Here is a 115343-nt window from a genome sequence, read left to right as displayed (position 1 = left end):
CCAGCCGGGCAAGATCAATATGGAAAAACAGGCGCAACAGCCGGGCCGACGCCGGCGACAACGGCATCCGGTGCGGGTCGGCCTCCTCGCAGCGATGACAAAGGAAGCCCGCCTCCTTGACCGAAAACGAGACGCTCCCTTCTGTCGCCCCGCAACGCGCGCAACGGTCAAGCACCGGCGGAATGCCGAGCACTGGGAGCATTTTCATCTCATAAATCAACGCCATGATCTCTAAATCGCGCCCTTCGCTCATATACTGTAACGTCTGCCGCAACAGCTCAAACAAGTACGGATTGCACTTTTGCTCTTCTGTGCTTTTGTCGGTGAGCTCCACAATATACGCGGCATAGGCAGCGGCAAACAAATCTTCACGCAGCGCCCGCATCGAATCAATGAGCTCCCCTTGATGGAGAACGCCGACGCCGCGGCTGCGGCGGATCAAATAATGGCCATAGGCGAGCGGCTGCGTAACAGCAGAAAGGCGGCTGCTTGGCTTTTTCGCACCTCGCGCCATCACAGCCACCTTTCCCCATTCCCTTGTAAACAATGTGACAATTTTATTCGTCTCGCCATAATCGATGGTCCGCATCACGATCGCTTCACACTTTTCAAACATTGAACCACCACCAATTGGGCCAGTGACGATGCTAAGAGATCGGCTGGTCGATTTCTTTCTGGTCGGTGTTCTGCTCCTCACCGCCGAGCCGCTGCTCCCGTTCCAACTCTTTAAACAACAAGTACGTATCGATATTGCCTGTTTGGCTAAACAACTTCCACGTAAACTCAAGCATGGAATGACACCTCTTTCCGCCTGCAGGCATTGCATATTGGTGGTTTTACCTATAGGTTGGCTCGGGCAAAACCCGTTTATGTCGCGTAAAATTTTCTAGCCGTCAATACTCGTCCTCGCGAAACCCGAAGTCGCGCAACTGCGAAAGGCGGTTGCGCCAGTCCTTTTGCACCTTCACCCACAGCTCCAAAAACACTTTGGATCCAAGCAGCGCCTCAATGTCAGCGCGCGCCCGCTGTCCGATTTCCTTTAACATCCGGCCTTGCTTGCCGATGATGATTCCTTTTTGCGAATCGCGCTCAACAACGATGACAGCCCCGACGTAAACCGTGCCCGTCTCTTCGCGCCGCTCAATGCGTTCGACGACGACGGCGATCGAATGTGGAACTTCCTCACGCGTCAAGTGAAGCGCTTTCTCGCGAATGAGCTCGGCGATGATAAACTGCTCCGGATGGTCGGTGACTTGATCCGGTGGATAATATTGCGGTCCTTCCGGCAACCGCTCTTTAATTTGCTCCAGCAGACGCTCGACATTGTTTCCTTCAAGCGCTGAAATCGGCACAATTTCCGCAAAAGGGTGCAAATCCTTGTACTGGTCAATGAGCGGCAGCAGCTCATCCGGGTGAACGCGGTCGATTTTGTTGATCACCAAAAACACCGGCGTATCGACTTCTTTCAAGCGCTCCATAATGAACGCCTCGCCGCGCCCAAACCCTTCCTCGGCATTGACCATAAACAAAATCAAATCGACTTCGCGCAGCGCATTGAGCGCCACTTTCATCATAAAATCGCCGAGTTTATGCTTCGGTTTATGCACCCCGGGAGTGTCGATAAAAATGATTTGCGCGTCCTCATCCGTGTACACGCCTTGGATTTTATTGCGCGTCGTCTGCGGTTTGTCGCTCATAATGGCGATTTTTTGCCCGACGACACGGTTTAAAAACGTTGATTTTCCTACGTTCGGTCTTCCGATAATGGCAACAAACCCTGATTTGTATCCTTCCTTATTCATACATATCCTCCGCTGAAAAAGCATCTGGCAGCAGTTCTTGAACGGTGACGATTTTGACATCGCCGTTGATATTGGCCAAAATGACTTTCATATCGCTAGGGCAAAGCTCAGCGATCACTTGACGGCATGCGCCGCACGGCGGAACCGGGCGGGGAGTGTCGGCAATGACCGCGAGGGCGGCAAACTCCGTTTCCCCTTCGGAATACGCCTTAAACAGCGCGATCCGCTCCGCGCAATTGCACACGCTGTAAGCGGCGTTTTCAATGTTGCAGCCGCGGTACACACTGCCGTCTTTCGTCAGCAACGCGGCGCCGACTTTGAATTTCGAATAAGGCACGTATGCGAATTCGCGCGCTTTTTTCGCTTCGGCAATGAGCTGTTCGATCTCCATGAATGGCTCTTCCTTTCCTGAAAGCAAACGCTGCTTTCTTTTATTTTACAAAAAATCGCCGCCAATTTCATCATTTGAAACAAAAATGTAACAGAAAAATTAGAATTTTATCTCTCGTTCGTTCAGCGAAGATGCGGCCAAAACAGCAGCGCCCCGATGATGACAGCAACCCCGGCAGCCACGAGCACAGCCGCAGCAGCGATATCTTTCGCCGCTTTCGCCAGCGGGTGAAACTCTCCTGTCACCAAGTCGACCGTGCGCTCGATGGCTGTATTCACCAGCTCGAGTGTAACGACCGCACCAACTGTCAGCACTAACACAATCCACTCCCAGCGCGACAGCCCGACAGCGAAACCGAGCGCAAAGGCAACAACGGCGGCCGCCAAGTGAAAACGCAAATGCGCCTCCTCCTTCACCGCCGCCTTCATTCCCGCCCAAGCCCAGGCGAAACGATCCCGTTCCCTCGCACCTCGCATGGCTATCGCGTCAATCCGAATCGCGTCAATATTTCCTCTTGCTTGGCAAACATGACGCGCTCTTCCTCTTCCGTTTCGTGGTCATAGCCAAGCAAATGCAAAAAACCGTGCACGGCCAAAAACCCGAGCTCGCGCATGAACGAATGCCCGTATTCCGCCGCTTGCTCTTTCGCCTTCGGAATGGAGATGACGATGTCGCCAAGCACCAGCGGCATATCGGCGCCGATGATGTCGACTTCGCCCTCTCCTTCCTCTTCCAACGCGAACGAAAGCACATCAGTCGGAGCGTCTTTGCCGCGATAGTCGCGGTTCATCAGGCGAATGCGCTCGTTGTCCACGAATGAGACGCCCACTTCCGTCCCGTCCGGCACGTTCTCGCTCGCTGCCGCTTCGCGAAGGAGTTGCTCGAGCATCTCAAGCTGCTCTGCGGTCACTTCGCCCGTTTCGTCGATAAAGTCGATGTGAATGGTCATGCATGCTTCACCTTTTCCTTTCGTACTTCCGGGTATTCAATGCGCGAATGGAAGACGCCGTTGAGCGTCTCACAAAGCGAACGGGCGACGATCTCCAACTCTTTCATCGTGATGTCGCACTCGTTCAACTGGTTGTCCTGCAGGCGGTCGGCGATGATCCCCCGGACGATCTTTTCGATTTTTTCCTGCGAGGGGTTGGCCAACGAACGGACAGCCGCCTCGACGCTGTCGGCAATGTTGATGACCGCCGCCTCTTTCGTCTGCGGCTTCGGCCCGGGATAGCGGAACTCGGCTTCGGAGACCACTCCCGTTTGCTCGAGCGCTTTATGATAAAAATACTTGAGCAGCGTCGTGCCATGATGCTGTTCGGCGATGTCGACAATCTCCTTTGGCAGCCGGTGCTTGCGAAGCAAGGCGACGCCGTCGGTGACATGGGCGATAATAATATTTTTGCTCAATTGCGGCGACAAATGATCGTGCGGATTGCCGCCCATTTGGTTTTCAATGAAATAGCGGGGCCGCTTTGTCTTGCCGATGTCGTGGTAATAGCAGGCGACGCGCGCTAGCAAGCCGTCGGCGCCGATCGCCTCGCACGCCGCTTCCGCCAAATTGGCGACCATGATGCTGTGATGATACGTCCCCGGCGCCTCCGTCAACAATTTGCGCAACAGCGGGTGATTTGGATTCGACAGCTCAATGAGGCGAAGCGGCGACAAAATGCCGAATGCCGTCTCAAACACCGGCAGCAGCCCGATCGTCAAAATGGCGGAGAAAATGCCGGAGGCCGCCGCCATGAGAAGAAAAAGGCCGATCTCAGCCAGCGAGTAGCGGCCATTTTTCATTAGCAACAACGATAGGAGCAAACCCGTATTGACGACGGCAACAAGCACACCGGCCCGCCAAATTTTCGCCTTCGCCAGCTCCTTCGGCAGGCAAAACGTCCCAGCCAGGCCGCCAGCGAGCAAATAAACAGCCAAGGACACCGATACGGCGCCAGTCGCCCCGATTTCTTCATTAAACAAGATGCTGCCGCACACCGCCCCAATGATGGCGGTCATCACCGCCAGCCGCTCGCCAAGCAGCACGCGGACAAGCATCGGACCGAACGCTGCCGGAACGAGATAGCCGGCCGAAACGGCCCCGCCGGACGGCAGCAGGCGAATGAGCACCATCACCGCCATCATCAACGTGAACACCGCTCCATAAAGCAGCAAGTTTTCATTCGTCTTCTCGGCGCGGAAATAGTAAGCGAGCGGCGCAAGCAAGAGCAGCACGAACAAACAAAGCCCCGCGGCCGGCCAATGCGGGCGTCCGCCGCCAAGCAGGCCGACGAGCTCAAGCCGGTGGTAAATGTCACTCGTAATAAATTGCCCTTCCTCCACGATCACTTGCCCTTGCAAAATTTTCACTGGCTTCACTTCATCCATCGCCTGCCGCCGCTTTTCTTCCGTCGCCGTCCGGTCGTAGACGACGTTCGGAATGACAGCCTGCCGGCACAACTTGGCGACGGTTTCGCGCAACGCCGGCGACAGCGCCGCATACTTGAGCTCTGTCGCTGCTTTCGCGCGCGCCTCGTCAAGCTCCGCCTGGGAAATGCGCTCGCTCATGGCCGCATGCACGGCCGTCAACGCTGCTTCTTTGGCTGTCTCGAGTTCACCGGGAGAAGCGCTGAGCAGCCGCCGCCATTCTTCAGAGGACAGGTAGGCAAACCACTCCGGCGGCAGCCGTTCCTCGAGCTTCGCTGTCAAATCACCGGGCGAACGGCCCGAACCCGCCTCGTTTTGCACGCTCTCAATGGCGGCAAACAGCGAGGAAAGAAGATCGACACGGTTTTCGGCATATTCTTTTTTCAACGTATAAACGTCTGCCACTTTGGCGGCTGCTTCTTCTTTCAGCCTGGCTGTCGCTTCTTTGTCCTCAACCGTCACCGGCGAGCGGATCGTTTCTTTAGCGACGTCAAACAGGCGCAGCTCATATTGGCGCGGTTTCACTTGCCAGTACAACACAGCAAACAACAGCGCAGCCAAAAACAAAAACAGCCAAAAGCGGACGAAGCGGACGTCTTTTGTCCGCTCGAGAAAAAAACGAAGCCTTCCCACCGGTTTTCCCCTCGCTTTGTAAGAAAAGCTGTGCCATCCATCCCGGTCTGTGCTCTATAAGCCGGCCTCATCGTAGGCATTAATAATTTTCGCCACAAGCGGATGGCGAACAACATCAGACTGCTCCAAAAACACAAAAGCAATGCCGCTGATGGAAGCCAAAATGCGCTTCGCGACCGACAGCCCCGACTCGACTCCTTTTGGCAGGTCGACTTGGGAAATATCGCCGGTGATCACCATTTTTGACCCAAAACCAAGCCGGGTTAAAAACATTTTCATTTGCGCCGGCGTCGTATTTTGCGCTTCGTCCAGAATGACGAACGCATCCTCAAGCGTCCGGCCACGCATATAGGCGAGCGGAGCGATCTCAATCGTGCCGCGTTCAATGAGGCGCTGCACATACTCCGCTCCGAGCACGTCGTTTAGCGCATCGTACAGTGGGCGCAAATACGGGTCGACTTTCTCCTTCAAGTCGCCGGGCAAAAAGCCGAGGCTTTCCCCCGCCTCGACAGCCGGTCGGGTCAAAATGATGCGTTTGACGCTGCCGTTTTTCAGCGCCTTCACCGCCATGACAACCGCCAAGTACGTTTTCCCGGTTCCGGCCGGCCCGATGCCAAACGTCAAGTCGTGTTGTTCAATCGCCGCCACGTAATAACGCTGGCCGAGCGTTTTGACGCGGATCGACTTCCCTTTGGCATTTTTCGTAATCTCTTCTTCGTACAGCTGGATGAGGCCGTCAAGCGCCCCTTTTTTCGCCAGCTGGACGGCATAGATGATGTCGCGCTCGCTGACGGCCACCCCTTTGCGGATGACAATCAATAAATGGCGAAGCAGCTCATCGACGAGCTGGACTTGCTGCGGCGTTCCGGAGACGTTGACCGTCTCCCCGCGCGTCACAATCGACACGCCAAGCTCTTTCTCAATCCGCTTTAAATGGGCGTCATGAACGCCAAAGAGCGCCGCCGCTTCCTGTTGATTGCGTACGTGTTGGCTGATCGTGACAAACTGCTCTGACATTCTCAATCTCCTTGAACGATGGGTTGTGGTACAGCAATATTTTCGATGACTTCGTAATGCAATTCTACCCTTACTTTACCATTCTCTTTCGTCTGATGCAAAACTTTTTCGCCGCGAATGACCGCCTCTTCCGGTAGCTTGGCCCGCAGCTCGCGGCGGGCGATCTTTTTCGCTTCTGCAAACGCCTCTTCCCACGTATAGCTCCGTTTCACTTCCTCGGCTTCACGAATCGTAACACGCTTGTAATACACCGGCAAGTCCCATTTCCAAAACCGAAACGGCCGCTTTTTCGTTTCGATGACCGTATGGGCGAACGCCGGCTTCTCCCACCCCCAGATTGGAAGGGAAAAGCGGCCCATTGCGATATAATGCCGTTCGGCGAACGCGCCGGTCAACACATGAAACGTCGTCTCAAGCGGCAGGACAACGGTGGACTTGTACCATGTCTCGCCAAGCACCTTTCCGGTCGCCGGTACAAATTTCGTTCTCCCCTCGGCGCCGATCACGCCGGAAACGAGAAGCTGACCTTTTTGTACATAATCATTGACGGAAACGAGCGGTTGTCCTTCTTCAACGAACAAATCGGCGATCACCGCCTCTTTTTTGGCGACTAAATGGCGCGGGGGGATCGGTTCTTTCGGTTCCGGAATTTCTTTTTCCACGACGCGGAAATGCAGCAACGTCCCTTCCCACTCGACGCCGACCCATGTAATGTCATGGATGCGTTCGGTCAGTTTCCTTTGCAACGTTTCCGGGTCATCGAGCAGAAATTGAAACACGCCGCGCTCGACGCCCATCCGTTTTAGTTCGCGGACGATTTGATGTTCTGTCTCGGGGGAGGCGCCTTCAATGTCAATGCTCCACACAACGTTGGACAGCAGAAATACAATGGCCGCAAAAAGGAGCAGCCCGAGCCCAAACCCGCTGTTTCGCCGCGCCCGTCGCCAAAAAAACGGCAACCCTCTTCTCCCGACAAACGAAAGCTTGCACTCGCTTTGCCGGGCGATATGGCGAAACCGCTTGACATCGCTGAGCTTAATGAAAAATGTCGCCGTCTCCCGACTATGATTTTTCACATTCCATACGGCGATGCCCTGGCGCACGCAGGCGTTGATCAGCCGTTCGATCCCTTTTCCTTCCGCCTTGACACGCACGCTGCCGGCTAACGTGTCAACCCATCCATTTTTCATCGTTTGTCCTCCTCTATATAAACGACTTGGCTGATTTTCCCCTCCAATAAAATTTCTTCCGGCAAAATCGTTTTGATGACAAACTGTTCGCCGCGGACAAGCAGCTGCCCGTTCCGCAGCAAAAGGCGGAGCTCTTTATCGCTGAACGCGAGCAGCCCTCGGTGGTTTTCAATGTAAATATGTATGTGCCCCACCATCGTGATGCGGGGCAGATCCATGACGATATCGGCGGGAAGCTCGAGCTTTTCCGCCATCCACCGCTTCATCTGCTGGCGCCATTTCTTCACCATACAAAAAGACCCCCCTTTCATCTCATATGTATGAGACAAAAGGGGGTTCTAGCACCGCTTTTCAAAAACAACGGGCCCGCCTGCCGGCAAGGCCCATTGCTTGTTTTATGAAAGCTGTTGTTGCACCAATTTATTGACGAGCGAACCGTCCGCTTTGCCTTTCACTTTCGGCATGATGGCGCTCATCACTTTTCCCATATCCGCCTTCGACGAAGCCCCGACTTCCTTGATCGTCTGCTCGATCAGTTCGCGAAGTTCGTCCTCTGTCAGCGGTTTCGGCATATACGACTGAACGATGTCAATTTCGGTTTTTACTTTTTCGACAAGATCTGAACGGCCAGCGTTTTCAAATTCGCGGAGGGAGTCTTTACGCTGCTTCAGTTCACGAGAAAGAACGGTCAGCTCTTCGTCTTCCGAAAGCGGGCTTTTGCCGAGCTTGATCGCCTCGTTTTGCAGCGCCGCCTTCAGCATACGGAGAACAGACAGCTTTTCTTTCTCCTTGTTTTTCATCGCCTGCTTCATATCGTCATTCAAACGATCGAGAAGACTCACCGATTATACACCCTCTTTAATGCATGCTCTTAGTGCTTGCGCTTTCTAGCCGCTTCAGATTTTTTCTTCCGTCTGACGCTTGGTTTTTCATAAAATTCGCGCTTTCTCACTTCTTGCAAAGTACCCGTTTTCGAAACGGCGCGTTTAAAGCGACGAAGAGCGTCGTCGATCGACTCGTTTTTGCGAACGATCGTTTTGGACATCCTGCTTCCCTCCCTCCGAACAACAACCATTGCATATTGTACTTGTCAATTATAATACATGCCGGCAGAAAAGGTCAATAAAAAAGCGCGATCCCGGCGCCGAAAAAAGCAGTCATCGTCCGCGGACGAGGCCCATACATATAGGATGAAAGGGGAGATCGCCCGTGGGGCCGCTTTTGATGCTGTTTGCCATTTACACCGCCATTTTTCTGATCGGTATGTTCATGATGAAGGCCGGGTTTTACGCATTATCCGGCCATCGGTTGAAACGATGGCTCATGCGCTTTACCGCTGCGCCATGGCAAGGATTTCTCACCGGGATGGCGGCAACCGCCCTCGTGCAAAGCAGCTCGGCGGTCATGGTGATGACGATCGGCCTCGTCGCCACCGGCTATTTATCGTTTCGCCAGTCCATCGGCATCATTTTAGGCAGCAACATCGGCTCAACTGTCACAACCGAGCTGATGACACTCGATATCGGCGACGGCGCCATTCCGCTTCTCATCGGCGGCGCACTTCTCGTCTTCATAGGACGCCGCCGCTTCGTTTACAGCATCGGGATGATCGCCGTCGGCCTTGCCGCCTTGCTGTTTGCCATGAACGGCTTCTCCAGCCTCGCCAAGCCGCTCGCCGATTACCCGCTTGTTGACGCCTGGCTCAAGCAAACGAACAGCTCGACCGCCATCGGACTCTTCGTCGGCATTGCCTTGACCGCCCTCGTCCATTCGAGCGCGGCGACGATCGGCATCGCCATGGGGTTTTTAAACGAACAGTTGTTGACGCTTCCAGCCGCCATCGCGATATTGCTTGGCGCCAACATCGGCACGTGCATTACCGGGCTGCTGGCCTCCATCGGTTCAAGCAAAGAAGCCCAGCTGACCGCTTATACCCATTTATGGCTGAACGTCGCCGGCGTTGCCGTCTTTGCCTTCTGGACGGAGCCGTTCGCCCGTTTTGCCGCCATGCTCAGCCCGGCGCCGGATGTGCAGCTCGCCCATGTGAGCGTCTTGTTTAACACCATTTGTTCAGCCGTCGCGTTGCCGTTTGTCGGCATCATCGAAACGGCCATCTTGCGTTTGCATGGCCAAAAGCGGGCTTAATAATCGGCGCGCCCAGTTTGGCCGCTGACGATGGCAACCCCGGAGCTCGTCCCGATGCGCGTCGCCCCAGCCTCGATCATCGCCTCAGCTGTTTTCCGGTCGCGAACGCCTCCTGAAGCTTTGACGCCCACATTGTCGCCGACCGTTTTTCGCATCAGCGCGACGTCTTCAACCGTCGCGCCGCCGCCTGAGAACCCAGTCGATGTTTTCACATAGTCAGCGCCCGCTTTCACCGCCAATTGGCAAGCGCGCACTTTTTCATCATCCGTCAAAAGCGCCGTTTCAATAATTACTTTCACGAGTGCTTTTCCGGCTGCCGCTTCGACGACGGCGCGAATATCGCGCTCCACCCAGTCGTCGGCTCCGCTTTTTAAGGCGCCGATGTTGATGACCATATCGACTTCGCGCGCGCCGTTTTCGATGGCGTTTTTCGTTTCAAACGCTTTCGTTTCCGGCGTTGTCGCCCCAAGCGGAAAGCCGATGACCGTGCAGACGCGGACATCCGTGCCGGAAAGTTCCCGCGCCGCCGTTTTCACCCACGACGGGTTGACGCATACTGAGGCAAACCCGTACTGTTTCGCCTCCGCGCATAATTGAACGATTTGCTCTTTCGTTGCCTCCGGCTTGAGCAGCGTATGGTCGATCATGTTCGCAATGTTCACTGTCATGGACACTTGCCCCTTTCTGCCGCTGCAAAAAGATAAAAGGTCTGACGTCTACCATCATACCATGTCTGCAAGGCAAAAACTAGCCGTCATCTGTATAGTTCGCGAGAAAAAGAAGAAAAAACCCCAGCTGAGGCTGGGGTGTCTGTGCTTGTCTCTCCATATCAGGTTATGAGCTTAACTTTACGAAATGAGCTGCCCCATCCGGCACAATGCGGACAAACTCACCTTCGTTGTACGGGTAGCCGGCTTTCGTGATTTTTACTTTCACGAGTTCGCCGACCATCTCTTCTGTCCCCGGGAAACGGACTTTCAAATAGTTGTCCGTATAGCCGATATACATGCCCGGATGATCTTTGTCTTGCTCTTCTGGAATGACTTCGAGCACGTGCCCTTCAAATCGCGACGCGTATTCTTTCGCCAGCTGATCAGATAGGGCAATGAGTCGGCGGACGCGGTCATGTTTCGTCTCTTCGTCCACTTGGTCCGGCATGCGCGCCGCCGGTGTGCCAGTCCGCTTCGAATACGGAAAGACGTGCAGCTCGGAAAACTGCTGCTCGCGGATAAAGTGGTACGTTTCCATAAATTCCTCTTCCGTTTCACCCGGAAAACCGACGATGACATCGGACGTTACGGCGAGTTCCGGGAACACTTCCCGCAGGCGGGCAAGCCGCTCGGCGAAAAATTCCACCGTATATTTGCGGCGCATCCGCTTGAGCACCGTGTTCGACCCGGATTGAAGCGGAATGTGCAAATGGCGAACGATTTTGTCCGAACGCTGCAACACATCGATCACTTCATCGGTAATTTGGCTCGCCTCAATCGACGAAATGCGAATCCGTTTCAGCCCCGGCACTTGCTCATCCAAATCGCGCAGCAGCGCCGCGAAGTTATAGTCTTTTAGATCGGTGCCGTAGCCGCCCGTATGAATGCCGGTCAACACGATTTCCTTATAGCCGGCGGCGACAAGCTGGCGCGCCTGGCGGATGATTTCTTGTGGATTGCGCGAACGCATCAAGCCGCGCGCCCACGGGATGATGCAAAACGTGCAAAAGTTGTTGCACCCTTCTTGAATTTTCAACGATGCCCGCGTCCGGTCGGTGAACGACGGCACATCCATTTCCTCAAACACGCGCGTTTTCATAATGTTATGGACCGCGTTGATCGGCTGGCGCTCGCGCTGAAACTGCTCAACGTAGTCCAAAATTTTATGCCGGTCTTGCGTGCCGATGACAATATCGACGCCCGGAATCGCCATCACTTCCGCCGGCGATGTTTGCGCATAGCAGCCGGTCACGCAGACGACGGCATCCGGATTGCGGCGCACCGCACGACGGATGACTTGGCGGCTTTTTTTGTCGCCGGTGTTCGTCACTGTGCACGTGTTGATCACATACACATCGGCGCGGCTCTCAAACTCCGTCCGTTCGTAGCCGGCCTTTTTAAACAGCTGCCAAATCGCCTCTGTTTCGTAATGATTGACTTTGCAGCCTAATGTATGGAAAGCCACTGTTGGCATGTTGTTCACCTCACTGCAGGCCATGCCACTGAGCTAGCAGCATGACTGAATTTGTTCAAACCGTTGATTACTGTTGCGCCGCCTCCCAATCTGGCGCGCGCAGCTCCCATTCATAGGAAGCCGCGGCAAGCAGATAAAGCGGCGCCGTTTCCGTGCGCAAAATGCGCGGGCCAAGGCTGCACGGCAAAAAGCCGCCTTGTCGGAGCCGCTTTGCCTCCTCAGGGCTAAATCCACCCTCAGGTCCGAACACGGCTAGCAGCGTGCCGCCGGGCTTGAGGCCGGCAAGCAGCGCCGGCAGCGAACCGTGCCGTCCCCCGCGCCCTTCTTCTTCATAGGCGAATAGACGTTGATCCACCGTTTCGCCAAAAGCAAGCAGCGCATCCAGCGAAAGCGGCGCCCGCACCTCGGGCAATGACGTGCGTTCCGCCTGTTCGGCCGCCTCTTTCGCAATTTTTTTCCACCGTTCCACTTTTTTCTCCGCTTTCTTCATGTCCCATTTGACGACCGAACGGGCGGCGAAAAACGGCAGAAAGCCGGCGGCGCCAAGCTCCGTCCCTTTTTGGATGACAAACTCCCACTTTTCGCCTTTCGGCAGCCCCTGGGCGATATAAATGCGCACCGGCAATTCGCGCTCCTCTTCCTTCCATTGTACAATACGGGCGCGCACATGATCACTGGCAATTTGTTCAATGCTGCATACAGCCGTGCGCCCGTCCGGAAAGACGCAAGCGATCGCATCCCCCGGCTTCATGCGCATGACGCGGGCGATATGGTGCGCGTCAGCGCCGCTGATCGTGACGACTTCGCCTCGGCGCTCCCGTTCGGAAACGAAATATCGCTGCAACGAACATCCCTTCTTTGTTTACGACTTGATGGCGACTAACGCGACCCAATCTTCCATCACGTTCACTTCCTCAATGACAAACCCAGCCGCCAGAAGCCCGTCTTTGACGTCCTGCTTTTTCGCCTGGATGATGCCGGAGGTGATGAAGCGGCCGCCCGGCTTCAGCAGCCGGAAAGCGTCGGAGGCAAAACGCAAAATGATTTCCGCCAAAATGTTGGCGACAATCACATCAGCCGGCTCATCGACATGGTCAAGCAAATTGTTTTGCGCCACCGTAACGACCGACTGCACTTTATTGAGCTTGACGTTCAGCCGTGCGCTGTCGACTGCGACCGGATCCAAATCGAACGCCCGCACCGACCGGGCGCCGAGCATCGCCGCAGCGATGCTTAAAATGCCGGAGCCGGTGCCGACGTCAATGACCGCATCGCCGGGGCGCACATATTTTTCGAGCGCCTGCAGGCACATGACCGTCGTCGGGTGGGTGCCGGTGCCAAACGCCATGCCCGGATCCATTTCAATGATCAACTCATCATCGGAAACCGGCTCATACGTTTCCCACGTCGGCACGATCGTAAACTTCTCCGACACTTTCACCGGATGATAATGCTTTTTCCACGCCGTCGCCCACTCTTTCTCATTCACTTCGCTCAATGTAATCTTATTTTTTCCAAGGTCAATATCATATAGCCATAAATTGTTAATCGCTTGTTTAATTTGTTCGACCGTTTCGCCAAGAAAGCTGTTGACCGGCAAATACGCCTTAATGATGACGCCTTCTTCCGGATAATCGTCCGGATTGAGTTCGACGATTTCCCCGTACCAGTCATCGCGGTCTTTCACAAGATCGTACGGATCTTCAATGACCACGCCGCCGGCGCCGGCCTCATGCAAAATGTTCGAAATCGCCTCGACCGCCTCGTGCGTCGTATGAATGCTGATTTCCGACCATTTCATCGCGCTCACGCTTCTCCTTTAAACGCCTTTTTGACTTTCTCAAAAAAACGGCCGTGCGGCCCGTCGTGCATCGTCTCCCCACCAAGCCGGTCAAACTCGCGCAGCAGTTGCTTTTGTTTTTCCGTCAGCTTTGTCGGCGTCACGACGCGGACGATGACGTGCTGATCCCCCTGTCCATAGCCGCGCACGTTTGGCACTCCTTTCCCTCTCAGGCGGAAGCGCGTGCCCGTTTGCGTGCCGGCCGGAATTTTCAACTTCACATCGCCATAGAGCGTCGGCACCTCAATCTCATCGCCGAGCGCCGCTTGAGCAAAGGAAAGCGGCACTTCACAATAAATGTCGAGCCCGTCGCGCTCGAAAAATTCATGCGGCTCCACGCGGAAAATGATGTACAAGTCCCCCGGCGGCCCGCCGTTGACCCCTGGCTCCCCTTGGCCGGCGACACGCAGCTGCTGGCCGTCGTCGACGCCGGCCGGGATTTTGACATGAATCTTTTTCCGTTGCTTGACGCGGCCCGTCCCGCCGCATGTCGGACATTTTTCCGGAATGTACCGGCCCGTCCCGCCACATGTCGGACATGTCCGACGGTTGATGATGCGGCCAAACGGCGTCGCCTGCTCGCTCGTGATTTGCCCGCTGCCGCCGCAACGTGAGCACGGCTGGGGGCTTGTGCCCGGTTTGGCGCCGCTGCCATGGCACGTTTCGCACGTCTCTTCGCGCGGCACTTCAATTTCTGTTTCTTTTCCAAATGCCGCTTCCTCAAATGTGAGCGTCATCATGTATTCCACATCGGCCCCTTTGCGCGGCCCGCTCGCCCGCTGGCGCGGCCCGCCGCCGAAAAACGTCTCAAAAATATCTTCAAACCCGCCAAAGCCGCTAAAGCCGCCGAAATCAAACCCTCCGCCTCGGAATCCGCCGCCGTCAAACGCTTCGTTCGGGTCGGCATGGCCGAACCGGTCGTAGCGGGCCCGCTTTTCGTCGTCGCTCAATACTTCGTATGCCTCTTTAATTTCTTTAAACTTTTCCGCGGCGTCCGGCGCTTTGTTAATGTCTGGATGATACTGCTTCGAAAGCTTTCGGTACGCTTTTTTGATCTCGTCTTTCGTCGCGTTTTTGCTGACGCCGAGAACTTCGTAGTAATCGCGCTTCGCCATCGTTGATCATCCACTCCCGATTCATTCACATAAATTTTATTTTATCATTTCCCTTTTGTTAATGGCAATATGTGAATGCTAGAAAAAAAGTCAAAGCCAAGGCAGGCCTGACTTTGACTTTCGGCAGCATTATTTGTCATCCTTCACTTCCTCAAATTCCGCATCAACAACGTTGTCCCGTTTGGCCGCGTCGGCTTGCGCTCTAGCGTCTTGCGCCTGTTTCGCCGCTTGCTCATACAGCTTGATCGACAGCTGCTGCACCGCTTCCTGCAGCGCGTCTTTTTTCTTGCGGATGTCATCGATGTCGTTTTTCTCAAGCGCCGCCTTCAACGCATCTTTTGCCTCTTGCGCTTTCTTGATCTCATCGGCGCTCACTTTTCCTTCGACTTCTTTTAACGTTTTTTCTGTCGTGAAAATAAGCTGGTCCGCTTCATTGCGCAGTTCGGCAGCCTCTTTCCGCTTCCGGTCGGCTTCGGCGTTTTCTTCCGCCTCTTTGATCATGCGCTGGATTTCTTCTTCCGACAGGCCGGACGACGATTTGATCGTGATCGACTGTTCTTTGTTCGTCCCCAAGTCTTTCGCGCGCACATGGACGATGCCGTTGGCGTCAATGTCAAACGTCACTTCAATTTGCGGCACGCCGCGCGGCGCCGGCGGAATCCCAGTCAGCTGGAAGCGGCCGAGCGTTTTGTTGTCCGCCGCCATCGGACGCTCCCCTTGCAGCACATGAATGTCTACTGTCGTTTGGTTGTCGGCGGCTGTTGTGAACACTTGCGACTTGCTTGTCGGAATGGTCGTGTTCCGCTCGATCAATTTCGTAAATACGCCGCCCATCGTCTCAATGCCGAGCGACAGCGGTGTGACGTCAAGCAAGACGACATCTTTCACTTCGCCGGCAATGACCCCGCCTTGGATCGCGGCGCCGATCGCCACGACTTCGTCCGGATTGACGCCTTTATGCGGCTCTTTGCCAAGCTCGCGCTTAATCGCTTCTTGGACAGCTGGAATGCGGGTCGAACCGCCAACCAAAATGACTTTGTCAATATCGGCAGGTGTCAAGCCGGCATCTTGCAGCGCCTGGCGAACCGGCCCCATCGTCCGTTCAACGAGGTGGGCGGACAGTTCTTCAAACTTCGCCCGCGTGAGCGTCGTTTCCAAGTGAAGCGGACCGTTTTCATTGGCGCTGATAAACGGCAGCGAAATTTGCGTCTGCGTCACGCCCGACAGTTCTTTTTTCGCCTTTTCAGCCGCATCTTTCAAGCGCTGAAGCGCCATTTTGTCTTTGGACAAATCGATGCCGTGCTCTTGTTTGAACTGATTGACCAAATAATCGATGATCACTTGGTCGAAATCGTCGCCGCCCAAATGGTTGTCGCCGGCGGTCGCTTTCACTTCAAAGACGCCGTCGCCAAGCTCCAAAATCGAAACGTCAAACGTTCCGCCGCCCAAGTCATAGACGAGAATCGTTTGATCCTCTTCTTTGTCGAGGCCGTAAGCAAGCGCTGCTGCTGTCGGCTCGTTGATGATGCGCTCGACTTCAAGCCCGGCGATGCGGCCGGCGTCTTTCGTCGCTTGGCGCTGCGCGTCGTTGAAATAGGCCGGCACCGTAATGACCGCCCGCGTCACCGGTTCGCCCAAGTAGTCTTCGGCGTACGATTTCAAATATTGCAAAATGATGGCTGAAATTTCTTGCGGCGTATATTGCTTTCCTTCAATCTCCACTTTGTAGTCCGTGCCCATATGGCGCTTGATCGAGATGATCGTGTTCGGGTTCGTGATCGCCTGCCGTTTGGCGACTTCGCCCACTAAGCGCTCCCCGTTTTTGAACGCCACGACCGATGGGGTCGTGCGGTTTCCTTCCGGGTTCGGGATGACTTTCGCCTCGCCGCCTTCGAGCACGGCGACGCAAGAGTTCGTTGTTCCTAAGTCAATGCCGATAATTTTACTCATCGCTCATCACCCTCCATTTCCGTTATTGGCTGACTTTGACCATCGCAGGACGGAGAATGCGGTCTTTCAGCTTGTAGCCTTTTTGCAGCTCTTCGACGACTGTATTCGGCTCATAGCCATCTTCGTCCGTCTGCATGACCGCCTGATGCAGATGGGGGTCAAACGGTTTTCCGACCGCCTCAATCGCCTCGACGCCTTCTTTTTTCAAGGCGTCCAAAAGCGAGCGATACACCATCTCCATTCCTTGCAAAATCGATTTTGCCTGCTCGTTTTCCGTCTCTATTTTCAACGCGCGCTCAAAGTTGTCGAGCACCGGAAGCAAATCGCTCGCCAAACTTTGGGCGCGGTATTTTTCAGCCGCTTCCAGCTCTTGGCGCGTCCGGCGGCGGAAGTTTTCAAAATCGGCATACAGACGGAGATAGCGGTGTTCCATCTCAGCCAGCTTCGCTTCCAGCTCCGCTACTTGCGCTTTGGCGGCAGCCAGCTCCTCTGTCTCGGCGCGCTCCTCCCCGGCAGGTTCGGCCCCCGCTGAAGCCTCCGCCGGCTTCCCATCGCCTTGCCCGGCGGCATCGTTTTGCCTAGCGTCGTCCCTTTCGCCTTCCGGTGGCACGCCTGCCTCTTCCGCCGATGCCGGCTGTTCCATCTCCGGCTCGTTGTATGTAGCTTGACCAGCACGTTTGTCCCCTTGTTCCATTGCCTTCACCTCCCCTTCGGGCTCGTCATTCTATGTATCAATGGCCACAAGGAACGGATGGATTGGCGAATCCATCCGTTAACCAATATGGCCATTGTTACTGATTTTGATACCATTTCGTCAGCGCGGCCGACAAATCGGAAGCGACGCGGTTCAACACCGTGATGACGCGCGAATACTCCATGCGCGTCGGCCCGAGAATCGCGATCGTTCCGAGCGGCTCCTCGCCGACCGAGTATGTCGCCGTAATGAGGCTGCAGTTTTCCATGCCGTGCAATTCGTTTTCCCGGCCGATCGACACCTGCACCCCTTTTTGGCTTTGCTTGCGAAGCAGACGGTAAATGTCTTTTTCCTGCTCAATGATGTTCAGAAGCGGGCGCACTTTTTCAATGTCGCTGAATTCCGGCTGATTGAGCATGTTGGCTGTGCCGGCGAAAAACATTTTCTCCTCTTCAGGAAGATCGAGCGTGTCGATCAGCATATTGAGCAGGCTGTCATAATTGCGGATGTGCCGGCGCAGCACATCGGCCACTTCCGTCTTGATTTTTTCTTTTAAATCGATGAGCGGAACGCCGCTGAGCCGCCCGTTCAAAATGTTGACCATCTTTTCAAGGTCGCCGGCGTTGACCGATGGCGGAATCGTCACGACCCGGTTTTCGACATGGCCGGTATCGGTCACAACGATGGCCACAGCCGTCTGCTCGTTGAGCGGAACGATTTGCATTCGCTTCAGTTTGCTTTCTTTAAACGCCGGACCGAGGGCGATCGACGTGTAGTTCGTCAAGTCGGATAAAATTTGCGCCGACTTTTGCATCAGCTTCTCGAGCTCATAGATGCGTTCGGCAAACACGGAGCGGATTTTCTGAATATCGGCTCTTGTCAGCCGCTGCGGCGGCAGCAGATGGTCGACGTAGTACCGATACCCTTTTTCCGACGGCACGCGGCCAGAGGAAATGTGCGTTTTTTCAATGTAGCCGAGCTCTTCCAAATCCGCCATTTCATTGCGAATCGTCGCTGAACTGAACGCAATTTGGTGCTTTTTCGATAACGTCCGCGAACCGACCGGCTGCCCGGAACGAATGAAATCGTCGATAATCACCTGCAAAATCAGCAGTTGGCGGTCCGTTAACACGTTTCTCACCTCTATTAGCACTCGATCAATTCGAGTGCTAAATCTATTACTAGGGTAACAAATCGCCCGGCAAATGTCAATCTTTACATTTCGCCGAGAAAGGCGGCGAACACTTCGTTGCCGAGCAGCTTGCCGCGCTTTGTCAAGCGGACGTGGGTCTCCGTTTCTTCCAAGCGCCCGTTTTCCACTTCGGCGCGGATCGCCTTGCCGAAGATATCGTGCATATCGCGGCCAAACTTTTGCCGGAAGCGAACTTTCGACACTCCTTCCGTTTTGCGCAACCCTAAAAACATTTCCTCTTCCATTTGCTCTTGAAGCGTCAACCGGTGCACATCGCGGTGCGGCCATTCGCCGTTGTCCACCTTGGCGATGTAATGGCGGACCGGACCGATATTGGCGCGCCGCACCCCGCCGATATAGCTGTGCGCCCCGGCGCCGATGCCGTAATACTCTTCGTTGTTCCAATAAGTGAGGTTGTGACGGCTTTCAAACCCCGGAAACGCGTAATTGCTGATTTCATACTGTTGGTAGCCGCACGCTTCGGTTCGCTCCATCGCCGCTTCGTACATGGCCGCTTCCGCCTCTTCTCCCGGGAGATGGAGTCGGCCCTTGCGCCACTCGTTGTAAAAGATCGTTTTCGGCTCAAGGATAAGCGAATAGGCGGAGAGGTGCGGAACGTGAAGCGAAAACGCGGCGTCCAAATCGGCGAGAAACTGCTCAATCGTCTGCCCGGGAAGCCCGTACATCAGATCGAGGCTGATGTTGACAAACCCGGCCTCCCTCGCCCGCTCTACCGCCTGCACGATATCCCCGCGCCGGTGCGTGCGGCCGATCGCTTGCAGAAGCCGGTCATCAAACGTCTGCACCCCAAGGCTCAACCGATTGACCCCGGCTTCGCGGAGAACGGCGAGTTTTTCTTTCGTCAGCCCATCCGGGTTCGCCTCAACCGTAAATTCAGCCGTTTGCGGATCAAACTGAAAATGGCGGTGAATGCTCTCAAGCAAGCGCCCAAGCTGCGCCGGCTCCAGCACCGTCGGCGTGCCGCCGCCGATAAACAGCGTCTCAAGACGGTTGCCGAACTCGGCCGCCGTCCGCGCCATTTCCTTGTCCATCGCCCGCAAATAGTCGTCAATCGGCTGACCGGCAGCAAACACTTTGTTAAAATCGCAATAATGGCAAATATGGGCGCAAAACGGAATGTGAAAATATGCTGATGTTGCCATCGTCATCCTCCCTTCGGCTGCAGCCGGACTGCCGTCCCTCATCTTCCCGTCAGCGTCGCATGGCGATAAACAAACAAGGCCATCCCCGAAGGAGACAGCCTTGCCCGTCATTTTTTCTGGTCGTCGATTTTCAAGACAGCCATAAACGCTTCTTGCGGCACTTCGACCGAGCCGATTTGTTTCATCCGTTTTTTTCCTTCCTTTTGCTTCTCGAGCAGCTTCCGCTTCCGTGACACGTCGCCGCCGTAACATTTGGCGAGCACGTTTTTGCGCAGCGCCTTGATCGTCGAGCGGGCGATGATTTTGTTGCCGATGGCGGCTTGCACCGGCACCTCAAACTGCTGGCGCGGAATTAAGTCTTTCAGTTTTTCCACGATCACTTTGCCGCGTTCGTACGCCGCCTCGCGATGGACGATAAACGACAAAGCGTCAATTTTTTCGCCATTCAACAAAATGTCCATTTTGACAAGATTGGACGGCCGATAGCCGATCAACTCATAGTCGAATGACGCGTACCCTTTCGTGTTCGACTTTAAGGCGTCAAAAAAGTCGTACACGATTTCCGACAGCGGAATGTCATAAATCAGCATGACCCGCTTTTCGTCCAAATATTGCATATCAACGAACGTGCCGCGCTTTCCTTGGCACAGCTCCATGACCGGCCCGACGTAGTCGTTCGGCACCATGATCGTCGCCTTCACATACGGCTCTTCGATGCGGTCGATTTTCTGTGGATCCGGCATGTTCGTCGGATTGTCGACCGAAACTTCGGTGCCATCGGTCAAATGAACTTTGTAGACGACGCTCGGAGCCGTCGTAATTAAGTCGATATGAAACTCGCGCTCAATCCGCTCTTGAATGATTTCCATATGCAGCAAGCCGAGAAACCCACAGCGGAAGCCGAACCCAAGCGCCTGCGACGTTTCCGGCTCAAAGTGGAGCGCCGCATCGTTCAATTGCAGCTTCTCGAGCGCCTCGCGCAAGTCATTGTAGCGCGCCGTATCGATCGGATACATGCCGCAAAACACCATCGGGTTGAGCTTCCGGTAGCCGGGGAGCGGCTCGGCGGCCGGCCGTTCGGCGTCGGTGATCGTATCGCCGACACGCGTATCTTTGACATTTTTAATGGACGCTGTCAAATAGCCGACATCGCCGACCGTGAGCTCGTCGACGATTTTTTGTTTCGGCGTAAAGACGCCGACTTCGTTCACTTCAAATTCTTTGCCGGTCGACATCATTTTAATGCGCTGGCCCGGCTTCACCGTCCCGTCAACAATGCGGACATACGCGACAACGCCGCGGTACGGGTCGTAAAGCGAGTCGAAAATGAGCGCTTTCAGCGGCGCGTCTGGATCGCCCGACGGAGCGGGAATTTTCTCCACGATTTGTTCCAAGATTTCTTCAATGCCGATGCCGACTTTCGCTGAAGCGAGCACGGCTTCAGACGCATCGAGGCCGATGACGTCCTCGATTTCTTGGCGGACGCGCTCCGGTTCGGCGCTTGGCAAATCAATTTTGTTAATAACAGGCAAAATTTCCAAGTTGTTATCGATCGCTAAATACACATTTGCAAGCGTCTGCGCTTCGATGCCTTGCGCCGCATCGACGACCAAAATCGCTCCCTCGCAGGCGGCCAAGCTGCGCGACACTTCGTACGTAAAATCGACATGGCCCGGCGTATCGATCAAATGGAAAATATACTCCTCGCCATTTTTCGCTTTGTATGTCAACTGGACCGCATTCAATTTGATCGTAATGCCGCGCTCGCGCTCAAGATCCATCATGTCCAACGTCTGCTCGCGCAACTCGCGCTCCGACAGCGCGCCTGTTTTTTCCAAAATGCGGTCCGCAAGCGTCGATTTTCCGTGGTCAATGTGAGCGATAATGGAAAAGTTGCGAATCCGTTCCTGCCGTTTCAACCGTTCTTCCCGGTTCATCGTCTCTCACTCCTGCTTTTTCGCAAAACTACACTAGCTTTGATTATAGCAACAGAGGAGAGAAGATTCAATGACAAACAAAAAAGCCGCCCATACGAGGCGGTAAATCGTCTGCCGGCGCCGCGCCGAAAGCGGCGGACCGATTTAGTCGACGGCCCGCCCAGCGAATGACAGCAACGTTTCCACAAGCGCGGTTGCGCCATCGGCCAGCCGCCGGCCGAGTTCAGAAAAGAGGTTGAACGTTTTCAGTTCCCGAACCACTTCTTGTTTTTTCTGCAAATCGCCCGCCGCCACTGTCTGCCCGAACACGGCTGCCTCAATCTCCCCGTTTCCGTTTTTCTCGAGATCAATGACGGCGGGAAGCGACGGATCCGCATAGCCGCGCATCTTCTCAATACCGCGGTGCGCCTGCTGCATGCCGAGCAGCACGCCAAAAAACAAGAGGAAAAGCGCTGCGCTAAACCGGATGAACCATCTTGCCATATGCGATGCCCCTTTTTACTTTTTCTCCGCCGGAGCCGGCGCCTCGACTTTTTCCGCCTGCCAATAATACTCGCTGAACACATCGGCAAAGGCCGTAGCCGAACGGAACAGCTCGGCGAACGTATTGTCGACGCCGCCAAACTCCACTAAAATGGCGTTCCCGGATAAATCTTGGTTAAATTTCCCATTGGTTCCTGCTCCTTGCTTCTTAATGACCCCGCGGCTCAACCCCGGGTATTTCTTCTGCAGCAAATGGTGCAGCTCGGTCGCCAGCTGCAAGTTTTTTTCGTATTCCGCGTTCTCACCGCCGATGATAAACGCCACGCGCGCGTAATCAACACCGTTGATCGTCGTGGTCGTATACTTCCGGCGACGCGCATCGCGGTGAATGTCAATAAAATATTGCAAGTCACGGTTTTGCTTCATCGCTGCCACGACCGTCTGCCGCGACATGTTATACGCCTGTGTGTATGGCATTCCTTTTTTCAACAGCTCCGCTTCGATGTCGGTTTTGTTCACTTGCGCGCCGATGCCCCTCTTCTCCAATTCTTCCATCAATTTCTCCCCGACTTCGGTCACATTCACGCTCCGATGAAACGCCAAATTTGGATCGGTTACGCCTTTTAAAGCCGGCAAATACGACTCGCGCGTATGTGTATGGTAAATATAGACGACTTTTCGGCCTTGCGTCGTTTGCTTCGGGGGAGGGAGCGCTTTTTCGTCTTGGGTTTGCTCGGCTTGCTCAAGCTCCTCGACCGACGCCTGCCGCTCGGCAAACATCACTTCCAGCGGCGGCGCCGACTCATACGGGATGTTCGTGTAGTCGGTCCCTTCTCCGGCGATTAAAATTTTGCTGTCATACAAGGCAAAGCCCGGTAGCTCGCTGCCGAGCAAGCTGCGCGGATCGTCGGGGTTGATGCTTGTCGCCAAGCGGAACAACAGCGATGAATAGTTCGTCTGTTGCCGCTCTTTTGGAAGCATTTGGAGAAAATACCGGTTTTCGAGCCCAAACAGGCGAATGAACATCTCCTCCGGAAAATGGGCGGCCATATCGTTCAGCGATGATGACGACGGACGGTATTCGGGCCGCAGCGACGTAAGCGCTCCGACGAGCATAAACATCATCATGCATCCAAGGATGATGAGCATAAACAGTTTTTTTAAGCTGGCTCCTGGAACGGCGATCACGACGTTGGGGGAGCGCCATCGTTTCATATTCCCACCCTTTCCCGGCTTGTCTCCTCACTTTAACGTATGGCCAAGCCGGGAAAGATAGAACCGTTTTTTGTCTAGTGGGTGTAAGAGCCGACGTTGCCTTGGTCAACCTGCCGGTGCAGCGCCGCGTTCAAGCCGCCGGCCAGTAAGTTCGCCATATCGCCGATGAACGAATCGACCTCTTTTGGCGTCACCATTAAGTTATGACCGAGCGGGGCGAGCACTTCGTAAATCAGACGCCGCTTTTCTTCATCACCAAGCGTGCCGATCATGCCGAGAAACGTCGACCGTTCGGTTGGCGACGGCATATCTTGCTCCGTCAGCTTCTTTTTGCGCCCGAACGCCCAGCCGGCCGGAGCCAGCGCGCTTGACGGCCGCTGGCTTTCGCGCATTTCGCGGCCGAAATGCTTTAAAATGAAATCGATCGTATCGCTTGTGATCGAAACGGCATCGACGACCGTCGGGACGCCGATCGAGATGACCGGGATGCCGAGCGTCTCGTAACTCAGTTCTTTCCGCTTATTGCCAACGCCCGAGCCGGGGTGGATGCCGGTGTCGGAAATTTGGATCGTCGCGTTGACCCGTTCGATTGAACGGGCGGCCAGCGCATCGATGACGATGACAAAATCCGGCTTCGTTTTCCGGACGACGCCATCAATAATATCGCTCGTCTCAATGCCGGTCGTTCCCATCACCCCTGGAGCGAGGGCGCTCACCGGGCGAAATCCTTCCTCAACACTTTCCGGCTGCAATTGAAACAGATGACGGGTGACAAGCACGTTTTCCACCGTCAGCGGCCCAAGCGCATCCGGCGTGACGTTTTGGTTGCCAAGCCCGACAATTAGGCAGCTCGCTTGCTCGGGAATGCGGAGCCGTTGTAAAAAGGCGCTCAGTTGTTCCGAAAAAATACGCTGCACTTTTTGCTGCAATTCCGTATTTTGTTCACGGATGCCTTGCGCCTCAATCGTCACATAATGGCCCGGCTTTTTGCCGATCGATGCCGCTCCTTGTTCTGTGACGTGCGCGTGCGACAGCTTGACGCCATCGATCTCTTGGTCGCGGATGATGACCCCCTCAATCGGGGAGGCGCCTTCCTTTTTTTGTTGCAAACGCTCCTCGACCGCAATTTCATGCGCCTCGATCGCCAAGTCGGTGCGCACCGAATACATGCGCAAATCGAGCGGCTGTTTCATGTCGTTCCTCCTTGTGCCGTTTTCTTTTATTGTCGCCGCAATGAAGCGCCGTCATTCATATTTCGTAAAGGATTTTTGCTTGAACACTCTTGCATAATCAAAACACGTTTGATAGAATAACACTTGTTCTTGTTCAGAGCAAAAATCGGAACGATAACGGAGGTGAACGGACGTGGCGAACATTAAATCGGCGATCAAACGCGCGAAAACGAGCGAAAAACGTCGGGCCCACAACGCCTCGATGAAATCGGCCATGCGCACGGCTATCAAAAAATTTGAAGCGCTCGTTGAATTGAAAGACGTGGAAAAAGCGAAAGAAGCGTTCATTGTCGCGTCGAAAAAATTAGACAAAGCCGCGAGCAAAGGCCTTATCCATAAAAATGCCGCCAGCCGGCAAAAATCGCGCTTAGCGAAAAAATTGAACAGCATTCAAGCTTCCTAATAAAAAACGACCTGGCGCCAGGTCGTTTTTTTGTCCCCTCTTTTTTCTTTGTGGCGCCGCCATGCAGGCGAAGCAGACGGCAAAAAAGCCAACGGCGCATGCTTTTTATCGCTGGCTTTTCCGCCCCGGGCGAGCGCCCCAACGCATCAACAACAGCTCAACGGCCAACCGGCGGTCCATGGCTCCGCTTTTTACGTCATAATCAGCGGCGGCCAGCTCGGTGATCGCTTCCGTCAGCTCCGCATCGGAAAAGCGGGCGGCTTGGGCAAGGGCGAGCTTGACGCGGAACGGATGCACGTTGAGGGCCGAAGCGATTTGCGTCTGCCCATAACCTGTTTGGGCGAGCCATTTCACTTGCGCCAACAGGCGGAAATGGCTTGCAAGCAACGCCAAAATTTTGATCGGCTCCTCATTATGTTCAAGCAAATCGTAAAACGTCTGCAATGCTCCCGGGATATCGCGCCTCGCCACTTGTTCGACAAGCGCAAAGACGTTTTCTTCCGGTGTGCGAGCGACAAGCTGCTCGACGGCCGCCTCATCCACCACTCCGCCCGGTCCGGCAAACAAAGCGAGCTTGTCGATTTCGTTCGCCAGCGCGGACAACCGCGTTCCGGCCCGCTGCAAAAGCAGCTCAATGGCTTCCTCGGCCACCGATGCTCCTTGGCTTTCCAACCGGCGGCGCACCCAAGCGCGCAGCTCCGCTTCGGCGAGCGGGGCGGCGGCCACAACTTCGCACTGCTCCTTGGCGAGCTTGGTAATTCTTTTCCGCTCATCGAGCTTGTCATACGGCGCCAAAAAGACGACGATCGAGAACGGCGCCGGCGCCCTGAAATAGTTCTCCAGCTTAGCCAAATCGTGCTCGATCTCTTTGTCCTTTTCCGCCGTAAAAAAATATGGATTCTTCACCAAAATGACGCGCCGCTCGCCGAAAAACGGCACCGTCTCGGCCTCCTCAAGCGCCGCCTCGACCGGCGTTTCCTCGCAGTCGTACACAGCCAAGTTCCACTCGCGCTCCTCGGGGCCAAGCGCTGCGTTCACCAATCGCTCATACGTTTCCGTTAATAAAAACGGCTCATTGCCGTATAATAAATAAAGAAGAGAAAAACGCCGTTTTTCCATGTTTCCCCATACGCGTTCCAGCATGTTCCCGTCTCCATTCCCTAGCAAACGTCTCTGCTAGAAAAGATACACCGTTTTTCGTCATTTTACAAGGGAACCGGCTTCCGAAAAAACCGGTTCCCCTTTATATAAACGCCAGCCTATAAGTCCTAGGACCTTATTGGCCAGCGGGTTATTTTTATGTTTTCCCGGCTGTTTGAAAGTATTTGTGTCAACTGTTGTCAAGGAAGGAAAAGAAGCGAGCGGCGGTAGATTTTTCACACGTTTTCGTCTATACTAAAAATGATTGAACGAGGAGGGGGAAAACGATGAACGTATTTGAAAAGGAAGTGCAAAACCAACGAAATGACGCCGTCGATTCCGCCGTCGGATTCATCGTGTCGTTCGGCTTTTTCGCTACCATGTTCATCATCGCAACGTTGATCGAATTTTTCGGTCGATAAGGATTGCTTACATAAGCAATCCTTATTTTTTGTTTTGGCTGAAACGTTCCGCTTTTTTTGTGCACTACATCTTATGGTTTCATCACCTGAAAGGTTCCACCGTTTTCGCCATACACATAGCGAATAGCTCCGTTTTCATCCGTCCGCCAAACGATCGCCCGCTGTTGCCTAAGCCGCATAAGCACCTCGGAGGACGGATGCCCGTAGCGATTGTAGCGCCCGACGGAAATGATGGCCGCTTGCGGCTTGATTGTCCGCAAAAACGGCTCTGTTGTCGACGTTTTGCTGCCGTGGTGGGCGACTTTCAATACATCGGCACGCAGCGTCGGATAAGCATCGATGAGCGCCTGTTCCGCCTCTTCTTCGATGTCCCCAGCAAACAGCCATATCAAGCCGCCGAGACGGGCGAGCAACACAAGCGAACCGTTGTTGTCCTCGTTGTTGCCTTTTTCTGGGTGGAGCACAATGAACTGCACGCCTCCCTCTGTCCATCTTTCTCCCCGCACAGCGGTGCGGACCGGCCCGGAAAACGGGCGCGCCATCTTTTGGACGCGCGGCAGCGCCCCCGGGCTTGTGACCATTTCCTTCACCTTGACCGCTTCGAACACCTCAGGAGCGGACCCGATATGGTCGGCATCATCGTGCGTCAATATGAGCTTATCGATCGTTCGCACCCCTTGCGCTTTTAAAAACGGGACGACGACATCGCGGCCGACGGAAAACGGGTGAGCCCGCCTGCGCCACGATTCCTTTCCCCATTCTGCCGCCCCGCCCGTGTCAATGAGATAAACTGCTTTTCGATAAGGAAGCTCAATATAAATACAGTCCCCCTGCCCAACATCCAATACCGTCACTTCCCCGTGCGGATCCACGTATGGGGCGGCCAGCTGAAGCGCCGTCGCCGCCGCCACCGCTGTCAATCCGCGGATCAGGCGGCCGCGTTCCCAATCCAAAAACGCCGCCGTGATGGCCGTCAGATAGCCAGCTAAGCACCACGGACCCGGACGGCCGAGCACAAGCATAAACGGGTGATCGGCCGCGAAAAAATAGACAACCGCGTCTGTCAGCTCAATGAGACGGCTAAACAGCCAAATGAACGGAGAAAAGGGAAAAACTGCAGATAGAAACGCGAGTGGCAAAATGACAAATGAATACCAAGGGACGAAGAAGACATTCAGCCCTATGCTCCAAACAGAAATTTCATAAAAATGGTAAAGCAAAATCGGCAGTGCGGCAAGCTGAGCGGCGAGCGCGGTCTGAAGCAAGTTTTGGAGCATCGAACGAGCAGAGGCGAGCACCGACACATGGGCAAGAAGAGCAAATGTGACAAGAAACGACAGCTGAAAACCGACATCCCAAACCATATAGGGATCAAAGACGAGCAAGGCAAGCGTTGTCCAACTCAACGCATCCAGCGGATGGATCCTTCCTTTTTTCCACTGAACGGCCAACACCATCATCCCAGTCACACAAGCGCGCAGCACCGACGGCGAAGCGCCAGCGAGAACGGCGTACACAGGCAAAAACGCCAACAGCCCTGCCAGCACGGCTTCCCTCGTCACGAAGCGAATCGCACCGGCAAAACCAGCGCCAATCAGCAGCGTGACATGCCCTCCTGAAATGGCTAGCAGATGGATGAGACCGAGCTGCTGATACCCTTCAAGGACCGACTCATCAAGGGTGCGCTGCTCCCCATAAATCAGTGCAGCGGCGATGCCAGCCGCTTCCGGCGGAAACCGGGCTTCAATGCGGCGGACGCCAGCCTCGCGAATGGCTTCAAGACGTTCGATGATAGTGGGACGGACGCGCATGCAAGCAGAGAGATCGATCGCCTCAGGGAGAAAGAGCCAATGAATGCGGTGGCGGCGCAAATAAAGGCGGTAATCAAACGCATACGGATTACCAGCTGGCATCGGGCGCTCAAGCGTTCCGGTGACGCGGCATACCGTTCCAGGCACCAGGTGCGCTTGCAGCGTCTCTTTTTCCGCAGCCGTCCGAATGATGTAACGGAGCTGCACCCGCTCCTTGCCAGCTTGCACCGCCGCCTGCAATCGATCACCGTCAATTGCCGGCGCGGCGGAAAAACGAACGGAAAGCGAATGTCGGCCGCCGGAAAGGGAAGTGTTGTTATGATAGTCAACGATGAGAAAATAGGCAAAAAAGGAGAGAGCGGCAACGAGAGAAGGAAGGAAACAGTGCGGCCGGCGGATGAAAAGAAGAAGGAGATACACAACGAGGAGAAGACAGGCGGTTGGGGACGGCGAGGCCGCCGCGACGGCCAAAAGCGCCGCCGCAGCGGGATAGACGGCTTGTCCTTTCATGATTCCCCGCCGCCGGAAAGCAAGGCGAACACATCCATTTTCAGCGGCACTTGCACGAGACGGACGCCAGCTTGAGCAAACAGCTCCAAGGCGTACGGGTGGTTTTTGTAGTCTTGGGCGTAATAGACCGCGCGGATGCCGCTTTGAATGATCGCCTTGCAGCAATGCAAGCACGGAAAATGAGTGACATACATCTCCGCCCCCTCGGTCGGGACGCCGAACTTGGCGCATTGCAAAATCGCGTTCATTTCGGCGTGAATCGTCCGCACACAATGACCGTCAATGACGTAGCACCCCTCATCAATGCAATGGGCGCCGCCGGCGATCGACCCGTTGTACCCGCCGGCGATGATGCGCTTATCGCGCACGATCGTTGCTCCGACGGCGAGCCTCGTGCACGTGCTGCGCAGCGCAAGCAAATGGCTTTGCGCCATAAAGTATTGATCCCATGTGATGCGTTCCATTTTCCATCCCTCCGCTCGTGTCCATGCTTTTAGTCTACCCACTGCCTCTTGCCCCCGTCAACGCCGAAAAACGTCCACAGCAGCCTTGATCCGCCATAAATTAAGAAGCATTGCCCTCCCCCGCCTCGCTTACGGAACAAGCAAATACGGCTTCAATTTCTCCAGCGTTTTTTCACCAATTCCAGTCACATTCAACAAATCCTCCACCCGCCGAAACGGCCCGTGTTCTTCACGATAGGCGATGATCGCGTTTGCCTTCGCCGGTCCGATGCCGGGAAGCTGCATCAACTCCTCTTCCGTCGCCGTATTGATGGCCACTTGCATCCCGTTTCGATCCCCATCGCTTGGAGACTTGCTGACGGCATTTGACGCCGGTGCATCCTCGCCTTTTTTCGGCACGTAAATCATCATTTCATCATGCACTTTTGCTGCCAAATTGACTTTCGTTTCATCCGCCTCATCCGTCAATCCGCCAGCTAGGGCGATGGCATCGCGAACGCGAGCGTCCGCCGCCACCTCATACACTCCGGGGTTCGCGACCGCCCCTTTCACATCCACCACAGCGGTTTTTGACGCCTCGTTCTTTTTTTCTTCCGTCCGGGCGGCATCCGTTTCAGCCGCCGCCGGCAAAACGACTTGCCCCTTTTCATCCGTCGGATGATGAAACACCCATAACCCCGCCGCCGCGGCAAACAACAAGAACATCCCGACTTTTCCATACCGTTTGCCAAGCTCCTGCACATGCTCCCACATACGATCCCATCCTTTCCATCTCAAGTCATAAACCGAGCCTTTTTCTCATACATATCAAAAAAGAGATTTCCGGTGAACCAAAACCGGGAGGGGGGACAACACATGAACATCGGTGTCATCGGTACGGGGAATATGGGCACCATCTTAATCGAAGCGTTCCTCGACTCCGGTGCTGTGAAAGCGGATCAGCTCGTCATCACGAACCGTACGCTTGCGAAAGCGTTCGCGATACAACGCGCGCATCCCGGCATGGCAGTGGTTGCCGATGCGGCTGAAGTCGTCAAACAATCCAGTCTCGTTTTTTTATGCGTCAAACCGCTCGACATCCACCCATTGTTGCAGCAGCTGGCCCCGCACTGGACAAAGGAGCATTGCCTTGTGTCGATCACAAGCCCGATCAGCGTAAAACAGCTTGAAACAGCCGTCCCTTGCCAAGTCGTGCGCGCCATTCCGAGCATCACAAACCGCGCGCTCTCCGGCAGCATACTCATCACAATCGGATCACGCTGTTCGGCCGACTGCTGGCAAACGATCGATGATCTTCTCCGGCGCATCGCCTCGCCGGTGTATATCGATGAGGCCATCACCCGCGTCGCTTCCGACATCTCCAGCTGCGGTCCGGCGTTTTTCAGCTATTTGCTGCAACGCTTCATCGACGCCGCAGCGGCCAAAACCGCCATCACGAAAGAACAGGCGACGATGCTGGTGACCGACATGATCATCGGCTTCGCGGAATTGATGAAGCAAAACTTGTACACGCTCCCGACGCTGCAGGAAAAAGTGTGCGTCAAAGGCGGAATCACCGGGGAAGGAATCGCCGTCCTCGAACAGCGGCTCGACGGCGTCTTCGAAGAAGTGCTGGCGAAAACACATGAGAAGTTTCAAGAAGATGTGGAAAAGGTGAAGCAACAATTTTCGTGAACATGAATTCGACAGCAAGCGGCAAATTCCTGCTTGGCCTGACCAAATTTGTTTCAATCCTCACCCGGCTTAATAGCCGGGTGCATAATCCTTCTAACTCACACATCTTTTTCAATTTCCCAGCCGTCAATCGCGTCGATCGCAACGTTTGGCCATACATTCACCCCCTTCTTTTCCACATGCGCATAAAAAAAAGAGCCATGCGGCTCTTTCCTTCTTTTCATCCTATTTGGCGCAGTGTTCAACCATGTCTCCAATGCTTCGCTGGCAACAGCGCCTTCGTTTTTGTCGATCTCGCCCTCATCGCCTCCTCGCCACAAAAAACCACCGTTCCGCCGTCTCGGTCGGGGGCGCATCGGTGAAATCGGCGGTCACCTCGAGCACCTCAAAGCCAGCGGAATCGAGCCATCGCTCATAGACAGCGCGCTCAAACGTGCGCTGTTCGTGCCATTCGTCATAGCGCTCGTAAAGATCGCCGCGGCGGGCGAAAAACGTCAGTTCGTGCCCGACGCTGTGCGGCCAGTCAAGCGGATGGCACGTCCAAATGTAGCTGAGATCGTCGCCTTGATCGGCGAAGACGGCATTGCGGAACAAGACGTCCATTTTGTAAACCGAGTGGACGTCAAACAGCAGCAGCCCTTCAGGACCGAGCGCGCGGGAGACGGCGGCGAACGTCCGTCTCACGTCCTCTTCATCTGTCAAATAGTTGAGCGCATCGCAAAAAATGAAGGCGCCATCAAGGCCGGAAAATCCGTCCAGCTCCGCCATGTTTTGCTCGAAAAACGGCACGTTGACACCGGCTGCCTCCGCTTTCGCCTGGGCGACGGCGAGCATATGTTCAGAGAGATCCACGCCGGATACTTGCCATCCGGCCTTGGCGAGGCGGATGGCAAGCTCTCCCGTCCCGCAGCCGATGTCGACAACCCGCCGTCCCGGCCGTTTGGCGTATCGGGCGAAAACCCGCTCGACAAATGATTGCCACGCATCATACGGCGCCTCGGCCATGAGCGCATCGTACCAATCGGCGAAACGAGCATAGGTCATGGCTGCAGCACAGCCGCGACGTCTTCCATCGGGGCGTCCCCCCAAAGCCGTTCGAGATTGTAATAGTCGCGCTCGTCTTTCGCAAACACGTGGGCGACGATGTCGCCGAGGTCCACAAGCACCCATTTCGCCTCCTGGAATCCTTCAACCCGCTTCACCGCTAAGCCGTGCTCTTCCGCTTGGTCTTGAATTTCGCGGGCGATGGCCTGCACTTGTTTGTCCGAATTGCCATGGCAAATGACAAAATAATCGGCAACGGGCGAAATGCCTTTCATATTGAGCACGACAATGTTTTCCGCCTTTTTATCATCCGCGGCGCGAACGATAAGCTGCAACGCCTCTTGTTCCGTCACTGTTTTTCTTCCCCCTTCACTTCACGCACGAGTGAATTGTACGCATGAATCGTATCTGGATAAATGAGCTGGCGCTTCTCAAGCAAAAACGCAATCGTATTTTTCACCGCCTGCAACAGCGCGCGATCGAGATCTTCCTCGGCGAGGCGCCTTACTTCCTCAACGCCGGGAAACTTCCTCCCCGGTTCGATATAGTCAGCCAAATAAATAATTTTTTCAAGCAGCGTCATTCCAGCTCTTCCCGATGTATGGTAGCGAATGGCATCCAGCACGTCTGGATCGTCAATGCCGACTTCCGTCTGCACCAAATAGGCGCCGACGGGCGCATGCCACAATTCACTGTTGTACGCAAGCAAGTCGTTGGGCATATTGTGCGCCAAAATGATTTGTTTCATTTCTTCAACCGGGCGGAATTTCGCATAGTCATGGAAAATGGCGGCCAATTCCGCTTTTTTCGCGTCGGCGCCATACTGGTTGGCTAGCTTAACGGCCGTTTCGACAACGCCAAGCGTATGCTCGTAGCGCTGCTCCGTCAACTGTTGTTTCACAATCAGCAACGCCTGTTCTCGCTCCATATAATCCCTTCTCCTCAATATAAAGTCTCACACCTTCCGGCACGAGGTAACGGATCGTCTGCCCGTTTTGCACCCGCTGGCGGATAAGCGACGAAGAGACGGCAAACTGCGGCACCTCCACCTCGACGACCGGGTATGGCGTTTCCATGGAATAACCGGGGCGCTTCACCCCGACAAACGTCACAAGCTTAATCAGCTCGTCAATGCGGTGCCAGTTCGGCAAATATTCGACCATATCCGCCCCGATAATGAAATAAAACTCATCATCCGGATGCATGGCGACGAGCTGCTGGACCGTATCGTACGTATAGGAAGGCCCCTCCCGTTCAAGCTCGATCGTCTCAACATGAAAGTATGGATGACCGGCCACCGCCAACTCGAGCATGCGGAGCCGATCCTCGCTTTTCGTCACTTGTTCGTGCTGCTTATGGGGAGGAAGGCGGTTGGGCAGAAACCAAATTTGTGACAACTCAAGGGCGTCAAGCACTTCATTCGCCATAATCAAATGGCCGTAATGGGGCGGATCGAACGTTCCGCCGAGAATCCCGATTTTTCCCATCTTCCTTCCCCCCGCCGTTTCATCTTGGCCGCGCCGCTTGTCAGTCAGGCAAAACGATTTGTTTGTGTTCTTTCGACTCTTTGTATAAGACGATCGTATTGCCGATCACTTGCACAAGTTCGGCCCCCGTCCCGGCTGCCAGCTGCTCAGCGACGGTGTAGCGGTCTTCTTCGCAGTTTTGCAACACGCTCACTTTCAACAGTTCGCGCGCCTCCAGCGCGGCGGCAATTTGTTTCGTCATCTCTTCGGTGACGCCGCCTTTGCCGACTTGGAAAATCGGCTTGATATGATGAGCTTGCGCCCGCAAAAACCGTTTTTGTTTTCCCGTCAGCATATGTTACCTCCTTAACGCTTCGATGACAAGCTGTTTCATCCGGTTGACATCCGGCCATTGGCCGGTCCATTTTTCAAACGCTAGCGCTCCCTGGTACACGAGCATGCCGACGCCGTTTTGCACACGAGCGCCGCGTGCTTTCGCTTCCTTCAGCCACTTCGTTTCAAGCGGGTTGTAAATGATATCCGATACGATCGTCCCCGGCTGCAGCCGTTCAAGGGAAAGCGGCTGCGCCTCGACACGCGGATGCATGCCGACAGAAGTGGTATTGATCATAATATCGTATTCGTCAAGCCGCGTTTCCGCCTCGGCGAGTGAAAAATACGCCGAGCGGCCATCCTCCCCTTCGCGCACGAGCTGCTCCGCCTTTTCCACCGTCCGGTTGGTCATATCGATGCGCTTGGCTGCCGTCGACAGCAACGAAAAGTAAATGCCGCGCGCCCCGCCGCCAGCGCCGATCACCAAAATCCGCTTGCCGTCGAGACTGACGTCCATTTCCTCCTCGAGCGCCTTGACGTAGCCAGGTCCGTCCGTATTATAGCCGACGAGCCGGCCGTTGTCATTGACGATTGTATTTACCGCCCCGATGCGGCGCGCATGTTCGTCCACTTCGTCCAAAAACGGAATAACCGCCATTTTATGTGGAATCGTCACGTTCACGCCAGCGATGCCGAGCGCACGAACACCAGCAAGCGCCGCCCCGACTTGCCCCGGCTCGACGGAAAACAAATGATAGCGCGCCGGAATGCCCAAACAGGCGAATGCATCATTATGCATGAGCGGCGACAGCGAGTGCTCGACGGGAAACCCAATCAACCCGTATACCTTTTCCACGTTTCTCCCCCTCCCGCTTTCCATTAAATCAACGATTGACGGATAAATACGTCGACCCCTTTTGGAGCATGGACGACAAGCTGAGCTCCCGGGTCGTTGCACGTCACCCAGCCGAGTCCGGAAAAGACGATGTCCGTCTTCCGCTCTTTCACCGACAGCGAGCGCGGCACAAGCGGCGGAAATTCAGCGGCATAGCGCTTGCTTGGCGGCGACAGCAACTCGCCAAGCTGATTGGCATAAAGGGAGTCGGCTTTTTCCAACTTTGTCCGATGAACCGTCAACTCATTGGCCATGTAGCAGACGAACGAACGGCGCCCGCCTTTGATGTAATCGAGACGGGCCAAACCGCCGAAAAAGAGCGTCTGCCCTTCGTTGAGCTGATAAACGCGCGGATGGATTTCCCGCTTCGGCGTAATGATTTTCAAATCGCGCGCATCGACAAAGTGCGCCATTTGGTGATGGTTGATGATCCCTGGCGTATCATACAACGTCGCTCCACTCTCAAGCGGAATTTCGATCATATCGAGTGTCGTCCCCGGGAAATATGAAGTGGTAATCACATTCCCTTTGCCGGTCGCCTCTTCAATGATGCGATTGATGAACGTCGACTTGCCGACATTCGTGCAGCCGACGACGTAGACATCGCCGCCCTCACGGTAGCGATTGATCGCTTCCATCACCTTCGCCATGCCAATTCCTTTCGCTGCGCTGACAAGACAGACGTCAACCGGACAGAGCCCCAGCTCTTCCGCCATGCGGCGCATCCAGCGCAGCAGCTTCGGGTATTTGACCGACCGCGGCAATAAATCCGCCTTGTTGCCGACAAGCAAAATCGGGTTGTCAGCCGCAAACCGTGGCAATCCTGGAATAAAGCTTCCGTTAAAGTCAAAAATATCGACGATGTTGACGACAAGCGCCTTCGATTCCCCGATGCGGTGCAACATGCTCAAAAAATCATCATCGTCAAGCGGCACATCTTGCACCTCGTTGTAATGTTTTAGGCGGAAGCAGCGCTGGCAAATCACCTCTTCCGCATCTTTTTCGAGCACGCTTTTTGGCGCATACCCCGCGTTTTTCGGGTTTTCGAACTGAATGGCCGCCCCGCAGCCGATGCAACGCAGTTGTGGCTCCACGATCATTCCTCCCAATAAATCATGCCTTTTTTCCGCATAGCGTTTAAAATTTTCCGTTCCATTTTCCGGTTAACGCGCGTCCATAATCCGTCCGTCTGGGCGACCGGGACGACTAAAATCGTGTTCAGTCCGAGCCGGTTGCCCCCAAGCACATCGGTCAGCAGCTGATCGCCGATGACGACGACTTCCTCTTTGCTCAGCCCCATCATGGCCAGTGCCTGCAAAAATGCGCGCGTCAGCGGTTTGCGCGCTTCAAAGATGAACGGGATGCCAAGCGGTTCGGCAAACGACTGCACGCGTCGTTTATTATTATTCGATACGATCACAACCTTAATGCCCGCCCGCTTGACCGTCTCAAACCAGGCGACCAGCTCCGGCGTGGCGCTGGGCCGGTCCCATTCAACGAGCGTATTGTCCAGATCGGTGATAATTCCTTTTACCCCTTTTTTCTTCAGCTCGTCCGGCTGAATGTCAATGACGCGCTTCACAAATTGGCTTGGCAAAAAATAATGAAGCATATCGCTCACCTGCCTTTGTCTTTGCTTTTCCCATGATAGCGAATTTGGCCGTTCATTTCAAAACAAAGTTTGGCAGCCGACCGGCTGCAGACATGCAGAACAGAAAGTTTTCGACAAATTCCGCGCCCTCCTAGTTTGTGGATAACTGTTATCCACAACATTCACAAAGTGATGATCATGCCTACACTACTTTATAAACAAGTTTTCCACACATTATCCACCACCCCCTGTGGATAACAGAACGGTTGTTCTATTTTGCAAATCGTGGTACATTGAAAGTAACCTACCATTATATGTATAAACCCATCATTTCATTCCATTCAAAAGGAGGGCTTCGCCGATGAAACATTTATCGGATGAACTGTTGATCGAGTCGTACTTCAAGGCGAAAGAACTCAACTTAAGCCCGGAATTCATCGAATTGATCGAAAAGGAAATCCAGCGCCGCTCATTGACCCATAAAATCAAGCTGTCGTCGTGAAACGGAGGCCTTCGGGCTTTTTTTGTTTGCCGCCTTCATCCCGGCGCCTAGCGCCAATAGCCGAGCCGTTCGCCGACTTTCACCGGCATCGGCGCAACGATGCGTGGGTCAGGGGCGAAACTTCCGCGTTCAAACAGCAAGACGACCGTTGAACCGAACGAAAAATACGCCATCTCCTCCCCTTTCACGAGCTGCTCTCCCGTATGGGTCAACTCGATGCTGTTGACGAACATGGCGCCGATTTTCACAATCGCCAAGCGCTTGCCGCCGGCTGTGACCTCGGTGATGAGGCGGTAATTTTTCTCGAGCGGCCGACGCCCATATTTTAAGCCAAGACGGTTGACCGGATATGACTTGCGGCCGATCGCCCACTGCTTTTCGATCACTCCAGATATTGGGCTGTGGATGCGGTGATAATGGCTCGGGCTTAAATACAGAATAAAAAAGAACCCGTTCACATACGGCTTCGCCGCTTCCACGCTACCGAGCATTTCCGCAATGGAATACGGCTTTCCCTTGACGATCATTTCGCAGTTTTCTTGTATCACACCCATGTCTTCAATGACAGCATCGACCGGGCTGACGACCGTATGCTCATCCGCATCGACCGGCCTCACCCCAGCCTTCAGCCGGCGGACAAACAGTTGCTGCAACGTCTTATAATTTTTTAGGCTTTTTTCCATTTCGTCTTGGTTAATATGATAAATTTTTGCATACGATGATATCAATAGCCCGCTGAGACGCGATTTGGCAAACGAAGCGAGCAGCTTTGAAGAAAGCGAGTGGTTGGTCAGCTCAATCAACAAACGGTACAGCCATTTTCGCAAGCACGTTCCCTCCAATTTATGAAACGTCCAATCGTTACTACCTTCCATATTACCGCCAAAATGAGTATAATGGTAGTAGAATTTTCTTTTGGCGCTTTCTGTTGGAAAAGGAGTGGGGAAAGTTGTTCTTATCGGATTATTTAGATTATACGTTAAAAAAGCTGAAAGCAAACATGGCGAACATTTTGACGATGACGAACTTGTCGCTTGGCGGCTTTTCCGTCTTGACCACGCTGAAAGGGCAGCTTCATATGAGCGTGCTGCTCGTTTTTTTAGCAGCGTTTGTCGATCGCTTTGACGGCGCTGTGGCGCGCAAGATGAACATTGAATCCGAACTTGGCAAGCAGCTCGATTCGATGAGCGACATCGTCTCCTTCGGCGTCGCGCCCGCCTTGTTAATGTACGAAGCGCTGTTTTACGAATTCGGCGCGCCGGGGGCAGTGTTCACCATCTTGTATATCGCCTGCGGCGCCTTCCGGCTCGCTCGTTTCAACATTACGGAGAACAACGGCTATTTCGCCGGGCTGCCGATCACGGCTGCCGGAGTGTTGATGACGTTGGGCTATTTGGCCATTCCGTACTTTCCGCCGCAATCGTTTATGTTTTTGGCGCTCATTTTATCGTTTTTAATGGTCGGCACGTTTAAGTTGAAAAAAATATGACGATCGCCGGAGCTGCCCCTTTCCAATTGACCGACGGACTGGGCGGCTTTTTTATGTCCAAAGTCACACCTTTTTCCCTTTTCAACCTTCTCTATTCAGTATATGATAAATATGGTTTCTTCATAAAACAAAACAGCATGGATCGTTTGCACAAAAAAGCGGGGGGATCAATTTGGATAAAACATCAGTCATCGGCCTCATCCTTGGCGTGATCGCCGTCGGGTTGGGCATGTACTTTAAAGGCGTTTCGCCTGCTGTATTGATCAATCCAGCCGCCATTTTGATCATTCTCGTCGGCACAGCCGCGGCGGTCGTGATCGCCTTTCCGACGCAGGAAATTAAAAAAGTGCCAAAACTTTTCAAAGTCATTTTCACGGAATCAACGACGCCGACGGTCGAACAACTGATTCCGCTGTTCGTCGATTGGGCGAACGTCGCCCGCCGCGAAGGGCTGCTGGCGCTCGAAGCGAAGCTGGATGACATCGAGGATCCGTTTTTGCGCAACGGGCTCAGCATGGCGATCGACGGGCAGACGCAAGAGTTCATCCGCGATGTGATGACGGAAGAAATTGCCGCCATGGAAGAGCGGCACGAGGCGAACGCCGCCATTTTTACACAGGCCGGCACGTATGCGCCGACGCTTGGGGTGTTGGGCGCTGTCATCGGCTTAATCGCTGCGCTCGGGAACATGGAAAATATCGCTGAGCTCGGCAAAGCGATCAGCGCCGCTTTTGTCGCCACGATGCTCGGCATTTTCACCGGCTATGTGCTTTGGCATCCGTTTGCCAACAAACTGCGGCGGAAATCGAAGGAAGAGGCGCGCGTGCGCTACATCATGATTGAAGGGGTGCTGTCCATTTTGGAAGGACAAGCCCCGCGCATGATCGAACAAAAACTTGCGTCCTATTTGCCGGAAAGCGAACGCCATCAGGCGCTGGCGCAAGCGCAAGGGGAAACGGTCAATGGCTAAGAAAAAAAAGCACTCACACGATGACCACATAAACGAATCTTGGTTGATTCCGTACGCCGATTTGCTTACGCTGCTTCTCGCCTTGTTTATCGTTCTGTTTGCCAGCAGCCAGATCGACAAAAAAAAGTTTCAAGAAATCGCCCGCGCCTTCAGCACCGCCTTTGCCGGTGGGACAGGGGTGTTTGATTTTCAAAGCCCCGTTGAACCGATCACACCGCCTGCGGAAGACGAAAAAGGGCGGCAGCAAAATCAGCAGCAACAGTCTCAGACTCCTTCTTCGTCTATAAACGAAGGAGAAAAAGAAGAGCTGAAACAAATCCAAGTGAAAATTGACAGCTATATTCATCAAAAACACTTGACAGGGAAATTGCAGACATCGTTGACGGATGAAGGGCTTGCCATCACCATTTTGGATGACGTTTTATTCGACTCCGGCAGCGCTGAAGTACGCATGAAAGACCGGCGTCTTGCGGCGGAGATCTCCGCTTTGCTCGTCATGAACCCGCCGCGCAATATCATGATCAGCGGCCATACGGACAACGTGCCGATTCATAATGAGAAATTTGCTTCCAATTGGGAGCTGAGCGTCATGCGCGCCGTCAATTTCATGAAAGTTCTGCTTGAGAACAAGCAACTCGACCCTCGCTACTTCAGCGCCAAAGGATATGGCGAATACAAGCCGATCGCCACGAACACGACCGCCGCCGGCCGGATGAAAAACCGGCGCGTCGAGATTTTAATTTTGCCCCGCATCGACGGAAGCCGTTCACCGGCGCCTGCACAGTAAAAGACCGCCTTGCTGTCCGGCGGTCTTTTGCTTTTCTCCAGGCTCTCCACCCGTTTCATGCCCTGTTCCGTTTCAATGTTCCAATTCATAAAAAAGGAAAAGGACGACGGCTGGCAACCTGTTCACAGCTTGATCGTCCACTTAATTACCCCGGCCTTGGCAAGCGCCTCGATCAAAATGACAACGACCGGCCCAACAAACAGCCCGATAAAGCCAAGCAGCTGGAAGCCGAGGTAGACGCTGACGAGCGCCGCAAGCGGGGAAATGCCCAAATTGGTGGAAAACACTTTCGGCTCGATGATCCGCCGCACGACAGTGATGACGATAAACAGCACAATCAGCCCGACGCCAAGCGTATTGTCGCCGTTCGCCATGCTGATGATGCCCCACGGAACAAGCACTGAGCCGGTCCCCAAAATCGGCAAAATGTCGACGATGACGATGACGAGCGCCATCAAGGCAGCGTAATCAATGCCGAGCACGAGCAACCCGGCCAGCGCGAGAAAAAACGTCACCAGGCTGAGCAAAAATTGCGCTTTAATAAAGCCGATCCCCGCCTTGCTCAGCTGGGCGATGACCATCCCGAGCCGCTGTTCGGTCCGTTCGGACAAATAGCGGCGCATGCCTTGCTTCAGCTGCGGCAAATCGAGGCAAATGAGAAACAGTGCGACCAAATAGACTAAAAAGTGAATGAAAAACGCCGGGATGGCGGTGATATAATGAACGAGCGACTGCGTCAAATTCGTCGCAAACGACAGCAGCATCTGTTGCACCGTGCGCACGCCGCGCTCGAGCGAATCAATGATTTCCTGGGGGATCGAACTTGAATACGACCGCCACGTTTCGATGAGGCGGTTAAACACTTTTGTCGCCTCGCTCAGCACGTACGGAAGGTTTTGCGAGAGCGCCATCACTTGCTGAACCAAAATGACAACTAAAAAATAAAGCGAAAACCCAAGGATTACCAAAAAGAGTGAAAAAATCGCCGTTACGGCGTGCGCGCGCTTCAGCCGATACTGGTCTTGCAGGCGGCGGATAGGCGGCTCCAACAAGAGGGCGGTGGCAAGCGCCAGCAGGAGCGGCACGCTGTACGGCAGCAGCCATAAACAGATCGCCGACAAAAGCGCAATGATGATCCAACGTTTCACATGCGTCCCTCATTTAATCAAGATTTGTCAAAATGATGTTCCACTATAAATATAGCGAACACACTGCGGGCCGGCAACTGTTTTTGCGCATAAAGCGAAACAGCGGCTGAACGATCAGCCGCTGTTTTCCCGGTCAGACGCTTTGCTGGCGCAGTTCGGCAATATATTGTTTCCCTTGTTCTTCGTTATATTGCCCTTCCCATTTCGAAATGACGACCGCTGCCAGCGAGTTGCCGATAACATTCACAACGGTGCGCGCCATATCCAAAATGCGGTCAATGCCAGCGATAAACGCCAATCCTTCGACCGGAATGCCGACTGTGCCGAGCGTCGCCAACAACACGACGAACGAAACGCCCGGGACGCCGGCGATTCCTTTGGACGTCACCATCAAGACGAGTACGAGCGAAATTTGTTGCGACAGCGGCATGTCAATGCCATAGAGTTGGGCGATAAATACAGCCGCCAGCGCCTGATACAACGTCGACCCATCCAAGTTGAACGAATAGCCGGTCGGAACGACAAACGAGGTGATAGCCTTCGGACAACCGAACCTCTCCATTTTTTCCATAATTTTCGGGAGCACCGTCTCCGAACTCGACGTGCTATAGGCAAGCACGAGCTCATTTTTTAAGATTTTAATAATATGAAAGATATTCACACCTACCAATTTCGCGGTGCCGCCGAGCACAACGAGCACGAAAAAGGCCATCACTGCGTAAACGAGCACAACAAGCTTGCTGAGCGGAAGAAGTGAAGCGACGCCAAATTTCGACACCGTCACCCCGATCAAGGCAAAGACGCCGAACGGCGCAAACTTCATCACTTGGTTTGTCACGTAAAACATCGCTTCCGCCGTTCCTTGGAAAAAGCGAAGCACCGGTTTTCCTTTTTCGCCGATCGCGGCTACACCCAATCCGAACATGACCGAGAAGAAAATGATCGGCAACATGTTTCCTGTCGCGAGGGATTCAAACACATTTTTCGGCACGATATTGACGAATGTCTCGACCATCGAATGGTGCTGCACTTCATTCGTCGTATCAATGTATGATTGAATATCGGTTTTCTCAAGCGATTTTATATTGACGCCGGCGCCTGGTTGGAACACGTTTGCTGCCAAGAGGCCAACGACAATCGCAATCGTCGTGATAATCTCGAAATAAAGGATTGTTTTGCCGCCCAGCTTCCCGAGCTTTTTCACATCGCCGACATTGGCGACGCCGACAATTAAGCTCGAGACGACAATCGGAATCACGATCATCTTAATGAGACGGAGAAAAATGTCCCCAATCGGTTGCAAATACGTTGCCACGTTCGGGTTTCCGTAGAAAACGACTCCGACGATAATCCCGAGAATAAGACCGATCAAAATCTGCCATGCTAACCCGATCTTTCTCATCATGCTTCGCCCCCTTTAGACAATTTTAGACAAAAAACGACAAAATTATTTTGCTGTTAAAAATAAAATCTGTCAATACTTTTGAATGAAACCGCTTTGTCGCAAGGAACTATCAATATATTTTGTTTTTTTATAATAATTTAAATACTTGTATCGTTGGCAAAAGAAAACAGGCCGCCGGTCAGGTGCCTGCCTCATTCCCGAATTTCATGATCACTGCTTTTCTTTTTCCTGCCGGTAAAACTCATGAAACATTTTCATTAATGCCCGTTTTTCAATGCGCGAGACATAGCTTCTCGAGATGCCGAGCTCTTTGGCGATTTCACGCTGCGTTTTTTCCCGCTGCCGACCGAGGCCAAAGCGATTGATGATCACCTCTTTTTCCCGCTCATCAAGCACGCTGATATATTGTTTGACTTGTTCGAGCTCCATGTTCAAGTGGATTTCATCGACGATGTCTTCGCCTTCGGCTTTTAAAATATCAAGCAGGCTGATTTCGTTTCCTTCTTTGTCCTGGCCGATTGGCTCATGCAACGAGACGTCTTTGCGCGTTTTTTTTAATGAACGCAGGTGCATCAGGATTTCGTTCTCGATACATCGAGCCGCATACGTTGCCAGCTTCGTTCCTTTGCCCGGCGAATAGCTTTCAATCGCCTTGATCAAGCCGATCGTGCCAATGGAGATTAAATCCTCGACCTCTTCTCCCGTATTTTCAAACTTTTTCACAATGTGGGCAACAAGGCGCAAGTTGTGTTCGATGAGCCGGTTGCGGGCTTGCTCGTCGCCTTTTGCCATCAGCGCCAAATACTTTTCCTCTTCTTGAGCGCTTAACGGCTGGGGAAACGCATTGTTTTTAATATACGAGACAAGAAACGTCAGCTCTTTCAACAGAAACGTAAACGCCGTGAAAATGCCGGACATGCTCTCACCCCCGCCTGTTGTCATCGGCGGAAACCGCCTATCGTTATGTATATGCAGGGGCGATGTTGTCCGTGTCTGGACAAAAAATTCAGCCGCCCCCCTTTACGAGGCCGGCTGCGGGCAAACGTGCCACCCGTATCAGTGAACAAACACACTCATTTCTTGTGTTGCAGCTCGCCTGCTGTTCCCCTCCCATCCTAGACAGGCGCCCGCCTTGTTACACTCCTGCTTCGGCGCTCACTTCCGCAGCGATGACGAGCGCAATCGACGCCGTAATCACAACTGCCGTGACGATGGCGAACATCCCCGTTTCCTCCTTGGCCTTCTCGTTTATTTTTATTTTACCAAAGAAGACGGGGAACGCTTCTGCCACATTTTGAACAATTCATGAAATTCGACGGTCAACAACAGCGCGCGGAGCACCGATCGCACTTTCGACTAAGTCAAGTGGTGTTTCCCCTTTGCTTTATCCACGTCACCAGCCATACGAGTACAATGGACATACATCGTCTCCCCTTTCATCCTTCATTGCTGAACATGTTTACAACAATCGTTGATGGAAAAAGCATTTGCGGTCAACAAGCTCCTCCTCGGCTGCACGCGCGAACCGCTTCTCTTCCCTGTTCCCCTGCCGCGGCTTTCTCCGCTCAATCGTGATCGTGAGAAAAAACCCACCTTTCGGCAAAAGGCGGGTTTACGGTTCAAATGGGTTCTCTTCTTCAAGCTGACAGACATAACGGGCAGCGCGGCGCGAGCAGTACAACGCCGCCGCCAAACACCCGGCAACCGCCAGCAAGGCGAACGGTTTTTTCGCTTCCTCAAGCGCTCCCGGGATGATCGTCCCTAAATAGAAAAACACACCGAGCGAGAACAAGACAAGGCTGTACATCTTGAAATCGCCCGCCTTCGCCCGCAGCTCGTTTCGTTGCTGCTCGTTCAAGCCCGATCCCTCCTCTCCCCTTTCACTGTATCATACATGGACAGAAGGGGGGAGCGGCAATTTCAGCCAAGCGCCTGCGCCAAATCGTCGAGCAAATCGTTCACATCCTCAAGCCCGACGGACAGGCGGATGAGTCCGTCTGTAATACCGAGCTGTTCGCGCCGCTCTTTCGGAATCGAGGCGTGCGTCATTTTCCCCGGCAGCGAAATTAAACTTTCGACCGCCCCTAAGCTTTCGGCAAGCGTAAAGTAGCGTACGCGCGACAGCACGTTCTCCGCGCGCTCCAAGCTGCCGACATCAAACGAAATCATGCCGCCGAATCCACGCATTTGTTGTTTGGCCAGCTCATGGTTCGGATGATTTGGAAGGCCTGGATAATAGACGCGGGCAACGGACGTATGCTCGGCCAAAAAGGCGGCAATGGCGCGCGCGTTTCGTTCATGCTCTTCCATCCGCACGCCAAGCGTTTTGATCCCGCGCATAAGCAGCCACGAGTCTTGCGGGCCGAGCACGCCTCCGGTTGAATTTTGCACATAATGGAGCCGTTCGGCAAGCTCCGGCGTGCGGACAACCGCCAACCCGGCGACGACGTCGCTATGGCCGCCTAAATATTTCGTCGCGCTGTGGATGACGATATCGGCGCCAAGCGCAAGCGGTGTTTGAAAGTACGGAGTGGAAAACGTATTATCGACGATCAACAGCAGCCCGCGAGCACGGGCAATGGCGGCGGCGGCTTGCAAGTCAGTGATTTTCAAAAGCGGATTCGTCGGCGTTTCAACGTAAATCGCCTTCGTGTTTGGGCGAATATGCGCTTCAATGTTGGCGACATCGCTCGTGTCGACGAACGTCGCCTCAAGCCCGAACCGGTTCAGCACGTTCGTCATGACGCGGTACGTGCCGCCATAGACGTCGTCGGTCAGCACGATATGGTCGCCGTTTTGAAACAGCATCATGACAGCCGTAATGGCGGCCATGCCGGAAGCAAACGCAAACCCGGCTTCGCCGCCTTCAAGGTCGGCAATGAGCTTTTCGAGCGCCGCGCGCGTCGGATTGCCGGTGCGCGAGTATTCAAACCCTTTATGTTTGCCGACTTCCTCTTGTTTGTACGTGCTCACTTGATAAATTGGGACCGACACCGCCCCAGTGTACGGGTCGCCTGCGATGCCGCCATGGATGAGCATCGTCTTTCGTCTCATCTTATCGCCCACCTTCGTAAATGTTTTTGCTTAAATATCGCTCGCTCCCGTCGGGGAAAATGACAACGATGTTCGTCCCGGGCTTCGCTTGTTCCGCCTCGAGCAAAGCGGCATGAAACGCGGCGCCGGACGAGCTGCCGACAAGCAGCCCTTCCCGCCTTGCCAGCTCGCTGACGCGGCGGAAAGCGTCGTCGTCGGAAATCGTGTAAATAGCGTCAAAATACTCCGGATCCATAAACGGCGGCAAAAACTCCATGCCGATTCCTTCGGTTCGGTGCGGCCCCGGCTCGCCTCCGCCTAAAATGGATCCTTCCGGCTCAACGATGACCGTTTTAATGGCCGGATTTTTTTCTTTTAAAAACGTCGCCGTCCCCATGAACGTGCCGCCCGAACCAGCGCCGGCAACAAAAACGTCGATTTGTCCGCCCAAGTCGTCCCACAACTCCGGCCCGAGCGTTTTGTAATACGTCCTTGGGTTGGCCGGGTTTTCGAACTGCTGGGGGCAATAGGCGCCCGGAATCGTGCGGGCGAGCTCTTCGGCTTTGCGAATCGCCCCCTCCATCCCCTCTTCGGTCGGCGTATGGACAATTTGCGCCCCAAGCGCCTTCATCAGCTGCTGCTTTTCAACGCTGAATTTTTCCGGTACGCAAAAAATGACGTTGACGTTCTTGCCGATCGCCGCCAGCGCCAAGCCGATGCCGGTGTTGCCGGCCGTCGGCTCAATGATCGTGCCCCCTTCTTTTAGTTTTCCCGACGCGAACGCCTCCTCGAGCAGCTCTTGCCCGAGCCGGTCTTTAATGCTTCCGCCTGGGTTGAAATACTCGAGCTTCGCAAACAAACGGACGCCTTCCGGCAACGGAAAGCGTGTAATCTCGATGACCGGCGTATGGCCGATTAATTCATGAATGCTTTTTGCTACCCGCATCGTTGGTCACTCCATTCCTCACGCTCATTTGGCGGCGGGACGGCTGCGTTTTGGCGTTTATTTTCGCTTCTGCATGGCGGACAACACAGCCAACACCAGTTGTGCAGAGTGTTTCGCCGCCGTCTCCAAAAACTGTTCAAACGACACATCCGACTCTTGACCGGCAATATCGGACAGCGCCCGAATCACCACAAACGGCGTCCCAAACTGCACGCACACTTGGGCGATGGCGGCTGCCTCCATTTCGACGGCGCACAGCTCCGGAAACTGGCTGCGCACAAATTTGACGCGTTCCGGATCGTTCATAAACGAATCGCCAGTCGCGATCAAACCGACCGCCGCCTGCAAACCGTCAAGCCGCGCTGCTGCCTGCTTCGCCGCCTCAACAAGCGCTCCATCGGCCCGGTAGCGCGCCGGCAAGCCGGGAACTTGCCCGTAGGCGTAGCCAAACGCCGTCACATCAACGTCATGGTGGACGACCTCATCGGAAATGACGAGATCGCCGACGCGCAACGACGGCAAAAATCCGCCGGCCGAGCCGGTGTTGATGACGAAATCAGGGCGGAATCGGTCAAGCAAAAGCGTCGTTCCCATCGCCGCATTCACCTTGCCGATGCCGGACTTGAGCAGCACCACCTCGGCACCGCCAAGGCGGCCGGTGGAAAACTCGCATCCGGCGATCACCGTTTCCTCGCGACCTTCCATGCGTGCGCGCAAAATGGCCACTTCTTCTTCCATTGCTCCAATGATGGCTGCCTTCATCGTTCTCCCTCTTTCTATGTCGGTTGTTTCACCGCCTCCATCACCCAGACGAACGCGTTTTGCTGCGCAAAGGAGACGGAAAAGCCATGGCTGGCAAACAGCGAAGCCAATACGTCAAGCGTCGTGTAATATTCGCGCTCAAGATCGTCAGCCAAATCGTGGAAGCCGCGCTCCCGTGCGGCTTCGACAGCTTGGCGGAACGCCTTTTTGTCGCGAAACGCCGTATCGGCAAACACTATTTTACCACCAGTTTGGAGCAGTTGGCTATATTTGCCGAGCGCCTCGTCTTTTTCCTCATCCGTCAAATGGTGAAACGCGTACGTGCTGGCAATGGTGTCGACTGGCTCAGGAGGAACCGGAAATTGCAAAAAATCGCCGTCCATAATGACCGCCCGGCCGCCGAGCTTTTCCGTTGCTTTTTTTCTCATCGGCGCCGACGGCTCGATGCCGTATACCGTTTTGCCGCGCTCCAGCAGCTTTTTCGTCAAATTGCCGGTGCCGACGCCAAATTCAAGCACAACACGGCCGGCTTTATCAGCGACAGTGTTTAAAATGCGATCATAACCGGCAAACACATCGCGGTATTGCTCATCTCCCCCTTCGACTGATCGATCGTATGACTCCGCCCATTGCTCGAACAAACCAAGAAATTCCCTGCCCATATGGCCTCACTCCATAAAGTTTATAATTCCTATAAACATAGTATTCTTTAGATGATAACCTGCTCCCACTGTACCATAACTTCTTCCGCCGTTCAATGATCGTGCTCGCTGTCATTTGTATTGTTCCCCATCGCCGCTTCTATTGCGCGGGTGGATGGAAGCGGGAAAATTTGCTACACTGTCGATGAAAGGAGGCAAAGACATGGTGAACATTTCCCTTGATTTGATTGAAGACAAAGTGGAGTTTTTTGAAGCTGACGACTTGCGAACGCTTGAAAAAAAAATCAACGAGCAAATCGAGCATAACAAAGCGCTGCTGCTTTCCGTCCATCATGTGTCGCACCAAATGCATGTCATGGAAAACGGGAAGCGGTTTTACAGTGCCGTCGTCCACTTTAAGGCAAAAAAATGACAGGCGCCCCTTCTAAGCGGGCACCTGTTCCCCTTCAAAAATCGCTACGGTTTTTCCCGCAGCTTTTGCACTTTCGTCGGCTTCCATCCTTCATTCGTCACCCATTCAATATACACTCGGTAATGGGCGGTCTGGTCTCTCGTTGAAATCGTCGCCACCGCTTTGTTCGGCCCATTGTTGCCGATGAACCAAACGATCATATCGTCCGGCGCGATGCCGGTCGCATAGCTGACCGCATCGAGCATTTCCTTCCAGTCCACCGAATCTTTTTTAAACACCGTTTCATGCGGCTCTGATTGCGTCGTGCCGACCGGCTGCCATGCCGGGTTGACGATTTCTTTTTCAATATTCGACCCCGGCGGCCCCGGCGTTGCCGTCACGTCTTGTTCGGCTTCCTCTTCAGCCGGTTCGGACTCGTCCCCGGAAGCAGCTTCCTCCGTTTCAGACGGCGCGGTCGGTTCTCCCGTTTCGATTTCGACCCGCTTCGCCCCATCCGCCCCCGCAGCCGGCTTCGCCTCAGCATCCGCCGCTTTATGGCTCGGCTCGCCGCCGAACAATATGTTCCAACCGACAATGAGAATGAGCAACACCACAACGGCGATTGCTCCATTGAGCCAGCGGTTGATTTTCCGCCGCTTGGCGCGGGTGGCAAAACGTGTTCCGGTTTGTTGCATCGGCCTCCCCCTCCTTTATGTGGCCGCAACGAATTCATTATATCGATTCGTCACTCCTGGTCGTTTTTGTTTCGGTCATACGCATAAAGCGCCTCAACCGCCGCGGCAAACACATCATTCGTGGCCGCCTGTCCGCTCGGGCAGTCGAGCTCGACGACGGCGAGGGCGTATTTCGGGCGGTCAGCTGGGAAATAGCCGGCAAACCATTTATTGATTAATTCGCTGCCGCCCTTCGTTTTTCCTGTCTCCGCCGTCCCGGATTTGCCGGCCACTTCGTACGGAAGCGAGCGAAAGCGGCGGCCGGTGCCGTCTTCATTGATGACGACGCCGCGCAGCAGCTGCTGGAGCTGCCTTGCCGTTTGCGGCGCAAGCGGCTCCTTGTCCGTCGCCGGCTCGGGTGAAAACGAAAACAACGTCGTCCCGTTTTTATACAGCACTTTGTCCACGACCCGCACCTTCAAGGCCTCGCCGCCGCGGGCGATCGTCGCCATCATGTTGGCGACGCCAAGCGGGGAGACGCGCACATCTTTTTGCCCAATGGCCGTTTGCGCCACGGCAAGCGGCACCCGCTTATCGCGCTTGTCGTGCCAAATCGTTCCTTTCTGCTCTTCTGGAAATTGACGGAAATGTTCCTCATGGTACACGGCTCCTTCCCAGCCGGCTGTCGGATACAACCCGAGCTTTTCCGCATACGTTTCCAATGCATCCGGGTCATGGCGAACGAGCTGTTTGCCGAGCGCGGCAAACGCGTTGTTGCAGCTGACGGCAAAGCTGTCGGCCAAGTTGAGCATGCCGTAGTCGTGCTCCTCATCCAGCGTCGTGCTGTCAATTTTTTTGCTGCAATCAAACATCGCAGCAGGCGAAGCCAGCCCTTCCTCAAGCGCCGCGGCGGCGACAACCGTTTTAAAGACGGAGCCGGGAATTTGCGGCAGCACCATTTGATTTTCCGCCCCGCGGTTTTTATACGGGTCGCGCGGATTCATATTGGGGCGGCTGACCATGGCGAGCACGCTGCTGTCGTCCACATCGAGCAGGACGAGCCCGCCTTTTTTCAACCCGTACCGGTCCACGATTTGCTCCATTTCTTGCTGGATATCACGATCGAGCGTCGTTTGGACAGTCGCCGGGTAAAACGGATTGCCCGGGTCGCTGTATTTCACATCAAGCCCAAACAGCGGCCTTCCTTCAGCGTCAACGTGGTACAACAGCTTCGTTTCGCCATCTGTGAGCAAAAACTCGTCGAACGCCTTCTCAAGCCCTTGAATGCCAACTTCAGCCTGCGGCGGGAGCGAACGCTTCGGATAGCGCGTGCGCAGAAGCTTCTCATCCTTCCGGGTAAAGCCAAGCAAATGCGGCGCATACACCGTCTCAAGCGGATATTGTTTCTTGACGGCAAAAACCCCGGGGATGCGCAAGTCGTTAATTTGCTTCATTTGGCTCGCGCTTAAGGCGAGCGGCTCGCCGTCTTGCTGCAGGATGAACGGGCCGTTTGCCTCCTCAAGCTGGCGGCGGATGTCTTCCACCGTAACGCCGGCGATGCGGGCGACTTGCTCAATCGGCCATTTCATCGTCGCCAAAAACGGAAACAGCACAAGCGACGGCACGTACCGCTTTGTCAGCGGGCGGCCATTCCGATCGACGAACGAGCCGCGCCCGTCGTCAATTGTCAGCTCCTGCGTACGCTGGGCGACGCTTTCCGCGATTAAATTGCGGCCGGCAAACGATTCCGAATCAATGAGCTGGATTTGCGCTAACCGGCCGATCAGCAACAGCAAGGCAGCCTGGATGAGCGCGATGGTGACGATTGTCCGTTTTTTCCACATAATGAAAACACCTCATCATCAGTTTCGACGAGGTGCTTTCCTTTCAAACGTGCCGTCGGCGGCGATTTGCTGCAACCTTCATTCGGAGCGGCCCGGACGCGGCGGTCCGCCTGTTTATTTGACCGCCACGATTTTGACCAGCATTTCTCCGCCCGGCGTTTGCACCGTCACCTCATCGCCGACGCGGCGGCCGAGAAGCGATTTGGCAATCGGCGAGTCGTTGGAAATTTTCCCTTCGAACGGGTCGGCCTCGGCGCTGCCGACGATCGTGTACGTCTCTTCTTCGCCGTCCGGAAGCTCGATGAACGTCACCGACTTGCCAAGCGAGACGACATCCGGGTTTTCTTTGTCTTCTTCAATGATGACGGCGTTGCGGATCATATTTTCAAGCATTTGAATGCGCGATTCCACAAACGCTTGCTCGTCTTTCGCGGCGTCATATTCCGAGTTTTCCGACAGATCCCCGAACCCGCGAGCGATTTTGATTCGTTCAACGACTTCTTTCCGCTTGACCGTTTTTAAGTACTCAAGCTCTTGTTCCAGTTTCTCTTTTCCCTCTTTCGTCATTGGATACTGCTTTTCATTCGCCATTTGTCTCACTCCTCTATGTTTTGCATTATGTAAAACGTACGAACAGAAAAACAACTGTTCGTACGCTTACTTGGTATATAATATATTGTTTTGTCTCTGTTATGTTATTATAAAAACGCTTTTTGTTCAAGAACTGTGCGAATTTTTGCCACCATTAAATCGATGGCGACTGCGTTTTGCCCGCCTTCTGGAATGATCACGTCCGCGTAGCGTTTCGTCGGTTCGACAAACTGGTTGTGCATCGGCCGCACGACGGACAAATACTGCTCAATGACCGAATCAAACGTGCGGCCGCGCTCTTTCATATCGCGGATGAGGCGGCGGATGATGCGAATGTCCGGGTCGGTGTCGACGTACACTTTGATGTCCATCAAATTGCGGAGCCGCTCATCCTCCAAAACGAGAATGCCTTCCAAAATAATGACATCCTTCGGCTCGACGCGGACGACTTCGTTCGAACGGGTATGCAGCTTATAGTCATACACCGGCTTGTCGATCGGCTCGTAGCGAAGCAGCCGATGAACGTGCTCGATCAACAAGTCGTTGTCAAACGCCAACGGATGGTCGTAGTTCGTCTTCAGCCGCTCTTCAAACGGGAGATGGCTTTGGTCCTTGTAATAAAAATCTTGCTCGAGCACAAGAATCGAGTGATCGCCGAAATGGTCATAAATTGCGCGGGCAACGCTCGTCTTTCCCGAGCCGGAGCCGCCGGCGACGCCGATGACAACGGGCTTGTCCGCCATCTCAATTCTCCTTTCTCATCATGTTGTACGGGAAGAGAGGGCGTTTAACTCGCACTTTGACGATTTGCAGCGGGTGGCGGGCCGCATCGAGCTTGTTGCCATCTTCATCCCAAATAGTATCGATCACTTGGGTAAAGTTTTCGATTTCCGGGCCGAAAAATTCGACCTCATCACCCGGTTTAAAATGGTTGCGCTGCTGGATGGTGGCGATGCCGGTCTCCGGATCGTAGCCAAGCACAAGGCCGGCAAACTCATGTGTCGTCTTCCGGCTGTGCGTACCGTACATATGGTTCGTATAATCCGGAAACCCGTCAAAAAAAGACGGCGCTGTTTCGCGGTTGGCGCACTTGTCAAGCTCCCGCACCCACTCTTCGCGGATCGTGAAATGATCCGGGTCGGCACAGTAGGCGTCAATCACTTTCCGGTAGACGCTCACAACCGTCGCCACATAATGGATCGACTTCATCCGCCCTTCAATTTTCAAGCTGTCAACGCCAAGCTCAATCATCGCCGGAATGGCGCGGATGAGGTTTAAATCTTTCGCGCTCATGGCAAACGGAGCATCGCCCTCAGCAAACAGCGGGATTTCCCGTCCGTCAGCCAGCTGGTACAAGTCATAGTCCCAGCGGCACGACTGGCAGCACCCGCCGCGGTTCGAGTCGCGCGCCGTCATATGGTTGCTCAACACGCAGCGGCCCGAGTAGGCGGAACACATCGCTCCGTGGATGAACGCCTCGATTTCGATATCGACTTTTTCTTTGATTTGCCGAATTTCCTCGGCGCTTACCTCGCGGGCGAGCACGACCCGCTCGAGCCCTTCCTCTTTCCAAAACTGGACCGCTTTCCAGTTCGAAAGCGATTGCTGGGTGCTTAAATGCACTTCAAGCTTCGGCGCCACCCGGCGCGCCGTCTCAATAATGAGCGGGTCGGCGACGATAATGCCATGGACGCCGGCATCTTCGAGCGCCCGCAAATAGTCGTCAAGGCCGGGAATGTTTTCATTATGCGCATAAATGTTGGCCGTGACGTATACTTTTGCTCCGTATCGGTTGGCAAATTCAACTCCTTCGCGAATTTCGTCAATCGTGAAGTTGTCGGCGTTGGCGCGCAGGCTGTACTCTTGGCCGCCGATAAAGACGGCATCCGCCCCGTAATGGACGGCAATTTTCAGCTTTTCCAGGTTGCCGGCCGGCGCAAGCAATTCCGGTTTTTTCACAATGACGCGCTTGCCGTCAACGATTTCGGAAATGCGGTCGTTTTTCAGCAGCATTCGTTCTCCCTCCTTTGTCAATAAATCGTCTCTTTGAAGAAAAATCCGGTGTCCAATCGGCGGTGCGGCGGTTGGAGCGCCTCAACAGCGGCAAGCAGCTCCTCTTTTTTCCGCTCATACTGCTCGCGGTCTTTGGCGCACATATCAATGGCGCGGCGGTACAGCTTTGTCACTTCCGTAATGTAGCGAGGCTCATGCAAAATGCCATCGATTTTGAAGCTGTCAATGCCGGCTTCGATCATGTCGCCAAGCTCGTCGATGATGCAAACATCGTTTGGGCTCATAATATGCGTGCCGTTTTCATCTTCAAAAATCGGATATTTGTTGTCGCGCTCCTTGTCGTATAAAAACATCCCTTTTTCATATTTTTTTCGTTCAATTTCCATCACTTTTCCTTGATACTCGAAGTAGTTGCCGATGAGCGAACGCTTCGATTGGTACATGCACGTCGCCCCATGCACTTGCACTTCGATTTCCACTTCGGCATGGGCTTTGATTTCCAAAATGGCGTCCATGTTCAACTCGCGGGCCAAGACAGCGCGCTTCGCTCCTTTTCGCCCCCAATAGTTGCACGTATACCAGTTCGTCGCCGTCGTTTCCGTGCTCCAGTGGAGCTTCATATGAGGGGCGGCCTCGCGAACCGTCAACAGCACGGCCGGGTCGCCAAACACGATGGCGTCAGCGCCGGCGGCGGCGACAAAAGCGATATAATCGCCCAGTTCATCGACTTTGTCATTATGAAAAATGGCGTTCATCGCCACATACACGTTCATGCCGTGCCGGTGAGCCGCTTCGATGGCCGCAGCAACGTCGGCGCGGGAAAATTCGCCGGCAAGCCGCAAGCCATAGCGCTGTTCGCCGATCATTACAGCGTCCGCTCCCGCTTCAGCCAATTCCTCAATATGGGAAACGCTCGTCGGCGTGACGAGCAATTCCGGTTTTTTCATTCTCGTTCACCTCGTTTTTTCGATATAGCCAGCCCGTCTCCAACGGGAATGATGACCGTGTCGTAATCGCTCCGGGCCATCAGCCATTCATTGTAGCGCCGGATTTTTTGCGCGATGTTCCACAGCCGCTTATTGCCCGCAGGCTCTTCAGCCGCGACAAGCCCTTTAAACAGCACGTTGTCGCTAATGACAAGGCCGCCCTCGGCCAGAAGCGGCTCATACAGCGTAAAAAAGCGCTCATATTGCCCTTTGGCCGCGTCGATAAACAGCACATCAAACGGCGCCGCCGCTGCCGCATCCGCCACAGCGTCAAGCGCATCGCCCAAAATCACCTCAATCCGTCCGGCTATGTTCATTTTCTCGATATAAAAACGGGCGCGCTCGTACCGCTCCCGGTCTTTTTCAATCGTCACAATGCGCACATCCGGCAGCGCCTTCGCCATCCGGATCGCCGAATAGCCGATCGCGGTGCCGATTTCCAAAATGCGGCGCGGCGCAGCCAAGTTCAACACAAACAGCAGCACTTCCATGCTCACCGGATCGATGATCGGCACGCGCTGTTCGCGGGCGTACCGCTCCATTTCCGCGATTTCTGCATCCGGCGCCGGGCGCAACTGCCGCAAATAACGGACGATATGTTCTGAAAGCAAGAGGACTCCTCCTCCGTCGATCATGTCATCAGCATGAAAAATAAGAGCCGCCAACCGACTCTTATCGTTGGCCGCCGCCCGATTCAGGCGGGGGCGCTGTTCAACTTTATTATAGTATCATAAACGGGCAAAAAAGCGAAGCCGTTTTGCCCATTGAGCAAGCAACTTCCAGTTTGCGCTATTGTTTCCCAATGTATTTCGCTTTTTCGCGGTTATGCTCGGCGAGCGTTTTCGTGAAAATGACGTCGCCCGCCGGAGTGGCCAGAAAGTATAAATAGTCGGTCGCAGCCGGCTGAAGCGCCGCTTCGATCGACATCTCGCCGGCGTTGGCGATCGGACCGGGCGGCAGCCCTTGATGAATGTAGGTATTATACGGCGAATCAACTTGCAAGTCTTTATACAGCACCCGATCTTTATGTTTGCCGAGCGCGTACAGGACGGTCGGATCGGTTTGCAGCGGCATGCCGATGCGCAGCCGGTTGTAAAAGACGCTGGCGATTTTTTCGCGGTCGGCTTTCTCGGTCGCCTCTTCTTCGATTAACGACGACATGGTCAACAATCGATGCGGCGACAATTGTTTTTCTTTCATCGTCTCTTTGTATTGACCAAGCACCTCCGCCGTTTTCGCGACCATCGCCTCAATGATCTCCGGAAGCGGCGGCTTTTGGTCGGCAAACACGTAAGTGGCCGGAAACAGGTAGCCTTCAAGCGGATAACGAATGCCGCGCTGAAAAATGTCCGCTGTCAACAACTCAGGGTACGTGCGGCGAAGCTGTTCAATATACGCGCGATCGTTCAACAGCTTCATCACGTCTTCCTGCTTGTACCCGGTTTTGGCGGCGATGATGGCAGCGATTTGCACAAGTTGCGATCCTTCTGGAATGGTGAGCTTCAATCCGATTTTTAGCGACCGGCCGGTTTGCAATAGCTCGATGATGCGCGCCATCGGCATCGCCCGCGTCAGCTCATACTCCCCCGCTTGAAAGCCTGACTCGTTTTTCCAGCGAACATAGAAGCGAAAGACGGCCGCGCTTTTAATGAGCCGCTTTCGTTCAAGCTGTTCGGCAATATCCGCCGCCGATGAGCCGACCGGAATCGACACATGGACAGGAGTGCGATCGTTCGGAGCAACCGGCTGGAACGCCGAACGGATGTAGAAAAAACTGCCGGCGCCGGCGATGACGATTGCAGCCAGCAGGACGGCGCAGACGATCAAGACGGTTTTCCGTCCAAGCCGCGCCTTGGGCGCCTTGAAACCATTCCGGTTCATTTCCAGCCTCCTTTCATCGGCCATATTATACTACAACTTTCGGCATTTTTCGCCTTTGGACGCTAAAAAACGGCCGCCCGCAGGCAGCCGTTTTGTCCGTTACGCCTCGTCTTCTCCTTCTTGCTCGGCGCAAAACGTATTCCACACTTCTTCAATCATATCCCATTCTTCTTCCGTTTCGATCGGGAGCAGCTCGCCCTCTTCGTTTTCATTGCCTGGGACAAAGGCTGAGACGTGCACCTCTGTCTCGCCGTCCTCATCTTCGGCTTCGGCGCCGACCGGATAGTAAAACACGTACGATTTGCCAAAATCGTCCGATTCAAACGTAAACAAAATTTCGCACAGCTGCTCGTTGCCATGTTCGTCGACAACGGTAATATGACGGTCTCCGTGTTCCATGTTTTCTCCTCCAATTTATCGTTTACTGTCCAAATATGACTGCAAAATGACGGCCGCCGCCATTTTGTCGATCACTTTCCGCCGCTTTTTCCGGCTGACGTCGGCAGCGATCAACATCCGTTCGGCGGCCATCGTCGACAGCCGTTCATCCCAAAGCACAACGGGCAAAGAAAACTCCTCGCGCAGTTTGGCGGCGAACCGCTCGCTTGCCTCAGCGCGCGGTCCGAGCGTGCCGTTCATGTTTTTCGGCCATCCGACGACGATCGCATCGACGCCGTACTCATCGATAAGGGCGCGCAGCCGCTTTAAGCCGTAGTCGCCGCGCTCCGTATCAATGGCGATCGTCTCCAATCCTTGCGCTGTAAGGCCGAGTTCGTCGCTAACGGCAACGCCGAGCGTTTTCGTTCCCAAATCTAATCCTAGCGTCCGCATCAGGTTAATCCTTTCGTTGCCCCTGTAAATAGAATTTCACCAATTCCTCGATTAATTCGTCGCGTTCAATTTTGCGGATGAGCGCGCGCGCATCTTTATGGCGCGGGATGTAAGCCGGGTCGCCGGACAGCAGGTAGCCGACAATTTGGTTGATCGGGTTGTAGCCTTTTTCTTTCAAGGCGTCATACACCGTCAACAACACTTCGCGGACATTCGTTTCCGCCGGCTCTTCGGAAAAATGAAACTGCATCGTTTGGTCAAACGAACTCACCGTTTCCACCTCGCTCCTTATTCAGGCACCCCGTCCTTTTACATCCATTGTACACGATCCGCGCCAATTAGGAAACGGATTTCACCCATGTTTCGACATAACCGAGCGCTTCGCCGACCTTGCTTGGGTCCTTGCCGCCAGCTTGCGCCAAATCCGGGCGCCCGCCGCCGCCCCCACCGCAACGCGACGCTACTTCTTTCACCAGCTTGCCGGCATGGAATCCTTTTTTCACCAAATCGTCCGTTACTGCGGCAATCAGTTGCACTTTTCCGCCCTGGGCGGACGCCAACACGATGACCGCCGTGCCGAGCTTTTGTTTCAAATCATCAGCCATGGCCCGCAGTTGATTCATGTCATTGGCCTGCACTTTTGCCGCCAACACCGGCACGCCGTTTACATCTTTCACTTGACGGGTGAGGTGCTCAGCTTCCATATGGGCGAGGCGGGCAGCAAGCGATTCATTTTCGCGCTCGAGCTCTTTCAGCTCGGCAAACAGTCCGTCAAGACGCGCATTCAATTCTTTCGGGCTTGTTTTCAGCTTTTGCGCCGCCTCTTGCAAAATAGCCAGCTGTTCACTCATAAAGCGGTATGCCGCTTCTCCGGTCACCGCTTCAATCCGACGCGTGCCGGCGCCGATGCCCGATTCGGAGACGATTTTAAACAGGCCGATGGCTGATGTGTTGGGCACATGGCAGCCTCCGCACAGCTCGAGGCTGTAGTCGCCGACTTTGACGACGCGGACGATGTCGCCGTATTTTTCGCCAAACAGCGCCATCGCGCCCATCGCTTTCGCTTCCTCGAGCGGTTTATAAAAAATGTCAACCGGGAGGCTTTTCCAAATTTGTTCGTTGACGATGGCTTCGATGCGCTCGAGCTCCTCTGGCTTCACTTGCCCAAAATGGGTGAAGTCAAAACGAAGCCGGTCCGGGGTGACAAGCGACCCCGCTTGGTTGACATGGCGGCCGAGCACGTCTTTTAGCGCTTGATGGAGCAAATGGGTTGCCGTATGGTTTTTGATAATGCGGGCCCGTTTCGCTTCATCAACGCGCGCCGTATACACCGCACCTTTTTTCACCGTACCACTCTCGACGATGATCGCATGAAGATGTTGGCCGTTCGGCGCTTTTTGCACATCTTTGACGACCGCTGTTCCTGTTTCGCTTTCAAACACGCCTTGGTCAGCGATTTGTCCGCCGCTTTCGGCGTAAAATGGCGTCACATCGACGATGATTTGCGCCTCTTCGCCGGCGCGGACTTCCTCGACAAGCTGTCCGTCTTTGACGATGGCGAGAACGGTGGAAGAAGCGACGAGCTCATCGTAACCGACGAAGCGGCTTTCGTCTTTAATGTCGCCAAGGACGCCGCCTTGCACCTGCATCGAATCCACGTCTTGGCGGGCGGCGCGTGCCCGTTCGCGCTGCCGTTCCATTTCTCGTTCAAACCCGTCATGGTCGACTTTCATTCCCGCTTCTGCCGCGTATTCCTCCGTCAGCTCGATCGGGAAGCCGTACGTATCGTACAGACGGAACACGTCCTCGCCGGGGATGACGTCGCTTCCTTCGGATTTGGCCTTCTCGATCACGTTGCTTAAAATGGCGAGCCCTTCGTGAAGCGTCTCATGGAACCGCTCCTCCTCACTGCGGATGACGCGGGCGATAAAATCGGCTTTTTCTTTCACTTCCGGATAATAGTCATGCATAATTTCGCCGACAACCGGGACGAGCTCGTACATAAACGGACGCTCAATGCCGATGTGTTTCGCGTAGCGCACGGCGCGGCGGAGCAGGCGGCGCAGCACATAGCCGCGGCCCTCGTTGGACGGCAGCGCCCCATCGCCGATCGCAAACGTCACCGCGCGAATATGGTCGGCGATCACTTTAAACGCGACGTCTTTCTCCGGATCTTCGCCATACCGTTCGCCGGAAATTTGCTCGGTGGCGCGGATGATCGGCATAAACAAGTCGGTTTCAAAGTTTGTCGGCACATCTTGCAAAATCGAGCACATCCGCTCCAAGCCCATGCCGGTGTCGATGTTTTTCTTCGGCAGCGGCGTGTACGTGCCGTCCGGGTTATGGTTGAACTGCGAAAAGACAAGGTTCCATACTTCCAAGTAGCGCTCGTTTTCCCCGCCTGGGTACAGCTCCGGGTCGTTCGGGTCGTTGCCGAACGCTTCACCGCGGTCATAAAAAATTTCCGTATTCGGGCCGCTCGGGCCTTCGCCGATGTCCCAGAAGTTGCCTTCAAGGCGAATGATCCGCTCTTTTGGCAAGCCGATTTCGTTGCGCCAAATGTTGTACGCTTCCTCGTCTTCCGGATGGATCGTGACGGACAACCGTTCCGGATCAAAACCGAGCCATTTGTCGCTCGTTAAAAACTCCCATGCCCAATGGATCGCTTCACGCTTGAAATAATCGCCGATCGAAAAGTTGCCGAGCATTTCAAAAAACGTATGGTGGCGCGCCGTTTTCCCGACATTTTCGATATCGTTCGTGCGAATCGATTTTTGCGCATTGCAAATGCGCGGATTTTCGGGAATGATGCGGCCGTCAAAATACTTTTTCAACGTCGCGACGCCGCTGTTGATCCACAGCAGCGACGGGTCGTCAACCGGAATGAGCGATGCGCTCGGCTCCACCATATGGCCTTTTTCCTGGAAAAACTCTAAAAACATGCGCCGCACTTCGGCAGATGTCAGTTTCTTCATGATGATCCTCCCCTTTGTTTTTTCTATAAAAAAACTCCCATCCCTTGGCAGGGACGAGAGTTGCGCTCGCGGTACCACCCTGTTTATGGGCAGAAAATGCCCATCACCTCTTCGGCCGTAACGCAGCCTTGCGTCAGGTTTTGCCTGCGCTCCGGATTAGCCTTCTGTTGCCCTTCATCTGGAATTTCTTTCAGCCGCGGAAATTCCTCTCTGTGCGCCGGTTGCGCGTTAAGATGGACTGCAACATACTCGATCCGTCATCGCGTTATGTATTCGCTTTGTTCATTGAAAGATTATAGACAAGCAGCAAGCGTTTGTCAATGCGAGGCGTAATGTTCTTTCCAGTGCGATACGGCCACTTTCAGCACTGCTGCAGTCGGGACGGCGAGGATGAGGCCGAGCACGCCGGCCAGCTCGCCGCCGGCAAACAGCGCGAACATAATGACAAGCGGATGCATATGCACGCTTTTGCCGACAATGAACGGTGATAAAACGTTCCCTTCAAGAAACTGCAAGGCAAAAATGATGATCAGCACGATGATCACCATTTTGAGCGAGATGGTCGCCGCCAAAATCACAGCCGGAATCGCGCCGAGCAACGGGCCGAAGTACGGAATGATGTTCGTCAGCCCGATGATAAATCCTAGCAAAAGCGGATAGTCCATGCCGGCGAGCCAAAGGCCGAGCGATGCCGCAAGACCGATCGCTGCACAGACGAACAGCTGGCCGCGAATGTAGCCGCCGAGCGATTCATCGACATCCTTCAAAAACGTCATCCCCGGCCCACGCCACCGCTTCGGTGTCATGTACCAAATCGCTTTTTTCAACACATCGATGTCTTTTAACATATAGAAGACGATAAACGGAATGATCAACAGCGTCGCCGCCGAACCGATGAACGATTTGGCGGCGTTGATCGCCATCGCGACGGCGGCCGCCGCTGCCTGCTCGATCTCGCCAAACATCGCCTCGATGCGTGTGTGCACCTCAAGCGGCCAATTCGACGTCTCGTCGTGGATGTGGCGCACCCATTGTCGGTATGTATTCATCAAAGACGGCAGCTGTTCATCCAGTTCACGCAACTGGGCGATGAATAGCGGCACGCCGCGGTACAAGCCGTAACCGACCAAACCGAAAAACAACAAATAAATCAACAAAATGGCAAGGGCGCGCGGCATTCCTTTGCGATGGATGGATTCCACAAGCGGGTAGAGCAAATACGTAATAAACGACGCCAGCAAAAACGGCGTCAACACCGTTGCGATAAAATCAATGACCGGCCGCCAAACGTCTTTCATCCGAACGATCAAATAGATGATTGCCGTCATGAGCAGCCATTTTCCGATGCGAAAGAACGACAGCCATTGTTGCTCGCCCATCGCCACACCTCCTACCGTTTAGTGTAGGAGATGCGGCGGGAAATATGCCTTCACCGCTTTTAGCACTATTTGACAGCCACAAGGCGACGCCCCCGCGCAAAGGCGAGGGCGAGCGCCGTCAGCGGATCGCTTGCATCAAGCGGCGGCGCATCCTCCGCATCGTGCGACCGTTCATCCAATCGTTTCGTTGGGCGAGCTGATAAGCGGCGACGCCTAATCCGACTGCTAACAGCGACGTCATCATCCGGTTCATGCGTGTCCCCCCTAAAATTGGATCGTGCGTTCGTGGTCGTCAAACAAGTCGTCAAGAGAACTCAACGTTCCGTCTTCTTCCACTTGATGGGCGTGGATCATCCCTTTCGAGACGGACAGCTCAATGAAGCAATCCCAGCAATAATACTGGTTGACACCAATTTTCCCCAGATTTTTTCGCTTGCAATTGGGGCAAATGAGCATCGACAGCCACTCTCCTTACATCATAGTTTCCACGGTGATCACGCCTTCCCTGGCGGTGAACGGAACTGCCTTCATCCGTTTCTTTCCTTCGGTCAAATCGGAAAAAAATCCCTCGCTGATCTCGTATCCGTCAATTTTGCCCAATTGCCCGTCAAAATATACGTCATCCAACAGTCCGATCGTTGTTCCGTCCGCGGCGACAACCATGCTGCCGGCGAGGCCGCGTTCGCCGTAAAGAGAGTGGCCGCTGTCAGAAGAAGGAAACAACTGGAAGCTATCGGCATCACAGATGATGACTCGGTCGTTTTCGAACGACTGCACGGCGGAAAGCGGCAAGTAGCGGCGGCGGCCAAACAAACCGCCCCGTTCCGCTACCAACCCTTTGACCGTGCCGTGGCTGGTAAACCAAATGTCCGCGATCGTCCCGACCGCTTTCCCTGTCGTTTGCTCATAAATGGGAAGCCCTTTGACGTCGGAAAACGTCCGCATCGTTCTCCCACCTTTCCAGCCACCTTTAGCTTGGCTCATCGCCCATAAAGTCATACGGCGTAACGTTTTCCATCCCCATGTTCGCCTCTTCAAACGGCAGTTCGACCTCGACAAACGGCGCCGCCGCCCCCGCCAGCTTCTCAGCGAGCGCCGTCTGGCGCGCTCCGTCGCTTTGTTTTGCGACGCCGAATCGAAACGCTTCCTCTTCCCCGCATAAAACGAGAAACTGCTTGCTTCTTGTCACCGCAGTATACAACAAATTCCGTTTCAACATCCGGTAATAGCTTTTGACGACGGGCAAAATGACGATTGGAAACTCGCTTCCTTGCGCCTTATGAACCGAACAGCAGTACGCATGGGTGATTTGTCCTAAATCTTGCCGTGTGTACGTCACTTCAATGCCATCAAACGAGACGACGAGCAAGTCTTGCTTTTCGATATTTTCTTTGGCGTAAAAAATGGCAACGATTTCGCCGATGTCGCCGTTAAACACATTGTCTTCCGGTTGATTGACGAGCTGCAGCACCTTATCGCCGACGCGGTAGACGATCTCACCGACCGACAGCTCCCGCTTCCCCTCAGCCGGCGGGTTGAACAGCTCTTGAAGCGCTTTGTTCAATTGGTCAATGCCCGCTGGACCACGGTACATCGGGGCGAGCACTTGAATATCTTTGACGGAAAACCCTTTTTTGCGCGCGTTGTCCGCGATTTGCCGCACGACATCGACGACCTGGCCCGCACGGCAGCGGATGAATGAACGGTCTGCCTTCGGAGCGGTCAAATCGTCCGGCACGACGCCGCGCTTCATCTCATGAGCGAGCTCGATGATCGATGATCCTTCCGCCTGGCGATACACCTCGGTCAACCGAGCGAACGGAATGACGCCTGAAGAGAGCAAGTCTTTCAGCACTTGCCCTGGCCCGACGGATGGCAATTGATCCTCATCGCCGACAAAAATGACTTGCATGCCGTTTGGCACGGCTTTTAACAGCTGGTTGGCGAGCCACGTGTCGACCATCGACATCTCATCGATGACAAGCAGCTTGCCGGAAATCGGTTCGTTCTCGTCGCGGCTGAACCCTTCCGCCCCATTCCAGCCAAGCAAGCGGTGGATCGTCGCCGCCGGCAGCCCGGTCGCCTCGCTCATCCGCTTCGCCGCTCGGCCGGTCGGTGCGGCCAGCAGCACCGGAAACGGCTCGCCTTGTTTGTAGTCATCCGGGTCAAGAGACAGGCCGTTTAGGGCGGCAAACAGCTCGACGATGCCTTTGATGACCGTCGTTTTCCCCGTTCCCGGACCGCCGGTCAAAATAAACAGCGTCGAAGAAAGCGCTTGTTGGATCGCTTCCCTTTGCTGGGGGGCATATTGCATGCCAAGCCGTTCCTCAAGCGCCCCAAGCGCCAGCAAAAACTCCGACTCGGCAAACGCCGACGGCGGCGTCTGCCCGAGCAGCCGCTTAATGTTGGAGACGATCCCTTTCTCGGCGAAGTAAAGGGAAGGGAGATAATAACGCCCTTGCTCGGCGATCAGCTTCCCTTCTTCGCTTAACATCAGAAGCGTTTGGCTGATCGCTCGTCCATCCACCGCACCGCTCAGCCTTCCGTCAAGCAGCTCCCCGATGCGCTCCATCAGCTCTTCCTCGCGCAAATAAACGTGCCCTTCCTGCAAGCACGCCTGTTCAAGAACAAACAACGAGGCGGCGCGCAGCCGGGCCGGATGGCTGCCGGAAATGCCGAGCTGGCGCCCGATTTCATCAGCGCGGCCAAAGCCGATCCCTTCGATATCCTCAACGAGCTGGTACGGGTTCTCGTGGATGATGTCAACCGCTTCTTCGCCATACGCTTGGTAAATTTTCATGGCCAGCTGCGGGCCAAAACCGAGCTGGGCGAGGGCGATCATCGTTTGCTCAAGCCCTTCGTGGGCGCGAAGCGCATCGTACAGCTGCTTCGCCTTTTTTTTCGTGAGCTTCGGCACACGCTCTAGCGCCCTGGGGTCGCGCAAAATCGCGGCGATCGCGTTTTCGCCGAGCGTCTCGACAATCGCCGCAGCCGTTTTTTTGCCGATTCCTTTAAACAAACCGCTCGATAAATAATGAATGACTCCTTCTTTCGTGTTCGGAAGCTGTTTGCGGAACTGACTAGCCGCATATTGGCGGCCAAAACGCGGATGTTGGCGGAATTGTCCGTAAAAGATGTAGACGTCCCCTTCGTTTAAACGCGGAAAATAGCCGGTGACGACGACTTCCTCCTCAACGGGCGCTTCGTTCGTTTCCTCAACGCGCACGCGGACGACCGTGTACAATGTTTCCTCATTATGAAAAATGACCGCCAAGCACACTCCTTTAATGAACGTGCGTCCGTCAAGGGCGAGGATTTGTTGCTCTTGCAACAGCCATCCCCCTGCCTTTTTACGGCGTAAGCCGCTTTTCCATCAGTTTCTTTCCGTATCCGGCAAGCACGTGATCGGGCTTGGCTTCCAAGGCAGCGGCAAACATATTGCGGGCGGCATCGAGCTCATCTTTGTACGCATAAATGACGCCTAAATTGTAGTACGCATCAGCGTGGCGCGGATCGAGTTCCAACGTTTTTTCGAAATAACGCTTCGCCTCATCGACATAATCGAGCGTGGCGAGGCAAAGGCCAAGCTGAAACAGCGCTTCGGCATCCGTCTCGTTCAGCTCAGCCGCGCGCTGCAAATACGGCAGCGCCAGCCGCGGCATCTCGAGCCGCCATAAGGACATGCCGAGCATAAAATGCGTATCGGCATCGTCAAGACCAAGCCCTAGCGCGCGCTCAAACATATCTTTCGCTTTCGCGAACTGCTCACGCTTATAATGCACTGTACCCATGCCGTAATACGCGGCCGCCGCCTTCTTGTCAATTTTCAACGCCTGCCGGAAACAGTCAAGCGCCTTCTCTTCTTCACCGGCAGCAACGAGAACCGTGCCAATGTTAATGTACCCGGCTGGATCGTCCGGATGCTGTTCGACCGCAGCGGAAAAACAGCGGATGGCTTCCTCATACTTCCCCTCGCGCATATACCTCAAGCCTTGTTCGTTGAAATTGGCCACCGCCCATCCCCTCCCTGATTCAACGTGATTTTCAAGCAATGGCCTCCAGCCTAATAGCCTGGTTGAAGATCGTGCGCACCGGCACATCCGTCAACCAACATACCAAAGCTTTTCGCCGTTGCGGAACACTTCATCGATGATGCCGCCGCCAAGACACTCCTCGCCGTTGTAGAACACAACCGCCTGCCCCGGCGTCACCGCCCGCGCCGGCTCATCGAACACGACTTCGGCTTTGCCGTCTGGAAGCGGTCGAACTTCGACGCCGACATCCGGCTGGCGATAGCGGAATTTCGCCGTACAGCGGAACGGCGCTTCCGGTTTGCGGTCAGACACCCAGTTGACATCGATCGCTTTTAATGATGTGGAGTACAAATAATCGTTTTCAAACCCTTGGGCGACATACAACACGTTTTCGCGCACATCCTTGCCGACGACAAACCACGGCTCGCCGCCGCCGCCAATGCCAAGGCCGTGGCGCTGGCCGATCGTGTAATACATGACGCCGTCATGCCGCCCTTTCACTTCGCCATCGAGCGTTTTCATCACTCCCGGCTGAGCCGGCAAATAATGGCTCAAAAATTCTTTGAAATCGCGTTCGCCGATAAAGCAAATGCCCGTGCTGTCTTTTTTTCCAGCGGTGGCGAGTCCAGCCTCTTTGGCGATCCGGCGCACGTCCGCTTTCTGCAAATGGCCGATCGGAAACATCACTTTCGACAGCTGAGCTTGGCCGAGCTGGTTTAAAAAGTACGTTTGGTCTTTGTTCGGGTCGGCTCCACGCAGCATTTTATATTCGCCATCGCGAAACTCGACGCGGGCGTAATGGCCAGTTGCGATGTAATCGGCGCCGATCGACATGGCGTGCTCTAAAAACGCCTTGAACTTAATTTCCTTATTGCACATCACGTCCGGGTTCGGCGTGCGCCCGGCTTTGTATTCATTCAAAAAGTACGTAAACACTTTGTCCCAATACTGTTTTTCAAAATTGACCGCATAATACGGGATACCGATTTGATTGCAAACGCGCACGACGTCTTCGTAGTCCTCAGTCGCCGTGCAAACGCCGTTTTCATCGGTGTCATCCCAGTTTTTCATAAAAATGCCGATCACATCATATCCTTGTTCTTTCAATAGCAGCGCAGCGACCGACGAGTCGACCCCGCCGGACATGCCGACGACGACGCGCGTTTCGTGCGGCGCTTTGTTCATGCTGTTTCCCTCCCTCTAGAAATGTTGATTTATCAAGGCTTTTCGGCCTCTCAGGGGTGTCCAAAAAATATTTTTCGACAAAATCCCTTACATCCTCCTTTAGCGGTTTGTGAGCCGCTTTATGATCTTCACTGTTTCCTCGGCCGCCCGCTCAATTTGTTCCATCGTATTGCCGAGCCCGAAGCTGAAGCGCACAGACGAACGGATGCGCTCCGACTCTTTTCCGCACATCGCGACAAGCACGTGCGACGGGTCGATTGATCCGGCGGTGCATGCTGACCCGCTCGAGGCGGCAATGTCGGCTAAATCCAAGTTCACGAGCAGCGATTCGACATTCGTTCCCGGGAAGGCGACATTCAAAATATGCGGCAGGCCATCCGGGCGGCCGTTGACCGCATAATCGATCCCTGAGGAGCGGAAAATCGCAAGCATCGCCTCGCGCCACGCCGCATATTGCCGACGTTTCTCTTCCCTTGTTCGCTCAGCGATTTCCGCCGCCTGCGCCAAGCCGATGATGCCGGGGACGTTTTCCGTGCCGGCGCGCCGCTTCCGCTCCTGTTCGCCGCCGAAAAAGAGCGGAGTGATGCGGACCGTTTCCCGGACATACAAAGCTCCGCTTCCTTTCGGGCCGTTGATTTTATGAGCAGAAATCGACAGCAAATCGATCCCGTATTCATTCACATCGATCGGAAGAAGCCCGTACGCCTGGACGGCGTCCGTATGGAAATAAGCCGGATGATCGCGAAGCAGCGCCCCGATTTCTCGAATCGGCTGGATCGTGCCGACTTCGTTGTTGGCAAACATGACCGACACCAAAACGGTCTCATCGCGCAGCGCGGCCTTGACATCCTCGACCGATACGGTCCCTTGTTCGTCAACGGGCAAATACGTGACCTTAAACCCTTGCGTCTCTAAATATTCACAAGCGCGCAGCACCGCATGATGCTCGATGGCGGTTGTAATGATATGATTGCCGCGGCCACGGTTCGCTATGGCCGTTCCGATGACCGCAAAGTTATCCGCTTCCGTGCCGCCGCTTGTAAACACAATCTCCGTCTCTTTCGCCCCAATCGAGCGGGCGACAACAGCCCTCGCTTCATCGACCGCGCGGCGGCTCTGCCGTCCAAAATGATGGATGCTTGACGGGTTGCCGAACTGTTCCGTCATCCACTGAACCATACCGGCAGCTACGTCTGGATGGACAGGGGAAGTTGCCGCATGGTCCAAATAAATCCGTTCCAACGGTCATTCTCCTTTCCTTTCTGTTGCTTAAATATAAAACATATATGCCCCTTCATCCCCGTCGCTATACTTCGCCAAATCTTCGAGCGTTGTGCTGTCGAGCACTTCCTCGACCGCATCGCGGATGCGAATCCATAGCTCGCGCTTCGCCGGCTCTTCCTCCTCGAGCTCCTCGACCGGGGTCAGCGGCCCCTCCAACACGCGCAAAATGTCGCCGGCGGTGATTTTCGCCGGATGCTCAGCGAGCACATAGCCGCCATACGCTCCACGAATGCTTTTGACGAGCCCGGCGTTGCGCAACGGCGTGACGAGCTGCTCTAAATAATGTTCAGATAAATTGTTCGCCTTGGCGATCGAACGAAGCGAGATCGGACGATCGCCATATTTTTTGGCCAATTCAATCATAATCGTCAAGCCATATCGGCCTTTCGTCGAAATCTTCATTCATATCCCTCCTAACCGCTTAACCCTTGCGGCCGAGTGCCGGCGGCCGGTCCAAGCAGGCGGCTTGCGACCTTTTGGCATTACGGCAGCACCAAGCCGGCATCGAACCGATCGTCACACAAAAAAGGAACGTGCCAAACGACACCGGGCCGCCGAGCAACCAGCCGGCCAACAGCACGAACGCTTCGATCCCGATGCGAATGTACGCCACGTTCCATCCGGTCAGCTCGGTCAAAGCGAGCATGAAACGCCTATGTTATTATATCATAAAAATCCCTTTCCCTTCACGGCTGAACCTTGACCTCTTGTTTCAACTGCTCAAGCCGCCGGTACACCTTGGCGTAATGTTTTTCCTCGCCATGCTCTTTCGGTTCATAATAGCGGACGCCTTCCAGAGCGGAGGGCAAATACGCTTGCGCCACCCAGCCGTTCGGATAATCGTGCGGATACAAGTAGCCTTGTCCACGCCCGAGTGCAGCCGCCCCTTTGTAATGAGCGTCTTTTAAATGATCCGGAATATCGCCAAGCTTGCCGGAACGGACATCGGCAATGGCAGCGTCCAGCGCCTTGTAAGCACTGTTGGATTTCGGGCTTAAACAGAGTTCAATCGTCACAACCGCGAGCGGAATGCGCGCTTCCGGCAGTCCGAGGCGTTCCGCCGCTTCGACCGCTGCCTGTACTTTCACTCCCATCATCGGATTGGCAAGTCCGATGTCCTCATAAGCCATCACAAGCAATCTCCGGCAAACGGACGCCAAGTCTCCGCCTTCAAGCAGACGGGCCAAATAATGAAGCGCGGCATCGGTATCGCTGCCGCGCACACTTTTTTGAAACGCGGACAACAACGAATAATAATGATCGCCATATTTGTCATGGGTAAAACCGCGGTTTGCGGTGCATGAAGCCACGATATCCTCATCAATATACAAGCGGCCGTGGCGCTCATCGGCAGCCGCAACCGCCGCCTCCAGAAGCGAAAGCGCGACGCGCGCATCCCCACCGGCTGCCTCGGCGATGCGCCATAACAACGACTCGTCAATGACAACCGGCGGCTCGCCGACCCCTCGTTCCGGATCAGCGAGCGCCCGCTTCAGAATGATCATGAGGTCATCTGGCTTGAGCGGTTTCAGTTGTTGGATTTGCCCGCAGCGGCTGCGAATGGCGGGATTGACCTCGTGAAACGGGTTTTCCGTTGTGGCGCCAATCAAGGTCACGAGCCCGGATTCGAGATGCGGCAACAAAACGTCTTGCTGCGCTTTATTCAGCCGATGGATTTCGTCGATAAACAACACGACGTTCCCTGACCAGCGCGCCGCTTCGACTGCCTCTTCGATTTCCTTTTTGCCGGCGGCCGTCGCATTGATAGCGACCCATTCGCGCCTGGCGGTGCGGGCAATGGCGTAAGCGAGCGACGTCTTCCCTGTCCCCGGCTCTCCGTAAAGCAAAAGCGATGGAACATGACCTTTTTTGACCATTTTATAAAGCGGCGTACTAGGGCCAATGATGTGCTGTTGCCCAACGATCTCATCGATCGTCCGCGGCCGCATCCGCCAAGCAAGCGGCTCCGTCGTTTTGGGCATGCCGACCCCCCTCCTTGAGATTGATGATGCTATGTTCACAGACATCCTCCGATGCCGCCTATTCATTTTCGGCGAATGGGGCGTCTCCCCGTGGGAAAATCGGTGGTTTTAATAAAAATAGCGTTCAATGGCCTCCTTCAACTCATTGTACAGCGGAAGCGAGTATTTCGCCAAATAGAGCAGAAGCGCCTCCACCATAAACCGCCTAGCTGTCTCCCCTTTCTCGAGTTCTTCCTTCAATAAGCGCAGCGAGCGAAGAATATCGTCTTCAACCGGTCGCAACGCCGCCATGCGCTCTAAACAGCTGATGGCCCGTTCTTTCCATTGACTCCGCTCTTGGGTCGCCGCAGCAATGTAATCCGCCATCACCGTTTCATCGAGCAATCCCGTCTTGCCGTCAAGCAGGCTGGCAACGATGGCATCAAGCCGATCGAGCAAGAAGGGGACAAGCTTCTCAGGAAGCAGCGGCTTTCGGTCTACCGCCAAGTAAATCAGATATTCTTTCAGCATTCCGTTGAGCATCGTCGCGCAATCAAACGAAACTGGACGCACTTGTTCGCCGTATATGTCTTCAATCGCCCGGCGATACCAGTGGAGCGTATGGGCGCGGATGCGAAACACCAGATGCTGCACCTCATGGCTCACCTTCACAGCTTGTTCGCCCAACTGCATTTGCACCAGCTCTTTATGTTCGTCAAACAGCTGGATTTGTACAGTCAACTGACGCCTTAACCGCTCGCGCGCGGTTAAGGCGGGATCAGCCTCGATTTGTTTAAGCTGGCGAAACAAGACTTCATAATGGTAGCGGAAAATCGATACAGCCAACTCTTCTTTTGATTTGAAATAATTGTAAATCGAACCTTTGGCTACTCCGCTCCGCTCGGCTATTTCCTGCATGGAGGTAGCGTGATAGCCTTTTTCGGCGAATAATTTCATCGCCGTTTCAATGATGTCCTCTTTCCGTCCCAATGTTTTCTCCTTCCTTACTCCTTCTTGTGACATCGGATGGGATTTTCAAATCATTTACATGTTTCGAAATATCATTCGTTACTTTCTGAATGTTGTCGCCGACAATCTGGGCGGATACGCGGGCAAACACTTTTCCGTCCAGCTTTTGAATGGACGTATACACGTCCGCCTCTTTCACTTCGGCGACAGCTGAAAGTGGAATCACTCCGTTTCTCGTCACGATCGGAAGCTCTTTCAACTCATCGATCGATCCCAACGTTTCATCATACGAAAGTTCGACTTGCTCATCCTTGCCGCCGAGTTTCAGCGTCCCCACATCGACCGGTTTGGTCGCATCGGCCACCGCCCCCAGCAATTGCATGCCCGAAACGCCATAAGCGGCCGCCTTTTCCGGATCAATGGCGACAATCACTTGTTTTTGCTTTTCCGTCAAGTTATTCGTCACATCTTTGACATCATCGCGTTGTTTTAAATACGTCTCGACCTGTTTGGCTGCTGTTTGGAGCGCCTCCAAATCATTGGAGTATAAGTCAATATTCACGTTATTATTCGTTGGCGGCCCTCCGCTCGACATCTCTTGCACGCCCACTTTTGCCCCGGGCGCGAGCTGATTCGCGATGCGGCGCATTTTTTTTTCGAAAACGGCCACGGTTTTCGCGGTGTCAGCGCTGTCCTTCGTATTGGCATCTTGTTTTTTCGTCACCGCCATCGACAGCGATGGCTTCAAATTATAGCGGGCGAATTCGCTTTGCTCGTTGACTTCCTCAATCGTCGCAATATCCCCAAGCTTCACGGACGCAACGCGCTGCAATCCATTCGCCGCCATAGGAACAGCTGTCGGCACGAGTTTCAGATTTTTCAACTCATGGATGGTGTTCAATTTTTCCTCGACGCGAACAGGAATTTGCCATGTATCGGTTTGCAACGTTCCAGCCGGGAACGCCAACACCTTTTCATTGATTTGGTTTTTAATCTCTGACAAGTTCAATCCCGCCTGAGCAGCCTTTTTCCGATCGACTGTGATCCGGATGAGGCGCTCGCTGTCTCCACCGATCGAAACGGAATTCACCCCGTCGATTTTATTCAATTCTGGAATCACTTCGGTTTCCAGCAACGTTTGCAGATCGGTTCCGTTTTTGGCAAACAAGGAAATGTTGAAAACCGGGATGGAACCGAATGAAAACCGATTGACTTCCGTTTGCACATTATCGGGCAATCCTGCCTTATCAATGAGCGATTCGACCTGTCGCTCCATTTTCTCCATATCCGTCCGAAACGGAAATTCAAGATTCATAACGGCCATTCCTTCATAGGAAGAACTCTGCATTTGCTTAAGCCCGTCAAGGGACTTCAGTTTTTCCTCGAGCTTGGCCGTGACCTCCTCATTCACGTCTTGCGGAGAAGCCCCAGGATAGACCACTTCAATCGACAACTGGGGAAATTCAATGTTCGGCAGCAAATCGACCTTCAAGGAGGAGAAGGAATACAGTCCTAGAAACATGAGCAAAAACGAACATACAAACACAGCTGCCGCATTTTTCAAACTGAACCTGGTCAAAAACGTCATCATGCCACCTCTCATCCCACGATTTTGACCAATCAGTCTAATTGTTTTGAACTGACCGGTCATACAAAACTATTTCTATGATACATGAAAATGGGAAAAATGAAAAGGGCGAAGTTTAAAGTGGAAATCAAACGGAAAAACTATGACCATATCAACATTACCATTTGATGGGGTGGACAACATGAAAACAAGACAGGATGCTTGGTCACATGAAGAAGATGTACTGTTGGCTGAAACGGTGCTGCAATATATACGCGAAGGAAAAACGCAACTTGCCGCTTTTGAAGTCGTTGGGAGACAACTGCACCGCACAGCGGCGGCATGCGGGTTCCGCTGGAACGCCGAGGTGCGGAAACGGCACCTTGAAGCCATTGAACAGGCAAAAAAACAGCGAAAAGAACGGAAACGGGCATTGGAAATGATGAAAAAATGGCAAAAGGAGGCGGCCGCCGTATCGTTCGGCGCCCCTGACGATCCGAAGCTTGCCGAGGGATCGTCCCCGTTTCTCCCGGCTGCCCCGTTGACGCTTGACGAGTGCATTTCCTTTTTGCAAAGGCTGCGGAACGATGTTGAGCAGCTGGAAGCCGCCCGCCGGGAAAACGAGCGACTGAAACGGGAACGGGCGGAGTGGCAGGCTCGCAATGAACAGTTGGCCAAAAAGGCCGAACGCTTGGAAGCGCGCCAGACGACGGTGCACGAAGATTACGAGGCGCTCGTCAAAATTATGGCCCGCGCCCGTCAGCTTGCCTCCGAAGAAGGCGACCGCTTTTCCCTCGCCCAGCTTCTTCTCTCCGAAACGGGTGGACAAGTCGAACCGATGGCTCATTCATAACAAAACAAGAGGCAATGGCATGCATCGCTCCTTGTCTGCCCATCGTTTCCTCATTCGCCGACGCGGGCGATGGGGATGTCTTTTAACAATTCATTGATGACGTAAGACGCCATAATAAGCCCGGCAACCGACGGAACAAACGCGTTCGATGATGGCGGCATTTTCGCTTTGCGGATCGGCGAAGCATCGTTGCCGACGACTTGGCGAACGTCTTCGCGGATTTTCACCGGCTTCTCATCGGAAAAGACGACCGGAATGCCGCGGCGAATCCCTTCTTTGCGCAGCTTGGCGCGGATGACTTTCGCAATCGGATCGGTGTGCGTTTTTGAAATGTCGACAATACGAAAGCGGGTCGGATCCATTTTGTTCGCCGCACCCATGCTGGAAATGATCGGAATGCCGCGCTTGAGGCATTGTTTCATCAAATGCACTTTGTACACAATCGTGTCGGACGCATCGATGACAAAATCCAGATCATAGGCGAAAAATTGCTCATACGTCTCTTCCGTATAAAACATTTGCAAAGCGATCACCTCGCACGCCGGGTTGATGTCGGCGATGCGCTCTTTCATGAGCTCCACTTTCGGACGCCCGATGGTCGAGAGCAACGCATGGATTTGCCGGTTGATGTTGGTGATATCGACGTTATCGCGATCAACAAGCACCAACCGGCCGACGCCGGAGCGGGCGAGCGCCTCGACGGCGAACGACCCGACACCGCCGACGCCAAGGACGGCGACGGTGGCGTTTTTTAAGCGTTCCAACCCTTCAGGGCCAATCGCGAGTTCATTGCGGGAAAATTGGTGCAGCATCGTTCTCCTCTCCGTTTGCTTCAAAATTGATGTTTATGCCGCTTTTTATCCTACCATCAAGACAGCAAAAGAGGCAACGGCATTTTGCTGGCAAAACAAAACCCCTATGCGGCCATCCGCATAGGGGAAATGCTGTTGATTCCTTAATGTCGCCAGTCCCAATCGTGCCGTCGATACCTTCGTTTTGAACCCGCTCTCCCATAGGTGGGTGCCCTGTTCCAAGGTTTGCGCTTCCCCTGTGACGAAGGGGCGTGCACGCCGCTTGGAAACCCCGGGCTCCCGGATCATCTACTGTTCGGTCAAAACGATGGGTGACTCGACGAACACATTAGGACGGTGTGTTGCTTTGATTGTATCATATTTTTTCGCGTTTGTGAACCTCTGCCGTCAATGTTTCTCCTTCCAACGGCGCCATTATTCCTCACGAGGAAGCACAACGGCCAAATGCAGCTCCTCGAGCTGCTTGTCGCTGACCGGCCCCGGCGCTTCCGTCAATAAGCAGCTCGCACTCGCCGTTTTCGGGAAGGCGATCGTATCGCGCAAGTTCGTGCGCCCAGCGAGCAACATCACCAGCCGGTCAAGGCCAAGCGCAATGCCGCCGTGCGGCGGAGTGCCGTATTCAAACGCCTCAAGCAAGAATCCGAACTGGCGGCGCGCTTCTTCTTCGCTGAACCCTAAGGCGCGGAACATTTTTTCTTGCACGTCGCGCTCGAAAATGCGGAGCGAACCGCCGCCGAGCTCGTACCCGTTTAACACTAAATCGTACGCCTGTGCGCGAACGGCGCCCGGGTTTGTCTCCAACAGCGGAATGTCGTCGCGCACCGGCATCGTAAACGGATGGTGGGCGGCGTAATAGCGCCCTTCTTCTTCGTCATACTCCAAAAGCGGCCAATCCGTCACCCACAAAAACGCGAGCTTCGCTTCGTCGATCAAGCCGAGCTCTTTGCCAAGCTTCAGCCGGAGCGCCCCAAGCGCCGCTGCGACGATCACTTTTTCGTCGGCGACAAACAAAAGCAAATCTCCGTCTTCGACAGCAAGCGCTCGACGCAGCGCCGCCTGTTCCTCATCGGTGAAAAACTTGGCGATCGGCCCTTTCAGCTCATCTCCTTCCGCTTTCAGCCAGGCGAGCCCTTTCGCCCCGTAGCGGGCCGCAAATTCGCCTAACGCGTCGATGTCTTTGCGCGAATAGCGGCTTGCAGCGCCTTTCGCGTTGATCGCCTTCACTTGCCCGCCTTCCTTGACCGTGCGGGCGAACACTTGAAATGCTGAATTACGGACGATTTCCGATACGTCGACGAGCTCAAGACCAAAGCGTATATCCGGCTTGTCCGAGCCGTAGCGGCTCATCGCCTCGTCATACGTGATGCGCGGAAACGGGCGCGGGATGTCGATCCCTTTTGCTGCTTTCACGACGGCAGCCATCATCCGTTCGGTTAAATCCATAATATCCTTTTGTTCGATAAACGACATTTCGATGTCGATTTGCGTAAATTCCGGCTGGCGGTCAGCGCGCAAATCCTCGTCACGGAAGCAACGGGCGATTTGGTAGTACCGTTCCACGCCGCCGACCATGAGCAGCTGCTTAAAAATTTGCGGCGACTGCGGCAAGGCGTAAAATTCGCCCGGATGAACGCGGCTTGGCACCAAATAGTCACGCGCCCCTTCCGGCGTGCTTTTCGTCAACATCGGCGTTTCAATTTCCAAAAAGCGTTCGCTATCCAAAAAGTCGCGCACCGTCTTTGTGATTTTGTGGCGAAGCGCCAGTGTTTGAAACATGACTGGGCGGCGCAAATCCAAATACCGATATTTTAAGCGCACGTCTTCCGCCGCATCCGTGTCATCGGAAATCGAAAACGGCGGCGTTTTTGCCTCGTTGATGATCTCGATTCGTTCCGCTTGAATTTCAATGCGGCCGGTCGCGATGTTCGGATTGACCGTCTCGGGCGCGCGGGCGACGACCGTTCCTTCGACGCTTAAAACGTATTCGCTCCGCACGCGTTCCGCTGCCGCCAGCGCCTCGGCCGAGACATCGGGGCTGGCGACAACTTGGACGATGCCCGTTCGGTCGCGCAAGTCAATGAAAATGAGGCCGCCTAAGTCGCGGCGCTTTTGCACCCAGCCTTTGAGCACGACGCGCTCGCCGACGGCCGTTTCCGGCACTTCTCCACAATGATATGTGCGTTCCATTCGCTCACTCCTCCTTCCCGATCCGTTCATGCAAAAAGTGCGCCAACTCGCCGAGCGGTACATTCGTTTGCTCGCCGCTCGCCATATGCTTTACCGCCACTTCCTGTCTCTCGAGTTCTTCATCGCCGATAATGGCGACAAACGATGCCCCAAGCCGGTCGGCGGCCTTCAGCTGCGCCTTCAATTTTCGGCCCAAATAATCTTGATCGACCCTCAATCCGAAGCGGCGCAATGCATAAACGAGGCGGACCGCCTCGTCTTTCGCCCGCTCACCGACAGCGACGACATAGCAGTCAAGCCCACTCTCCACCGGCAATTCCACTCCTTCGGCGTCAAGGGCGGCCAACAGCCGCTCGATGCTCAAGGCAAAGCCGATGCCCGGCGTCTCCGGACCGCCGATTTCTTGGACAAGCCCGTTGTAACGCCCACCGCCGCACAGCGTCGCCGCCGCGCCAAATCCTTCCGCTTCGCTCATAATTTCAAACGTCGTGTGGTTGTAATAGTCAAGCCCGCGCACGAGCCGCGCATCGATGACAAACGGGATGCCGAGCGCTGTCAAGTATTGTTTCACTTTCTCAAAATAGGCACGCGATTCGTCATTTAAATAGTCTAAAATCGACGGCGCCGTCGCCATCAGCTCATGATCGCGGTCTTTTTTGCAGTCGAGAATGCGGAGCGGATTCGTATGAAGCCTCGTCTGGCAGTCCGGGCACAGCTCGTGGATGCGGTTTGAAAAATGGCGAACAAGCGCCTCTCGGTGCGCCCGGCGGCTGTCAAGGTCGCCCAAGCTGTTCATGACAAGCCGGATCCGTTTTAAGCCAAGCGCTTCGTAAATATGCATCGCTAGCGCCATCACCTCGGCGTCAATCGCCGGATCGCTGCTGCCGAGCGCCTCGACGCCGAACTGGACGAACTGGCGGAACCGTCCCGCTTCCGGACGCTCGTAGCGAAACATCGGCCCGCTGTAATACAATTTCAGCGGCTGGTTCGGACTGCCGTACAGCTTATGCTCGACAAACGCTCTGACAACCGGCGCCGTTCCTTCCGGGCGGAGCGTCAGCGCGCGCCCCCCTTTGTCTTCGAACGTGTACATTTCTTTTTGCACAATGTCCGTTGTATCCCCCACGCCGCGCAAAAAAAGCTCCGTATGTTCAAAAATCGGCGTCCGGATTTCCTGATACCCATACCGGCTGCAGAGGCTGCGGGCAATGTGCTCGACATATTGCCATTTTTCCGAGTCACCCGGCAGCACATCTTGTGTCCCTCTTGGAATTTGAAAAGCCATGCTCATCCTCCTTTGCCCAAAATAAAACGCCCTTGTCCCCATGATCATAGGGACGAGAGCGTCATTCCCGCGGTGCCACCCTAATTGAAGCCGATCCGGCTTCCGCTTGTCGCCATTAACGCATGGCACACGTTCCCCTTTACTGGCGCAAAGCGCGTTCAAAGGGAAACCTACGGAGTGTCTTTCGTTAAGCCATCATGGAGAAGCGCTCGCAGCCTTGGGCGCTTCCTCTCTGGCCATGTGGACCTTAACTACTTTTCTCCATCATCGGTTGTTCCGTATGAGAAAGATGTAATTTTATATTACGGACAATCTCGCCCGTTTGTCAAGTTGTCCTAGCAGCTGTGATCCATGGTTGTTCGCAAAGAGAAAAACCATGATGTCTCATCGCATTTTTCTCCTTGTTGTAAAAAAAGAGAGCCGATTCATTGAACCGCCCCTCCATGGGATCGAAGAGGCGGTCCACCTTCGGCTCTCTTTAATGGCGAATCAAGTAATCAAACGCGCTTAACGCCGCGGTTGCACCCGAGCCCATCGAGATAATGATTTGCTTATAGGCGCTGTCCGTGCAGTCGCCCGCGGCAAAGACGCCTTCAATGTTCGTCGCGCCGCGTTTATCGACGATAATTTCACCGAAGCGATTCCGTTCCACCGTTTCTCCCAACCATTCGGTGTTCGGAACAAGGCCGATTTGCACGAACACGCCTTGCAATTCGATATGATGTTCTTCTCCTGTTTCCCGGTCAATGTACGTCAAGCCGTTGACTTTGTCCGTGCCGGTGATTTCCGTCGTTTGCGCGTTTTTTATCACCGTTACGTTCGGCAGGCTGTACAACCGGTTTTGCAGCACAGCATCCGCCTTGAGTTCAGGGGCGAACTCCAGCAGCGTCACATGGCTGGCGATGCCAGCGAGGTCAATCGCCGCTTCGACTCCAGAGTTCCCGCCGCCGATGACCGCCACGTGCTTCCCTTCGAACAGCGGGCCGTCGCAGTGCGGGCAATAGGCGACGCCTTTGTTTTTGAACTCGTCCTCGCCCGGCACGCCAAGGTTGCGCCAACGGGCGCCCGTTGCGATGACAACGGTTTTGCTTTTCAACACAGCGCCGTTTTCCAGCTCGACTTCAATCAAGTCTTTTTTCTCGAGCCGTTTTGCCCGCTGCGAGCTCATGATGTCGACGTTGTATTGCTTTACATGTTCTTCAATGCTGGCCGCAAGCTTCGGTCCTTCCGTATATTTGACGCTGATAAAGTTTTCAATGCCGAGCGTATCTAAAATTTGTCCGCCGAAGCGCTCCGCGACAATGCCAGTGCGAATGCCTTTGCGCGCTGCGTAAATGGCTGCTGTCGCACCTGCAGGGCCGCCGCCGATCACCAGCACATCAAACGGCTCTTTGTTGGCGAAGGAAGAAGCGTCCGGAGCACTCCCTAATTTGGCGAGGATATCTTCAAGCGACATGCGGCCGCTCGCGAACAGTTTGCCGTTTAAAAACACCGTCGGTACGGCCATAATCCCTTTTTGCTCCGCTTCTTCTTTAAACGCCGCCCCGTCGATCATCGTATGCGAAATATCTGGGTTCAACACGCTCATAATGTTGAGCGCTTGCACGACGTCCGGGCAGTTGTGGCAGGTCAGGCTGACGTACGTTTCAAAATGATGTTTGCCTCTGATTTGTTGAATGCGGTCTACGACGTCTTGGCTGACTTTCGGCGGCCGCCCGCTCACTTGAAGCAGCGCCAAAACGAGGGACGTAAATTCATGGCCGAGCGGCACGCCGGCGAAGGTGATGCCGGTGTTTTCGCCGACCCGGTTGACGCTGAAGCTTGGCGTTCGTTCCAGCTTCGCTTTTTCCACTTTGATTTTCGGCGACATCGCCGTTAATTCATCGATTAAAGCAAGCATATCGCGGGAAACGTTGTCGTCTCCCGCGCTTACCGTCAAGACAATATCATTTTCAAGCAATTGCAAATACTGAGCTAGTTGCGCCTTGATGTCAGCATCCAACAGCATCTCCTAAGCCCCCTTAAATTTTGCCGACAAGGTCAAGGCTCGGCTTCAGCGTTTCCGCTCCTTCTTTCCATTTCGCCGGGCAGACTTCACCTGGATGGTTGCGCACGTATTGGGCCGCTTTAATTTTATCAATCAGCGTGCTGGCGTTGCGGCCGATGCCGTCCGCATTGATTTCCACCGCTTGAATGACGCCGTCTGGGTCAATGATGAACGTGCCGCGTTGCGCCAATCCTTGTTCTTCATCGAGCACATCAAACATGCGCGACAGTTGATGCGACGGGTCGCCGATCATCACGTATTCGATTTTGCCGATAGCTGGCGATGTATCGTGCCATGCTTTATGAGTAAAGTGGGTGTCGGTCGAAACCGAGTACACTTCCACGCCAAGTTCTTTGAACGTCGCGTAGTGGTCTTGCAAGTCTTCGAGCTCCGTCGGGCAGACGAACGTAAAGTCCGCCGGATAGAAGCAGACGATGCTCCATTTTCCCATGAAGTCTTGCTCTGTCACTTCGATGAATTCGCCGTTGTGATACGCTTGGGCACGGAATGGTTGCACTTTTTTCCCTACGAGTGACATTCTTCATCTACCTCCTGTGACTATTTTATAATAATTTTAAACCAATACTTATTATCATATAGGGGCATGTGTTTGTCAATACATATGCAATGGATTTTTTCCTCTACCGATCCGGATCAGTGTTGAGCGGATGCGCAGCGCTCATTCGCAGCTGTTTCGTCTGAACGGCCACACCGCCTCGGCCCACGAAACATCCACACGCCGCGTGCGCTCCTTCCAACTCGCCATGCTTACGGACGAGGCTGCTGTTTTTTCAACATTTGTACGTCTTTCGGCGCCACACCGAATTCGGATGCCAACTCAAACGCTCTATATTGAGCCTCGAGCCGCACCCATTCGTGAAAGTCGGCGGACAACACATCGTCCGCCCGATGCGCCTGCTCGCCTCTTTTGGTTTGCCGCATCGCACTCCTCCTTTCTTATTGCCACACTTGTTTTCATCTTTCCCATTTTTCGCCGAAAATAAAAAAGAAACCGGGAAACTTCATCGGTTTCCCGGTTTCTCGCTGCTGTCGATGATCAAGGTGACCGGCCCGTCGTTTGTGAGCGATACGTCCATCATCGCACCGAATACGCCGGTTTCTACATGAACGCCTCTTTCGCGCAAAGCGGCGTTGAACGCTTCATACAGCGGCAAGGCATGGTCGGGCTTTGCCGCCGCCATAAAGTTCGGGCGCCGGCCTTTTCGGCAGTCGCCGTAAAGGGTGAACTGCGACACCGACAGCACCGCCCCGCCGACGTCAAGCAAGGAGCGGTTCATTTTTCCGTCTTCATCTTCAAAAATGCGCAAATGAGCGATTTTCTCAGCCAAATAGGCAGCATCGTCCTCCGTGTCCTCGTGTGTAACGCCAAGAAGGACGACAAGCCCGGCATCGATCGCTCCGACCGTCTCGCCATCGACGGTGACTTTGGCCTCTTTCGCCCGCTGGATGACCGCTCTCACTCGCCTTCCTCCTTTCGCCGCCCTTAGTTGTTCATCAAACGCTGGACGGAATAAATGTCGGGAATTTGCTTGATTCGATCGACCACTTTTTGCAAGTGGCTCAAATTATGAATGGCGATCGTCATATGGATCGTCGCGATTTTATGGCGATAATCGGAGCGTCCCGAGACGGCGGAAATGTCTGTTCGCGTTTCATTGACCGCCTGCAGCACCTCATTCAGCAAACCGCGGCGGTCAAATCCGGTGATCTCAATGTCCACGTTATATTCGCACTTTCCGTTTGCCCCGCTTTCCCATTCTACGGCAATCAACCGATCGGCCGCTTCTTCGGTCTTGACGTTCGGGCAATCGGCGCGGTGGACGGAAATGCCGCGGCCGCGGGTAATAAAGCCGATGATTTCATCCCCCGGCACCGGGTTGCAGCAGCGCGACAGACGGATGAGCAAGTTGTCCATTCCTTGGACGCGGATGCCGCAGTCGCGTTTTTTTCCAGCCGGCAGCTTGGCTTCGAAGACCGCTTCGGCCAGTTTGCGCTGCTGTTCCTCGAGATCGCGCTGCTTCCGCCATTTTTCCGTCAACCGATGGGCGATTTGCGCCGCTGTGATGCCATGATAGCCGACTGCCGCATACATATCGTCTTCATTCGAAAAATTAAATTTTTCCGCAACGCGCTTGACGTTGTCCGCCGTCATCACTTCTTTCGGTTCAAAACCGAGGCTGCGCACTTCTTTTTCGACCATTTCTTTTCCTTTTTCGATATTTTCTTCACGCCGTTGTTTTTTGAAAAACTGGCGGATTTTGTTGCGCGCCTGCGACGTCTTGGCGAGCTTCAGCCAGTCCTGGCTTGGACCGTACGAATGTTTCGACGTCAAAATTTCCACGATGTCGCCCGTCTGAAGCTTATAGTCAAGCGGCACCATTTTGCCGTTCACTTTGGCGCCGATCGTTTTATTGCCGATTTCCGAATGGATGCGATAGGCGAAATCGATCGGCACCGACCCGGCCGGCAGCTCGATGACATCGCCTTTTGGCGTGAAGACGAACACCATGTCGGAAAACAAATCCATCTTGAGCGATTCCATGAACTCTTCGGCATTGCTGGCGTCGTTTTGCCACTCCAAAATTTCCCGAAACCAAGACAGCTTTTCTTCAAATGAATTAGGTTTGATCGTCTTTCCTTCTTTGTACGCCCAATGGGCGGCGATCCCGAACTCGGCGATTTGATGCATTTCAAACGTGCGGATTTGCACCTCAAGCGGTTCGCCTTTTGGGCCGATCACCGTCGTATGGAGCGATTGGTACATGTTCGGCTTCGGCATGGCGATGTAGTCTTTGAAGCGGCCTGGCATTGGCTTCCAGCATGTATGAATAATGCCGAGCACAGCATAGCAGTCTTTGATGCTGTTGACGATGATGCGGACAGCGAGCAAATCGTAAATTTCGTTGAACTGTTTATTTTGCATCACCATTTTTCGATAAATGCTGTAAATATGTTTCGGACGCCCGGAAATTTCGCAAGGAATATGCACTTCGTTGAGCCGTTCGCGCACTTCTTGAATGACTTCCTCCAAATATTGCTCGCGCTCGGCCCGCTTTTTCTTCATTAAATTGACGATGCGGTAATATTGCTGCGGGTTTAAATAGCGAAGCGCCGTATCCTCAAGCTCCCATTTGATTTTCGAAATGCCGAGCCGATGCGCGAGCGGAGCGAAAATTTCGAGCGTCTCATTGGCAATGCGCCGCTGTTTTTCGGCCGGCAAATGTTTCAATGTCCGCATATTGTGCAGCCGGTCGGCGAGCTTGATCAAAATGACCCGGATATCTTGCGCCATGGCCAAAAACATTTTCCGGTGGTTTTCCGCCTGCTGTTCTTCCTGCGATTTATATTTAATTTTCCCAAGCTTCGTCACCCCGTCGACAAGCATCGCCACTTCCGCGCCGAACTCGCGCTCGAGGTCTTCTTTTGTCGCCTCAGTGTCTTCGATGACATCATGCAAAAACCCGGCGGCGATCGTTGTCGCGTCCATCTTTAAGTCCACCAAAATGCCCGCGACTTGAATCGGATGGATGATGTATGGTTCGCCCGATTTCCGAAATTGGTCGCGATGGGCGTGCTTGGCAAACTCATACGCCTTTTTCAAAAAGGCGACGTCTTGTTCCGACAAATAACAGCTCGCTCGTTCAAACACTTGCTCCGCTGTCAGCACTTGTTCATTGGCCATAGGGTTGAATCACCTTTTTAATCGATTAAAATTGAAGCTGCAAAGCACAGAGGTCCGTTGCGTTCATACGGTTAATAAGAAAGAGCACTCATGTGTGAGTGCCCCTTTTTTCTTTATTGTATCCGAAGATGCGAACAATGTCGACTGTTTAAAACTGCATCAGCGTCAAAATGTCGTAGCCTTCCAATTTTTTGCGGCCGCCAAGCTCGGTGAGCTCAATCAAAAACGCCAATCCGGCCACCACTCCGCCGAGCTGTTCCACCAAATCGATCGTCGCCCGCATCGTCCCACCCGTCGCGAGCAAATCGTCGGTGATCAACACACGCTGCCCTGGCTTAATGGCATCTTTATGCATCGTCAAGACATCTGTTCCATATTCCAGGCCATACTCCACACGGACGACTTCGCGCGGCAGCTTCCCTTCCTTGCGCACCGGCGCAAACCCGACGCCAAGCGCATAGGCGACCGGGCATCCGATGATAAAGCCGCGCGCTTCCGGACCAACGACGATATCGATTTGTTTTTCGCGCGCATATTGAACAATTTGGTCGATCGCGTATTTGTACGCCAGACCGTTGTCCATCAGCGTTGTAATATCTTTAAACATGATGCCCGGCTTCGGGAAATCGGGCACAATCGTAATGTATTGTTTTAAGTCCATGATACGTTTGCCTCCTCGTGCGTTTGCGAACGTGTCATTTCCGCCAAACAGCGGTTAAGCTGCTCATAAGTAGAATATAATAACTGTTGCTCCACCTCAAGCTCGTCCCGCCAGCGGCGGTACGTCGGCGATTCGTGCAAATCGCGCTTCGCCGGCGCGCGGACGAGCGAAATGACGCCGTTTTGCTCCGTAATAAACTCCAACTCCAAAAACACTTTCGCCATAAAATGAACGGTCTCTTCCGTCCAACCGCGGGCGCGCGCCAATTGCCCGCCCCGCTCGGCAAGCGGGAACGAACGGTATTTGTGCAACAGCGCATAAAACCATTTAAAATGATCGCGCGTCGGGAACGTACGGAAAAATCGGGCTTCCGGCTGGGCGAACAGCGCATAAATGCGCGCCGGCTCCTTGCCCCCAAGCAAGGCGGCAAGCCGCCCGAGCGTCGGCGGCAAATCAAGCAGCACAACGTAACGGCCGCTAATCTCCAGCGCACCCGCCTCTTCGTCCGTCAGCACGCAGCGAAGTTCCCCGCGAAACGAGGCTAAATCAGGGCGCGCGCCCGTTCCTTGGCGAAACATGACAAGCAGCCGCTTTTCTTTTGGCAACCGCTCAAGAAAGGGACGGACGTCGCGGCAGCCGCGGATGTCAAACAGCTGGCAGTGGCTGACCGCCAGATCACACAGCGACAGCTGCGCCTTCGCCAGCCCGTTCCATTCATTCACGGAAAGCTCCCCGACTGCCGAAACGCGCGCCCCCGGGGCGATTTCCTCACACAGCGGTCCGAGGCCAAAACCAATGGCGTCGACTGAGGCGCCCTCCTGCGCAAACACCGCCTTCATATGGGCGCCGTTCGCTCCGACGCGCCGCATCGTTTCAACGGACGCCCCTTCAATGAGAACAAGCGGCCGCGGATTGCCGACGCCAAACGGAGCGAGCCGTTCGAGCCCGCGGGCGGCGTCGAGCGTCAGCTCAGCGACCGAACAAGAGGCGTCAATAAACGTCAGCGGCGTCAAGTCGTCATCGGACAGCGTTTCCGCGGCGATGGCGTTCAGCCGTTGCCGCAATTCTTCGACATCATCAAGCGCCAATGTCATCCCCGCCGCCATCGGGTGGCCGCCAAAGTGCGGCAACAGGTCGCGGCATTGCGACAGGCTGGCGAATAAGTCAAACCCATGAATGCTACGGGCTGACCCTTTGGCGATCCCTTTTTCCCGGTCGATTGAAAGCACGACCGCCGGGCGGTAAAACTGCTCAACAAGCTTAGAAGCGACAATGCCCACCACTCCGGCATTCCATCCTTCGCCTGCCACAACCAAGACGCGATGTTCCTCAGGAGGAAATTGGCGGCGCACCATGTCCGCCGCTTCTTCAGCGATTTGTGCCACAAGCTGCTGACGTTCGCGGTTTAACTCGTCCATCTCCGCCGCCAGCTGCACCGCTTCGTTCTCATCGTCCGTCATTAAGAGCGCCACTGCCGGATCGGCGCCGCCGAGGCGCCCCGCCGCGTTCAAGCGCGGAGCGATGACAAATCCGACCGTCTGTTCGTTGATGGCCGCCGCATCAATGCGGCATTGCCGAAAAAGAGCGCGCAGCCCGATGCGCTCCGTCGCTCGCAACGCTTCAAGCCCGTGTGCAACAAAGAGGCGGTTTTCCCCAACAAGCGGAACCAAATCAGCGATCGTGCCGATCGCGACCAAATCAAGCAAATGGCGCGGCACCCGCCCAAGCAAGGCATGGGCTACCTTAAACGCAACGCCGACGCCGGCTAAATCGCGAAACGGATATGTACTTCCCGGCTGCTTCGGATGGATGATCGCATGCGCCTCCGGCAACACCGGACCTGGCTCGTGGTGATCCGTTACGATGACATCCATCCCCCACTCGTTGGCGGCCGCAATTTCCTTGACCGCCGCAATCCCATTGTCGACGGTCACAATGACGGAAACGCCGCGCTCTTTTGCGGAGCGAAACGCCGCCATGTTCGGCCCGTATCCTTCCGTAAATCGGTTCGGAATGTAGAACTCGACCGACGCCCCCGCCTCCTTGAGAGCACTCACCATCACCGACGTGCTGCAAACGCCATCGGCATCGTAATCGCCGTATACCAACACGCGTTCACCCGCGTCGATCGCCCGCTTTAGACGCTGAATCGCGCGCTCCATCCCGTCAAGCAAAAACGGATCATGAAACGATTGCTCAAGCGGATTGAGAAACGACGCCGCCTCCGAGGCCGTCCGCACCCCGCGGCGGACGAGAAGCCTCGCCAATAAGGGCGTGACGCCGGCTTCCTCAGCCAGCCGCCTCACCGTCTGCTCATCGAGGCGCTCCACCTCCCAACGCGTTTTCGCTTTCAACATGTCTCCCACCTCAACTCTCCTTATTATACAAAAAGGAGAAAAGGGCAGGCAACGACATTACGGTTTTTTTTCCGGGTTGTACGGGTTGATGTGAACCATGACATTGCGGACGCGCGGCAGCGTCAGTAGTTTTTCTTTCACTTTCTTTCCGATCCGGTGCCCCTCTTCGACCGTCAAGCGCGGATCGACGGCGATTTTCAAATCGACGATGACGTAATGGCCGTGCTCGCGTGCATGCAGCTCATTGATTTGCCGCACATCGGGAATGGACAAGACCGCCTCGCGCAAATAGCCAGCCTCTTCCTTGTGAAGCACATGGTCGATCGCCGTATGGACCGACTGTCGGCCAAGGTCCCATGCCATTTTCAGAACAAGCAGCGAGACGAACAATCCGGCGAGCGGGTCGGCATATACAAGCCAGTCAATCTCCCATTTTCCACCGACAATGGCGGCGCCGACGCCGATGAGCGCAGCAAACGACGAAAACACATCCGATCGGTGCTCATAGGCGTTGATGATCAGCGCATCGCTGTTTAGCTTTTTCCCGAGCCGGTATTTATAGTGAAACATCGCTTCTTTGACAGCAATCGACAACAACAAGATGTAAATGGCGGCCGCCCCGGGCGGCGACAGTGGGGCGAAAAATGACAGAAACGCCGAGCGCCCGATCTCGATCCCAACGAGAAATAGAAGAACCGCGACAATAATGGCGGCGATTGATTCCGCTTTCCCATGCCCGTACGGATGATCCTCATCCGGCGGGCGCGCAGCGGCCCGCAGTCCGACCCAAACGGCGAACGAGCCGGCAACATCGGACGCTGAATGGGCGGCATCAGCGATCAACGCTTGGCTTTGGCTCCACACGCCGACCGCCGCCTTGACAGCAGCAAGCGCCATGTTGCCGGCGATGCCGACGACCGCTGCTGTTTTCGCCTGCTTGAATCGCTGTTCGTGTTCCATGGCCATCTCCCCCACCTTTGCATTCAGCAACCTCACACGCTGCCTATGTTGCATCTGACGGTTAGTGTATCCATTTTCCGCCCCGAGCATTGCCCCGAACAAAAAAGGCGCCGGAAAAGCACATTCACTTTTCCGGCGCGCTGTTACACCTGCGGTTCGGCCTCGGCCGCCGCTTTTTTGGCTCCTTTCCCTTTTTTGAGCTCCTGTCCTTTCCAAACGACCCAAAGCTGAGACGCGATGCAAAGCGACGAATAGACGCCGCACACAAGTCCAACGAGCAAGGCGAGGTTGAAATTGCGGATCGCTTCGCTGCCAAAGATGAGCAACGCGATGACCGTAAACAAGACGGTCAATACGGTATTGACCGAGCGCGTAAATGTTTGCTGCAACGCCCGGTTGACGATATACTTCAAGTCGTCAACCGTTTTCACTTTCCGCTTTTTCATCAAATCCCGGATGCGGTCAAACGTGACGATCGTATCGTTGATCGAGTACCCGATGATCGTCAGCACCGCGGCGATGAATGTCAAATCGACTTCAAGACGCGTCAAGCTGAACACAGTGACAATGAAAAAGGCGTCATGCAACAGGGCAACGATCGCCGCCAACGCCATCCGCCACTCAAAACGGATCGTCACGTAAAGAATGATGCCGATCGAGGAAATCAGCACAGCAATGAGCGCATTGCGGGCCAGCTGCTTGCCGACGACCGGAGAGACGGTGCTGATGTTTGGTTCGTTGCCATACGCTTGCTTCAATTCATTTTTCAGCTTGGCAATTTCTTGCTTATCGAGCACGCCAATCAAGCGGACGACGCCTGTTTTCCCATCCGTGCCGGACAGGACGACATCCTCCGGCTTGTAGCCGAGCCGCTCGAAATAGTCGCTCAACTCTTTCGCATCGATCGGCTGGCTGCTCTTCACCTCAACGCGCGTTCCGCTCGTGAAGTCAATGCCAAGATTCAGCCCCAGGGCAAACAACGAGATGACGCCGGCGATCGCCAATGCGCCAGAGAAAATGAAAAACTTTTTGCTATGTTTGACAAAATCCCAGCGGTCAAACTTCGTCGGCACTTCCGTTTCCTCGGTCGTTTCGGCAATGTTTAAGATTTGCGACTTTTTGACGCCAAACCACTCCGGCTTTTTATCGAGCCAGCGGCTTGACACAAGCAGTCCGAGCAACAGCCGCGTGCCATAAACAGCGGTGAGAAAGCTGACGACGATGCTGATGATGAGCGTCGTCGCAAACCCTTTCACCGAGCTTGTCCCGTAAATAAAAAGAACAGCGCCGGCGATGATCGTCGTAAGGTTGGCGTCAAAAATCGTCGCAAACGACCCGCGGTTGCCAGCACGGAACGCCGACAGCATCGACTTGCCGAGCTTCAGCTCCTCTTTGATCCGTTCGTACGTAATAATGTTGGCATCGACCGCCATCCCAACCCCTAAAATCAGGGCGGCAATGCCCGGCAGCGTCATCACGACGTTCATCCAATCAAACAAAAGCAAAATCAAATAAATGTATACCGACAGCGTAATGACGGCGATGATCCCGGGAAGCCGGTAAAACCAAATCATGAACAAGAAGATCGCCGCCACACCGATGATGCCGGCCAACACCGTTTTTTGCAGGGCGTTTTTCCCAAACTGAGCGCCGACGGACGTGGAGTAAATTTCATGCAGCTCGACCGGCAGCGCGCCGGCATTGAGCAAATCGGCCAGCTGTTGCGCTTCTTTGACCGTAAAATTGCCGACGATCGACACATCCGTCTGATTGAACACTTGGTTGACTGAAGCGGCGGAAATAAATTTCGGATCCGTTTTGCCCGCTTCTTTCCGGTAGGAGTCCACCCCTTCTTTAAAATCGAGCCAAATGACTAAAATGTTGTTTGGCGGCCCCATTTTATATACTTTTTCCGTCACCTGGCGGAACTTGTCGGCGTCTTTCAATTTCAGAGCGACGCTCGGCCGGCCGTTTTCATCAAACGACAGCTTCGCTCCGCCTTGGACGAGGTCGCTTCCATCCATAAGCACGTTGTCATTGACATCGCGGAACGTCAATTTCGCCTGCGTGGACAAAATTTCGCGCGCCTCATTTTGGTCTTTCACCCCGGCGAGCTGGACGCGGATGCGGTTTCCTCCCTCGATGTCAACGCGCGGCTCACTGACGCCAAGGACGTTGATCCGTTTATTCAGCGCACTGACGGTGCTTTGCAGCGTCTCTTGGTCAATCTTATCGCCTTTTTTGGCCGGCTTCACTTCATACAGCACTTCAAAACCGCCTTGCAAGTCAAGGCCCAGTTTGATGTTATGTACAATTCCTTGAATCGTCGGCCCCATCACTCCGGCGAACAAAAGCAGGAGCAGAAAAAAGGCGACGATGCGGTTTCGTTTTACCATTCTCCTTAAGATTCCTCCTTCAACTTGCTTCAGAGCCGTCCGGTGTCGCGCCAAGCAAAATATTGGCCTCGCCTTCCATTATGAAACAGCAGCCGGCAAGTGTCAATTTTCCACTATAACAACTCCTTTAAAACCCGCTCCAACTCATCATCGCCGGCCGCCTGCTGCTTATACGAACGCATCGTCAAAAATATCATATACTCGCTCGGCGAAAGAGAGAAAATGTCGCTGACCAACTCATGCAGTTTTTTTTCCGCCGGCCGATGCTTCCACTTTCGGGAACATAAACATTCCCACAGCCCGTCCATCGTCACTTGCGTATAGCCGAGAAGACGAAACTCATCGCACTTCGACTCGAGCGCCGGCATGAGCTGTTCGCGCAGCTTCCGGTTTTCATCCATCCCCCATACCCCCTTGTATCCATTGCCGCCTGCCAATCTTGTCATGCTTGGCCATGGGCCTTGCATATATTGTATAAAAGATGGAGGCATTTGAGAAGGCAGGGGGAGAAAATGTCTAAATTTTTACAAGGTACGGTCATTTTAATCGTCGCTGGCTTTATTACGAAAATTCTCGGCTTCATCAACCGAATTGTCGTCGCCCGCATGATCGGCGATGAAGGAGTCGGGCTGTACATGATGGCCGTGCCGACGCTCGTTTTAGCGATTACCGCGACGCAGATCGGGCTTCCGGTCGCCATTTCCAAACTCGTCGCCGAAGCAGAGGCGGCCGGCGACCGGCAACGGGTGAAACAAATTCTCGTCGTGTCGCTGGCCACCACCGGCGCGCTAAGCATCGTGCTTCTGCCGGCGTTGATCGCTGTTGCGCCATGGCTCTCCCGGACGATGTTCACCGACCCGCGTACGTACTATCCGCTTCTTGCCATCGCTCCAATTGTGCCGATCGTCGCCATCTCTTCGGTGCTGCGCGGCTACTTTCAAGGACGCCAGCAAATGAAACCGTACGCCTACTCGCTCTTGCTGGAACAAATCGTCCGCATCAGCTTGATCGCCTTATGCACACAGCCGCTTTTGCCGTACGGCGTCGAGTATGCCGCCGCCGGCGCCATGGCGTCTTCCGTTCTCGGCGAGCTGGCAGCATTATTGTATTTACTGTTTTTATTTAAGGTTAAAAAATCGATTCGCCTGCGGACAAAGTTTTTTCACTACGTCCAAGCCGGCAAAGAGACGTTCGTCCGCCTCATGCGCATTGCCTTGCCAACGACCGGCGGCCGTTTGATCGGCTCGCTTTCTTGGTTTTTTGAGCCAATCGTCGTCGCCAACAGCTTGGCATTGGCCGGCATCGCCGCCTCCACTGCCACAAGGCAATACGGACAGCTTGTCGGCTACGCGCTGCCGTTGTTGACGTTGCCGTCGTTTATTACGTACGCGCTTTCGACCACCCTGGTGCCGGCCATCAGCGAAGCCATGGCGCAACGCAAGCTGCTTTTGGTCGAATACCGGATCACCCAGGCGATGCGCTTGTCGCTTATCACCGGCGGCCTTTCCACCGTCATTCTTTACTTGTTCGCCGAGCCGCTCATGCGCTGGATGTACGGCACAAGTGAAGCCGCGATCTTTATTCAAGTGATGGCGCCGTTTTTCTTATTGTATTATTTCCAAGGCCCGCTGCAGGCGGTCTTGCAAGGACTGGACTTGGCGAAAGCCGCCATGACGAACAGCTTGATCGGAGCAGTGGTGAAGCTCGTGTGCATCTTCGTCCTTGCTTCCCGTCCAAGTTTGGGCATTATGGGCGCGGCGCTGGCGACTGCAGTCAGCACCGTTCTTGTGACGTTGCTTCACTTTGCCACGGTCGTCAAGATGGTGTCTTTTTCCATCGATGCACGCGAGTACATCAAAGCGCTTGGCGCCATCATCGCTGCGGGCGCAATCGGCTATGCGCTCTCCCGCCATCCGCTTTTGGCGGTGCCCGCACCGCTTTGGACGCTGCTTGCCATGGCCGCGACAGCCGCCCTATATGCCGCCTGCCTCATTCTGTTCCGGCTCATCCGGCGCGAAGAGCTCGTCTACCTTCCGGTGCTGCACTGGCTGGCCGGCAAAAACAAGCGAAAATAAACGTCTAAACCTGTCCGGCGGTGAATATATTGTGGTAAAAAGCATTTGGGCCAAGGAGGGATCGCGGTGTCACGGCTTGGCAGCGCACTGGTGTATGGAATCGCCACAGTTTTTGTGTTGGCGGCGCTCGTCAGCTTCATTTTTTCGTTGTTGCTCAAATGGACGGACATTCACGAATCGTCGCTCACCTGGATCGTGTTTGCCGCCTCGGTTGTCTCGCTGTTTATCGGCGGCATTGTCGCCGGCGGAAAAAGCCAAGAAAAAGGATGGCTCGCCGGCGGGCTGACCGGCCTCTTATTTACGGCGATCATCTTTTTGTTTCAATTTCTTGGCATGGAAAAATCGTTTACCGTCGAACAATGGCTGTACCACCTTGCCTTTTTCGCCGCTGCTTCCTTAGGCGGCATCGTCGGGGTCAATTTGTCATCGTCGCGCTATGAACGGACGTAAAAACGACAAACCAGCGCAAAAGCAAAAGGTGTCCTCAAAGCAAACGGGACACCTTTTGTGATGGAGAGCGCGATGGTAAGAAACGAGATTGCGTCTCGCTCGCGCTTTTCACACCGCCGTTCAAATCGGCGCTCAAGCTTAGACGCCGATGGCCGCGCTTTCGCTACGCCTTGCTTTCCGCCACCACTTCTCTCACCGCGGAGCGGTCGAACGTCAGTCGCGTGCCGTCGCCGGCGCGAACGATGATTTTGTCCTCATCGACCGAGTCGATGATGCCGTGCAATCCACCGATCGTGATGATTTTATCGCCTTTTTTCAAATTCGCCTGCATTTGCTGGATGGCGCGTTGCCGTTTTTGTTGCGGGCGAATGATCAAAAAGTAGAACATCACAAAAAACAGCACAATCAGCAACAAATTGGCGATCGCTGCGTTCATGCAATCCCCCTCCTTTCCGGTCGTCAAAAGTTTTTTGCATTCGGCTTGTTGAAGCCGTAGCGTTCGAAAAATTCCTCACGGAAATCGGCGAGTCGATCTTCGCGGATCGCTTGTCTCACCTGCTCCATCAATTTTATCAAAAAATAGACGTTATGGTAAGACGTGAGGCGGATGCCAAATGTTTCATCGCATTTGATGAGATGGCGGATGTACGCGCGCGTATAGTTCCGGCACGTGTAGCAGTCGCAGTTCGGATCGAGCGGCGAGAAGTCGCGAGCGTACTGGGCATTTTTGATCACCACCCGTCCTTCGCTCGTCATCACGGTACCGTTGCGGCCGATGCGCGTCGGCAGCACGCAATCAAACATGTCGATGCCGCGGATCGCCCCGTCGATGAGCGAATCCGGCGAACCGACGCCCATTAAATAGCGGGGCTTGTCCGCTGGCAAAAGCGGCGTCGTAAACTCAAGCACCCGATTCATCACGTCTTTCGGCTCGCCGACCGACAACCCGCCGACCGCATAGCCCGGGAAATCGAGCGACACTAAATCGCGGGCGCTTTGCCGGCGCAAATCTTCATATTCACCGCCTTGGACGATGCCAAACAGCCCTTGCTCATTCGGGCGGCGGTGCGCCTTCAAGCAGCGCTCCGCCCAACGGCTCGTCCGCTCGATGGACTGTTTCATGTATTCATACGTCGCTGGATACGGCGGGCACTCATCAAACGCCATGATGATGTCGGCGCCAAGCGCATTTTGAATCTCGACTGCTTTTTCCGGCGATAAAAACAGCTTATCGCCGTTTAAATGGTTGCGGAAATAGACGCCTTCTTCCTCGATGCGGCGGAATTCACTCAAACTAAACACCTGGAAGCCTCCGGAATCCGTCAAAATGCCGCGATCCCAATTCATAAACGCATGCAATCCGCCCGCTTCCGCGACAATGTCATGCCCCGGGCGCAGCCAAAGATGATAGGTGTTGCTTAAAATGACGCCGGCCCCCATTGTCTTCAGCTCTTCCGGCGACAGCGTCTTGACCGTGGCGAGCGTCCCAACCGGCATAAACATCGGCGTTTCAAACGAGCCGTGCGGCGTATGGAGGATGCCAAGGCGCGCGCTAGTCTGCCGGCACGTTTTGATCAGTTCAAAGCGAATCGGTGTCGTCAACGTGCTCGTCTCCTTTCTCAAATGATGAGCATGGCATCACCGAAGCTGAAAAAGCGGTATCGCTCTTTGACCGCTACTTGATACGCGTGCAAAATATTTTCGCGCCCGGCGAGCGCACTCACGAGCATGATGAGCGTCGATTTCGGCAGGTGGAAGTTCGTCACCAGCCCATCAATCCCTTTGAACTCATAGCCCGGATAGATGAAAATGTCGGTCCAGCCACTTTCTGCAACAAATCGGCCGTTATGTTTGCCGGCGATCGTCTCGAGCGTCCGTGTCGACGTCGTGCCGACGGCGATGATGCGGCCGCCCTGCTCCCGGACGCGGTTTAACGTCTCAGCCGTTTCCTCGCTCATTTGATAAAATTCGGCGTGCATATCGTGCTTCTCGACTTCGTCCACTTGCACTGGCCGAAACGTGCCAAGCCCGACATGAAGGGTGATGAAGACAATATGCACCCCTTTTTCGCGAATGGCGTCAAGCAGCTCTTCGGTGAAATGCAAACCGGCGGTTGGCGCCGCTGCCGAACCAATTTCACGGGCGTACACCGTCTGATACCGTTCCGGGTCGTCAAGCTTTTCTTTAATGTACGGGGGCAGCGGCATCTCCCCAAGTTCGGCCAATACTTCATAAAACAGGCCGTCATACGAAAACTCAAGCACTCGCCCGCCGTGTTCCAGCGTATCGAGGCAGACGGCTTCAAGCTTCCCCTCGCCAAAGGTGAGTTTCGTTCCTGGCTTGACTCGTTTTCCCGGCTTGACGAGCGTCTCCCAACGGTCGCCGTCAAGGTGCTTTAAAAGCAGCACTTCCACCGTCCCGCCCGTTTCCGCTTTTTCGCCGTAAAGCCGCGCCGGCATGACGCGCGTATCGTTTAAAACGAGGCAGTCGCCCGGATTCAAGTACGAAATAATGTTGCGAAACGTTTCATGGCGAATGGCGCCCGTTCGTTTATCGAGCACCATGAGCCTTGATGCCGCCCGGTCTGGAAGCGGCGTTTGCGCAATCAACTCTTCCGGCAAATGAAAATCAAACAAATCGACTTTCATCCTATTTCGCGCAGGAGACTCCCACTTCAACGACCAAAGGGAGTAAGTGGGAGAGGAATGCGCGTTCCCCCCTTTCTTTTGTGTATGATATAATAAAGGCGTGGAGAAAACCGTTCAATAAAGGCACTCCAATCACGGCTACTCGATGTATGGAGTTGGTTACAGGAAACGTTGTAACCGTAAAACATCGAGCGTAGGTCCGTCTGTTGTGTGTGGAAGCCAAGTACTGCCAACAGACACACCGAGAGAATCGGTAACGATGCAGGCATGACCTGCGTCGTTGGGTAGTCGTCAACCTGCCCCCTGATGCAACCCCAAGTCAAGGAAGGAGGACGAAGTCCGTTTGCACTTCTGGGGAGTTGCAAGCCCCCACTTCAAGCGTTAGCGAAGTGGGGGTAGTTGACGTGGTACGTAACCCCCTATGTATAGTTGGCCCCTATGCCCCCGCGCATCGGTGCAACCGTAGCTGCGCCGATGCGCCGATGCATATGGGCATAAAAAATAGCCCCTTTTCGGGACTTAGTTTGGCATTTTTGATTTCAGATTCAAGATTTCTTTTTCATGATCGATCAGTTTGTCAAACATCACATCGGATCGGCGCTGCAAGTGCGAGACGGTGACATCGACGGATTTCCTTATATTCGTTACATCGTTTAAAATGAGGGATTGATTGTGTTTGGAAATGCGCAGCTCTTCGAGGATTCGCTCTTGCATCTGCTTCATGCCGGCCATCTCGTGTTCTAGTGTTTGTTGGCCTTGTTGCAGCTGGGTGATGTCTTTTTGGATTTGAGAAACCGTCGTTTCCAATGTCCGTTGGCCTTCTTGGAGCTGGACGATCTCACGCTGCAATGCATTCTGGCCTTCTTGCAACTGGACAATGTCTTTTTGAATTTGGGAAACCGTCGTTTCCAATGTCCGTTGGCCTTGTTGCAGATGAATGACCTCACGCTGCAACGCCTTCTGCCCTTCTTGGAGCTGGGCAACGTCCTTTTGAATTTGGGAAACCGTGGTTTCTAATGTCTGTTGGCCTTGTTGCAGCTGGGTGACATCCTTCTGAAGTTGTGATACGTCTTGCTGCAGCTGCGATACGTCTTGACGAATGTGTCCGACTGTTCCTTCCAACCGCTCAAGCCTGTCGTGGACTGGTTTCAGTTCTTCTTGCAAGACGGAACGAAGCAATTCTTTCAGCTCTTGGCTCATGGCTTCACCTCCTTGACGCCATTATAGCATGGCGCGGCAGGGAAACGTTACAACGTGTATTCTCCTTGTCCGGAGTCATTCAGTGGAATGCGTTGATGAGGAACTTCATGCCCCAATTCGAGGTTATTCATCCTCTCCATCCTCTTCCCCGATCTGGAATGCATACGTCTCTTCATTCAACTGCCAAATGACTTCATTGAACGTTTCCGCCGGAAAGCCGTTTTCGGTCGGAATGAGCGGCGTGATGATCGTGTCTTGGCCTTGCATGCGGAACTGGTACGCCCTCACCTTTTTCGGATCAATCGCGTCCTCATCGACATAGCCATACGTTTTCATCAACTGTTCTCTCTTTAACGCCCAAGTTTGTTCCATGCGCGTATCGCCTCTTTTCACAGATTACGGATCCTCTATCTTTCTATTATAAACGATACGCCTGACTCATAATCACTGAATTAGATAAAAACGAGTGAAAAATCGGGCATCTAACCCGCCCTCACGCCACACCCTCGACGACGGGCGTCTAAGGTGCCGGGACCGTCATCGTCCCCACCCACGGCATGGCCGAGTGCCTCCATTGATAACGGTAAGGAGACATCACCGGAAAAAGCGCGAAGCAAGAAAAAGGCCTGTCTTTAAGACAAAGAAGCCGCTGCTAGGAATCTCTCGCCGCGCGCCGAATTGTCTTAAAGAAAGAGCCGCTGCTATTGGATGCCGTTCGACATGATCCTGAATCGTTCTACAAGAAACAAGCCATGTTTCGACACCGAACGGACAAAAAAAAGAAGTATCTCTTCTACTTTTTTATATCATACTCCCAACTATTTCTAAAAGAGGCCGAGGAACTTTTTCTTTCTCACTCGCTGCGGCTCATCGCGGAATACGGCTTGGCCGCGGATGAGCTGCTCGGCGTTTTCGCGGAAGTAGTGGAGCGCCTCGGTGCCGAATTCTTTGCGGACCGTTTCGTACGCCTCGCGAAGGCGGAACGGCCGCGTTTTCGTGTTATGGACGTCCGAGGCAATGAAGTGGGCCAAGTTCGCTTCGATCAGCTGAAAGGAGAACGTTTTGATGTTCTTGCCGAAATGGCCTGTAACGCTTGATGCCGTCAGCTGGGCCAAGGCACCGCGTTTGACGAGCTGGTACAGCCGCTCTGGATATTCGATGATTTCAACGTTTCGCTCCGGATGGGCGATGATCGGGATGAACCCTTTTACTTGCGCATCAAAGAGGAGCTGCTCCGCATACTTTGGTACATGATCGGGCGGAAATTCGATCAAAATGTATGGCGTATCGGCAAGCGTCATCACCTCGCCGCGAGCCAGGCCGTCAAGCAAGTCGCCGTGGATGCGCACTTCCTGGCCAGGAAGGACGGTGAGGTCGATGCCGCGCCGTTTCAATTCGTCGTTCAACTCAGCCGCCAAGGAAAGGACAGCTGGTCTTGGGTTTTCATACGTCCCATTTTGATGATGGGGAGTGGCGATGATCGTCGTGATTCCTTCCTTGGCTGCAGCCTGCGCCATGACGATGGCGTTCTCCATCGCAGCCGCTCCGTCGTCAACGCCGGGCAAAATATGGCTGTGAATGTCGACCATCGTCCACTCCTCCTTTTTTCGCTCTACTAAACACCTATTATGTTAACATAGAAAAAACAAGCTATCAATGGGCGATATTTGTCGAACATTATCGAAATGGAAGGAAAATTCCACCGATTAGGGGGCAAGCTGGAACGCCTTCCAATGCGGCTGTCAGTTGTCTTCTTTTCGAAAACGGTCTATAATCGAAATGGCATGCACGAAAATTTCGGAATGGAAAAGGAAGAGTGCCCATGAGAGCAGAACGTCGAAAAAAGAAGAAAACATGGCTCCGCTGGGTGGCGGGATTGCTTGTTGTGTTATTCGCTGGAGCGGGAATATTCGCCTATTCTATTTATCATCATGTGAAACAGACGGCAAACCAAATGCACGAGAACGTCAACTGGAAGTCGGAGAAGCGGAAAGAGGACGTTTCGTTTGAACGGAAAACGCCGATTTCCATTTTGTTGATCGGTGTCGATGAACGGAAAGGGGATAAAGGACGCGCCGATACGCTCATCGTCATGACGGTGAATCCAAACAAGCAGTCGATTGAGATGGTCAGCGTGCCGCGCGACACGAGAACAGAGATTATCGGGAAAGGGACGGAAGATAAAATCAACCACTCGTACGCCTTCGGCGGGGTGGAGATGACGATGGCGACGGTGGAGCATTTCTTAGATATTCCGATTGACTATTACATTAAAGTCAACATGGAAAGCTTCCGCGACATCGTCGATGCGGTCGGCGGGGTGACGGTGAACAACCCGTTCGCGTTTACGTATGAAGGAACGCATTTCCCGAAAGGCGAGATTACATTGAACGGAGACGAAGCGCTGAAATATTCGCGCATGCGCTACGACGACCCGCGCAGCGATTTCGGGCGCCAGGACCGGCAAAAGCAGATCATTCAAGCGATTATTGAGAAAGGCGCCAGCTTCTCGTCGCTCACAAACTACAGCGATGTGCTCGCGGCGATCGGGAAAAACGTGAAAACGAACTTGACGTTTGAGGAAATGAAAGACATTCAGGCGAATTACAAAGACGCCCGCAAGCACATTAAGCAGCTGCATATTACGGGACAAGGGACGAAAATCAACGGCATTTATTACTTGATCGTGCCAGAGAGCGAACGGTTGGCGATTTCGAATGAGTTGAAGGAGCATCTGGAGTTGAAGGCAACAGCGGCGAAGTAAATGAGACGCGCACCTTAAGAGGTGCGCGTTTTTATTGGGCGATGAAGCGCTTGGCGAGCGCATCGGCCCACACGTTGGCGCCTTCTGCGGTCGGCAGGTCGGTTTGCGGGTCGACATAGCGGTTCAGTTCTTCGCTTTGATCGTCGGGCCAGGCGGGCCAATGGTTGAGATACGGATAGCCGTTCTCATTGGCGAACGCTTCGAGCCGTTCCACTTGACGCGGATAGTAGGTCGCGTTGTAAATCGGGTTCGGCGGCTGCAAGATCACGACCGCATTCGGGGCCGCGGATTTGAGCCCGGCGAGGATCGATTGGATGTGGGCAAGAGTGTCGTCGATCGTCACGACACCGTTGTCGTTTAATAAAAACGGTTCAAGCAAGACAAGATCCGGCTTATCCTTGGCCCAGTCGGCGGCGATGCGCTGCCGATCGGCGTCGGCGGTCGTCAAACCCTCGTATTCGTGGACGGTGATGTGAAACACGCCTTTCCCGTACGCTTTGTCGAGCGCCTGTTTTAATAAATCAGGCCAGCCGCCGTTCTCTGGCGTTGATTCCGAGCCAGCGATGACAAGGCGGATCGGACGGTGTTCCTCCACCGCCCGCTTGATGGCAGCTTGCGCGGCCGCTGGCAGCTGCTTGGCGCGGGCGAGGATCGCTTCCGTTTGGCTCGTCTCCGTTTCCTGCTTGGCGGATGTTTCGACTTTCGCCCGCGCCGCCTGCACGGTGGCGTCGATTTTTCGCTCCCAGTACAAGTGACCGGTGATCAGAAAGGCAAGGCAAGCGGCGGTGAGCAAAAGGATGAAGACGAAGTTTCTCAACGGTTCTCTCCCCTTTTCTCTATCAGAACGGCTTCCCGCGGTCGGGAAGCCGTTTGTGGTTACTTGTATTGATAGTAGTAATAGTACCCGCCGTCACGGTGCTTCCGCTTGTTCAAGACAACGCCGAGCAGTTTGGCGTTGGCCGCTTCGAGCAGTTCTTTCGCCTTGACGGCCGCCTCGATTTCCGTGCCGCCGCTTTCGATGACCAAGACGGTGCCGTCGCATTGATTGGCTAAAATTTGCGCGTCTGTCACGGCCAAGACAGGCGGAGTGTCGAAGACGACAAGGTCAAACGTCTCATACAGCTGTTCGAGGCATTGCGCCATCGCTTTCGAACTGAGGAGCTCGGCGGGGTTGGGCGGAATCGGGCCCGACGTCAAAACCGACAAGTGATCGATTTCGGTCGCTTGGCACGTCGGCAACAGCGGCGCCGAGCCCGTCAAAACGTTCGTTAATCCCATGTAGTTGTTTAACCGGAAGGTGTAATGGACCGTCGGTTTGCGCAAATCAGCATCAACAAGTAGCGTCTTTTTCCCTTGCTGGGCGAAGACGACCGCCAAGTTCGCCGCGGTGGTCGTCTTTCCTTCGCCAGACCGCGTTGACGTGACAATTAAGGAACGAAGCGGCGCATCAATGAATGAAAATTGGATATTCGTCCGGATCGTCCGATATTGCTCTGCGATGGGCGATTTCGGATTGTCAAATGTGATCAGCTTCCGCTCCGCTTTGCGGATTGATGCTGCTGGTTTACGAGCCAATGGTTTCACCTCTTGTTTGTGGAATGACGGTTTCGCGTTTCGCTTTTTGCCCACCTTCCGCCGTAATGACGCTGACCGCGCCGAGCACCGGCAGGCCGAGATGTTTTTCGACGTCTTCTTCCGTTTTGATCGTGTTGTCCAAGTACTCGAGCAGGAAGGCGATCCCGACGCCGGTCATGAGGCCGACGACAAAGGCGATGGCCATGTTCAGCAATGGCTTCGGTTTGACCGGGGCTTGATGGTCTTTCACTTCCGCTTTCGAGAGAATCGTTACGTTGTCGATGTTCATGATTTTGACGATTTCGTTTTTGAACACTTCCGCGGTTTTGTTGGCGATCTTGACCGCCAAGGCAGGATCGGGATCTTGGACGGTGACGGAGAACACTTGCGAGTCTTTTTCGCTTGAGACTTGAATCTGTTCGTTCAGCTCGTCGATCGTCCGGTCAAGCTGCAGCTCGTCTTTCACTTTTTCCAAAATGGTCGGGCTTTTGATGATGACGCTGTACGTGTTGATGAGCTGCACGTTCGTTTGGATTTCATTGAAGTTGTAGAGCTGCTGCTCCGATTTCGCTTGGTTGACGAGAATTTGTGTCGATGCCTGATAAATCGGCGTTAATAGAAAATAGCTGACCACACCGCTTACAACGGTCGCTAGCGCGGTGATCAGGACGATGAGCCAAAGCCGTTTGCGCAATGTTTCGAACAGTTCGCGCAGGCTGATTGTTTCTTCCACCAGTATTCCCCCTCTCTTGTCTGTCTCCTTCTTGGTTGACGTTCGCGGTACGTACGCCCCCTCTGATGCAAAAGGGAAGGTTGTACAAATGTTTCCTCCTCAAGAACATCCCGATGTTCGACCTCTGTCCCGATCTTTCGAACATGAATCGACATTCCCATTATAGCGAATGAAGCGAAACATATCTAGCCGAAATCGGTACTAATTTTGGCGAAACGAAAAGGCCGCCTCGATCGGCAGCCTTTTTTCGTTATTCGTCTATATTGTCTTTGTCGTTAGCGTCTTGCGGGTCTTCAATTGGGTCTTCGCGGTCCGGAACCGTATCGCGCTCATCATCGCCCGGTCCGTTGTTCGTGTCGTCTCCCGGCGGGAGTTGATTGTTTTGGTTGTCGTTCAAATCAGCATCGCGGTTGTCCGGGATGCCGTCATTGTCTTTGTCGTTGTCGACGTCATCGTCTTGGTTGATGTCATCGGCCGGGTTCACGTCTTGGTCGTTGACATCGTTTTGATTGTTGTTTGGCGGCGGCGGATTGTCTTTGTCGCCATTGCATCCGGACGCTAAAAAGAGGGCGACGATGGCGCTGAACAGTTTGAACAGCAACGCCTTTTTTTTCATGGCACCTTCTCCTTTCTTCGTGTTGTGGTGACCTTATGTAAGACCGGTCCTTGTTTATCTTTCCCAGAAGAGCGCATTTCATGCAAGGGGAATGAAACAAATGCGGAGGTGGCGTTTAGGGGAATGAACATACGCGCCCCGCAAAGGAGCGCGCGTTGGTCAGCCGTTTGTTTTCTCACCAAGGGCGAACATGAGCTCTGTTTCGCAGACGAGTTCGCCGTCGACGGTGGCGGTGCCTTTGCCTTTGCCGATGGCGCCGCGGGCGCGGAGAATTTCGACTTCCAGGCAAATTTGGTCGCCTGGTTTCACTTGCCGCTTAAAGCGGCAGTTGTCGATGCCGGCGAAAAAAGCGAGGCGGCCGCGGTTTTCTTCGCTTTGCAGGAGGACGACGGCGCCGACTTGGGCGAGCGCCTCGACGATCAACACGCCGGGCATGACCGGGTATTCGGGGAAGTGGCCGGCGAAAAACGCTTCGTTGGCGCTGACGTTTTTGATGCCGACGGCGCGCTTTCCTTCTTCGATTTCCAGAATGCGGTCGACAAGCAAAAACGGGTAGCGGTGCGGGATGATGGACTGGATTTGTTGGATGTCAAGCATAGAAACACTCCTTTTTCATGATCATCAAGACGATGACGCGGCGAGGTGCTGCTTACGTCCCTTTTTCGACAAAGTCGAGAATGTGCTGCCACGTCGAGGGGCGGAACACGTCAAGCCACGCTCCGTCGCCGATGGCGCTGTAGCCAACGACCGCTCCCGCCGCAAGGCAGATGGCCATAAGAACGGTGACGATCACGAGCCGAAGCCAGATCGGGATGAGCCGGGTGCGCGCGAAACGGCGCGGCGCGGCCGCCTCCTCTTCAGCCGGAAGGGCTTGGGCTTCCGGTTCAGCGGGAGCCGGCGGGCTCTTTCTCACTCGGCCTTTCCGCCTTGCCATCCGGGAAGACGGCCGATGCATACGCTCTTGATGCCTCTCGTCACTCATCGCGATCCTCCTTATGAGGAGCGCATGCCGTTAATCAGCCCGAGCATTTGTTCCGAAATGGAAATGGCGCGGGCGTTCAGCTGATACGCTCGGTTTGTCGCCATTAGGCCAACCATTTCTTCGCCAAGGTCGACGTTCGACTGTTCCAAGGCGCCTTGCTTGACGCCGATTTGGCCACGCAAATTGCCGTTGAGCTCCCGAGCGGCGCCAGGGACATCCGGCAAGGTGAAGACGTTGTCTCCCTGGGCTTCGAGAAGCTGCGGACGGTCAATGGCGGTGACGCCAAGGTTCACGCGGGCAACAACCGCACCGCTGGCATCAGTGGCCGTCAGCGTCCCGGTTGGGGAGAGCTGAAAGCCGGTTGTGCCGGTGGGAAATTCGATGGGCCGATTCGCTTCATCGAGCACCGGGCGGCCGTCGCTTGTCACGAGGGCAAGACGCCCGTCCATAGGAGTGACAGAAAAGTTGCCAGCGCGGGTGTAGCCGATCGTTGTGTCACCGTTGGCATTGGCGACTTGAACGCGAAACCATTGGTTGGCGGCGGTGAAGGCGAAATCGAGCGCGCGGCCGGTCTCGACGAGCGTTCCTTGAACAGACACAAGCATCGTCGAGGCGAGGCGCGCCCCGTTGCCGTAACGCACGCCGGCCGGCGTCTCACGTGGCGCTTCGTCGGCGGGGAGGCGGTCGACTTGCTGGGCGAGGAGCTCAGCGAAGCTCGCTTCGCGCCGTTTAAAGCCAACGGTGTTGCTGTTGGCGATGTTGTGGCTGATCGTATCAAGCCGCTCTTGCAAGGCGTTCATCGTGTTGGCGGCGGTGAGCATCGAACGAAGCACGGGCTTGTCCTCCTTTTGTCATCATTTCAGGCGGCCGACTTCATTGACGGCCTTGTCCAAGCTGCGGTCGTACGCTTGGATGATTTTTTGGTTTGCTTCAAACGTTCGGTAAGCCGCGAGCAAGTCGGTCATCGTCCGCTCAACGTCCACGTTCGACCGTTCGAGAAACCGCTGCTTGACGGTATACGTGACATTGCCGGGCGCCTGCGGCAATGGCCCTGCCGTGCTGCGGAACAGGCCGTTTCCTTCCTTCACCAATGTTTGCGGGTTGGCGGCGAAGGCGACGCCAAGGCGGGCGATTTCCCGGTTTCCGGTGATGATCGTCCCGTCGTCGCGGACGGCGAACGTTTCATTCGGAACGGCGATACGCTCGCCGTTGCCATCGAGCACATACCAACCGTCTTGCGTGGTTAAATAGCCGTCCGGGCTCACGGTGAAATGGCCGTTGCGCGTGTACCGGATGTCGCCTTGGCCGTTTTCGACGGCAAACAAGAGCGCCCCGCGCTGCCCGCTTGCCGGGTCGACCGGGACTTGTCCATCGACTAAGGCTACATCAGTGGAGAGACCGGTTTCTTTCATATCCCCTTGGCGGAAGTTCGGGATGAGTTCTTGCATATAGACACCCGTCTGGAGCGGCCCGATCGCCGTTTGCGTCAGAATGGCGCGCGGCGGGGCGGTCGGAATCGGCTCGTCCTCGAGGCGGCTCATCAACAGTTCTGGAAACGCTCTCATCGCTCCTGCATCAGCTTTGTATCCCGGCGTTTCGGCGTTCGCCAAGTTGTTGGTCAGCATCTCGACGCGCCGCTCCTGGGCGAGCATGCCGCTCGCGGCGGTATACAATCCTCTTAGCATGACAGCTCCCTCGCTTGTCCATGAAAATTCGTGGCAGAAAGCCGCTGCCGGCGTTGGCGGGCGGCTTGTTGATTCCATTATAGGCGGGCGGGGGCGGCAGCCGCATCCCCTGCTTTTCCTTTTTTACACCAACTGCGATTTCGACGCGCGGTCGATGTTCTCAAGCATCAGCCCGGTGCCAAGGGCGACGCAGTCCATCGGATTTTCGGCGATGAACACCGGCAGCTTCAGCTCTTCGGCAAGCAACTGATCGATGCCATGCAAGAGGGCGCCGCCGCCCGTTAAGATGACGCCTCGGTCGATGATGTCGGCCGACAGTTCCGGCGGGGTGCGCTCGAGCACGCTTTTGGCGGCTTGTACAATCAACGACACCGGCTCGCGAAGCGCCCGTTCGATCTCCTCCGATCGAACGGTGATCGTGCGCGGCAGTCCGGTGACGAGATCGCGGCCGCGGACGTCGATTTCTTCGGACCGTGCGCCTGGGAATACCGTTGCGACCTTAATCTTGATTTCCTCGGCCGTTCGCTCCCCAATGAGCAGCTTATATTCGCGCTTGATGTAGTTTAAAATCTCCATATCAAACTTGTCCCCGGCCATTTTAATGGAAGAGGCGGTGACGATGTCTCCCATCGAGAGAACCGCGACGTCAGTCGTGCCACCGCCAATATCAACGACCATGTTTCCGCACGGCTGAAAAATGTCCATTCCGGCGCCAATGGCTGCGACTTTCGGCTCTTCCTCCAAGTACACTTTTTTGCCGCCGCTTTTTTCCGCTGCCTCTTTGATCGCTTTCCGTTCCACGGATGTTGTGTTCGTCGGGCAACAAATCAAAATGCGCGGTTTGGCGAAAAAGCCTTTTAGGTCGAGCTTGCTTAAGAAATGCTTCAGCATGGCTTCGGTAATGTCAAAATCCGCGATGACGCCGTCTTTGAGCGGCCGAATGGCAACAATATTCCCAGGAGTACGTCCGACCATTCGTCGTGCTTCTTCGCCCACTGCCAGCACTTTGTTCGTGTGTTTATCGATCGCCACGACGGACGGCTCATTGAGCACGATGCCTTTGCCTTTGACGAAAATGAGGACGTTCGCCGTGCCTAGGTCGATGCCGATGTCTCGTGAAAACATATGACTTGCTCCTCCTTGCCTCTGCCCTAAAATCATTCCTAATTGTTTATTCTACCATATTTGCCTCCCGGAATGATACTGCAAACGGCAGATGGCAAGGAAAAAGTCAGTTGTTTTTCACTGCTTGCTTTTTATACTTTTTCTTCGTTGCTTCCCCGCCGCGCAAATGGCGGATCGATTTATGGTAATCGAGAATTTGTTTGACTTCTTGGGCCAGTTCCGGGTTGATTTCCGGCAGCCGCTCGGTCAAGTCTTTATGCACGGTGCTTTTGGATACGCCAAATTCTTTCGCAATGACGCGAACGGTTTTCCTTGTCTCCACGATATACTTGCCAATCTTGATCGTACGCTCTTTGATGTAATCGTGCACACCACTCGCCCTCCCTAGGTTGGATGTGAGAAGTGAGAAGTGTGAAATGAGACTCGTCTTGCCAATGATGGGCGCCGCTTTCGTTGGATGTCTTAGAAGCGTCTTCATCGCGTCGCTTGCCGGTTGTGAACGATCCCCACCTCAACCACTCTCATTGCTGTTCAATTTGTAACATTTTATTAGACAAATCGGGCATATATACCAGAAATATCAAGGCGGACAACGGTTTTTTCACAATTTTTTTGCGGTTTGTAACGAGAGCGAAATGGGAAACGACTATATTATAAAGAGGTAAAAAGGAGGCACCGACATGGGCAAAGGAAAAGTGATCGGCATCGCCGCGGCGTTAGCAGGGGTAGCGGCAGCGAGCGCACTGCTCGTGCATGTCAATGCTGACGAACGGCCGCAAGCGAAAGACGATTTGCTTGCCCCAGCGCCATCAGGCAAACCGGCGCCCGCGGGCGGAAAAGGCATCATCGCCGGGACGCTTGAGCCATCGCTGACATATGAAAAACAAAACGGGGCATACGTGTTTACCTTCACGGTGAAAAACCAAACCGAACGCGTGCAAACGGTGACGTTTACGAGCTCGAAAAAGTATGACTACGTTTTATACCGCGATGGACAAAAGATGAAGCAGTTCAGCGAAGGGAAGATGTTTGCGCAAATTTATGAGGAACGGCCGTTAAAACAGGGGGAAGAGCTGTCGTTTCAGGAAACGTTCCGCGACCTAGAACCGGGGACGTATACGCTTGAGTGGTGGCTCGCTGATCCAAACTGGCCGAACGCGCGGGCGAAGGCGACATTTACGGTCGAGTGAAGGCGCTGCCGGTTTGCCTTCGCGGCTGTTGCCGCGCTCGCCATCCGGCGTCTAAATTAGGAAAACGCTCCTGTCCCGAGCGCTTTTTGCGGCCTTTTCCAACAGGAATTTCTGCATCGATGTTCTTTTTTGCCCGCGCTGCCACAAAAAGAGGGATGCTCACCCATGGATGAAGCATCCCGTTGCAGCGCCGAAAAGATTTTCCCTGCATTACGACAAAAAGAAAGCCCCATACACAAGCGCCAAGACGATGACGTACGCTGGGTGGATGCGCCATTTGCCCAGCAGCAAAAAAGCGCTCGCGGCGGTGAGAAACGCCGTTTGGCCGAGCCCGGCCCCTTCGTACGATTCGCGGAAAAGGTCGATCGCCATAATCCCGAGCATCACGGCGATCGCTGGGCGGATGTAGGCGGTGAGCCGCTTCACTTGCGGCGCGTCTTTCCATTTGTACAAGAGCCCAAGCAGCGCCAACAGCAAAACGAGCGACGGAGCGACGCTGGCAAACACTCCGATGGCAGCGCCAAGGACGCCGGCTTGTTCGTATCCGATATAACCTGCCATTTTCGTCGCAATGGGGCCGGGAAGAGAGTTGCCAAGCGCCAGCACCTCGCTGAATTCGTTGACCGTCATCCAGCCGTAGCGGTCAACGACCTCGTGCTCGATGAGTGGGATGGAAGCCGGGCCGCCGCCGTAGCCGAGAATGCCGGGCCAAAAAAAGGCGAGAAACAGCTGCCAGTAGATCATGACGACGCCCTCCTTTCTCCGCCTTTGTCTCTATCCACCGCCTTCGGCTTGCTTCGGCCGACAAACGCGGCCGCAAGCAACACTGCGACCACAAGCGCCGGATGAAGGCCGAGCCACTGCAAGGCGACAAAGCAGGCCAACAGGAGCAGGGCGGCCGGCCGCCAGCCGAGGGCGGCGCGCGCCTGTTTGGCGAACTGCCACGTCATTTCCGCCAACATGACCGCCACGACCGGCAACACCGCTTTTGTCATCCCGGCCACCCACGGCGTGTCTTTGAACGACGACAGCGCGGCCAGCAGCACGATCATCAGCACGACCGTCGGGGCGGTCGTCGCCAAGACGGCGTTCACTAAGCCGAGCGCGCCGCCGACACGGTAGCCGATATAGCCAGCGAGCTTCGTCGCGATCGGGCCAGGCAAGGCGTTGGCAATGGCGAGAATTTCCGCAAACTCTTCATCGGTCATCCACCGGTATTTTGTCACCACTTCGGCGCGCACGAGCGGGATCGAGGACGGCCCGCCCCCGTACCCGAGCATGCCGACGCGGAAAAAAGCAAGAAATAAATGCCATTGGTTCATCGAAGTCATCCCTTTATCGTGAGTCTCACCAAGCGGCGACCGCCCCGTCCGTGCGCGGCTCCGTCCCGGCGGCAAGCACGCCGGTGTCAGGATCGCGCCAAATGATTTGTCCGCGGCCGAACGGACCTCCGTCTAAGGCAAAGCGAATGTCATGCCCTTTGCGGGCGAGCGCTTCGGCGATATGGCGCGGGAAGTGCGGCTCGACGAGCACCGTTTTTTCTTCCATCCACTGCCATCGTGGCGCATCGAGCGCCGCTTGCGGGTTCAAGTCAAAATCGATGGTGTTCATGATCACTTGCAAATGCCCTTGCGGCTGCATAAATCCGCCCATGACGCCGAACGGGCCGACCGGTGCGCCGCCTTTCGTCAAAAAGCCGGGGATGATCGTATGGTACGGCTTTTTCCTTGGCGCCAGCCCGTTCGGATGGCGTTCATCGAAGACAAAGTTATGGCCGCGGTTGTGCAGGGCGATGCCCGTGCCTGGGACGACGAGGCCGGAGCCGAAGCCCATGTAATTGCTTTGAATATAGGAGACCATATTCCCTTCGCCGTCGGCGGCGGCCAAATAGACCGTGCCGCCTTTGGGCGGCGTCCCCGGCTCCGGCGTGAGCGCCTCCGCGCCGATTTGCGCCCGGCGCATGGCGGCAAACGACTCCGACAACAGCTCGTCTGGGCTGCAGCTCATATAACGGCGGTCGGCGATGTACGCTTTTCCATCGGCAAAGGCCAGCTTCATCGCCTCGATTTGCCGGTGGTGCGTCTCGACATCCGGGACGCTTGGCACGTCAAACCCGTTCATGATGTTGATGGCCATCAACGCGACAAGCCCCTGCCCGTTCGGCGGGATTTCCCACACTTCATAGCCGCGATAGGAAACGGAGATCGGCTCGACCCATTCCGGTTCGTACTCGGCGAGGTCGTCCGCCGCCAAAAAGCCGCCGTATTGCTTCGAGAAGGCGGCGATTTTTTCCGCCAGCTCGCCGCGGTAAAAGCTTTCCGCCTCCGTTTCGGCAATGGAGCGCAGCGTCGCCGCATGATCCGGAGACGCCCACACTTCCCCGATCTTCGGCGCGCGGCCGCCCGGCGCAAACGTCGCAAACCACGAGGCGAACTCCGGCCCGTTCAGCGCTTCTTTGTACACCCGATAAGCGTTCGCCCAGTATTTGCCCAGCACCGGCGATACTTGACACAAAAGTGCTTGCACAAGCCAAGTTACACGACATGACCTATCGTCTACTTCGATCAAGCGTGCCAAGTACAAACGAATGCGAAAAACCCTCCAGCAAAAAGGGACGGCTTCTGCGCGTCGGAAGTTGAAAACAATCGGACAACGAGAAAACCGTTGGATGACGGATGTGAACCATGCTGTCACGAAGGCACTCGTTCGTCAATATGGAGAACGTACCCTTTTGGTCGCTGTGCTTCCCCGTTTGGATTTCGAAACATCAAAACCAAAAAGACCCGCCCGCTTGTCTTGGCAAACGGACAGGCCTTTTCGTCGCGTTTTTCGTTTCCTCTTGCTCGACGCCTTGTCGATTACGCTCTCGCCATGCCGATCGAGGCGTCTGGCGTTTTGTAGGAAGACGCGTCATCATGTTGGTCTTGCTCATGGTCGCTTGGCGCCGTTTTGTTGTCATCAGCCGGCGTTTGTTCGGTTTCCTTGGCCGGGCTTTGTTCACTCGGCGCGGTTTCGTCGCTTGGCGTCACGTTCTTCTCTTCGCTTGCGTTGGCGTTATCTGTTCCGGCGTTGTCTTCGGCTTTGTCGGTCAAGGCGGTCAACGGTTTGTCGATATAGTCGATCGGGTTGACCGGTTTGCCGTCTTTGCGAATTTCAAAGTGGACGTGGATGTCTGCTTGTTTGTTAAACTCGCTTTGCCCTGCCTTGCCAATCACTTCGCCTTGTTTCACCGTATCGCCTGCTTCCACTTTCACGTCGGCCAGCGATTGATAGACGGTCGTGACCCCTTGTTCATGATTGATTTCCACAACGTAGCCTAAAATCGGGTCTTTTTCCGCTTTCGTTACCGTGCCGCTTAATGCAGCCGTAACGTCAAACGTTTTGCCGTCTTGGCGCACAAGGTCGATCCCTTGGTTCGGATGGTACGTATGATCGTAAAAGACGAGGGCTGCTTCCTGTTCCTGTTCTGATGCGTTGTCATCATAGAACGGTGTTTTGACTTGCACGGCGTTCGGGTCAAGCACAGGCATCGCGATGTTTTCGACCGTTTCATTGACCGGAACAGCCGGGTTTTCCTGCTGGGCGGTGCCGTTTTTCACGGTGTCGTTTTCACCCGACTTCTCTTGTTTGCCCACTTGGAACCAAAGTGCGCCCGCGACGATCAACGCTGCGCAAGATAGATAAATAGCCGGAAATACCCAACGCTTGCGGAAGAAACGCTTCAGCGACGGTTGTTTTTGTTCCTCTCTCATGTTCATCACCTCAGCAACCATTTTGAACAGAAAGAGGAAAAGATATACACGCCGAATACAATTTTTTCGCTTATTTTTTGATATTCCCCCGCATTTTATGCAAAAAAAAATCGGAGCGGACGCCCCGTCATTGTTTGGCGGTCAACTTGTTCAAAAAGGCGGTCGCTGAAGAGATGCGGACGCCTCGGTAATAATGCTTCACGATGTCGGCGTACGTTTTCCCTTCTTTGGCCATAAAGTTGGCGCCGTATTGACTCATGCCGACGCCATGGCCGTAACCTTTCGTCGTAATGATGATGTCATTCCCGCTACGCACCCAGGTGAAATCACTCGACGGCAAGCCGAGCCGTTCACGCACTTCGCGGCCCGTGAACGTCTTTCCGCCGATTTTCACCTCGCCGACTCGACGGCCGGGCGTGCGCGATAAAATGACACCGACGGATCCGTCTTTTGGCAGCACGATTCCGAGCCTCCGCTCAAATTCGACGACAGACATCGTTTTTCGCTGATAAAACTTCGGGGATTGTTTGTCCCATAGGCTGACGACGCTTTTTAAATACGGGATATCGTTTTTCCAGTACGCTTCAGAATTTTCTGTATACCCGTTGCTTGTGGAAAAGAAGAGCGCTTCAATCGGTTCGTTGTTGTACGTTAAAATTTGCCCGCGCGTATCCAGAACCGCTTTGGTCACTTTTTTGATCTTCCAGTCGTAATCGCTTCCCCATAACTTCCGCAGTTCGTCATCGCTGTAATACACTTGGTGCGCCACTGTGTCGGTCACATTCGCTCCTTGCGGCAGGCGGAACGGCTGGTTGGCGAGCATCTGTTTGACGATATACGTTCGTGCCGTTAAGGCCTGCGCCTTTAACGCCTCGAGCTCAAATTCGGCCGGCATTTCCGCCGCCACCACTCCGATGACGTACTGTTCAAGGGGGATTTTTTCCACGCGCTGTTCTTTGCTTCGGTAAACCGCCACGTCAATGGACGGCCCTTCGGCTGCCTGCGAACGCTGGAGTTGTTCGTGCTTCTGCAACTGTTCCGTCAATTTCGCCACCTTCCCATCGTAAAACGGCAGGACAAGCGCTGCAGGAATGACGAGGATGGCCACAAACAGGCATAGTGCAAGTACGATGACCGGTTTCAGTCGTTTCACCATAGCCGAGCCCCCAATATGCATTTTCTAAGCCCAAGCGGACATGATCAATCAATGCCTGCATGGCTTCCGTTCGTTACTTATAGTTATGGGCTCGGACAAGTATATATGACTGTTTTCTTTCGCGTCTCCTCCTGTCCTTGAACGAGCGGATGCGCGCCCTCTTCCGTGCAGCGGAAAGCGGAGAGCCGGCATTGGCCGGCCAAGCGGGGGGGGAGAGAATGCAAAAAACGACCATTCGATAAGCGTCAATTCCCGTTTTTAGGTCTGGGCGTGAGAAAATGCAAAAAACGACCATTCCCCGCCGAAACAGGCAGTTCACGGTCGTTTTTTCGCCATTATCCGTTCCATTCGATCGCTTGGATCGGGTCGAGTTGTTCTGTTTCTTCCCGAACGCGTTCAATGTCAGCGCCAAGCGCGGCCAGTTTTTCATGAAAGCGGACATAGCCGCGGTCAAGATGACGAAGCTCGGTCACGCGCGTGTAGCCGTCCGCCGCAAGTCCAGCCAAAATCAAAGCGGCGGCAGCACGCAAATCGGTGGCCGCTACTTCAGCGCCTTGCAGCTGGCACGGACCGTTAATAATGACAGAGCGCCCTTCAATTTTAATATCAGCGTTCATCCGGCGGAATTCTTCCACATGCATGAAGCGGTTTTCAAATACCGTCTCGGTGATCATGCTTGTGCCTTCGGCTTTTAACAAGAGAGCCATCATTTGCGATTGCATGTCGGTCGGAAACCCTGGGTATGGCATCGTTTTAATGTCGACGGCTTTCAACGTTTCCGGACCGATGACGCGCACCCCGTTTTCTTCTTCGATAATCGTCACGCCCATTTCTTCCAACTTGGCAATGAGCGAGCTTAAATGTTCGGGAACCGCTCCTTGCACGAGGACGTTGCCGCCGGTGATGGCGGCTGCCACCATAAAGGTGCCAGCTTCAATGCGATCCGGGATGACGGTGTGGGACGTGCCGACGAGCTCGTCAACTCCCTCGATTCGAATCGTGCCGGTCCCGGCGCCGCGCACTTTGGCGCCCATCGCGTTCAAAAAGTTCGCCAAATCGACAATTTCCGGCTCTTTGGCGCAGTTTTCGATCACAGTTGTACCTTCCGCGAGCACCGCGGCCATCATAATATTTTCCGTTGCCCCAACGCTTGGAAAGTCCAAGTATACTTTGGCGCCGCGGAGACGGCCGTTCACTTCTGCATCGATAAAGCCGTTGCCGACTTTCACGGAGGCGCCCATTGCTTCAAATCCTTTTAAATGTTGATCGATCGGGCGCGAACCAATGGCACAGCCACCCGGCAAGGCGACGCGGGCGCGGCCGTTGCGGGCCAACAGCGGTCCCATGACGAGCACGGAAGCGCGCATTTTCCGCACATATTCAAACGGCGCTTCCACCGTCAGCGGAGCGGTCGCATCGACCGTTACCGTATTGCCGGCGATTTGCACATCGGCGCCTAAATAGCGGAGCACCTCACTGATTGTATATACATCGGAAAGAGCAGGCACATCATGAATCGTGCTAGTTCCTTTTGTCGCTAATAAGGTGGCAGCAATGACGGGCAAAACGGCATTTTTTGCGCCTTCCACTTTGACGGTGCCGCTCAACCGGTTTCCGCCACGGACGATGATCTTTTCCAAGGTATTCCCCTCCGCGTCCAATTTCTCTATATTAATATTCAATGGTAATGATTGGGGTTCCAACAACGACGCGCGTCTTGCCGCCCAATCTTTCCCTCAAGGCGAGTTGCAGGTTGATCGGCTGTTGCTTGGCGGCCGGGAGAACGTTCTTCCACTGCCCAGTATATGCAGACAGGGAAACGAATGACTCTTCCCGCAACCACTCAACCGGTTTCGCTTGAAAGTCGCGCACCAGCCGAGAAGCCTGATCGAACAAACCACCTTTCATATTACCATTGAATTCGCCTTCAATACAAGCATAAAATGTAGGGTCGTTCACAAATAGGCCGTTCGTCTTCATTTGAATCTGGCGTGCTGCTTCTTTCCACCCAATCCGGCTCCATTTGGGGCCCGTTGCTTCATAGAGGATATACGTTTGCGGCGTACCGTTTGTGACGGTCATCACGAGCTGGATTTGTTCTTGGAAGAAGGCGTGCTCGTTTTTGCCGATCGCTTTTTGCCAATGTCCGCTTTTGGCAAACGACCAGTGAAACGAACGATATGTTTGTTTCAATTCCGCCATTTTTTTGAAAAAGTCCGCATCATTTTGAATATCGTGGACATACTCTCTTGTGTAAATGACCCAGCGGCCAAGCGAAGCACCGTGTTGCGCCAGCGTGTGCGCCATCGTTTCCATCGGTTTTGACCATTCGTCCCCCTGCGCGCCTTCTGTCCGGTATTGCCAGGCGGCGAAAAACAGGCTGGCCAGCATGAGCGCCAGCAGCCATTTCATCCGGTTTTTTCTCATCTTCGTTCCCTTCCTCTCCTTACTTGTTATTGTTGCCACCAGGACAGGGAACATACGTCCAAAAAATCGACAACCGGCGATTTTTGAAATCGTTTTCATGCATAAAAATAGAGTGGACGGATCGTCCACTCGGCCGAAAAAGACCCGGCCACCCATGCAGATCAATGGCGCCATATGGAAGATGCGTCGGCCGCGCGCGGCCGATCGCATAGCCTGTTGCGGCCAAAACGAGCGTGTCGGCGGCATGAAGCCTGCCCTGCCGCGGACGGGGCGCTGCTAGTCGCGAAACAAATACGGCAAATCGGTCGACCATGCCCAATAGTCGAGGAAAAAGTTCGCAACCGTTGAGCCGATCGCAATCGTCAATAAAATGTACAGCAGCCGCCCTTGGACGACGCGGTTCGGCTTCAGAAGCACTTCAAGCCGGACAGCTTGCAGCGTCCACCACGTCACCGCCATGAACACTAAATGAATGATAATCGACAGCAGCGCCTGTTGACCGATGATGGGCATCACCGCGCTCCACCTCCTCCTAAACCATGCAAACGTCCCCCATCCTCTTGATGAGGCGGTTTCCCCTCTGTTCAACAAAAAAGAGGAGAGGGTTCCCTCTCCCCTTATTGTACCGTTACGGCAAAAAATCGCCAAAATGCCCAAATTGGGCGGAGTCAGTCAAGACTTTGTGGAGAACATTTTTTCGGTTCACTACGGGCGTTGTCAATCACTAGTTAGCGAACCATTTTCAGGAATTGATATCGTAAGCGCTTTCGGACTCTCATCCCTCATCTTGAAGTGATGATATTGTATTCCATTTTTTTACACCCAACCACCATCCCGGAGCGCCGACAACGCTTGATGGATCGGCGTCCCGGATGACCGCTGCAGACACGGTAGATTCTGACGCACCACATCTGCCCATAACCGTCCGGCCTTCCGTTTGGCCTGTTCGATCCGCTTGGACTTTGTTGAGGCCGAGGCCGCCGTTCGGGTCTCTTCTTCCTCCACCAACTGCCCATTTCTCCGCCAAATCCCGTCGATTCGGGCCGCCATCGCCCTCAGAAACGCCCGAAGCCCTTGGTCTTTC

Annotated in this window: 121 protein-coding genes, 1 other RNA gene, 4 pseudogenes and 1 other annotated feature (1 of these 127 running past the window's edge); of the genes and pseudogenes, 15 read left to right on the top strand and 111 right to left on the bottom strand. The window is 54.5% G+C overall.

The annotated features are described in order from the left end of the window. The 12 genes from recO to rpsU form a co-directional block, all read right to left on the bottom strand. Positions 1-616 carry the 5' portion of a DNA repair protein RecO gene (gene recO, locus AP057_RS02390; protein WP_055357981.1) on the bottom strand. The gene continues 161 nt to the left of window position 1, outside the view, so only the first 616 of its 777 coding nucleotides appear in the window; its start codon is at positions 614-616; the stop codon falls past the left edge of the window. 31 nt (positions 617-647) lie between these two features. Then, positions 648-791 (bottom strand): YqzL family protein, encoded by a 144-nt coding sequence (locus tag AP057_RS15940; protein WP_064502498.1) that lies wholly within the window; start codon positions 789-791, stop codon positions 648-650. 102 nt (positions 792-893) lie between these two features. Beyond that, a complete protein-coding gene (era, locus tag AP057_RS02385; protein WP_033009655.1) occupies positions 894-1802 on the bottom strand; it encodes a GTPase Era in 909 nt (302 codons plus the stop codon). Next, a complete protein-coding gene (locus AP057_RS02380) occupies positions 1795-2193 on the bottom strand; it encodes a cytidine deaminase (RefSeq protein ID WP_055357980.1) in 399 nt (132 codons plus the stop codon). Before AP057_RS02380 ends, era begins: the two co-directional genes overlap by 8 nt. 122 nt (positions 2194-2315) lie before the next feature. Next, the gene (locus AP057_RS02375) at positions 2316-2669 is read right to left on the bottom strand and encodes a diacylglycerol kinase family protein (protein WP_033014681.1); all 354 of its coding nucleotides are present in this window, start codon (positions 2667-2669) and stop codon (positions 2316-2318) included. A gap of 2 nt (positions 2670-2671) precedes the next feature. Further along, positions 2672-3142, bottom strand: coding sequence for an rRNA maturation RNase YbeY (ybeY, locus tag AP057_RS02370; protein WP_033014683.1), 471 nt, complete (start codon positions 3140-3142; stop codon positions 2672-2674). Then, on the bottom strand, positions 3139-5241 hold the full coding sequence (locus tag AP057_RS02365; RefSeq protein WP_055357979.1) for an HD family phosphohydrolase: 2103 nt from the start codon (positions 5239-5241) through the stop codon (positions 3139-3141). The genes ybeY and AP057_RS02365 overlap by 4 nt, the downstream gene beginning before the upstream one ends. A gap of 54 nt (positions 5242-5295) precedes the next feature. After that, positions 5296-6258, bottom strand: coding sequence for a PhoH family protein (locus tag AP057_RS02360; protein ID WP_055357978.1), 963 nt, complete (start codon positions 6256-6258; stop codon positions 5296-5298). 2 nt (positions 6259-6260) lie between these two features. Continuing rightward, positions 6261-7448, bottom strand: a complete 1188-nt coding sequence (gene yqfD / locus AP057_RS02355; RefSeq protein WP_055357977.1) for a sporulation protein YqfD — start codon at positions 7446-7448, stop codon at positions 6261-6263. Next, the gene (gene yqfC / locus AP057_RS02350; protein ID WP_033009643.1) at positions 7445-7738 is read right to left on the bottom strand and encodes a sporulation protein YqfC; all 294 of its coding nucleotides are present in this window, start codon (positions 7736-7738) and stop codon (positions 7445-7447) included. Before yqfC ends, yqfD begins: the two co-directional genes overlap by 4 nt. Before the next feature lie 105 nt (positions 7739-7843). Beyond that, positions 7844-8290, bottom strand: coding sequence for a GatB/YqeY domain-containing protein (locus tag AP057_RS02345; protein ID WP_033009641.1), 447 nt, complete (start codon positions 8288-8290; stop codon positions 7844-7846). Between the two features lie 29 nt (positions 8291-8319). After that, positions 8320-8493 carry a 30S ribosomal protein S21 gene (rpsU, locus tag AP057_RS02340; RefSeq protein ID WP_008879912.1) on the bottom strand — a complete coding sequence of 58 codons (174 nt, stop codon included), beginning with the start codon at positions 8491-8493 and terminating at the stop codon, positions 8320-8322. 164 nt (positions 8494-8657) lie between these two features. Here rpsU and AP057_RS02335 point away from each other — a divergent pair, with 164 nt between their 5' ends. Further along, positions 8658-9593 (top strand): Na/Pi symporter, encoded by a 936-nt coding sequence (locus AP057_RS02335; protein WP_055357976.1) that lies wholly within the window; start codon positions 8658-8660, stop codon positions 9591-9593. On the opposite strand, the gene deoC is transcribed toward AP057_RS02335, so the two are convergent. From deoC to gpr, 13 genes are all read right to left on the bottom strand, one after another. Next, positions 9590-10261: a deoxyribose-phosphate aldolase gene (gene deoC, locus AP057_RS02330; RefSeq protein ID WP_055357975.1), complete on the bottom strand. Its 672-nt coding sequence runs from the start codon at positions 10259-10261 to the stop codon at positions 9590-9592. The two genes, AP057_RS02335 and deoC, sit on opposite strands and share 4 nt — an antisense overlap. A 166-nt stretch (positions 10262-10427) precedes the next feature. Then, positions 10428-11777 carry a tRNA (N(6)-L-threonylcarbamoyladenosine(37)-C(2))-methylthiotransferase MtaB gene (gene mtaB / locus AP057_RS02325; RefSeq protein ID WP_055357974.1) on the bottom strand — a complete coding sequence of 450 codons (1350 nt, stop codon included), beginning with the start codon at positions 11775-11777 and terminating at the stop codon, positions 10428-10430. Positions 11778-11844: 67 nt separating this feature from the next. Then, positions 11845-12621 (bottom strand): 16S rRNA (uracil(1498)-N(3))-methyltransferase, encoded by a 777-nt coding sequence (locus tag AP057_RS02320; RefSeq protein ID WP_055357973.1) that lies wholly within the window; start codon positions 12619-12621, stop codon positions 11845-11847. 18 nt (positions 12622-12639) lie between these two features. After that, positions 12640-13578: a 50S ribosomal protein L11 methyltransferase gene (gene prmA / locus AP057_RS02315; RefSeq protein WP_055358088.1), complete on the bottom strand. Its 939-nt coding sequence runs from the start codon at positions 13576-13578 to the stop codon at positions 12640-12642. A gap of 5 nt (positions 13579-13583) precedes the next feature. Then, complete coding sequence (gene dnaJ, locus AP057_RS02310; RefSeq protein ID WP_055357972.1) at positions 13584-14732, bottom strand: molecular chaperone DnaJ; 1149 nt, start codon at positions 14730-14732, stop codon at positions 13584-13586. Positions 14733-14861: 129 nt separating this feature from the next. Next, positions 14862-16682 (bottom strand): molecular chaperone DnaK, encoded by a 1821-nt coding sequence (gene dnaK, locus AP057_RS02305; protein WP_055357971.1) that lies wholly within the window; start codon positions 16680-16682, stop codon positions 14862-14864. Between the two features lie 22 nt (positions 16683-16704). Continuing rightward, positions 16705-17376 (bottom strand): nucleotide exchange factor GrpE, encoded by a 672-nt coding sequence (grpE, locus tag AP057_RS02300; RefSeq protein WP_033014705.1) that lies wholly within the window; start codon positions 17374-17376, stop codon positions 16705-16707. Positions 17377-17473: 97 nt separating this feature from the next. Beyond that, the gene (hrcA, locus tag AP057_RS02295; protein WP_047818719.1) at positions 17474-18508 is read right to left on the bottom strand and encodes a heat-inducible transcriptional repressor HrcA; all 1035 of its coding nucleotides are present in this window, start codon (positions 18506-18508) and stop codon (positions 17474-17476) included. A gap of 83 nt (positions 18509-18591) precedes the next feature. Then, on the bottom strand, positions 18592-19731 hold the full coding sequence (hemW, locus tag AP057_RS02290) for a radical SAM family heme chaperone HemW (RefSeq protein ID WP_055357970.1): 1140 nt from the start codon (positions 19729-19731) through the stop codon (positions 18592-18594). Between the two features lie 107 nt (positions 19732-19838). Then, positions 19839-21668, bottom strand: coding sequence for a translation elongation factor 4 (gene lepA / locus AP057_RS02285; protein WP_055357969.1), 1830 nt, complete (start codon positions 21666-21668; stop codon positions 19839-19841). Between the two features lie 144 nt (positions 21669-21812). Further along, the gene (locus AP057_RS02280; protein ID WP_033009625.1) at positions 21813-22151 is read right to left on the bottom strand and encodes a DUF3679 domain-containing protein; all 339 of its coding nucleotides are present in this window, start codon (positions 22149-22151) and stop codon (positions 21813-21815) included. A gap of 15 nt (positions 22152-22166) precedes the next feature. Next, entirely contained in the window at positions 22167-23366 is a 1200-nt protein-coding gene (gene spoIIP, locus AP057_RS02275; protein WP_033014709.1) for a stage II sporulation protein P, read from the bottom strand. A gap of 74 nt (positions 23367-23440) precedes the next feature. After that, positions 23441-24559, bottom strand: coding sequence for a GPR endopeptidase (gpr, locus tag AP057_RS02270; protein WP_055357968.1), 1119 nt, complete (start codon positions 24557-24559; stop codon positions 23441-23443). Between the two features lie 172 nt (positions 24560-24731). Here gpr and rpsT point away from each other — a divergent pair, with 172 nt between their 5' ends. Then, complete coding sequence (rpsT, locus tag AP057_RS02265; protein WP_055357967.1) at positions 24732-25001, top strand: 30S ribosomal protein S20; 270 nt, start codon at positions 24732-24734, stop codon at positions 24999-25001. A 105-nt stretch (positions 25002-25106) separates the two neighbouring features. On the opposite strand, the gene holA is transcribed toward rpsT, so the two are convergent. Next, complete coding sequence (holA, locus tag AP057_RS02260) at positions 25107-26144, bottom strand: DNA polymerase III subunit delta (protein ID WP_033014713.1); 1038 nt, start codon at positions 26142-26144, stop codon at positions 25107-25109. 284 nt (positions 26145-26428) lie between these two features. Here holA and AP057_RS15935 point away from each other — a divergent pair, with 284 nt between their 5' ends. After that, a complete protein-coding gene (locus AP057_RS15935) occupies positions 26429-26563 on the top strand; it encodes a YqzM family protein (RefSeq protein WP_033014714.1) in 135 nt (44 codons plus the stop codon). A gap of 71 nt (positions 26564-26634) precedes the next feature. On the opposite strand, the gene AP057_RS02255 is transcribed toward AP057_RS15935, so the two are convergent. From AP057_RS02255 to AP057_RS02245, 3 genes are all read right to left on the bottom strand, one after another. Next, positions 26635-28884, bottom strand: a complete 2250-nt coding sequence (locus tag AP057_RS02255) for a DNA internalization-related competence protein ComEC/Rec2 (protein ID WP_055357966.1) — start codon at positions 28882-28884, stop codon at positions 26635-26637. After that, complete coding sequence (locus AP057_RS02250) at positions 28881-29348, bottom strand: ComE operon protein 2 (RefSeq protein WP_033009609.1); 468 nt, start codon at positions 29346-29348, stop codon at positions 28881-28883. The genes AP057_RS02255 and AP057_RS02250 overlap by 4 nt, the downstream gene beginning before the upstream one ends. Before the next feature lie 129 nt (positions 29349-29477). After that, the gene (locus AP057_RS02245) at positions 29478-30101 is read right to left on the bottom strand and encodes a helix-hairpin-helix domain-containing protein (RefSeq protein WP_033014716.1); all 624 of its coding nucleotides are present in this window, start codon (positions 30099-30101) and stop codon (positions 29478-29480) included. A 102-nt stretch (positions 30102-30203) separates the two neighbouring features. Between AP057_RS02245 and comER the strand changes: the two genes are divergently transcribed. Continuing rightward, complete coding sequence (gene comER / locus AP057_RS02240) at positions 30204-31022, top strand: late competence protein ComER (protein WP_049625188.1); 819 nt, start codon at positions 30204-30206, stop codon at positions 31020-31022. 300 nt (positions 31023-31322) lie between these two features. On the opposite strand, the gene AP057_RS02230 is transcribed toward comER, so the two are convergent. The 8 genes from AP057_RS02230 to AP057_RS02195 are packed head-to-tail and all read right to left on the bottom strand — an operon-like array spanning position 31323 to position 36372. Beyond that, positions 31323-32066 (bottom strand): class I SAM-dependent methyltransferase, encoded by a 744-nt coding sequence (locus AP057_RS02230; RefSeq protein ID WP_055357965.1) that lies wholly within the window; start codon positions 32064-32066, stop codon positions 31323-31325. Further along, the gene (gene rsfS, locus AP057_RS02225; protein WP_033014722.1) at positions 32063-32419 is read right to left on the bottom strand and encodes a ribosome silencing factor; all 357 of its coding nucleotides are present in this window, start codon (positions 32417-32419) and stop codon (positions 32063-32065) included. The genes AP057_RS02230 and rsfS overlap by 4 nt, the downstream gene beginning before the upstream one ends. After that, complete coding sequence (gene yqeK, locus AP057_RS02220) at positions 32416-32994, bottom strand: bis(5'-nucleosyl)-tetraphosphatase (symmetrical) YqeK (protein WP_033014725.1); 579 nt, start codon at positions 32992-32994, stop codon at positions 32416-32418. Before yqeK ends, rsfS begins: the two co-directional genes overlap by 4 nt. Continuing rightward, entirely contained in the window at positions 32903-33553 is a 651-nt protein-coding gene (locus AP057_RS02215; RefSeq protein WP_033014726.1) for a nicotinate-nucleotide adenylyltransferase, read from the bottom strand. Before AP057_RS02215 ends, yqeK begins: the two co-directional genes overlap by 92 nt. A gap of 40 nt (positions 33554-33593) precedes the next feature. Further along, entirely contained in the window at positions 33594-33887 is a 294-nt protein-coding gene (gene yhbY / locus AP057_RS02210) for a ribosome assembly RNA-binding protein YhbY (RefSeq protein ID WP_033014727.1), read from the bottom strand. Between the two features lie 3 nt (positions 33888-33890). Continuing rightward, a complete protein-coding gene (aroE, locus tag AP057_RS02205) occupies positions 33891-34721 on the bottom strand; it encodes a shikimate dehydrogenase (protein ID WP_049624294.1) in 831 nt (276 codons plus the stop codon). 23 nt (positions 34722-34744) lie between these two features. Beyond that, entirely contained in the window at positions 34745-35854 is a 1110-nt protein-coding gene (gene yqeH, locus AP057_RS02200; protein ID WP_033014730.1) for a ribosome biogenesis GTPase YqeH, read from the bottom strand. Between the two features lie 2 nt (positions 35855-35856). Further along, entirely contained in the window at positions 35857-36372 is a 516-nt protein-coding gene (locus tag AP057_RS02195; RefSeq protein WP_055357964.1) for a YqeG family HAD IIIA-type phosphatase, read from the bottom strand. Between the two features lie 340 nt (positions 36373-36712). Between AP057_RS02195 and AP057_RS02190 the strand changes: the two genes are divergently transcribed. Beyond that, entirely contained in the window at positions 36713-36853 is a 141-nt protein-coding gene (locus AP057_RS02190) for a sporulation histidine kinase inhibitor Sda (protein WP_008879941.1), read from the top strand. 47 nt (positions 36854-36900) lie between these two features. Here the strand turns inward: AP057_RS02190 and AP057_RS02185 are convergent, their stop codons facing one another. Beyond that, positions 36901-37680 (bottom strand): phosphatidylserine decarboxylase, encoded by a 780-nt coding sequence (locus AP057_RS02185; protein ID WP_033014734.1) that lies wholly within the window; start codon positions 37678-37680, stop codon positions 36901-36903. Positions 37681-37802: 122 nt separating this feature from the next. Between AP057_RS02185 and pssA the strand changes: the two genes are divergently transcribed. The 3 genes from pssA to motB all read left to right on the top strand — a co-directional run bounded on the left by pssA (position 37803) and on the right by motB (position 40099). After that, complete coding sequence (pssA, locus tag AP057_RS02180) at positions 37803-38342, top strand: CDP-diacylglycerol--serine O-phosphatidyltransferase (protein WP_049624293.1); 540 nt, start codon at positions 37803-37805, stop codon at positions 38340-38342. A 172-nt stretch (positions 38343-38514) separates the two neighbouring features. Beyond that, positions 38515-39312 (top strand): flagellar motor stator protein MotA, encoded by a 798-nt coding sequence (motA, locus tag AP057_RS02175; protein ID WP_033014738.1) that lies wholly within the window; start codon positions 38515-38517, stop codon positions 39310-39312. Next, a complete protein-coding gene (motB, locus tag AP057_RS02170; protein ID WP_033014740.1) occupies positions 39305-40099 on the top strand; it encodes a flagellar motor protein MotB in 795 nt (264 codons plus the stop codon). The genes motA and motB overlap by 8 nt, the downstream gene beginning before the upstream one ends. 122 nt (positions 40100-40221) lie before the next feature. On the opposite strand, the gene ytvI is transcribed toward motB, so the two are convergent. The 9 genes from ytvI to AP057_RS02125 form a co-directional block, all read right to left on the bottom strand. After that, positions 40222-41247, bottom strand: coding sequence for a sporulation integral membrane protein YtvI (ytvI, locus tag AP057_RS02165; protein WP_055357963.1), 1026 nt, complete (start codon positions 41245-41247; stop codon positions 40222-40224). Positions 41248-41380: 133 nt separating this feature from the next. Further along, positions 41381-42649: a cation:dicarboxylate symporter family transporter gene (locus AP057_RS02160; protein ID WP_049626615.1), complete on the bottom strand. Its 1269-nt coding sequence runs from the start codon at positions 42647-42649 to the stop codon at positions 41381-41383. Between the two features lie 213 nt (positions 42650-42862). Beyond that, positions 42863-43570 carry an RNA polymerase sporulation sigma factor SigK gene (gene sigK, locus AP057_RS02155; protein ID WP_055357962.1) on the bottom strand — a complete coding sequence of 236 codons (708 nt, stop codon included), beginning with the start codon at positions 43568-43570 and terminating at the stop codon, positions 42863-42865. Positions 43571-43787: 217 nt separating this feature from the next. Then, positions 43788-43943 (bottom strand): hypothetical protein, encoded by a 156-nt coding sequence (locus AP057_RS17250; protein ID WP_160331347.1) that lies wholly within the window; start codon positions 43941-43943, stop codon positions 43788-43790. A 321-nt stretch (positions 43944-44264) separates the two neighbouring features. Then, entirely contained in the window at positions 44265-44510 is a 246-nt protein-coding gene (locus tag AP057_RS02145; protein WP_055357961.1) for a YrhC family protein, read from the bottom strand. Positions 44511-44572: 62 nt separating this feature from the next. Beyond that, complete coding sequence (locus AP057_RS02140; RefSeq protein WP_033011952.1) at positions 44573-45706, bottom strand: bifunctional cystathionine gamma-lyase/homocysteine desulfhydrase; 1134 nt, start codon at positions 45704-45706, stop codon at positions 44573-44575. Position 45707: 1 nt separating this feature from the next. Then, complete coding sequence (locus tag AP057_RS02135) at positions 45708-46631, bottom strand: PLP-dependent cysteine synthase family protein (RefSeq protein ID WP_033011950.1); 924 nt, start codon at positions 46629-46631, stop codon at positions 45708-45710. 57 nt (positions 46632-46688) lie between these two features. Further along, positions 46689-47393, bottom strand: coding sequence for a 5'-methylthioadenosine/S-adenosylhomocysteine nucleosidase (gene mtnN / locus AP057_RS02130; RefSeq protein ID WP_033014747.1), 705 nt, complete (start codon positions 47391-47393; stop codon positions 46689-46691). Positions 47394-47407: 14 nt separating this feature from the next. Further along, on the bottom strand, positions 47408-48055 hold the full coding sequence (locus AP057_RS02125; RefSeq protein WP_033014748.1) for a class I SAM-dependent methyltransferase: 648 nt from the start codon (positions 48053-48055) through the stop codon (positions 47408-47410). A 202-nt stretch (positions 48056-48257) separates the two neighbouring features. Between AP057_RS02125 and AP057_RS02120 the strand changes: the two genes are divergently transcribed. Beyond that, positions 48258-48467 (top strand): YrzA family protein, encoded by a 210-nt coding sequence (locus AP057_RS02120; RefSeq protein ID WP_063165193.1) that lies wholly within the window; start codon positions 48258-48260, stop codon positions 48465-48467. A 44-nt stretch (positions 48468-48511) separates the two neighbouring features. On the opposite strand, the gene AP057_RS02115 is transcribed toward AP057_RS02120, so the two are convergent. From AP057_RS02115 to AP057_RS02000, 25 genes and pseudogenes are all read right to left on the bottom strand, one after another. Next, positions 48512-49141: a YrrS family protein gene (locus tag AP057_RS02115; RefSeq protein WP_033011947.1), complete on the bottom strand. Its 630-nt coding sequence runs from the start codon at positions 49139-49141 to the stop codon at positions 48512-48514. A gap of 50 nt (positions 49142-49191) precedes the next feature. Next, a complete protein-coding gene (locus tag AP057_RS02110) occupies positions 49192-50964 on the bottom strand; it encodes a penicillin-binding protein 2 (RefSeq protein WP_055357960.1) in 1773 nt (590 codons plus the stop codon). A 114-nt stretch (positions 50965-51078) separates the two neighbouring features. Continuing rightward, complete coding sequence (greA, locus tag AP057_RS02105) at positions 51079-51555, bottom strand: transcription elongation factor GreA (RefSeq protein ID WP_011232025.1); 477 nt, start codon at positions 51553-51555, stop codon at positions 51079-51081. Between the two features lie 107 nt (positions 51556-51662). Continuing rightward, entirely contained in the window at positions 51663-52298 is a 636-nt protein-coding gene (gene udk, locus AP057_RS02100; RefSeq protein ID WP_033014751.1) for a uridine kinase, read from the bottom strand. Between the two features lies 1 nt (position 52299). Then, positions 52300-53568 (bottom strand): U32 family peptidase, encoded by a 1269-nt coding sequence (locus AP057_RS02095; RefSeq protein ID WP_033014753.1) that lies wholly within the window; start codon positions 53566-53568, stop codon positions 52300-52302. Between the two features lie 17 nt (positions 53569-53585). After that, positions 53586-54515 (bottom strand): peptidase U32 family protein, encoded by a 930-nt coding sequence (locus AP057_RS02090; protein WP_055357959.1) that lies wholly within the window; start codon positions 54513-54515, stop codon positions 53586-53588. Then, positions 54512-55165: an O-methyltransferase gene (locus AP057_RS02085; protein ID WP_033014754.1), complete on the bottom strand. Its 654-nt coding sequence runs from the start codon at positions 55163-55165 to the stop codon at positions 54512-54514. Before AP057_RS02085 ends, AP057_RS02090 begins: the two co-directional genes overlap by 4 nt. 178 nt (positions 55166-55343) lie before the next feature. After that, the gene (gene mltG / locus AP057_RS02080; protein WP_055357958.1) at positions 55344-56435 is read right to left on the bottom strand and encodes an endolytic transglycosylase MltG; all 1092 of its coding nucleotides are present in this window, start codon (positions 56433-56435) and stop codon (positions 55344-55346) included. Positions 56436-56534: 99 nt separating this feature from the next. Further along, positions 56535-56834, bottom strand: coding sequence for a DUF1292 domain-containing protein (locus tag AP057_RS02075; RefSeq protein WP_044743322.1), 300 nt, complete (start codon positions 56832-56834; stop codon positions 56535-56537). 15 nt (positions 56835-56849) lie between these two features. Next, the gene (ruvX, locus tag AP057_RS02070) at positions 56850-57266 is read right to left on the bottom strand and encodes a Holliday junction resolvase RuvX (protein WP_055357957.1); all 417 of its coding nucleotides are present in this window, start codon (positions 57264-57266) and stop codon (positions 56850-56852) included. A gap of 4 nt (positions 57267-57270) precedes the next feature. Further along, positions 57271-57537, bottom strand: a complete 267-nt coding sequence (locus AP057_RS02065) for an IreB family regulatory phosphoprotein (RefSeq protein ID WP_055358087.1) — start codon at positions 57535-57537, stop codon at positions 57271-57273. A gap of 67 nt (positions 57538-57604) precedes the next feature. Then, positions 57605-60241 carry an alanine--tRNA ligase gene (gene alaS, locus AP057_RS02060; protein ID WP_033014758.1) on the bottom strand — a complete coding sequence of 879 codons (2637 nt, stop codon included), beginning with the start codon at positions 60239-60241 and terminating at the stop codon, positions 57605-57607. Positions 60242-60558: 317 nt separating this feature from the next. Next, on the bottom strand, positions 60559-61620 hold the full coding sequence (locus tag AP057_RS02055; protein ID WP_055357956.1) for an AI-2E family transporter: 1062 nt from the start codon (positions 61618-61620) through the stop codon (positions 60559-60561). Positions 61621-61738: 118 nt separating this feature from the next. Further along, positions 61739-61873, bottom strand: a complete 135-nt coding sequence (locus AP057_RS15930; RefSeq protein ID WP_013144658.1) for a YrzQ family protein — start codon at positions 61871-61873, stop codon at positions 61739-61741. A gap of 11 nt (positions 61874-61884) precedes the next feature. Continuing rightward, complete coding sequence (locus AP057_RS02050) at positions 61885-62076, bottom strand: hypothetical protein (protein WP_008881018.1); 192 nt, start codon at positions 62074-62076, stop codon at positions 61885-61887. A 15-nt stretch (positions 62077-62091) separates the two neighbouring features. After that, complete coding sequence (locus tag AP057_RS02045) at positions 62092-62565, bottom strand: PRC-barrel domain-containing protein (protein ID WP_033014765.1); 474 nt, start codon at positions 62563-62565, stop codon at positions 62092-62094. Positions 62566-62590: 25 nt separating this feature from the next. Then, positions 62591-64951, bottom strand: a complete 2361-nt coding sequence (locus AP057_RS02040) for an ATP-dependent RecD-like DNA helicase (protein ID WP_055357955.1) — start codon at positions 64949-64951, stop codon at positions 62591-62593. Between the two features lie 19 nt (positions 64952-64970). Further along, the gene (locus tag AP057_RS02035; protein ID WP_082432185.1) at positions 64971-65633 is read right to left on the bottom strand and encodes a tetratricopeptide repeat protein; all 663 of its coding nucleotides are present in this window, start codon (positions 65631-65633) and stop codon (positions 64971-64973) included. A gap of 90 nt (positions 65634-65723) precedes the next feature. Further along, positions 65724-66839, bottom strand: coding sequence for a tRNA 2-thiouridine(34) synthase MnmA (gene mnmA / locus AP057_RS02030; protein ID WP_033014767.1), 1116 nt, complete (start codon positions 66837-66839; stop codon positions 65724-65726). 99 nt (positions 66840-66938) lie between these two features. Then, positions 66939-68081 carry a cysteine desulfurase family protein gene (locus AP057_RS02025; RefSeq protein WP_055357954.1) on the bottom strand — a complete coding sequence of 381 codons (1143 nt, stop codon included), beginning with the start codon at positions 68079-68081 and terminating at the stop codon, positions 66939-66941. 27 nt (positions 68082-68108) lie between these two features. Beyond that, positions 68109-68525 (bottom strand): cysteine metabolism transcriptional regulator CymR, encoded by a 417-nt coding sequence (gene cymR, locus AP057_RS02020; RefSeq protein WP_011232042.1) that lies wholly within the window; start codon positions 68523-68525, stop codon positions 68109-68111. 19 nt (positions 68526-68544) lie between these two features. Next, positions 68545-68769, bottom strand: a complete 225-nt coding sequence (locus AP057_RS02015) for a hypothetical protein (RefSeq protein ID WP_055357953.1) — start codon at positions 68767-68769, stop codon at positions 68545-68547. 40 nt (positions 68770-68809) lie between these two features. Continuing rightward, positions 68810-70105 carry a replication-associated recombination protein A gene (locus tag AP057_RS02010; RefSeq protein WP_055357952.1) on the bottom strand — a complete coding sequence of 432 codons (1296 nt, stop codon included), beginning with the start codon at positions 70103-70105 and terminating at the stop codon, positions 68810-68812. 108 nt (positions 70106-70213) lie between these two features. Further along, positions 70214-71074 carry a TetR/AcrR family transcriptional regulator gene (locus AP057_RS02005; RefSeq protein ID WP_055357951.1) on the bottom strand — a complete coding sequence of 287 codons (861 nt, stop codon included), beginning with the start codon at positions 71072-71074 and terminating at the stop codon, positions 70214-70216. Between the two features lies 1 nt (position 71075). Beyond that, positions 71076-72641, bottom strand: a pseudogene (locus AP057_RS02000) (efflux RND transporter permease subunit); the annotation flags it as partial. A gap of 181 nt (positions 72642-72822) precedes the next feature. Between AP057_RS02000 and AP057_RS01995 the strand changes: the two are divergent. Beyond that, the gene (locus AP057_RS01995) at positions 72823-73473 is read left to right on the top strand and encodes an RsfA family transcriptional regulator (RefSeq protein WP_049625200.1); all 651 of its coding nucleotides are present in this window, start codon (positions 72823-72825) and stop codon (positions 73471-73473) included. Positions 73474-73523: 50 nt separating this feature from the next. Here AP057_RS01995 and AP057_RS01990 read toward each other — a convergent pair whose 3' ends face one another. From AP057_RS01990 to AP057_RS01930, 14 genes are all read right to left on the bottom strand, one after another. Beyond that, positions 73524-74285 (bottom strand): ThiF family adenylyltransferase, encoded by a 762-nt coding sequence (locus tag AP057_RS01990; RefSeq protein ID WP_049625201.1) that lies wholly within the window; start codon positions 74283-74285, stop codon positions 73524-73526. A gap of 151 nt (positions 74286-74436) precedes the next feature. Continuing rightward, positions 74437-74623: non-coding RNA, 6S RNA (gene ssrS / locus AP057_RS15925), on the bottom strand. 76 nt (positions 74624-74699) lie between these two features. Then, positions 74700-76472 (bottom strand): aspartate--tRNA ligase, encoded by a 1773-nt coding sequence (gene aspS / locus AP057_RS01985; protein WP_055357949.1) that lies wholly within the window; start codon positions 76470-76472, stop codon positions 74700-74702. A 4-nt stretch (positions 76473-76476) separates the two neighbouring features. After that, positions 76477-77757: a histidine--tRNA ligase gene (gene hisS / locus AP057_RS01980; protein WP_055357948.1), complete on the bottom strand. Its 1281-nt coding sequence runs from the start codon at positions 77755-77757 to the stop codon at positions 76477-76479. Between the two features lie 45 nt (positions 77758-77802). Continuing rightward, positions 77803-78034: a binding site (T-box leader), on the bottom strand. 201 nt (positions 78035-78235) lie between these two features. Further along, on the bottom strand, positions 78236-79765 hold the full coding sequence (gene ahpF, locus AP057_RS01975; protein WP_055357947.1) for an alkyl hydroperoxide reductase subunit F: 1530 nt from the start codon (positions 79763-79765) through the stop codon (positions 78236-78238). 13 nt (positions 79766-79778) lie between these two features. Then, positions 79779-80342, bottom strand: coding sequence for an alkyl hydroperoxide reductase subunit C (gene ahpC, locus AP057_RS01970; RefSeq protein WP_013144645.1), 564 nt, complete (start codon positions 80340-80342; stop codon positions 79779-79781). Between the two features lie 230 nt (positions 80343-80572). Next, positions 80573-80746 carry a hypothetical protein gene (locus tag AP057_RS17380; RefSeq protein ID WP_015375481.1) on the bottom strand — a complete coding sequence of 58 codons (174 nt, stop codon included), beginning with the start codon at positions 80744-80746 and terminating at the stop codon, positions 80573-80575. An 80-nt stretch (positions 80747-80826) separates the two neighbouring features. Next, a complete protein-coding gene (gene dtd / locus AP057_RS01960; protein ID WP_013144643.1) occupies positions 80827-81285 on the bottom strand; it encodes a D-aminoacyl-tRNA deacylase in 459 nt (152 codons plus the stop codon). Between the two features lie 23 nt (positions 81286-81308). Beyond that, the gene (locus AP057_RS01955; protein WP_049626409.1) at positions 81309-83507 is read right to left on the bottom strand and encodes a bifunctional (p)ppGpp synthetase/guanosine-3',5'-bis(diphosphate) 3'-pyrophosphohydrolase; all 2199 of its coding nucleotides are present in this window, start codon (positions 83505-83507) and stop codon (positions 81309-81311) included. Positions 83508-83655: 148 nt separating this feature from the next. Then, entirely contained in the window at positions 83656-84168 is a 513-nt protein-coding gene (locus AP057_RS01950; protein ID WP_033014788.1) for an adenine phosphoribosyltransferase, read from the bottom strand. Continuing rightward, complete coding sequence (gene recJ, locus AP057_RS01945) at positions 84159-86525, bottom strand: single-stranded-DNA-specific exonuclease RecJ (protein ID WP_055358085.1); 2367 nt, start codon at positions 86523-86525, stop codon at positions 84159-84161. Before recJ ends, AP057_RS01950 begins: the two co-directional genes overlap by 10 nt. A 57-nt stretch (positions 86526-86582) precedes the next feature. Then, positions 86583-87491 carry a cation diffusion facilitator family transporter gene (locus AP057_RS01940; RefSeq protein ID WP_080985658.1) on the bottom strand — a complete coding sequence of 303 codons (909 nt, stop codon included), beginning with the start codon at positions 87489-87491 and terminating at the stop codon, positions 86583-86585. A 137-nt stretch (positions 87492-87628) separates the two neighbouring features. Continuing rightward, complete coding sequence (gene secDF / locus AP057_RS01935) at positions 87629-89881, bottom strand: protein translocase subunit SecDF (protein ID WP_049624740.1); 2253 nt, start codon at positions 89879-89881, stop codon at positions 87629-87631. A gap of 113 nt (positions 89882-89994) precedes the next feature. Then, positions 89995-90282 (bottom strand): post-transcriptional regulator, encoded by a 288-nt coding sequence (locus AP057_RS01930; protein ID WP_033014790.1) that lies wholly within the window; start codon positions 90280-90282, stop codon positions 89995-89997. A gap of 111 nt (positions 90283-90393) precedes the next feature. Between AP057_RS01930 and spoVB the strand changes: the two genes are divergently transcribed. Further along, the gene (gene spoVB, locus AP057_RS01925; RefSeq protein ID WP_055357946.1) at positions 90394-91956 is read left to right on the top strand and encodes a stage V sporulation protein B; all 1563 of its coding nucleotides are present in this window, start codon (positions 90394-90396) and stop codon (positions 91954-91956) included. A gap of 66 nt (positions 91957-92022) precedes the next feature. After that, positions 92023-92406, top strand: coding sequence for a TIGR04086 family membrane protein (locus AP057_RS01920; protein ID WP_055357945.1), 384 nt, complete (start codon positions 92023-92025; stop codon positions 92404-92406). 163 nt (positions 92407-92569) lie between these two features. Here AP057_RS01920 and yajC read toward each other — a convergent pair whose 3' ends face one another. The 6 genes from yajC to AP057_RS01890 all read right to left on the bottom strand — a co-directional run bounded on the left by yajC (position 92570) and on the right by AP057_RS01890 (position 97843). Further along, positions 92570-92842, bottom strand: coding sequence for a preprotein translocase subunit YajC (gene yajC / locus AP057_RS01915; RefSeq protein ID WP_055357944.1), 273 nt, complete (start codon positions 92840-92842; stop codon positions 92570-92572). Between the two features lie 23 nt (positions 92843-92865). Beyond that, complete coding sequence (tgt, locus tag AP057_RS01910) at positions 92866-94008, bottom strand: tRNA guanosine(34) transglycosylase Tgt (protein ID WP_055357943.1); 1143 nt, start codon at positions 94006-94008, stop codon at positions 92866-92868. A gap of 17 nt (positions 94009-94025) precedes the next feature. Continuing rightward, entirely contained in the window at positions 94026-95054 is a 1029-nt protein-coding gene (gene queA, locus AP057_RS01905; RefSeq protein WP_055357942.1) for a tRNA preQ1(34) S-adenosylmethionine ribosyltransferase-isomerase QueA, read from the bottom strand. 519 nt (positions 95055-95573) lie between these two features. Then, entirely contained in the window at positions 95574-96254 is a 681-nt protein-coding gene (locus AP057_RS01900) for a hypothetical protein (protein WP_055357941.1), read from the bottom strand. Between the two features lie 123 nt (positions 96255-96377). Then, a complete protein-coding gene (locus tag AP057_RS01895; RefSeq protein ID WP_055357940.1) occupies positions 96378-96626 on the bottom strand; it encodes a hypothetical protein in 249 nt (82 codons plus the stop codon). A gap of 452 nt (positions 96627-97078) precedes the next feature. Then, a complete protein-coding gene (locus tag AP057_RS01890) occupies positions 97079-97843 on the bottom strand; it encodes a tyrosine-protein phosphatase (protein ID WP_055357939.1) in 765 nt (254 codons plus the stop codon). Positions 97844-98076: 233 nt separating this feature from the next. On the opposite strand from AP057_RS01890, the gene AP057_RS01885 reads away from it, so the two are divergent. Next, a complete protein-coding gene (locus AP057_RS01885; RefSeq protein WP_055357938.1) occupies positions 98077-99018 on the top strand; it encodes a LytR family transcriptional regulator in 942 nt (313 codons plus the stop codon). Positions 99019-99049: 31 nt separating this feature from the next. Here the strand turns inward: AP057_RS01885 and AP057_RS01880 are convergent, their stop codons facing one another. The 10 genes from AP057_RS01880 to spoIIID form a co-directional block, all read right to left on the bottom strand. Further along, positions 99050-99835, bottom strand: a complete 786-nt coding sequence (locus tag AP057_RS01880; protein WP_055357937.1) for an SGNH/GDSL hydrolase family protein — start codon at positions 99833-99835, stop codon at positions 99050-99052. A gap of 59 nt (positions 99836-99894) precedes the next feature. Then, on the bottom strand, positions 99895-100593 hold the full coding sequence (locus AP057_RS01875) for a CpsD/CapB family tyrosine-protein kinase (protein WP_049624845.1): 699 nt from the start codon (positions 100591-100593) through the stop codon (positions 99895-99897). Then, positions 100583-101326 (bottom strand): YveK family protein, encoded by a 744-nt coding sequence (locus AP057_RS01870; RefSeq protein ID WP_055357936.1) that lies wholly within the window; start codon positions 101324-101326, stop codon positions 100583-100585. The genes AP057_RS01875 and AP057_RS01870 overlap by 11 nt, the downstream gene beginning before the upstream one ends. 250 nt (positions 101327-101576) lie before the next feature. Then, positions 101577-101942: a hypothetical protein gene (locus tag AP057_RS01865; RefSeq protein ID WP_055357935.1), complete on the bottom strand. Its 366-nt coding sequence runs from the start codon at positions 101940-101942 to the stop codon at positions 101577-101579. 159 nt (positions 101943-102101) lie between these two features. Continuing rightward, positions 102102-102539 carry a 3-hydroxyacyl-ACP dehydratase FabZ gene (gene fabZ / locus AP057_RS01860; RefSeq protein ID WP_055357934.1) on the bottom strand — a complete coding sequence of 146 codons (438 nt, stop codon included), beginning with the start codon at positions 102537-102539 and terminating at the stop codon, positions 102102-102104. 52 nt (positions 102540-102591) lie between these two features. After that, positions 102592-102924 carry a DNA-directed RNA polymerase subunit beta gene (locus AP057_RS01855; RefSeq protein ID WP_033013682.1) on the bottom strand — a complete coding sequence of 111 codons (333 nt, stop codon included), beginning with the start codon at positions 102922-102924 and terminating at the stop codon, positions 102592-102594. Positions 102925-102935: 11 nt separating this feature from the next. After that, a complete protein-coding gene (locus AP057_RS01850) occupies positions 102936-103757 on the bottom strand; it encodes a flagellar hook-basal body protein (protein WP_055357933.1) in 822 nt (273 codons plus the stop codon). 21 nt (positions 103758-103778) lie between these two features. Next, entirely contained in the window at positions 103779-104609 is an 831-nt protein-coding gene (locus AP057_RS01845; protein WP_049626538.1) for a flagellar hook-basal body protein, read from the bottom strand. Positions 104610-104732: 123 nt separating this feature from the next. Further along, the gene (locus AP057_RS01840; protein ID WP_055357932.1) at positions 104733-105734 is read right to left on the bottom strand and encodes a rod shape-determining protein; all 1002 of its coding nucleotides are present in this window, start codon (positions 105732-105734) and stop codon (positions 104733-104735) included. Positions 105735-105840: 106 nt separating this feature from the next. Next, a complete protein-coding gene (spoIIID, locus tag AP057_RS01835) occupies positions 105841-106104 on the bottom strand; it encodes a sporulation transcriptional regulator SpoIIID (RefSeq protein WP_008880665.1) in 264 nt (87 codons plus the stop codon). Positions 106105-106414: 310 nt separating this feature from the next. Here spoIIID and AP057_RS01830 point away from each other — a divergent pair, with 310 nt between their 5' ends. Continuing rightward, a complete protein-coding gene (locus tag AP057_RS01830) occupies positions 106415-106924 on the top strand; it encodes a BsuPI-related putative proteinase inhibitor (RefSeq protein ID WP_011232802.1) in 510 nt (169 codons plus the stop codon). Positions 106925-107134: 210 nt separating this feature from the next. Here AP057_RS01830 and AP057_RS01820 read toward each other — a convergent pair whose 3' ends face one another. The 3 genes and pseudogenes from AP057_RS01820 to AP057_RS01810 all read right to left on the bottom strand — a co-directional run. Beyond that, the gene (locus tag AP057_RS01820; RefSeq protein ID WP_011232803.1) at positions 107135-107668 is read right to left on the bottom strand and encodes a chromate transporter; all 534 of its coding nucleotides are present in this window, start codon (positions 107666-107668) and stop codon (positions 107135-107137) included. Continuing rightward, entirely contained in the window at positions 107665-108246 is a 582-nt protein-coding gene (locus AP057_RS01815) for a chromate transporter (RefSeq protein WP_055357931.1), read from the bottom strand. Before AP057_RS01815 ends, AP057_RS01820 begins: the two co-directional genes overlap by 4 nt. 25 nt (positions 108247-108271) lie before the next feature. Then, positions 108272-109429 (bottom strand): annotated as a pseudogene (locus tag AP057_RS01810) (gamma-glutamyltransferase family protein); the annotation flags it as partial. A 64-nt stretch (positions 109430-109493) separates the two neighbouring features. On the opposite strand from AP057_RS01810, the pseudogene AP057_RS17710 reads away from it, so the two are divergent. After that, positions 109494-109661: pseudogene (locus tag AP057_RS17710) on the top strand (RNA-guided endonuclease TnpB family protein); the annotation flags it as partial. A 121-nt stretch (positions 109662-109782) separates the two neighbouring features. On the opposite strand, the gene AP057_RS01805 reads toward AP057_RS17710, so the two are convergent. From AP057_RS01805 to AP057_RS01780, 6 genes and pseudogenes are all read right to left on the bottom strand, one after another. After that, entirely contained in the window at positions 109783-110676 is an 894-nt protein-coding gene (locus AP057_RS01805) for a M23 family metallopeptidase (protein WP_053532599.1), read from the bottom strand. A 127-nt stretch (positions 110677-110803) separates the two neighbouring features. After that, entirely contained in the window at positions 110804-111832 is a 1029-nt protein-coding gene (spoIID, locus tag AP057_RS01800) for a stage II sporulation protein D (protein WP_033013675.1), read from the bottom strand. Between the two features lie 335 nt (positions 111833-112167). Beyond that, a complete protein-coding gene (gene murA / locus AP057_RS01795; protein ID WP_049624888.1) occupies positions 112168-113472 on the bottom strand; it encodes a UDP-N-acetylglucosamine 1-carboxyvinyltransferase in 1305 nt (434 codons plus the stop codon). Positions 113473-113503: 31 nt separating this feature from the next. Continuing rightward, entirely contained in the window at positions 113504-114259 is a 756-nt protein-coding gene (locus tag AP057_RS01790; protein WP_055357930.1) for a YwmB family TATA-box binding protein, read from the bottom strand. A gap of 276 nt (positions 114260-114535) precedes the next feature. Further along, on the bottom strand, positions 114536-114775 hold the full coding sequence (locus tag AP057_RS01785) for a DUF1146 family protein (protein WP_033011771.1): 240 nt from the start codon (positions 114773-114775) through the stop codon (positions 114536-114538). A gap of 300 nt (positions 114776-115075) precedes the next feature. After that, positions 115076-115343: pseudogene (locus AP057_RS01780) on the bottom strand (UPF0236 family protein); the annotation flags it as partial.

This window comes from Geobacillus sp. Sah69 (assembly GCF_001414205.1).
GTDB lineage: Bacteria > Bacillota > Bacilli > Bacillales > Anoxybacillaceae > Geobacillus > Geobacillus stearothermophilus.
The sequence above is the reverse complement of the archived record's forward strand: the minus strand, read 5'-3'. Positions and strand labels throughout refer to the sequence as shown.

Bases quoted from the DNA above. Each gene is read 5' to 3' on its own strand.
- AP057_RS01990 (WP_049625201.1), bottom strand. From the start codon at position 74,285: ATGCTGCACCAATTTTCCCGCAATGAACTCGCGATTGGCCCTGAAGGG.
- AP057_RS02190 (WP_008879941.1), top strand. From the start codon at position 36,713: ATGAAACATTTATCGGATGAACTGTTGATCGAGTCGTACTTCAAGGCG.
- AP057_RS01890 (WP_055357939.1), bottom strand. From the start codon at position 97,843: ATGGTCGACATTCACAGCCATATTTTGCCCGGCGTTGACGACGGAGCG.
- AP057_RS02120 (WP_063165193.1), top strand. From the start codon at position 48,258: ATGGTGAACATTTCCCTTGATTTGATTGAAGACAAAGTGGAGTTTTTT.
- AP057_RS01955 (WP_049626409.1), bottom strand. From the start codon at position 83,507: ATGGCCAATGAACAAGTGCTGACAGCGGAGCAAGTGTTTGAACGAGCG.
- mnmA (WP_033014767.1), bottom strand. From the start codon at position 66,839: ATGAACAAAGCGCCGCACGAAACGCGCGTCGTCGTCGGCATGTCCGGC.
- ybeY (WP_033014683.1), bottom strand. From the start codon at position 3,142: ATGACCATTCACATCGACTTTATCGACGAAACGGGCGAAGTGACCGCA.
- prmA (WP_055358088.1), bottom strand. From the start codon at position 13,578: ATGAAATGGTCGGAAATCAGCATTCATACGACGCACGAGGCGGTCGAG.
- udk (WP_033014751.1), bottom strand. From the start codon at position 52,298: ATGGCGGACAAGCCCGTTGTCATCGGCGTCGCCGGCGGCTCCGGCTCG.
- hisS (WP_055357948.1), bottom strand. From the start codon at position 77,757: ATGGCTTTTCAAATTCCAAGAGGGACACAAGATGTGCTGCCGGGTGAC.
- AP057_RS01950 (WP_033014788.1), bottom strand. From the start codon at position 84,168: ATGGACTTAAAACAATACATTACGATTGTGCCCGATTTCCCGAAGCCG.
- AP057_RS02215 (WP_033014726.1), bottom strand. From the start codon at position 33,553: ATGGGAAAAATCGGGATTCTCGGCGGAACGTTCGATCCGCCCCATTAC.
- AP057_RS02115 (WP_033011947.1), bottom strand. From the start codon at position 49,141: ATGCAACAAACCGGAACACGTTTTGCCACCCGCGCCAAGCGGCGGAAA.
- spoVB (WP_055357946.1), top strand. From the start codon at position 90,394: ATGTCTAAATTTTTACAAGGTACGGTCATTTTAATCGTCGCTGGCTTT.
- AP057_RS02375 (WP_033014681.1), bottom strand. From the start codon at position 2,669: ATGCGAGGTGCGAGGGAACGGGATCGTTTCGCCTGGGCTTGGGCGGGA.
- dnaK (WP_055357971.1), bottom strand. From the start codon at position 16,682: ATGAGTAAAATTATCGGCATTGACTTAGGAACAACGAACTCTTGCGTC.
- AP057_RS01820 (WP_011232803.1), bottom strand. From the start codon at position 107,668: ATGATCTACTGGCAGCTGTTTCTCGCCTTTTTTTGGCCCGGCATTCTC.
- yajC (WP_055357944.1), bottom strand. From the start codon at position 92,842: ATGAACGCAGCGATCGCCAATTTGTTGCTGATTGTGCTGTTTTTTGTG.
- AP057_RS02110 (WP_055357960.1), bottom strand. From the start codon at position 50,964: ATGTGGAAAAAACGGACAATCGTCACCATCGCGCTCATCCAGGCTGCC.
- yhbY (WP_033014727.1), bottom strand. From the start codon at position 33,887: ATGCTGACGGGAAAACAAAAACGGTTTTTGCGGGCGCAAGCTCATCAT.
- AP057_RS02045 (WP_033014765.1), bottom strand. From the start codon at position 62,565: ATGCGGACGTTTTCCGACGTCAAAGGGCTTCCCATTTATGAGCAAACG.
- AP057_RS01840 (WP_055357932.1), bottom strand. From the start codon at position 105,734: ATGTTTTCACGAGACATCGGCATCGACCTAGGCACGGCGAACGTCCTC.
- yqfD (WP_055357977.1), bottom strand. From the start codon at position 7,448: ATGAAAAATGGATGGGTTGACACGTTAGCCGGCAGCGTGCGTGTCAAG.
- mltG (WP_055357958.1), bottom strand. From the start codon at position 56,435: ATGAACCGGAATGGTTTCAAGGCGCCCAAGGCGCGGCTTGGACGGAAA.
- yqeK (WP_033014725.1), bottom strand. From the start codon at position 32,994: ATGGAGCGAGAACAGGCGTTGCTGATTGTGAAACAACAGTTGACGGAG.
- AP057_RS02250 (WP_033009609.1), bottom strand. From the start codon at position 29,348: ATGGAACGCATCACATGGGATCAATACTTTATGGCGCAAAGCCATTTG.
- AP057_RS02055 (WP_055357956.1), bottom strand. From the start codon at position 61,620: ATGGGCGAGCAACAATGGCTGTCGTTCTTTCGCATCGGAAAATGGCTG.
- AP057_RS01940 (WP_080985658.1), bottom strand. From the start codon at position 87,491: ATGGCCATGGAACACGAACAGCGATTCAAGCAGGCGAAAACAGCAGCG.
- secDF (WP_049624740.1), bottom strand. From the start codon at position 89,881: ATGGTAAAACGAAACCGCATCGTCGCCTTTTTTCTGCTCCTGCTTTTG.
- ahpC (WP_013144645.1), bottom strand. From the start codon at position 80,342: ATGTCACTCGTAGGGAAAAAAGTGCAACCATTCCGTGCCCAAGCGTAT.
- spoIIP (WP_033014709.1), bottom strand. From the start codon at position 23,366: ATGAAACGATGGCGCTCCCCCAACGTCGTGATCGCCGTTCCAGGAGCC.
- AP057_RS01900 (WP_055357941.1), bottom strand. From the start codon at position 96,254: ATGAGCCAAGAGCTGAAAGAATTGCTTCGTTCCGTCTTGCAAGAAGAA.
- dnaJ (WP_055357972.1), bottom strand. From the start codon at position 14,732: ATGGCGAAGCGCGATTACTACGAAGTTCTCGGCGTCAGCAAAAACGCG.
- rpsU (WP_008879912.1), bottom strand. From the start codon at position 8,493: ATGTCCAAAACGATCGTTCGCAAAAACGAGTCGATCGACGACGCTCTT.
- AP057_RS01845 (WP_049626538.1), bottom strand. From the start codon at position 104,609: ATGCTAAGAGGATTGTATACCGCCGCGAGCGGCATGCTCGCCCAGGAG.
- gpr (WP_055357968.1), bottom strand. From the start codon at position 24,559: ATGAAACAGCCGCTCGATTTGCGCATGTATTCGGTGCGCACCGACTTG.
- AP057_RS15930 (WP_013144658.1), bottom strand. From the start codon at position 61,873: ATGAACCGGATGATGACGTCGCTGTTAGCAGTCGGATTAGGCGTCGCC.
- AP057_RS02195 (WP_055357964.1), bottom strand. From the start codon at position 36,372: ATGCTTCATTATTTTTTGCCAAGCCAATTTGTGAAGCGCGTCATTGAC.
- AP057_RS01815 (WP_055357931.1), bottom strand. From the start codon at position 108,246: ATGAACCAATGGCATTTATTTCTTGCTTTTTTCCGCGTCGGCATGCTC.
- sigK (WP_055357962.1), bottom strand. From the start codon at position 43,570: ATGTCCGGCATTTTCACGGCGTTTACGTTTCTGTTGAAAGAGCTGACG.
- yqfC (WP_033009643.1), bottom strand. From the start codon at position 7,738: ATGGTGAAGAAATGGCGCCAGCAGATGAAGCGGTGGATGGCGGAAAAG.
- AP057_RS01830 (WP_011232802.1), top strand. From the start codon at position 106,415: ATGGGCAAAGGAAAAGTGATCGGCATCGCCGCGGCGTTAGCAGGGGTA.
- AP057_RS02280 (WP_033009625.1), bottom strand. From the start codon at position 22,151: ATGGCAAGATGGTTCATCCGGTTTAGCGCAGCGCTTTTCCTCTTGTTT.
- AP057_RS17380 (WP_015375481.1), bottom strand. From the start codon at position 80,746: ATGCGGCAAACCAAAAGAGGCGAGCAGGCGCATCGGGCGGACGATGTG.
- fabZ (WP_055357934.1), bottom strand. From the start codon at position 102,539: ATGCTTGACATCCAACAAATCCAGTCCATCATCCCGCACCGCTACCCG.
- spoIID (WP_033013675.1), bottom strand. From the start codon at position 111,832: ATGGTGAAACGACTGAAACCGGTCATCGTACTTGCACTATGCCTGTTT.
- comER (WP_049625188.1), top strand. From the start codon at position 30,204: ATGAACATCGGTGTCATCGGTACGGGGAATATGGGCACCATCTTAATC.
- AP057_RS02140 (WP_033011952.1), bottom strand. From the start codon at position 45,706: ATGAGACGAAAGACGATGCTCATCCATGGCGGCATCGCAGGCGACCCG.
- AP057_RS02245 (WP_033014716.1), bottom strand. From the start codon at position 30,101: ATGTGGGAGCATGTGCAGGAGCTTGGCAAACGGTATGGAAAAGTCGGG.
- AP057_RS02015 (WP_055357953.1), bottom strand. From the start codon at position 68,769: ATGCTCGCTTTGACCGAGCTGACCGGATGGAACGTGGCGTACATTCGC.
- AP057_RS01995 (WP_049625200.1), top strand. From the start codon at position 72,823: ATGAAAACAAGACAGGATGCTTGGTCACATGAAGAAGATGTACTGTTG.
- AP057_RS01855 (WP_033013682.1), bottom strand. From the start codon at position 102,924: ATGAGTGACGAGAGGCATCAAGAGCGTATGCATCGGCCGTCTTCCCGG.
- AP057_RS15940 (WP_064502498.1), bottom strand. From the start codon at position 791: ATGCTTGAGTTTACGTGGAAGTTGTTTAGCCAAACAGGCAATATCGAT.
- AP057_RS15935 (WP_033014714.1), top strand. From the start codon at position 26,429: ATGAACGTATTTGAAAAGGAAGTGCAAAACCAACGAAATGACGCCGTC.
- grpE (WP_033014705.1), bottom strand. From the start codon at position 17,376: ATGGAACAAGGGGACAAACGTGCTGGTCAAGCTACATACAACGAGCCG.
- AP057_RS02125 (WP_033014748.1), bottom strand. From the start codon at position 48,055: ATGGGCAGGGAATTTCTTGGTTTGTTCGAGCAATGGGCGGAGTCATAC.
- AP057_RS02160 (WP_049626615.1), bottom strand. From the start codon at position 42,649: ATGAGAAAGATCGGGTTAGCATGGCAGATTTTGATCGGTCTTATTCTC.
- AP057_RS01895 (WP_055357940.1), bottom strand. From the start codon at position 96,626: ATGGAACAAACTTGGGCGTTAAAGAGAGAACAGTTGATGAAAACGTAT.
- AP057_RS01790 (WP_055357930.1), bottom strand. From the start codon at position 114,259: ATGAGAAAAAACCGGATGAAATGGCTGCTGGCGCTCATGCTGGCCAGC.
- AP057_RS02010 (WP_055357952.1), bottom strand. From the start codon at position 70,105: ATGCCCAAAACGACGGAGCCGCTTGCTTGGCGGATGCGGCCGCGGACG.
- AP057_RS02095 (WP_033014753.1), bottom strand. From the start codon at position 53,568: ATGCTGCTGAAAAACGACCGCATTTCCGAAATCGTTGACGGCAAGCGC.
- AP057_RS01885 (WP_055357938.1), top strand. From the start codon at position 98,077: ATGAGAGCAGAACGTCGAAAAAAGAAGAAAACATGGCTCCGCTGGGTG.
- lepA (WP_055357969.1), bottom strand. From the start codon at position 21,668: ATGAACCGGGAAGAACGGTTGAAACGGCAGGAACGGATTCGCAACTTT.
- AP057_RS02380 (WP_055357980.1), bottom strand. From the start codon at position 2,193: ATGGAGATCGAACAGCTCATTGCCGAAGCGAAAAAAGCGCGCGAATTC.
- queA (WP_055357942.1), bottom strand. From the start codon at position 95,054: ATGAAAGTCGATTTGTTTGATTTTCATTTGCCGGAAGAGTTGATTGCG.
- mtaB (WP_055357974.1), bottom strand. From the start codon at position 11,777: ATGCCAACAGTGGCTTTCCATACATTAGGCTGCAAAGTCAATCATTAC.
- AP057_RS01865 (WP_055357935.1), bottom strand. From the start codon at position 101,942: ATGAAAAAAAAGGCGTTGCTGTTCAAACTGTTCAGCGCCATCGTCGCC.
- motB (WP_033014740.1), top strand. From the start codon at position 39,305: ATGGCTAAGAAAAAAAAGCACTCACACGATGACCACATAAACGAATCT.
- ahpF (WP_055357947.1), bottom strand. From the start codon at position 79,765: ATGCTGTTGGATGCTGACATCAAGGCGCAACTAGCTCAGTATTTGCAA.
- deoC (WP_055357975.1), bottom strand. From the start codon at position 10,261: ATGACAGTGAACATTGCGAACATGATCGACCATACGCTGCTCAAGCCG.
- cymR (WP_011232042.1), bottom strand. From the start codon at position 68,525: ATGAAGATTTCGACGAAAGGCCGATATGGCTTGACGATTATGATTGAA.
- alaS (WP_033014758.1), bottom strand. From the start codon at position 60,241: ATGAAGAAACTGACATCTGCCGAAGTGCGGCGCATGTTTTTAGAGTTT.
- AP057_RS02230 (WP_055357965.1), bottom strand. From the start codon at position 32,066: ATGACCTATGCTCGTTTCGCCGATTGGTACGATGCGCTCATGGCCGAG.
- greA (WP_011232025.1), bottom strand. From the start codon at position 51,555: ATGGCGAATGAAAAGCAGTATCCAATGACGAAAGAGGGAAAAGAGAAA.
- era (WP_033009655.1), bottom strand. From the start codon at position 1,802: ATGAATAAGGAAGGATACAAATCAGGGTTTGTTGCCATTATCGGAAGA.
- hemW (WP_055357970.1), bottom strand. From the start codon at position 19,731: ATGGCAACATCAGCATATTTTCACATTCCGTTTTGCGCCCATATTTGC.
- mtnN (WP_033014747.1), bottom strand. From the start codon at position 47,393: ATGAAGGCAGCCATCATTGGAGCAATGGAAGAAGAAGTGGCCATTTTG.
- holA (WP_033014713.1), bottom strand. From the start codon at position 26,144: ATGCTGGAACGCGTATGGGGAAACATGGAAAAACGGCGTTTTTCTCTT.
- recJ (WP_055358085.1), bottom strand. From the start codon at position 86,525: ATGTTGAAAGCGAAAACGCGTTGGGAGGTGGAGCGCCTCGATGAGCAG.
- aspS (WP_055357949.1), bottom strand. From the start codon at position 76,472: ATGGAACGCACATATCATTGTGGAGAAGTGCCGGAAACGGCCGTCGGC.
- AP057_RS02090 (WP_055357959.1), bottom strand. From the start codon at position 54,515: ATGAAAAAACCGGAATTGCTCGTCACGCCGACGAGCGTTTCCCATATT.
- AP057_RS02135 (WP_033011950.1), bottom strand. From the start codon at position 46,631: ATGCGGGTAGCAAAAAGCATTCATGAATTAATCGGCCATACGCCGGTC.
- AP057_RS02360 (WP_055357978.1), bottom strand. From the start codon at position 6,258: ATGTCAGAGCAGTTTGTCACGATCAGCCAACACGTACGCAATCAACAG.
- AP057_RS01805 (WP_053532599.1), bottom strand. From the start codon at position 110,676: ATGAGAGAGGAACAAAAACAACCGTCGCTGAAGCGTTTCTTCCGCAAG.
- ruvX (WP_055357957.1), bottom strand. From the start codon at position 57,266: ATGCGGACGCTAGGATTAGATTTGGGAACGAAAACGCTCGGCGTTGCC.
- AP057_RS02075 (WP_044743322.1), bottom strand. From the start codon at position 56,834: ATGGAACACGGAGACCGTCATATTACCGTTGTCGACGAACATGGCAAC.
- AP057_RS02050 (WP_008881018.1), bottom strand. From the start codon at position 62,076: ATGCTCATTTGCCCCAATTGCAAGCGAAAAAATCTGGGGAAAATTGGT.
- AP057_RS02255 (WP_055357966.1), bottom strand. From the start codon at position 28,884: ATGAAAGGACAAGCCGTCTATCCCGCTGCGGCGGCGCTTTTGGCCGTC.
- AP057_RS01930 (WP_033014790.1), bottom strand. From the start codon at position 90,282: ATGGATGAAAACCGGAAGCTGCGCGAACAGCTCATGCCGGCGCTCGAG.